Below are 115,343 nucleotides of genomic sequence, written 5' to 3' on the forward strand. Positions count from 1 at the left end.
TTCTTGAAATACCCGCCGATTATTGAACAGTCGCTAGGTAATTGCGAGACGTTAAATAAGACCAGCAAATTCTCTATTTATCACGCAAAAAATCCTAACACCTGGTGATAATTTAGTTAAAAATGAGCCTATGTCCACGCTTTAAGTGGGACTTACTTGTCAAAGAAAAAAAACTTGTTAACTTCTGCGTAACCCGTTTTTACTCAATCACACAACTTGCAGGTTTTCCTGCAAGTTTCATTGAAAGAATTCTCTTTGATATGTTCAGGTTTTATCGCAGGCAAAAGTTTAAACGCTTACAAAACACCTTGATGCTGGCCTTTCTGGTTCTCAGCATTACTCCTCTGACTGTCACAGCTATTTTCTTCTTGAAGTCTCATATTGACGATCTTCAAGAACAAAGTACCTCCCACCTGCTGTCAGTTCGGGACACCAAACAACAACAAGTTATCGATTACCTCAACGCCAAAGAGTCTGAGGTGATGGGCTTTGTCCGCTCAGAGCTCGCCTATGCCAGTGGTGGACGATTTTATGGCCTAGTCAATGCTTTTACACGTTTGGGCGAAAACATAGAACAAGCCAGAGAGAACGCTCAACAGCGCTATATCTTAGGTTCCGGAGATCAGGTTAAAACGTCTGTGTTACCGCAATCCAGTAGCTATGTCGGCAGTGAGCGTTACCGCCTTTTGCATAAACGTTATCACTGGGCATACATGGAACTGCTCAAACGCTCTGATTTTGATGATATTTTATTGGTCGATTTACAAGGTAATGTCACTTACTCAATCAATAAAAACGAAGAGTACGGTACCAACCTGTTTAGCGGAAAATTCAAAGACGCGAACTTAGGTCAGACCTTTCAGCGCTTAGAAAAAACTGTTTCCGAGCAGAGAAAAAACAACGAAGATTTTACCCCTGTCATTCTTTCCGATTTTGTTGAGGAAAACGGACAACAATACGCCTGGTTTGGTGCACCGATCATTCAACAAGGTTATCTGCACAGCTATGCGATGTTCCGCCTGCCAAACAAGGGAATCACCAAACTCATCGCTGACAGCAACAACTCACCAATGCAGACGCTTCTTGTCGGGCCAGATCACCGCTCCCGAACGCTTTCTTACCTACAAGACGATATAGATAAAAGTCGTGAAGTCATAAATTTAGCTTTATCTGGCAAGAAAGAAGTAGGTACCTACACTGACGCCGTTGGTGAAAAAAATATCGCAGCTTATGCTCCGATCAACCTAAACAGCACACATTGGGCTATTGTCGTAGAACTGCCCGAAAAAGAGGCTTTTGCGCGAGTAAACCAGTTAGAAAAACTGTTCATTTTTGCCATGCTGACCGCCATCGTGCTAGTGGTTATCGCGTCACACATGCTTTCAAACTTCATTACTTCACCACTGTTAAGACTAACGTGGGCAGCTGAACGAGCATCCGCTGGAGATCTCGATGAAAGTATGATTAATACCGATCGTAAAGATGAGATTGGTCGTCTTGCGGTGAGCTTTGAACGTATGCAGCGTTCTATCCGTGAAAAAATCCAACTCATCAAATCGCAAAACAGTGAATTGGAAAAAAACATCCAAATCATTCGAAAACAAAACGATGAACTGCAACTTGCGAACAAGCTGAAAGATGAATTTCTGGCCACAACCTCTCACGAGCTGAGAACCCCTCTGCACGGCATGATTGGTATTGCAGAAGCCTTAATATCCGGAGCTAACGGTCCTATTACTTCTGATCACAAATATCAGTTGGATATCATTGCCACCAGTGGACAACGCCTTGCTCGACTGGTCGATAACTTACTCGACTACCATAAGATGCGTTATGGCGACTTGGATATTCAGTGTGATGCGGTTGATCTGTCCAGCTCAACGCGTTTGGTGTTAGAACTCTCTAACCACTTGTTGGGTAAGAAGCCTATAAGAATCATCAATCAAATTTCAGACAATCAGTTCTGGGTTTTTGCCGATCCGCAGCGTTTAGAGCAAGTGCTGTATAACCTGATTGGTAACGCGATCAAGTATACGTCGGAAGGCAAGATTGTTATCTCTGCTTCTCAAATTGATGATCAGGTTCGTGTCCAGGTTGTCGATACCGGTCAAGGCATTCCCGCCGAACAGTTGGAACATATTTTTGAACCGCTCATCCAAGGAACCGTCGAGACTAACCGTTATCGTCAAGGTTCTGGATTAGGTCTATCAATTAGCCGACAACTGATTGAACTGATGAACGGCACTCTTTATGTCAGCAGCCAGCCGTTGGTTGGTACAACATTCAGCTTCACGCTGCCTATTGCTTCAGCAGAAGATATTGAGCGCGCGAGACTGACTGAACAGCCTCACTACCAAGTACTTGAAGTTGGAGAGGTTGAGCTGCCCGATACCAGCAATTTGCCGGAGAATAGTGACGGACCTTTACTGCTGGTTGCCGATGACGAACCTGTAAACCTTCGAATTTTGGACAGCTTCTTACGCTTAGAAGGCTACCGCGTACGCACCGTTGCTGATGGTAACGAAGTGCTAAGAGCCGTTGAGAACGAAAAGCCAGAGCTACTGCTGCTCGATATTATGATGCCGGGCATGAGTGGTTACCAAGTGTGTGAAAAGCTAAGAGAAAAATACAGCCTCACCGATTTACCTATCATCATGCTTACTGCGCTGAATCAAACAGAAGATCGCTTGAGAGGCTTTGCCGCTGGCGCGAATGACTATCTGTCAAAACCGTTCAATAAAAAAGAGTTAGCAGCTAGGATTCATGCTCATATGGCTGCAAGTCAGGCAGAACAACGGCGATTGGAAAATCTTGAGTTGCAAAATGAACTCAAGCAGAGAAATGTCGTCGAGGCCGATTTACTCGAAACACAAGAACGATTGCTGGAACAGTTAGAATCCGCACCTGAAGCCATTGTGTGCCTCAAAGAAAACAACAAAGTTCTATTCGCTAACCAAGCGGCATCCAGACTGTTTAAGCGCACACAAGAGCAACTGAAACGCTCTAGTGCTGAAGAGCTGTTTTCCCATAAACATCTCAATATTACTCAAGAACACTATTGTGGCGAAGTCGATATTTTTGTTGGTGATTCACGCCTTCATTTACCAGCGGATATTCTAAAGCTCCCTAAAGGCTCTGGTATGCAGGCGATTTATATTTTAAATATTGGCGGTGCTCAGAGCGCACAAAGAATACATAACCTAGAAACAGCGGTTGATGCCCTATCGAGTTATGCGTTTAGTGGCGATAAAGAAAGACTGCAGCAACTTAAAGAGTTAGGCGGAGAGTTCACCAGAATTGCAGATAAAGCAGAAGGCGACAATCAATCCAAGCAAGAGCTTATGCGTGCAGTGCTTGTTGATGCGATGACAAGCGCACTCAACTACTGGGAGAAAGCTCCCGGCCAAACCAAGTTCACTTTTGCAGAACAAAGCGGACTGTGGCGTGTTTACTTGGACAGAAGTACATTGCAAACACGTACACTCGACAAGTATCTGCGTATCGAAACGCTGCCGAAAACCCCACGCTGGCGTACCGTACTAAACTCGCTCGATTACATCCTTGAGCATCACAATGAGCCGGGGTCAGAGCGCACTCACCTTGAAGCCTTGCGTAACAAGTTGCAGAAACTTATCGCTGCTATGTAACACCATTAGCAGCGATAAACATCAACTCTAATAGCCCACTGACGTGGGCTTTTTTATGCGTGTTAGTTAAATCACTTCCCACCCAGTCTCACCCTCTTCGGTAAGGCTTTTTAGCTACGAGGAGGATTATCGATAAAAGCAGCCATCAGCGTTCTTTAGAGGCACTCCTGACTTCATATCAGTAACCGAGAGTTCAAACTTAACCAAGTTCTAAACACGTTTCACTTAAGTTAATTTACGAAGAAAATTAATATCTTTATTTTTAGTTATTGTCGTTAGAATTAATCCACTTTCAGCCCCAGAAAGCCCCTATCATTAGCTAAAAAAGAAGAAATTGTTTGGCTGTGGGATTTGAATCACAACAATTCGCCAGAATTAATTTACGCAGACAAATTAACGGAGGAAAGCGGTAGTGATAATAATCTCACTTTATTGAAAACAGAATCCAAACCAATAAAAACAAGACACAAAAAGTAAGCAACCACTAACCATTGAGCAAAAAACACACACTAAAGATGTTTTTACCACTTATATTAAACGGTTAAAACATCATCAACCATAACAAATTTTGACGTTAATGACGGAGAATGGATGAGTTTTGACGTTTTTAACGAGAAATGGAATTGCTAAATGTTCGTACAAAGTGTTTTCTTACCTCAGCCAACGGTTTACAGGCCACTCATATTCCTCCTGCTCCTCCGCTGGTGGAACTCAATATGAGGTAAACCTTTGGAAATTGTTCATCCCATGATGACATTCATATCCATTCGTGAAATGAAGCAAACAGTAAGGAACAGCTATGCTTGCCAATATTAAAAAGACAGCACTCGCAACAGCCGTTATCGCTGGAGCAATTAGCGTCTCAGCTCCTGCCCTAGCACGCAGTGAGCTAACCATAGTACCTGATTTCTACCCAACTATGGTTCGTAACTTCAACCCGTACTTAGCAACAAACCTACGTACAACCACAGATTTCATCTATGAGCCATTAGTGGTTTTCAACGAGATGAAAGGCAACACTCCGGTAATGCGTCTTGCAGAAAGCTACAAAATGGCTGACGACCTAATGAGCGTGACATTTAACGTTCGTAAAGGCGTGAAATGGTCTGATGGCCAAGCGTTTACTGCAGATGACATCCTATTTTCTTACCAATTACTGAAGAATAAACCTGAGCTTGACCAACGCGGTATCAACAAATGGGTTAAGAGTGTAGAGAGAGTAAATGAATACACCGTACGCTTCGAACTGACTGAAGCGAACTCAAACGTACCATACGAAATTTCGCTTGTTCCGATCGTAGCTGAGCACATCTGGAAAGATGTCAAAGAACCTACCACTTTCACCAATGAAAACCCTGTTGGTACTGGTCCGTTTACTGAAATCGACACCTTCACTCCGCAACTTTACATTCAGTGCCGTAACCCTAACTACTGGGATGCAGCAAACCTAGAAGTTGACTGTTTACGCGTTCCACAAATCGCAAACAACGATCAGCTATTAGGTAAAGTCGTGAACTCTGAGCTGGATTGGACTTCATCATTCATTCCTGACATTGATCGCACTTACGCAGCAGCAAGTCCTAACCACCACTACTGGTACCCAGCATCTGGTACTCAAGCGTTTGTGGTTAACTTCAAAAACCCAGATCCAGCAAAACAAGAAGCTCTGAACAATGTAGATTTCCGTCGCGCATTCTCCATGGCGATTGACCGTCAAACCATTATCGACATCGCATTCTACGGTGGCGGTACAGTGAACGACTTCGCGTCAGGTTTAGGTTATGCATTTGAAGCTTGGTCAGATGAAGAAGTACACAGCAAGTACAAAGGCTTTAACACTTACAATGCTGAAGGTGCAAAAGCACTTCTAGCTAAAGCAGGCTTTAAAGATGTGAACGGTGACGGCTTCGTCGACACGCCTTCAGGTAAATCTTTTGAGTTACTGATTCAATCTCCAAACGGTTGGACTGACTTCAACAACACAGTTCAACTTGCAGTAGAACAGCTTAATGAAGTGGGTATCCAAGCGAAAGCTCGTACTCCTGAGTTTGCTGTTTACAACGAAGCAATGCTGAAAGGTACTTACGACGTAGCATACACAAACTACTTCCACGGTGCTGACCCTTACCTATACTGGAACAGTGCATATCACTCAGCACTTCAAGGTGGTGAAGGTATGCCTCGCTTCGCAATGCACTTCTACAAAAACGACAAGCTAGACGGTCTACTAGATAGCTTCTACAAAACAGCAGATAAGAACGAGCAGGTACAAATTGCTCACGGTATTCAGAAAATCATCGCTGAAAACCAAGTTACTATCCCTGTATTGTCAGGCGCTTGGATGTACCAGTACAACACCACTCGATTCACTGGTTGGTGGAGCGAAGACAACCCGAAAGGTCGTCCAAGCGTATGGGCTGGTATCCCAGAACGTCTACTTCACGTACTGGACCTAAAACCAGTTAAGTAAACGTTAGTTCTTTGCGGCGTACTTCGTGCGCCGCCTATTTAAATCCCCACTATTTGAAAAACAGATGGCGCCATGCGTCAGGGGATTTCTCGCTCTAAATTTCGCTAGCACGTAAACAAATATCGGGTGAGTAAGGTGTAAGTTATGGGTTATTTTTTAAGACGTTTGTCATTTTATTTTGCCGCGCTGCTCGTTGCAGCCACCATCAATTTCATTATTCCACGAGCAATGCCTGGTGACCCAGTTACCATGATGTTTGCTAACGCAACAACACAGGTAACACCTGAGCGTATCGCCGCAATGAAGGAGCTACTAGGCTTCGTCGGCGGACCTTGGTACGTGGAATATGCCGTATACATGAAAAGTATCTTTAGCTGGGAGCTGGGTACTTCAATTAAGTTCTACCCTTTGAGCGTTAATGATCTTTTAAGTGGTGCATTTGGCTGGTCACTTTTCCTTGCCGGTACTGCCGTCATTATCTCTTTCTCAATCGGCTCAATTCTCGGCATCTTTGCTGCGTGGAAACGCGGTAGCCGTTACGACACCTTCATCACTCCGGGTATGCTGGTTATTCAAGCGGTTCCTCAAGTGGTTATCGCCATGCTTGCCATGTTCATTTTTGCTATCGGCTTGAAATGGTTCCCAACGGGTTACGCATACACAGCCGGCACCATGCCTGACTGGACAAGCTGGACATTTATTAAAGATGTCGGTTACCACGCAGTACTGCCACTTATCTGTGCCTCTATCGTTCAAATCGGCGGTTTCTTGGTCAACATGCGTAACAACATGATTAACTTGCTTGCTGAAGACTACATCACGATGGCGAAAGGCAAAGGCTTGAGTGAAAACCGCGTTGTATTCAACTACGCAGCTCGTAACGCATTACTGCCAAGTGTCACTGCGCTTTCAATGTCACTAGGTATGGCTATCGGTGGTCAGCTCATTATCGAAATCATTTTCAACTACCCAGGTCTTGGTACGGTTCTGTTTAACGCTATTACATCTCGTGACTACCAAGTTCTACAAGGCCAACTTCTTATCATGACTCTGTTTATGCTGTTCTTTAACCTGCTCGCAGACATGCTGTATGTCGTACTCGACCCTCGTCTACGTAAGGGAGGTAAATAATCATGAAAGCACTTTGGAAACTGTTATCAGGCAACCGAGTCGCCATGATAGGTGTCGCTATTCTCTCTGTATTCTTGTTCATCGCGCTTGCTGCACCGCTGATTACGAAACACGCACCAGATAAACGAACTGGCAACCCACATGAATACCCATCGTTTGTTGTGAAAGCCGCCAAAAGTGACCCGAATGGCTGGGTTGCTGAGAATCTGGCGACAGACAGAAGAACTCTGACTATGTCAAAAAAAGCGGATCACACACTAGGTACAACACGCATGGGACGCGATGTTTGGTCACAAGTTGCTTACGGCGCACGCGTATCTCTAGCAGTAGGTTTCGGTGCAGGTATCACCGTTTGTTTCCTGGCAACCATCATTGGTGTTTCAGCGGGCTACTTCGGTGGCAAGGTGGATGACTTCTTAACCGCAGCAATGAATATCATGTTGGTTATCCCTCAGTACCCACTGTTGTTCGTGGTTGCTGCTTTCATTGGTGAAGCTGGCCCACTGACCATCTCCCTCATTATCGGGTGTACTTCCTGGGCATGGGGTGCCCGTGTTGTTCGAGCTCAGACACTTGCACTGCGTGAGAAAGAGTTTGTAAAAGCGGCTGAAGTATTAGGTGAGAGTTCATGGCGCATCATCTTCGTTGAAATCCTACCAAACCTTATCTCAATTGTCGGCGCAAGCTTTATCGGCTCAGTAATGTACGCCGTGATGATGGAAGCCACTATCTCCTTCCTCGGTCTGGGAGATCCAAACACCATCAGTTGGGGCATCATGCTTTACAACGTGCAAACCTCTTCATCTATGTTGGTTGGCGCTTGGTGGGAACTGTTAGCTCCATGTTTATCACTGACGTTACTCGTCACTGGTCTGGCACTGCTTAACTTCGCGGTAGACGAAATCGCTAACCCACAATTGCGTTCTCATAAAGGGATGAAGCGTTGGAAGAAACTCGCGCAGCAAGACAAATCGCAGCGTGAGCCTAACCTACCACCTCAAAATGCACTATGGAGCGGAGACAAATAACATGACAGCACCACTTATCTCAATCCGCAACTTATGCGTGGACTATATTACTGATGCAGGCGATGTTCGCGCCTGTAACAACGTCAGCTTTGATATCGCACCGGGCGAAGTGTTTGGCTTAGCGGGTGAATCTGGTTGTGGTAAATCAACCGTCGCCTTCTCGTTGATGCGCCTACATAAGCCGCCTGCGTTTATTACTGGTGGCGAAGTGATCTTCAATGGCGAAGACATTCTTCAATACAGCGACGAAAAAATGCAGTCATTTCGCTGGAGCCAAATGTCGATGGTCTTCCAAAGTGCGATGAATGCTCTCAACCCTGTACTCACCATGGAAGAGCAGTTCTGCGATGTGATTATGCGCCATACCAATTTGACCAGAGAGCAGGCTAAACGCCGCGCTGAAGGCTTGTTGGAAATTGTGGATATTCACCCGAGTCGTTTGAATGACTACCCACACCAATTTTCAGGTGGTATGCGTCAGCGTTTGGTGATTGCGATTGCGTTAGCGCTTAATCCAAAAATGATCATCATGGATGAGCCAACCACGGCACTTGATGTGGTGGTTCAGCGTGAAATTCTGCAAAAAATCTACGCACTAAAAGAAGAGTTCGGCTTCTCTATTTTGTTTATCACTCATGACTTGTCACTGATGGTCGAGTTCTCAGACCGCATTGGCATCATGTATTCCGGTGAACTGATTGAAGTTGCGCCTTCAAAAGAGATTCTACAAAGCCCATTCCACCCTTACACCAAAGGTCTGGGAAGCTCATTTCCACCACTAACGGGGCCAAAAACCAAACTTACGGGAATTCCTGGTAACCCTCTGAACTTACTTGAAATTCCGCAAGGTTGTCGTTTTCAGGCACGTTGTGACCGTGTCCATGAAACCTGTACCAAAGTTCCGACTCAGCTACGTCAAATAGAGCTGGGACGCTTTTCCAATTGCCACCTCTATGGTGAGCCGATTGCTCAGGTAAAGCTATAGCTTGAGACGTGTACAGCAACGCTATTCGCAAAGTTAGGGGTGGAAAGAAATATGAATATTCAAAACGAAAATCTATTAATTGAAGGGAAGAATCTGGTTAAAGACTTCCCGATCAACAGCAACACATTGAAGCAGCCAATGATGCGTGCAATCAATGACGTGTCATTCAAGATGTACAAAAGCCGTGGACTTTCCGTGGTTGGTGAATCCGGTTCTGGTAAATCCACTACCGCTAAAATGATCGCCAAAATGTACGCTCCGACTTCAGGCAACATTGAGTACAAAGGTCGTGACATTCAAGAGATCAAATCTCGTTCTGATCTGATGCATTACCGCGAAGGCATACAAATGGTTTGGCAAGATCCGTTTGGCTCGCTAAACCCGACTCATACCATTTTCCACCATATTGCCCGCCCACTTTTGATTCATAAGAAAGTGAAATCAGGCAATAAGAAAGAGCTTCAGGAACGTGTGTATGACCTGTTGGAACAGGTGGGATTAATTCCACCAAAAGAGACGGCAGCGAAATACCCGCACCAGCTTTCAGGCGGTCAGCGTCAGCGTGTCAACTTAGCTCGTAACATTGCTGTAGGTGCTGAAGTTGTGCTGGCTGACGAACCGACTTCAATGCTTGACGTATCAATCCGTGCTGGTGTTTTGAACTTGATGGAAGAGATGAAGTTTGAGAAGAAAATGTCACTTCTTTACATCACTCACGACATCGCCACCGCTCGTTACATCGCAGAAGATCTGGCCGTGATGTATGTCGGTCACATGGTGGAATGGGGAGATACCGAGCAGATCATTCACGATCCGCAGCACCCTTACACCCAGTTACTGGTTTCAGCGGTTCCGGATCCCAAAAAATCGATCCACGAAAAACTGAAAGGCAACAAAGGTGAGATCCCGTTGTGGACACCTGCTTCAGTTGGCTGCCCGTTTGCTGGACGCTGTACTCATGCCACCAGCAAGTGCCGCGAGCAATTACCAGCAATAACCCAACTGGCGGATAACCACTTTGTCCGTTGCTATTTATACGAAAACTAAGCGTTTAATAACAATTAATAGGCTCGCCTTCGTCTTGGGCGGACCTGATGTATTAAGAAGGCTCAGCGCTGCTAAGCAGTGCTGGTCAAAAGGCAACTGGAGACCTAAATGCAGTTACTGATCAACCACATTGGCTATGAAACATTGGGACCAAAGCAGGCAGTGCTTTTGAGTAGAACCTCAGAGCTACACGCTACTTTTGCTCAACTTGTTTGCAGTTATAGCCATAAGACTGTCGCTCAACTCACCATTGAGCGACACGGTAAAGTGGCGAATTGGCATCACGGATATTTTCACCGTATCGACTTCTCTCAGTTTACTGGAGAAGGCAGCTTTTACTTACGTGTTGAAAACTCTCAATCTGAAAGTACGCAATCTGAAGTTTTTTCTATTGCTCAGGGTCTACTGATGCAGCGCACTTTTTCAGACGTGCTGCATTATTTCAAGTCACAACGCTGTGGCGGAATTTTTGACAAGCAAGATAAGTCGGTACCTCTGTTAGGCACATCATCCACTGCCGATGTGCATGGTGGCTGGTACGACGCTTCAGGTGACGTTAGCAAATATTTAAGTCACCTTTCTTACGCTAACTATTTGAATCCACAACAAACCCCCATTGTGGTATGGAACCTATTCAAAGGGTTAGCGATTTTAGACCATCGCTCGGAGTTTGCTGCATTTTCTCGCACTCGCCTTAAGGAAGAGGCGTTGTTTGGTGCTGATTTCTTAGTTCGTATGCAGCACTCCGAGGGATTTTTTTATATGACGATTTTCGACCAGTGGAGTAAGGACATTAAGCGCAGAGAAATCTGTGCTTATGAAACTCAGCAGGGTCACAAATCCAACGATTATCAAGCCGGTTTTCGTCAAGGTGGCGGAGTGGCAATAGCCGCGCTTGCGGCCGCTGCAAGATGCGATATTGATGGCGAATTCAGCCGTGAACAATATCTCGCTGCCGCAGAGAAAGGTTATTGGCATTTAAAAAAGTGCAATACCCGCTATCTCAATGACGGTGAAGAGAACATCATTGATGAATACTGCGCCCTACTCGCAGCATGCGAGTTGTATCGCTCAAGCAGTTCAAAACAAGAGTATTTACAAGAAGCTCAAGCATGGGCTGAACGCTTGTGTGCAAGACAACACAACGATGAAAATCATCTAGGTTTCTGGTCTGCCAACAGCGATGGCAGCCGTCCCTACTATCACGCATCGGAAGCAGGGCTTCCTGTCATTGCTTTGTGCGAGTATCTGGATATTGAAACGAACAAAGAGCGTTTGGAAAAAGTTCGCACTGTCGTGGCTCAAGCATGTCAGTTTGAACTCACGATTACTCAGTCCGTTTGCAACCCGTTTGGCTACCCACGTCAATACGTTAAAGACGTCGATGGAGAAAAGCGCAGCGCATTCTTTATTTCACAAAACAACGAATCAGGCTATTGGTGGCAGGGCGAAAATGCCCGTCTGGCTTCGCTGGCAGCAATGGCTTATCAAGTACAACCGTACTTACAAGACCAACAACTAAAAAACCAGTTGCTCAGCTTTGCACAAAATTCGCTTAACTGGGTTACAGGCTTAAACCCATACGACATGTGCATGCTCGACGGGCATGGACGCAACAATCCTGACTATTTACCACACCTAGGCTTTTTCAATGCCAAGGGCGGTGTCTGCAATGGCATCACCGCAGGTTTTGATGATCCGCAGGACATTGCGTTCAATCCTGAAAAACAGAAAGACGACATGATGCAAAACTGGCGCTGGGGAGAACAATGGATCCCACATGGTGCTTGGTACTTAATGGCAATTATGAGCCAATTAGTGCACTTCAAAACAGCCTGCTCTGCTCAGCTAGAGGATCAATGTCATGAGTAATTATTTCGTTGGCATTGATGGTGGCGGTACCTCTTGTCGAGCACGCATTCGTGACATCGACGGTAACCTTATCGGTGAAGGCAAATGCGGCAGCGCAAACATCCTGCTAGGTGTAGATATAGCGTTGCGTTCAATCACTGAAGCCATCCGCATTGCCACAAAACAAGGTGGCTTGGATGAAACCTATCTACACAGAATGCATGTCGGCCTTGCTTTAGCGGGAGCGGAACAAAAGTCCGCATGGTTTGCTTTTATGCAGCAGCCTCACCCGTTCGCTTCTGTCACCTTGAACACTGATGCCTACGGGGCGTGTCTCGGTGCTCATAACGGCGATGATGGTGCGATTATGATTGCCGGTACTGGCTCTTGTGGAATATTACTCAAAGACGGCCAACAACATGTGGTTGGAGGCAGAGAATTTCCAATTTCAGACCAAGGCAGCGGTGCAATGATGGGGCTGAGCCTGATTCAAAAGGTCATTCTGACCCAAGATGGCATTCGTCCTCATACCCCTCTAAGTCAGCATGTAATGGAGCATTTTGATAACGATGTAGACCAGATTGTCGAATGGTCTAAATCGGCTTTACCTCGTGATTACGGACAGTTTTCTCCAGCCATTTTTTCTCATGCTCAACAACATGATCCTCTGGCGATTGAGCTTCTTAAACAAACCGCTGCAGATATCGAAATGTTTCTTAATGCTTTACACCACAAGGGTGCAGAGAAAATTTGTCTGATGGGCAGTATTGCAGAACGCATTTTGGATTGGCTATCTCCGCCCGTTCAACAATGGATTGTTACACCTCAGTTCGACGCTATTGAGGGCGCACTGATGTTTGCTGGCAAACCAGCACACAATTTGTATTAAGAGAATTTGTATTAAGGGTTAATGATGAACTATCGAATTGACTTTGCTGTACTTTCTGAGCAGAAAAATGATTGCCGATTTGGCCTGACACTACACAACTTAAGTGAGCAAGATCTAAGTGATTGGTCATTGCATTTCATCATGGATCGCTTTATCCAGCCTGACAGTGTCTCCAACGGCGAACTCCATCAGGTAGGTAGCTTCTGCAGCCTATTACCGCATCAAGCGGTATTGCCAGCTAATGGTCACTATTACTGCGAATTTCGCATAAAAACAGCACCGTTCCGCTTTTACAGTGACGGAATTAAAGAGGCGTTTGTACAGCTCAATCATACTGAAGCAACTGTTCGTTATGATGTCGCTGTAACCCCTATTGTTCTGGCTTCTCCATATCAAGAACGTAGTGAAATCCCAGCGACAGAAGCCGCAGAGTTATGTTTGATTCCTAAACCGAACAAGGTTGAAAAGCTGGGCGGACATTATGTTTTAGCCTCCACCAGCCAGATTACACTGCACTCTGCTAATGCGGAACAAGCTGCCTCTTGGCTGCAACAAGAACTCAAACATCTTTATGAGTTTGAACCTCAACCAATTGGCAATGCGGATATTGTCTATCAGAGCAACCCAATTTTGGATGAAGAACACTATCACCTGACCGTTAACGCCAAAGGCATACTCTTAGAAGCCAGCGGTCACGTGGGTTTTGTGCACGCTTCGGCGACACTGTTGCAACTCATTAAACGCACACAAGACGGCTTGGTTGTTCCGTGCGTCAAAATCAGCGATGCACCACGATTCAAATATCGCGGCATGATGCTCGACTGCGCTCGTCATTTTCATCCGGTTGAACGCGTAAAGCGTCTGATCAATCAGTTGGCTCACTACAAGTTCAGCACTTTTCACTGGCATCTCACCGATGATGAAGGCTGGCGCATTGAGATCAAATCACTGCCTCAACTGACTAATATCGGCGCTTGGCGTGGTGTAGACAAAGTGATTGGTCCTCAGTTCAGTACTGTCACCGATCAGCACGGTGGCTATTACACCCAAGAAGAGATCAAGCAAGTGATCGCTTATGCCGGAGATCGAGGAATCACAGTTATTCCAGAGATCGATATTCCGGGTCACTGTCGCGCTGCGATCCGTTCGCTGTCTGAATGGCTGTTAGATACTGAAGATCGCTCTGAATATCGCAGTATCCAAAACTATAGCGACAACGTTTTATCACCAGCCCTTCCTGAAACGTATCGCTTTTTGGATCTGGTTTTGGAAGAAATCGCCGCTCTGTTCCCAAGTCACTTTTTCCATATCGGTGCTGATGAAGTCCCTGATGGCGTATGGATTAACAGCCCTAAATGTCAGGCGTTGATGGCAGAACATGGCTATGAGGATGCCAAAGAGCTGCAAGGTCACTTACTGCGCTACGTTGAGAAAAAATTACGCTCTTTAGGCAAACGTATGGTGGGCTGGGAAGAGGCTCAACATGGCAACAAAGTCAGTAAAGACACGGTTATCTATTCTTGGCTTTCGGAGCAAGCGGCACTGGACTGCGCCAAGCAAGGTTTTGATGTCATCTTGCAACCGGGTCAGTACACCTATCTCGATATTGTTCAGGACTATGCACCAGAAGAACCCGGTGTTGCCTGGGCTGGCGTCACACCATTGGAACGCGCATACAGCTACGAACCTTTGGCAGAAGTTCCCGCCGACCACCCTATTCGCAAACGCATCTTAGGCATGCAAAGCGCACTGTGGTGCGAAATTATCAATGACCAATCTCGTATGGACTACATGCTCTACCCTCGCCTCACCGCATTAGCGGAAGCAGGATGGACACAGAATTCATTACGTGACTGGCCTGATTATCTGGCTCGCCTCAAAGGGCACTTACCATTGCTGGATAAACAGGAGATCCACTATCGATCTCCTTGGAAATAACGTTATTCATTTTTGCCATTCCCATGCCAAAGCATGAGATGGAAGTAAGTACATATTCAAGTTCGCTAGCATCGACATTGACTGCGTTATTCGCAGTTTTAGAAAAAGGAAATCACCATGAAATACGGCTATTTCGATAACGATAATCGTGAATACGTCATCACACGTCCAGACGTACCTGCGCCATGGACCAACTATTTGGGAACGGAGAAATTCTGCAGCGTTATCTCTCACAACGCAGGTGGCTACTCGTTTTATCACTCACCTGAGTACAACCGAGTCACCAAATTCCGTCCTAACTTTACCCAAGATCGTCCGGGTCACTATGTTTATCTGCGTGACGACGAAACAGGTGATTTCTGGTCTGTTTCTTGGCAGCCAGTAGCAAAAAGTTTAGAGCAAGCCAACTACGAAGTTCGCCACGGCTTGTCATACTCAAAATTTAAATGTGACTACAACGGTATTGTCGCAAGCAAAACGCTGTTTGTACCTAAAGGTGAAGATGCGGAAGTTTGGGATGTTGTGATTGAAAACACTTCTGATCGTCCTCGTACCATCAGTGCATTTAACTATGTAGAGTTCTCTTTCAGTCATATTGCTTCGGACAATCAGAACCATCAGATGTCCCTTTACTCTGCTGGTACAGACTACAAAGATGGCGTCATTGAGTACGATCTTTACTACAACACTGACGATTTCCTTGGTTACTACTACCTAACTGCAACGTTCGATGCTGACAGCTATGACGGTCAACGAGATACCTTCTTAGGTATGTACCGTGACGAAGCTAACCCAATCGCTGTTGAAAAGGGACAGTGTTCTAACCGTACTCAAACCTGTTACAACCACTGTGGTGCTTTGCATAAGCAATTCACACTACAACCGGGCGAGAAAGTACGTTTTGCGGTCATACTTGGTGTTGGTAAAGGCAATGGCGAGAAACTTAGAGCTAAATACCAAGACCTGAACGAAGTGGATAAAGCCTTTGCAGGTATCAAACAACACTGGGATGAACGTTGCAGTAAGTTCCAAGTGAAGTCTCCGAATGCAGGCTTGGATACTATGCTGAACGCTTGGACGCTCTATCAAGCAGAAACCTGTGTGGTTTGGTCACGCTTCGCCTCTTTCATTGAAGTGGGTGGGCGTACTGGTCTTGGCTATCGTGATACTGCGCAAGATGCGATTTCGGTACCGCATACGAACCCAGCGATGACGCGTAAACGTTTAGTGGATCTTCTGCGTGGGCAAGTGAAAGCGGGCTACGGTTTACACCTGTTCGATCCAGACTGGTTTGATCCAGAAAAAGCCGATGTAAAACCTTCAAAATCACCGACTGTCGTTCCAACACCTTCTGACGAAGATAAGATCCACGGCATTAAAGATACCTGCTCTGACGATCATCTTTGGATAGTGCCAACCATTCTTAACTACGTAAAAGAGACGGGCGATTTCGGCTTTATTGATGAAGTGATCCCTTATGCTGATGGTGGTAACGCAACAATTTACCAACACATGATGGCAGCTCTGGATTTCTCAGCCGAATACGTCGGACAAACGGGTATTTGTAAAGGCCTGCGCGCTGACTGGAACGACTGTCTGAACTTAGGCGGCGGTGAATCCGCAATGGTTTCTTTCCTTCATTTCTGGGCTTTGGAAGCATTCCTTGAATTAGCTAACTACCGCAACGATAGTGAGGCGTTAAGCAAATACCAAGCAATGGCTGACGGTGTACGCGATGCTTGTGAAACCCACTTATGGGATGGACAAGGCGAGTGGTATATCCGTGGTCTCACCAAAGATGGCGACAAGATCGGCACCTTTGAACAGGTGGAAGGCAAAGTGCATCTTGAGTCCAACTCTCTGGCCGTTTTATCAGGCGCGGTTTCTCAAGAACGCGGTGAAAAAGCCATGGATGCGGTTTACAAATACCTGTTCTCGCCATACGGCTTACACCTCAATGCGCCATCATTCGCTACTCCGAATGATGATATCGGTTTTGTGACTCGTGTTTATCAGGGCGTAAAAGAAAACGGCGCAATTTTCTCTCATCCAAACCCTTGGGCTTGGGTAGCAGAGGCGAAATTAGGCCGTGGCGACAGAGCGATGGAATTCTATGACGCTCTTAACCCATATAACCAGAACGATATGATTGAGACTCGCGTTGCAGAACCTTACTCCTATGTACAGTTCATCATGGGACGCGATCATCAGGATCATGGTCGAGCAAACCACCCATGGTTAACCGGAACATCAGGCTGGGCTTACTATGCAGCGACTAACTACATCCTAGGTGTGCGTACTGGCTTTGATACCTTAATAGTTGACCCTTGTATTCCAACCTCATGGCCGGAATTTGAAGTGACTCGTCAATGGCGCGGCGCAACTTACCAGATCAAAGTGCTAAACCCAAATGGTGTAAGCAAAGGCGTTAAGTCAATAACGGTGAATGGTGAGCAGGTTGATGCAATCAAGGCTCAGCCACAAGGCAGCGTTAACCAAATCACTGTGGTAATGGGTTAATAAAAGTTAACGACGGAGAATCAGCGAACCAACATTGAACACAAACACGCCCTTCCTATCCATGGAGCTCCAACCGTGCCATCCATGGCACGTAGGGTTTGTTTATCAATGCTGGTTCACTGCCTTTTCTCTAAGGCGTTGCTTAGAGCGTCGATTAAAGGAGAACAGAACATGATTCAATTTGGTACTGGTGGCTGGCGCGCATTTATTGGTGAAGAGTTCACCAAAGACAACGTGCGTTTAGTCGCCCAGGCGTTAGCCAATATCATCAATAGTGAAAATGTGGCCAATGAAGGCTTTGTGATTGGCTATGACCGCCGTTTTCTTTCCGACAAAGCCGCAAAATGGTTTGCAGAAGTGTTGGCTGGAAACGGAATTACCGTCAGCTTTATCGACAAATTCGTGCCGACACCGGTAGTGATGTATAAGGCAAAGCAGCTCGACTGTGCTTACTCTGCATGTATTACCGCCTCTCACAACCCTGCTGATTACAATGGCGTAAAAGTATTTATCCGTGGCGGCCGCGATGCCGATGAAATTATCACCAAGAAGATCGAACAGCAGATCGCAACACTGATGTTAAGTGACGTAACATCCATTGAATTTGATCAAGCGATTCAGGATAAACAGATTATTGCGATCAACCCAATGAATGAGTTTGTCGATTCGATCATCGACTTTATCGACATTGAAGCGATCAAAAAAGCCAACTTGCGCGTATTGATCGATCCTATGTTTGGCGTGGCGAAAAATGCGCTGCAAACAGTATTGATCAATGGCCGTTGTGATGTGGATGTGATTAACGATGGTAAAAACCCCGACTTCGGTGGCTTGATGCCATCACCAAACGCAACGACCTTGTATCGCTTGCAGCATCTGGTTAAAGACGAAGGCTACGATATTGGTATTGGTACCGATGGTGATGCTGACCGCCTTGGCATTATTGATGAGAAAGGTAATTTCATTCACCCTAATGAAGTATTGATGCTGCTATATTACTACCTGCTTGAATACAAGGGCTGGAAAGGCTCAGTGGTACGTAACATCGCCACCACTCATCTGCTCGATAAAATCGCCGCAGATCACAACGAAAAGTGCTTTGAGGTTCCCGTAGGCTTTAAGCATATTAGCTCGCAAATGGAAGCTGATGATTCACTGTTAGGCGGTGAAAGCTCTGGCGGCTTAACCATTCGCGGCCATATCAAAGGCAAAGATGGCGTGTTTGCTTCCAGCCTGCTTGTCGAAATGATCAGCGTAACAGGCAAGAAACTGTCTGAAATGCTGGACGAAATCTACGCTCGTTATGGCTACGCCTATACCGCTGAAGGTGACTGCAAATTTAAAGCTTCAGAGAAGCAAGCACTGTACAACAAAATCTATGTTGAGAAACAATTGCCAGACTTTGAGTTTGAAATTGAAAAAGTCAGCTACGAAGACGGCGCGAAGGTTTACTTCAAAAATGGAGGTTGGGTAATTGCCCGCTTCTCAGGTACTGAACCTTTGTTGCGTATTTTCGCAGAGATGGAAGACAAACCTACCGCTGAGCGTGTTCTGCTACAAATGAAGACGTTTTTGTCTTTGTAAGGCGTTTACTACTCCCCCTCGTCTGAGGGGGAGTACACTAAATCAAAATGCCAAAATCCCCTGCTCATCAATCTCCACTACCACCTTCTGCCCTACCGAAATAGCCTGAGCTGACGTCGCCAGAAGTTTAGTACCGTGCACATCAATCACGTAACGACAGTGGTCGCCCATAAATTGCTGCTCTAGAACGGTGACTTCACCTTTATCTGAAGACTGAATCAATACTTGTTGAGGACGTAGCAATAATTCACAGCAGCCGCCAACCGCAATTTCAGTCTGTACTTGCGCTTCCAAGGTTCCAAGAGGCGTGTCAAACAGACCTTGTGTATTACGAGTCGCTGGCAGATAGCTACCACCACCAAGAAAATCCGCAACAAACTTGCTTGAGGGCTGATAGTAGAGCTCTGAGGCGGTACCGAACTGTTCAATAACACCGTGATTCATCACGGCCATTTTATCGGCAAAGGCAAAAGCTTCTTCTCTAGAGTGAGTGACGAAAATCGCTGTCACGCCCTGCTTTTTGAATATTTTACGAATCTCTGCGATCAAATCGTGTCGAACTTGAGTATCGATATTGGAAAACGGTTCATCAAGTAAAAGAAGATCCGGTTTGTAAGCCAACGAACGAGCAATGGCAACGCGTTGCTGTTGTCCACCAGAAAGCTGATGAGGGTAACGATCACCAAATGAGCTAAGATGAACTAGTTCCAACATCTCTTGAACTTTGCTGTTACGTTCAACCGCCGATAAGGTTCGCAACCCAAAGCCAACATTCTCTTCAACGGTTAGATGTGGAAATAGTGCGTAATCTTGGAAAATCATACCGATATTGCGTTTTTCCGGCGCAAGCCAGTTGGCTCCATCATCGATGGTGACGCAATTTAGGCTCATATGTCCTGAAGTTAAAGGCAGTAGTCCAGCAATCGCTTTAAGCAGGGTTGTTTTGCCACAACCACTTGCCCCAAGTAAGCAGACAATCTCACCTTTATCAACTTCAAGCGATAGAGACTCCAGTACCGTTTGAGTGTCGTACTGACAAGTGAGGTCTTGAATGGAAAGTGCGCAGCTCATCAGTGATTTTGCTCCAGAGAACGGTTAACAATTACAAGCGGGATTAAACCAACCAGAACCAATAATACGGCTGGCAAAGCGGCAAGTTCTAGATGCTCATCAGAAGCATAGTTATAGACATAGGTAGCCAGCGTTTCAAAGTTGAATGGACGGAGTAACAGAGAAGCATTGAGTTCTTTCATCGACTCAATAAACACCAGCAAACCAGCAATCAGAGCTCCACGACGTACCAGTGGGAAATGCACTCGCCACAACATACTGTTTGACTGGCATCCCATTGTACGGGCGGCCATATCCAGTGATGGGGAGACTTTATTTAGACTGCTTTCTATACTGCCAATCGCAACAGCAGAGAAACGTACCAGCATGGCGAAAATAATCGCAAACATAGTGCCAGAGAATATCAGCCCCGGTCTGCCCCACTGCATCACTTTAGCGATATCGTTGACAGTGTGGTCTAGCGTTAATACCGGAACCATTACGCCGATAGCGAGTACCGTTCCCGGAACCGCATACCCCATAGAAGATAAACGCATCAAAGCAACACTGGTTCGATTCTGTTTTAGGCGGGCATAGAAATTAAGAACCAAAGCAACGCTAACAGCAACAATCGCCGCTGTTAGCGACACTTTCAAACTGTTAAGCGCATATTGACGAAATTCTTCTGTCCAACTTTGTTCAAAGTAGGTGTAAGCATAACTGATCAGCTGCATCAGAGGAAAAATGAAAGCCGTTGCGACTAATCCCCAGCACCAGAACAGGGCAAGCCATTTTTTCCATCCGCTCAAATCGTAACGGAAATCTTCATGGCTATTAAACTGAGTCTGGTAAAGCTTCTGCTTGCGTCGGCTATAACGTTCAGCACTAAGCAATAGCAGCACTATTACCAACATAATGGCTGAAATTTTAGCGGCGGCATTAAGGTTGGAATAGTTTAACCAAGTGTCATATACCGCAGTGGTCAATGTGCTGATAGCAAAGTAATTAACCGTACCGAAATCACCGATAGTCTCCATTGCCACCAGAGATAACGCGACCGCAATAGAGGGACGAGCCAAAGGTAGAGAGATGCGTCTAAAGCTTTCCCATGGCGTGCATTTGAGTAGTCGCGCTGACTGTAGCAGAGAAACGTTTTGCTCCATAAACGTTGCTCGGCACAATAAATAAACGTAAGGGTAAAGCACTAAAGCCAGCACAAGGCTGGCTCCGGTTAAACTGCGGATATCAGGAAACCAATACTCTCCGGCTTGCCAACCGGTTAACTCTCTTAACCACACTTGTACTGGGCCGGCATAGTCAAACCAGCCAGTAAAAATATAGCCAACAATATAGCCGGGAATCGCTAAAGGGAGCACCAAAGCCCATTGAAGAATTTTTTCTCCGGGAAGCTTACACATCGCCATAATCCATGCACTTGGTATCCCAAATAACAGAGATAAAGCCATCACGCTGACGACAAGAACAATGGTATTTTGAGCATAGGTGGGCATCACTGTTGCCATAAGATGAGCGAAGACGTCATCCGTGTGGCCAACAGCGGTAAAAAATATGGCTAAGATCGGCAAAACCAGTAGTGCTGCCAAAACAACACTACTGGTTTTCCATACAAGATGTTTTTCTTTCATTGCCTATTACAACAAGACAATTTGAGATGCATAAACAGGTGCAAAGACATCTCATATCGCTTTTAAAAGAAGGGGGAAATACTCCCCCTAAAAAACTAAAGATCGAATTTTACTTCATCCAGCAGCTTGATGGCTACCGTATGGTTGTCAGCAATTTCTTCTAAAGGTAGTGAGTCAGACTTAAAGTCGCCCCAAGATGCGACAAGTTCAGAACGCTCTACGCCTGGTTTCACTGGGTATTCGAAGTTCACTTCTGCATACATATGCTGAGCGGTTTCACCCGTCAGGAATTCCATCAATTTCACAGCATTGTCACGGTTTGGAGCGTATTTAGCCATAGCCATACCGCTCACATTTACGTGTGTACCTTGCGCATTTTGACCTGGGAAGTTGATGTACACAGACTCAGCCCAAGTTTTTTGCTCTTTATCTTGAAGCATTTTACCCAAGTAGTAGCTATTACCTAAAGAAAGATCACATAGTCCTTCTTTAATTGCACGCACTTGATCACGGTCGTTACCTTGAGGTTTACGAGCAAGGTTCGCTTTCAAACCTTCTAACCAAGTTTTGGTGTCTGCTTCACCGTAGTTAGCAACCATAGATGCAACTAAAGCGATGTTGTATGGGTGCTTACCGCTACGAGTACAAATTTTACCTTTATACTCAGGCTTTGCTAAATCAAGATAGTTAAAGTCGTCGCCCAATTTACCAACGCGATCACGTGAAGAGTACACACTACGAGTACGAATGGTGAGTGCAAACCACTCATCGTTGCTATCACGGTATTGAGCAGGAATGTTTTCATCAATGACAGAGCTGTTCACTGGCTGAGTTAATTTCTTATCAGACAGTTCAAACAGACGGCTAAACTCAGAAGTCAATACGATATCAGCAGGGCTGTATTCACCTTCTTGCGCCAACTTCTCTGCAATACCTTCTTTTGCAAACTTCACGTTTACCTTAATACCAGTTTCTTTGGTGAACTCATTAAACATTGGTTCAATAAGGAAAGGTTGGCGGTAAGAGTAAACATTCACTTCTTCAGCAGCCATTACAGAAGGGGCTAAAGTGCTTAATGCAAGTGCAGAAAGGGTAAGCATCTTTTTCATCAATTAAACCTAATATGTAGTGATAATGATAACGTTTTTTATTTACATAAATTATATTGAGCATTTTTCCGGAACACAATCGTAAATAATAAAAAAAACCTGCTACATGAGCAGGTTTTTTAGACGAAGTTCTAATTATTGATTATTTAATTACTGAGAACTCTGGATAGGCTTCAACACCACAGTCATGCATGTCCATGCCTTCTAACTCTTCTTCTTCAGATACTCGGATACCCATTGTCGCCTTCAGGATAGCCCAAACCACTAGGCTTGCTGCGAATACCCAACCGAAGATAACCACTGCTCCTAGAAGCTGAGAACCAAATGATGCACCTGAGTTGCTTAGTGGAACAACCATTAGGCCGAAGAAACCACACACACCGTGTACAGAGATAGCACCCACTGGATCATCGATTTTTAGTTTATCTAGAGCAATAATGCTGAACACTACGATTGCGCCCGCAACCACACCGATAGCCACAGAGTAAAGTGGTGATGGTGATAGTGGGTCTGCAGTGATAGCAACTAGACCAGCTAACGCACCGTTTAGAACCATTGTTAGGTCAGCTTTGCCCCAAGTTGTTTTACACACAAGTAGTGCTGCAATCGCACCTGCAGCTGCTGCTGCGTTAGTGTTTAGGAAGATTTGACCTACTGCAGTTGCGTTCTCGAAATCAGAAACCATCAACTGTGAACCGCCGTTAAAACCGAACCAACCGAACCATAGGATAAATGTACCTAAAGTAGCGAGTGGCATGTTTGAACCTGGAATTGGGTAAACCTCACCATTCTTACCGTATTTACCTTTACGAGCACCGAGTAGGATAACACCAGCCAAAGCTGCTGCTGCACCAGCCATGTGTACAATACCAGAACCTGCGAAGTCACTGAAACCAGCTTCAGATAGGAAACCGCCGCCCCAAGTCCAGTAACCTTCCATTGGGTAGATAAATGCTGTTAGAACAACAGAGAAGATTAGGAATGCCCATAACTTCATACGTTCAGCAACGGCACCTGATACTACAGACATTGAAGTTGCAACGAATACTACTTGGAAGAAGAAATCTGACTCTAGAGAGTGGTCAGCGCCTTCAGCTTGAGAGCCGATTAGTGTACCGAATGAAGGTAACCAACCCGCTTCTGCGTTATCTACGTACATGATGTTGTAACCAACGATTAAGTACATAGTGCACGCGATAGCGTAAAGCACAAAGTTTTTGGTCAGAATTTCTGTGGTGTTTTTTGAACGAACCAGACCTGCTTCCAGCATTGCAAAACCTGCTGCCATCCACATTACTAATGCGCCTGAAATTAAGAAGAAGAAAGTATCCAGTGCGTAGCGTAACTCCGCTACAGTTACTGACAGTTCCATAATAGTTGTCTCCAATCCCTGATTCTTAAAGTGCTTCTACGTCCATTTCGCCAGTGCGAATACGAACAGCTTGACTTAAGTCATAAACAAATATTTTACCGTCACCAATTTTGCCTGTATGAGCAGCTTTGATGATTGCTTCAACAACACGGTCTACGTTGTCTGCCTGTGTAGCGATTTCGATTTTTACTTTAGGTAGGAAATCCACTTGGTATTCCGCACCACGGTAAAGCTCTGTGTGACCTTTCTGACGACCGAAGCCTTTTACTTCTGATACTGTCATCCCTTCGATGCCAACATCAGCTAGCGCTTCGCGTACATCGTCAAGTTTGAATGGTTTGATGATTGCGTTTATGAGTTTCATCGCGTCCTCTCTGAAGCTGTAGTCCATTAACTCTAATCCCATTCTAGTAATCCAAGGTACGTGCCAACTTTTCAAACCATTGATATATATAGATTTAGAGTGATATCGACCCAAAAAAAAGAAAGGGTTGCACAAATATTGTGCAACCCTTTCCCAATAACAATGCGTTAAAGCCATTCTTCACCACTTAAGTGCACATTGTAAAAGTCAGTCAACTAATAGTTTTGGATGAACTCACTCCACTGTCTCATCATTGATTCAAAATCTTCCAAACCACATTCTGCGGTGCTTTCACTATCGTAAAGTTCAAATTCGCTTTCAAACTCAATGTCATGACTGTAACCAAGCGCGTTTTCCTGCACGGTCACTTCACTACCTAACACCGAAAGAGAGATCTCTTTTCCTGCCAGTTTCCACTCTTTTGCTGGACTTTGGTGCACTTGGTCGAGTAACGAAAATATTTGCTCAATCTTTGTGCGATCTTTACCTATCTCTTCCTGCAACCAACGAGCCACTATCTGGTGCTCCATATTGCAGCTAACGTAATACTCACCCATTAAGGTGTTTTTCGTAAATTCAAATTCCATGGGTTTCTCTATTGATAACGAGATCAGGTACTATTATCGGCAAATTCGTATTCTAACGCCATTCTCAGCATGAAACTAAACGAAACTATCGCTCGCCAAATCGTTGAACGCACCATGAAAATCATCCCTTATTCCGTCAATGTTATGGATGAACAAGGAAGAATCATTGGTTCAGGAGACCCGTCTCGCCTGCAACAAAAACACGAAGGAGCGGTATTAGCCAGTACTGAGCGCCGCGTGGTTGAAATCGATCAAGCCACCTCTGCCCGCCTTAAAGGCGTCAAGCCGGGGATCAATTTACCAATCGTGCACCACGAACAAGTATTGGGTGTTGTGGGGATTTCTGGCGAGCCTTCGCAAGTCCATCATTATGGTGAGCTAGTGAAGATGACAGCTGAGTTAATCGTCGAGCAAGCTGAACTGATGGAACAAGTGCAGTGGGATAAGCGTCATAGAGAAGAGTTGGTGATGCAACTGATATCTGCAGAAGAGAGCGATGAGCAAAAACTCGCCACCATTGCACAACGTCTTGATATCGACATCAATGAGCCCAGAATCGCAACCATCATCAAGCTGATAGCACTGGACGATAACACGCTAACGCTAGAACATATGCAGCATCTTGTTCATCTGCTTGAATACCCTGAGCGTAATAATCTCGTCGGTATTTTATCGGTTTCAGAACATGAGGTGGTGGTACTCAAACCTGCATCGGTAATCGGTGATGAGTGGAATCCAGATAAAGAACGTCAACGTGTAAAATCATTGCTTAAACGTATCAATAAAGAAGCAGGATTTCGTGTGCGCGTAGCGGTGGGAGATTACTTCCCTGGTATCAATGGGCTCACCCGTTCATACCAAAGCGCGAAAACTACGTTACAAGTAACACGCAAACTAAAAGGTACGATTTTCTTTTTCCACGATCATCAGTTACCTGTTTTACTCAGTGCGATGCAATATCAAAACTGGCAGAGAGAAAAACTGCTCACTCCATTATTGGAATTGCAAAAACATGACCGCCAGGGGCTATTGCAAAAGACCATCGAAGCATATTTGTTATTAAATTGTGATCCAGCTAAAACCTGCCAAGAGCTACATATTCACCGAAATACTCTGCGTTATAGACTCGATAAGATCAATGAGCTTATATCACTAGATATCAATAAGTTAGAGGACAAAATACACTTATATTTGGCATTAAAATTGTACTAAATAAACGCAAGAAAATGTTCACTTGCACAATTTTAACCCAATTTTAAAACTCAATCCTGTGCATTTGCACAATTCAATTCATCTCAAAACCACGATAATGCCCCTAGCTAGTGAGAAACATACAAATAAACATCATCTCTCGTTAGCTAATTACTCGTCGAACCTGAAAGATCGACCAACAAACTTACCGTCCTTAACCCTACTCGGAGTTTTCACATGGAGCTGATACTCATATTGTTGGCGGTGATTGGCTTTATCGTCATCGCTACTACAAAGTTCAAGTTACACCCATTCTTAGCATTAATCAGTGCGGCTTTTATCGCTGCATTTGCTTACGGCTTACCCGCTGATAGCATCGCTAAAACCATCACCAGTGGTTTTGGTGGAATACTAGGCTACATTGGTTTGGTAATCGTCTTAGGTACCATCATTGGTGTTATCTTGGAAAAAAGTGGCGCAGCTATCACTATGGCAGATAGCGTCATTCGTATACTGGGTGACAGATTCCCTACCCTAACAATGACAATCATCGGCTACATCGTTTCCATTCCTGTGTTTTGCGATTCAGGCTTTGTCATTTTGAACTCACTTAAAGAGTCACTCGCTAAACGTCTGCGCACGTCGAGTGTTGCAATGAGTGTGGCGCTAGCAACAGGCTTATACGCAACCCACACCTTCGTGCCACCAACACCAGGTCCTATTGCCGCTGCAGGTAACTTAGGTCTTGAATCGAATCTGGGATTAGTTATTGGTGTCGGTATCTTTGTTGCTGCAGTGGCAGCTCTCGCAGGTATGCTTTGGGCGAATCGCTTCAAAGACGTTGCCCCAGATAATATCGGCGAAGCACATCAAGAGCTAAACCAAGATTGGAAAGCACTGAAAGAGTCTTACGGTAAGCTACCTACGGCAGGTCAGGCTTTCTCTCCGATCTTTGTGCCAATTCTGTTTATCTGTTTAGGCTCTATTGCAAAGTTCCCATCTTACCCGTTAGGTCAGGGAATGGTTTTTGATGTTTTGGCGTTCTTAGGCCAGCCTCTGGTTGCACTGTTTATCGGTTTGCTACTTTCTATCCGTCTGCTTAAATCAGATGACAAGGCAGAAGAGTTCGGTCAAAGAATCAGCCAAGGCATTACATCTGCTGCACCTATTTTGCTAATTACAGGCGCTGGTGGTGCATTTGGTGCAGTACTGAAAGCAACAGAGCTAGGCAGTTACTTAGGTGAGACCTTATCAAGCTATGGTGTGGGTATCTTTATGCCATTTATCGTTGCAGCCGCACTGAAAACCGCACAAGGCTCTTCAACAGTTGCACTGGTTACAACCTCAGCTCTTGTCGCTCCGATGTTAACTCAACTAGGCTTAGATACTGAAATGGGCCGAGTACTGACGGTTATGGCTATTGGTGCTGGTGCAATGACAGTGTCTCATGCCAACGACAGTTTCTTCTGGGTTGTTTCTCAGTTCAGCCGCATGAGTGTGGGTTTGGCATACCGCGCACAGACCACAGCAACATTGATTCAAGGCGTGACGGCCATGGCGCTGGTTTACCTATTAAGCCTGATTTTACTGTAAGAGAGAGTTCATGAAGATAGTTATTGCACCTGATTCTTTTAAAGAAAGTCTGTCCGCAATGGAAGTGGCGACTGTTATTGAACAAGGATTTAAACAAGTCTTTCCTCACGCAGACTACGTCAAAGTACCGATGGCAGACGGTGGCGAAGGCACGGTGCAATCCTTGGTGGATGCAACGGGTGGCCGCATTATCGCTTGCCAAGTAACCGATCCACTGGGGCAACCTGTTGAAGGTTTTTATGGACTATTAGGTGACGGTGATACCGCCGTCATCGAAATGGCTGCGGCATCCGGTCTACATTTGGTTCCTCAAGCAAGCCGAAATCCACTGTACACAACCTCGTACGGTACAGGTGAATTGATTCTGGCTGCTTTGAATCACAACGTAAAACGCATCATTGTTGGGCTCGGTGGCAGCGCCACTAACGATGCTGGTCTAGGCATGTTACAAGCTTTAGGAGTTCAGTGTTTGGATGCGCAAGGTTTAGCTTTGCCAGCTGGAGGATCTTCGCTCAATAAGCTTGCTACCATTGATCTTTCAACCTTGGATACTCGTCTTCAAAAAGTGGAATTACAGGTTGCTTGCGATGTGGATAATCCACTATGTGGTCCTCATGGTGCTTCTGCTGTATTCGGCCCGCAAAAAGGAGCTACGCCAGAGATGGTGGAAACTCTTGATATGGCTTTGAAGCACTTTGCTGACGTGGTAAAAAAAGATCTTAATAAAGATATTTTGCCTCTGTCTGGTGGCGGTGCTGCTGGTGGAATGGGTGCCACTTTAGTCGGAGTGTTGAACGCGGAGCTACAACCGGGCGTTGATATCGTTATTGAAGCAATAAAGCTCGATAGCTTGGTACAAGATGCCGATCTAGTGATCACAGGGGAAGGGCGCATAGATAGTCAGACCATACATGGGAAAACTCCTATCGGTGTCGCACGCACAGCCAAACGTTATGGTAGAAAAGTGATCGCGATTGCTGGATGTTTTACACCTGACTATGGTGTGGTTCATGAGCATGGTTTAGATGCAGTCTTCGCGATTGTTAACCGCTCCGTTGATCTTGATACTGCATTAGAGGAAGCTGAACTTAACCTGCTGCAAACATCAAGCAACATAGCTAGGTTGCTCAAACTCGCTTAACAATAGCAAGCTTTCTCCCATACCTAAAAAGCCACTTATCCAAGTGGCTTTTTTATTTTTCATCAACAAGTGCCCATCTTTATCACTGCCATCCGCTTTGAATTGATAATAAAAAACCGCCGATTTTCATCAGCGGTTTTAATCATTATAGTTTCACCAAGGTTACTTATGCTGGCTCTTGGAAAATTACCGTGTCAGCTTTCTTGGTGTAATCCGCCATGCGGTGGAAGTTTAGGTAACGGTATGTATCCGCAGCAGTTGCGTTAATTTGATCTGCGTATTGTAGGTACTCTTCTTTAGTCGGGATACGACCTAGAATTGCACCAACAGCCGCAAGTTCTGCTGAAGATAGATACACGTTTGCACCAGTACCGAGACGGTTCGGGAAGTTACGTGTTGACGTAGACATTACCGTTGATTTGTCCGCTACGCGAGCTTGGTTACCCATACATAGTGAACATCCCGGAGTTTCAATACGAACCCCAGCACGGCCAAAGATACCGTAGTAACCTTCTTCAGTTAGCTGATCGCGATCCATCTTAGTTGGCGGAGCCACCCATAGACGCGTTTCTAGCTGACCATTGAACTTCTCAAGCAGTTTACCTGCCGCACGGAAGTGACCAATGTTTGTCATACATGAACCAATGAACACTTCATCGATTTGAGTGCCTTGAACGTCAGATAGAAGACGAGCATCATCTGGATCGTTTGGCGCACAAAGAATTGGTTCTTTGATGTCTGCAAGATCGATTTCGATTACGTGAGCGTACTCAGCATCTTTATCTGCACTCATTAGCTCAGGGTTTGCTAACCACTCTTGCATCGCTTTAATACGACGTTCAATCGTACGCACATCACCGTAGCCTTCAGCGATCATCCACTTAAGCATAGTAATGTTAGAGTTTAGGTACTCTTCGATTGATTCTTGAGACAGTTTCACTGTACAACCCGCTGCAGAACGTTCTGCAGAAGCATCTGAAAGTTCGAATGCCTGCTCTACCGTTAGGTGCTCAACGCCTTCAATTTCTAGTACGCGACCAGAGAATTCGTTAATCTTACCTGCTTTCTCTACAGTCAGTAGACCTTGCTTGATGCCGTAGTAAGGGATGGCATGTACTAGGTCACGTAGTGTGATACCCGGCTGCATTTCGCCTTTGAAACGAACCAAGATAGATTCTGGCATATCAAGAGGCATAACGCCTGTTGCTGCTGCAAACGCAACCAGACCAGAACCCGCAGGGAAAGAGATACCCAATGGGAAACGAGTATGTGAGTCACCACCAGTACCAACGGTATCAGGAAGCAACATACGGTTTAGCCATGAGTGGATAACACCATCACCCGGACGTAGTGATACGCCACCACGGTTCATGATGAAATCAGGCAGTGTGTGGTGAGTATTCACGTCAACTGGTTTTGGATACGCTGAAGTATGACAGAATGACTGCATCACTAAGTCAGCAGAGAAACCTAGACACGCAAGGTCTTTCAGCTCGTCACGAGTCATAGGGCCAGTCGTATCTTGAGAACCAACCGTTGTCATTTTCGGTTCACAGTAAGTACCCGGACGAATACCTTCTACGCCACACGCTTTACCTACCATTTTCTGAGCAAGCGTAAAGCCTTTGCCGCTGTCAGCTACTGGTACAGGGCGACGGAAAACGTCAGATGCGCTCAAGCCTAAAGATTGACGAGCTTTATCTGTTAAACCACGACCAACGATCAATGGGATACGACCGCCAGCACGTACTTCATCAATCAGTACGTCAGTTTTTAGTTTGAAGGTAGCCAGTACTTCACCTGTTTCGTGGTTACATACTTTGCCTTCGAATGGATAAACGTCAATTACGTCACCCATGTTCATTTTCGATACGTCAACTTCGATTGGTAGCGCGCCAGCATCTTCCATAGTGTTAAAGAAGATTGGAGCAATCTTACCGCCCAGTACATAACCACCAGCGCGTTTGTTTGGAACAAATGGGATGTCGTCACCCATGAACCAAAGCACAGAGTTAGTCGCTGATTTACGAGATGAACCCGTACCTACAACGTCACCAACGTACACTAGCTGATGGCCTTTCTCTTTAAGCGCTTCGATTTGCTTAATTGGACCAATGCTGCCTGGTTGATCAGGATTAATGCCGTCACGTTCGTTTTTCAGCATTGCTAAAGCGTGTACAGGAATATCAGGACGAGACCATGCATCTGGTGCTGGTGACAAATCATCCGTGTTTGTCTCACCTGTCACTTTAAATACAGTCAGAGTGATTTTTTCTTGTAGCGCAGGTTTAGACAGGAACCATTCTGCATCAGCCCAAGATTGAAGGACTTGTTTCGCGAATTCATTGCCTGCTTTTGCTTTCTCTTCTACATCATAGAAAGCATCAAACATAAGCAGAGTATGAGATAGAGCTTCAGCAGCAATTGATGCAAGCTCCGCATCATCAAGAAGTGAAACCAATGGCTCGATGTTGTAGCCACCTTGCATGGTGCCTAGTAGCTTTGCAGCTTTTGCACGACTGACTAGAGGAGAGGTTACATCCCCTTTCACGATAGCGGTTAGGAAACCCGCTTTTACATAAGCAGCTTCATCAACGCCCGGTGGAATACGGTTTTCAAGCAGATCAAGGATGAATTCTTCTTCACCTTGAGGGGGATTCTTTAACAGTTCAACAAGTCCAGCAACTTGCTCTGCATCTAGGGGTTTAGGTACAACTCCTTCTGCGGCACGCTCTTCGACGTGTTTACGATAGGCTTCAAGCACGACTTTTTCCTCTCATTGCGGTTCACCTAAATAATTATAAAAATGTAAGTGAACATCCTTGGAAACTTGGCTCTCCGTTGCCCTTGTTTTCATTCAAATTTGACTGAGAAACAGCGCCCTAGAGGCCAAACTGTGGGCGACAGAATAGCAAATTTAACGATAAATTAAAATCTCATCATTTTGACCAACATAGCAACTTAAGACTAAAGTTTGACGATTCTCATCATTAAACTTTGCTCTGCATTACTTAAATGTTGTTCCCAGAATCAAATATAAAGAATCAAAATTGCGCTCTGTACGTCCATAACCGAACATAATTGGCCCTATTGGTGAATCAACCCCTGCAAACACAGACGCTGCACCATACAAAGGGGCCGAATGTAGACGTAAATCAGGGTCAGACCAAACGCCTCCGTACTCTATCGACGCCCCAAGATATACCGGTGACGTGAAGAGTCCGAAATCGTTGTCAAACCAGCGATAACGGTAAATCAGGCTAGTATACGCTTTGTTTTGTCCAATCAAACTGTTACGTGGTATGCCGGATAAATTCAAGAATCCACCAATAGTTTTAGGATCAATTGGTGTGGAAGAGTTCTTACTTTTTACAATTCCGTATTCTGCATTTCCGACCAAAGTATGGCGTTTATAGCTCTCTGCGGCGACGAATTTAGACGACATTTCATACACAGTATCTTCGCCATCTTCTTCCAACACAGACGAATTAGAGTAGGAATCATCATGAGAAATGAGAAATTCCAAGTCAAAATAAATACCTTGAGTCGGCAAACTGAAACTGTCTAAGGTGTCGACCCGATAACTAGCAAATAGCCCTTGGCGTTTAAAAGAGACATCACCAACATCAGGTAAATTTGACAATTCCGCACTACCATCTGTGTAACGAATACCGATTTTCGCTTCATTCCACAATGCCGTCTGATACCCGACCGCCGCTTCTGCTACCCACTCCAAATAAGAGACAGGTACATAATTTTTACTCGCTTCTAAATTGGTATCATCAAATCCGCTAACCGGAACATTTCGCTTGTCGTTCGTGTAGCGACCTAACAGAGTAGTAAATGCTTTTTGAGTGGAGAATAAAGGAGAATAAAATTCAGCTTCAAGACGTTTATCCGTACCACCATCCAAATTAATCATCACTCCTGCACCACTAGAGTTCAGATCAGTAAAGTTAGTCGAGATACCAATCGAATATTGGCTGTCAGTGGTAAAGTCGTCTTCTAAGAAAAAGCGGAAATTGGCATAGTTTGGCCCCCACGATTTTTCTCTCACATCGACGACCAGCTCTTCATCACCCTCATTTTCTTGATATTTGTAACTGACCAGTTCAAATCTATCTAATGCATAAAGATTTTCAACGCGCGCTTCAATTTCTTCGGTCGTCAATGCTTTACCTTCTTCAAGATCCAAAAGGTTTTGCAGTAACAAATCGCTGTAATGAGTGTTGTTATGAAGAATGACTTTGTCGACAACAACTTCATCACCATGTTTCAGTTCACGTCTTCTTTCTTCTTTTTCATCAATGTATTTCTGATACTCAGCACTACTCAGTGACAAATGAGATAACGCCTGCTGATTTTCCATGGCTGCCTGATAGCCCTTTTCAAAAGCATCTGGCATACGATCAAATTCAGTGGTCTCCATCTGCCCCACTTGAGGCTTCAGAAAAACATCGTCGTCCGTCAACATATCAGCTTGGTCTTGAGTGCTGCGGCGAACAAGATAGTTTGACAGTTGATCAGCCATGGTTAAGAAGTTGGTAAAGTCTTCCTGAGCTTTGTAGTCGGTACTGATATCTACCGCGATGACAATGTCCGCGCCCATTTCTCTGGCAACATCAACCGGCATATTGTTGGTGACGCCACCGTCCACCAGCAAATGACCATCAACTTCATAAGGAGGTAGTGCGCCGGGAACGGACATACTCGCCATCATGGCGTCAACCAGATAGCCTTTATCGAGCACCACAGGTTGAAGTTCAACAATATCCGTTGCTACCGCGCGATAAGGAATGGCAAGCTGATTGAAAGATTCAAACGGAGATAAGTTCCCAGTGGTCACTCGCAGAATGCGTAACATATTCTGCCCTTGAACCACACCTTTAGGAGCGCGCACTTCCCACCAGTGGATACCCAAATCCGTTGTCAGTTGATAACGGTCTTCGTACTCTTTATCGCGCACAAGACGTTGACTACGACTTACGCGATCGCGATAACCACTGTTCCAGTCAACGCTATAAATCAGGCTTTCTATTTCAGAGGCGCTCATACCCGTGGCATACAAACCACCAACATAAGCCCCCATACTGGTGCCAGTCACAATATCGACAGGAATGTGCATTTCTTCCAGCGCCTTTAGCACACCAATATGTGCCGCGCCTTTAGCGCCACCGCCTGCGAGCACCAACGCAATCTTAGGACGCTTGGTTTGGGGCTGTTCTATTTGAATAGATTCCGTTTGTGGATTTGCGGCGTTAGCGAAAACGCTAAACGTAGCCACCACATTAGCCAAGCAGATAAAACAGAGTAACTTATAAGTCACACTACGCCCTCAATCCCTTAAAATTCAAAATACTATAAACTTCGGTCTCTACCACTGGAAGAGTTTTTTTATCCATTCCACAGGGCGATTTTCACACTGCTTTTTCCAGTCGCCATTAGGATCCCATACCGGAAGTTTAAAGTCGTTGCCACAGTCCAGAGCTAGAGCACCGCTGCTCTTGTTCGAAAAACCCACCGTGGTGACACCATTCGGCCATGGCAGGATCAGTTTCTCTGGAATCCGATACTGCAGATATTGAGCATAAACACGCAGAGCACCACTTGAGCCAGTTAAAGCTGTGGGTTTGTTGTCATCTCGTCCGAGCCAGATTGTCGTTACTTCTCGACCATCAACACCCACGAACCAGCTATCTCGGCTGTCATTACTGGTACCTGTTTTTCCTGCAAGCGCAGCCCAAGCGAACTGGTTTTGCAGGTAACGTCCTGTTCCTTCTAACACCCCACGTTTCATGGCGTATGTGGTGAGCCAAGCCGCTTGTTGATCGACAGCTTGATACACTTTAGGAATCGACTGGTATAGCACATTGCCTTCTAAATCCAATACCGAACGTAGCGCAGACATCGGTGCTCTTTTGCCAGAGTTGGTTAACGTCTGATACATCTGTGCCACCTGATAAGGTGAGAGCGAGAATGAACCAAGTAACATCGATGGCACAGGGCGAATTTCACTTTTATCGACGCCCAGTTGCTGCAAGGTATCTGAAACCTTATCGATACCCAGAGACATCCCCAATTGCACCGTTGGCACGTTCAAAGATTTAGCCAGAGCCATATATAAAGGCACATCACCTCTGTATTGGCGGTCAAAGTTTCTTGGGCTCCAGACGCTGCCTTCACTGCCTTTTAATGAGATTGGTTTATCCACTAAGGTAGTCGCTAAGTTGTATTTTTCAGGTTGAGCCAATGCGGTGAGATAAACCGCTGGTTTCACCAGAGATCCAATCGGTCTTCGCGCATTAAGCGCACGGTTGAACCCTTCATAGCCCGCTCGTTTACCGCCCACCATTGCGCGAATTTCACCACTATGACGGTCAACGGCAATCGCTGCGGCTTCCAAATCTTTGCCTGCCGTTTTTTCTAACTCTGGAACTTTATTCGCGATCGCTTGTTCCAGTTTGGCTTGCGATACAGGGTCAAGAGAAGTGAAAACACGCAATCCTGAATCTGATTTAAAATCACGTCCCAGTTTTTCATTCAGTTCAATAGAAAGCTGCTGGAAATAGGCAGGCTGACGGCTGGCAATGCGCGCCACTTTTTGCACATCTAACGGACGTGTCACCGCTTGCTCGTACTGCTTAGCGGTTAGGATGTCTTGATCCATCATCAGACGCAGAACCAAGTCTCGACGCTCTTTTGCTCTTTCTGGATAACGCATTGGGTTGTAATAGGAAGGACCTTTAACCATACCCACCAGCAGTGCCAGTTGATCAATGCGCAGTTCTTGTAGCGGCTGCCCAAAATAAAGGCGAGACGCCAGACCAAAACCATGCACGCCTTCTTTACCATTCTGACCTAAATACACTTCGTTCAGATACGCTTCCAGAATGCGGTCTTTGCTGTAACGGTAATCAATGATCAGCGCCATGTACGCTTCACGCAGCTTACGCCACAAGGTTCTGTCGCTGGACAAGAAGATATTTTTGGCTAACTGCTGAGTCAGAGTACTGCCACCTTGTACTGTACGACCCGCTTTGAGGTTTACCATCATCGCTCGCGCAATAGCCAATGGAGAGACGCCATCGTGTTGATAGAAGTGTCTATCTTCGGTAATCAACAGTGCATCGATCATCACTTCTGGGAACTGCTCGCGACGTAAAAACAGACGCTGTTCTTGAACATCTTTCTCAAGCATCCCAAGCATCTTTGGTTCTAAGCGCAGATAGCCAAGATCGCCCTTTTGCTCCAATGACTGGATACGCTGTACACCGTTTTCATCGAAATTGATCATAACGTGACGATCTGGCTCTGGTCCGTCAGAGAACTCAAACGGACGACGAATCATTTCAATACGTGTTGAAGACGCGGAATACTCGCCAGCATATCTTGGGTTAGCGACTTTTCTGTAGTTCAGTACATCAAGCTCATTACGAAGCTCTTTAATACTTAAATTGTCTCCGGGTGCAATCTCCAGAATTCTGGCGTAAACAACCGTAGGCAAATCAAATAGCTGCCCTTCAAAGCGGTGCTTAATCACGCTGTCGAGATAAATACCGGCAAAGATCAACAAAGCGATGACGGCAACACCTACTTTCCAGCCAATCCCCCACAACCGCTTTAACCAAGACTTAGGGCGGTTCGGTTTGTTTGACGGAGTGCGAGATCTTGAAGACGGTTTAGCCGACGTTTTTCTTTTACTTTCCGATTTCGGGTTACTGCGTTTATTTGTCATGAATTCAATTGTCGTTTTGTTTTAGTTGTTGCAACGTGATTTGCAGGGTCATCTGGCCAAACATGTTTCGGGTACCGGCCTTTCATCTCTTTTTGCACTTCTTTATATGCACCAGCCCAAAAGCCAGCGAGATCGCGCGTCACCTGTAATGGTCTTTGCGCTGGTGACAGAAGTTCCATCACGATCGCTTGACGCCCTTTGGCAATAACGGGTGACGTTTTTTCGCCAAATACTTCCTGCATTCGAACCGATAACACCGGCTCTTTACCACATTGATAACGTATTCTCTTATGTGTTCCGGTTGGCAATACATGGTCAACCGGCAACCATTCATCTATCTGCTGATTGAGCGGCCACCCCAGCCGAGCATTAAGTGCTTCAATAAGCGGTACTTTCTGCAAAGCTTTCACTGAGGTAATGCCAATCAAGTAAGGCTCTAACCACTCTCTTAGATCGCTTAATAAGCTTGCGTCATCCATTGCTGGCCACTCTTCATCATCTAGCCATTCAATGCCACAGCGCACTCGTTCCAACCACTGTACGGTTTGTTCGCTCCAGTTTAAAACCGAAAGACCTTTACGCTCGACATAATTAAGCAAGGCTTGCGTCATTTTTTGTTTATCAGGTTCAGGTAAGGCCCGACGTCGAATAACGACGTCACCCAAACAGCAACGCTCTTCGGCGACAAGTCTCCCGGCTTTTTCATCCCAATCCACATTTTCACTGGTGGCAAATAAAAAGCCAAACTGAGATTCCAAAGCATCGATATCCAGATCCAGTGCGCAAAAGATCCGGCTGGACTGGCTTATTTGGTTTGAAGAACCCAGCGAACGCATAAGATCAAGGGCGACCACATAATCACATCCCGCCAAAGGTTGTGACTCATCGATAAAAGCACCATGTCCGTTTGCCAGCAAAAACTGACCATATCCCTGACCTCGCTTCTGAGCAATACGGTCTGGAAAAGCTAAACAAGCGACCAGAGGCAACAATGAACTCTTTACCTGACTAAGAGAAAAAACGGCATCCAGCTTATTGGCTAAGGTGTTCGCTCTTTGCGCCATTTGTTTAGATTTAGGATGACTTCCCAGTTGCCAGCGATGCAAACTGTGTTGCAAATCGAGTATCTGTCTTTCAGGCTCTTCAAGCAGCGCGGCTAATGCTACTGCGCTATTGAAAAGTGCGGGATTCTCGTTTTCCACTTTTAGCAACATGGCTGCAATTCGGGGTTCAACACCCAAGCGATGCGCCTCTTTACCCATTGCTGTTAACTGATTTTGCTTATCCATCAGCCCTAAAGATTGCAACAGTGATGAAGCCTGATTCATCGCCGAAGCCGGCGGTAAATCTAACCATTGCAGCTCATTGGCGTTTTTAACACCCCATTGAGCCAGTTCCAGCATCAGCGGTGCTAGGTCACTTTGCAGAATTTCCGGCGCTGAAACTTTCGGCTGCTGATTAAACTGGGCTTCACTATATAAACGGACGCAAATACCCGCCTCTAGTCGACCTGCACGACCAGCGCGCTGCTCAGCGGACGATTGGGCAATCCTAACCTGTTCTAAGCGGGTAATTCCGGTTTTCAAATCAAAACGTGCCACGCGTTCCAAACCAGAATCCACCACTATGCGGATACCTTCAATGGTCAGTGATGTCTCAGCAATGTTGGTAGCCAGAACCACTTTACGCTTTCCTTGCGGTGCAGCTGAGATCGCCTTTTGCTGTTCAGCAAAACTCATCTGTCCGTAAATCGGGCAAACATCAACATCACTTGGAAGATCACTGAGTTGATCAGCTAACGCGGTGATGCTGGCAGCACCCGGCAAAAAAGCGAGCAGAGAACCTTGTTCGTTAGACATTAAGGTTCTGATTTGTTTTGCCATTGCAGGAACCAAAGGCTCGTTAACGCCGATGGGTTGATAACGAACATCGATGGGATAACCGCGACCTTGTGACTCAACATATTCCGCTAAAGGTAATAACTGTTGCAGAGCCGCTTGATCTAACGTCGCGGACATCACGATGATTTTAAGATCGTCGCGAAGCACGGATTGCACTTCTAAACTCAGCGCCAAAGCCGTATCAGCGTGAATGCTCCGCTCGTGGAATTCATCAAAGATCAATGCGCCGATGCCATCCAACTCTGGATCGTTTTGAATCATGCGCGTCATTATGCCTTCAGTCACCACTTCCAAGCGGGTATCACTGCTGACCTTTGTTTCTCCTCTCACCCGATAACCGACAGTTTTCCCGACTGACTCACCCAGTTGTTGAGACAGGTAACGAGCAATATTTCTCGCCGCCAATCGTCTGGGTTCAAGCATGATAATTTTCCCGTCGACTAAACCAGAATTGAGTAACGCGAGTGGAAAATAAGTCGACTTACCCGCACCGGGAGCCGCTTTTAAAATCAGTTGGGGAGAATGCTCAACACCTGCAAGCAAATCAGGTATTACTGCGAGAATCGGCAGCTGTGACAAGAGAATGTCCTTATGTTTAAATATCCCAGATTAACAACCAAAGCATTGTACATAAAAACAGTACAGGGATCTCGATGCAATTTACACCAGCGCTTGAACGCGCCACATTAATTAAACGCTACAAACGATTTCTGGCGGATGTTGAGTTAAAAGATGGAAAGCAAATCACTATTCATTGTGCCAATACCGGTGCGATGACGGGGTGTGCTGAACCCGGAAACCAAGTTTGGTATTCAACCTCCGATAATCTTAAGCGCAAGTATCCTAATAGTTGGGAACTGACAGAAACAGCACAAGGCCATCGAATTTGCATCAACACCGCGCGAGCAAACCAACTTGCGGTCGAAGCAATCCAAAACGGAACAATTAAAGAACTGCAAGGTTATGAGCAATTACGCACAGAAGTTAAATATGGTGCTGAAAATAGTCGCATTGATATCTTGCTCTGTAGCGAATCTAAACCAAACTGTTATGTAGAAGTGAAAAGCGTGACTCTTTTGGATGAGCGCAATATCGAGACAGGGGAAGAGAATCAAAGGGTTGGACAAGGCTATTTCCCCGATGCCGTTACCACTCGTGGGCAAAAACATTTACGAGAGTTGTCGGAAATGGCACAAAATGGGAGCAGAGCCATACTTTTGTTCACTGTTTTACATTCGGGGATTGAAAAAGTCTCACCAGCTCGCCATATAGACGCGAACTATTCACAATTGTTAACAATGGCACAAGAAGCGGGCGTGGAAGTTCTGTGCTACAAAGCAGAACTTTCAGACAATGAAATACAACTTGTATCGGCAGTCGAATTTTCCCATCAATCGTCAAAAAATTGATGAAACCTCCACATTGACGATAACTTTGTAAAACAGTGTTTGCCTCAGTAACTTCTTTTTGCTATAGATACCCGCCTTAAATTGACTGCGATAGCAGTTGACTAGGTGTTAGTAGGAGATGCTGTATGCCAGAATCCAAAAAGAAAACGCTAGGCATCCTAGCCATTGCAGGTGTTGAGCCATACCAAGAAAAAGCCGGTGAAGAGTACATGTCACCAGAGCAAGTGGCTCATTTTACGAAAATTTTACAAGCTTGGCGCAACCAGCTCAGGGAAGAAGTTGATCGCACTGTTCACCATATGCAGGACGAAGCGGCAAACTTTCCAGACCCTGTTGACCGTGCTTCTCAAGAAGAAGAGTTTAGCCTAGAACTTCGCAATCGTGACCGTGAACGTCGTTTGATTAAGAAGATTGAAAAGACACTCGACAAACTAAAAGAAGATGACTTCGGCTTCTGTGAGTCTTGTGGTGTTGAAATCGGCATTCGTCGCTTGGAAGCTCGTCCTACTGCTGATCTTTGTATCGACTGTAAAACGCTTGCAGAAATCAAAGAAAAACAGATGATGGGTTAACCCCAACAGATGTCACGAAGGGAGCAATTGCTCCCTTTTTGTTTTGCTATTTTTTCACAAATGTCACTAAAGATAGCCAATAACAGCATAAAGTTTGATACTTACACTTCTTCTATCCATTTTGTTAAGCAAATATAGGCATTATGAGTTACGTTGGTCGTTTCGCCCCTTCTCCTTCTGGGCCATTACACTTTGGTTCATTAGTCGCCGCTTTAGGCAGTTACTTCCAAGCCAAATCGAAACTTGGCCAGTGGTTAGTAAGAATTGAAGACCTCGATCCGCCAAGAGAAATGCCCGGCGCCGCCAGCCTTATATTAAAAGCAATAGAGGCGTATGGATTAGAGTGGGATGGAGAGGTTGTTTATCAGAGTCAGCGCCACCATTTATATCAACAGCAAATCGAGCAATGGCTCGCATCTGGCCAAGCTTACTTTTGCCAATGCACGCGTAAACAAATTAAAGCAGCGGGTGACTTCTATCTTGGAACATGCCGAGGTAAAGGGTTAACAAACCGCTCTGAATGCTCAGTGCGACTACGCATGGATCATCCGGTTGCGTCATTCATCGACCTGAAACACGGTGAGATGACAATACCAGAAGCACTAAGCAGAGAAGATTTCATTATTAAGCGTCGAGATGGTTTGTACGCTTATAACTTAGCAGTAGTGATTGATGACATTGACCAAGGCGTCACAGAGGTTGTACGAGGCGCAGATCTGATTGAGCCAACAGGCCGTCAAATCAGCTTGTATAAAACGCTCAACCAAGCACCGGTAAGCTATCTGCATTTGCCGCTTGCAATGGACATCAACGGCAATAAGTTATCCAAACAAAACCATGCAACAGCGATCGATCCTAACACCCCTAAACCAACGCTAATAAAAGCGATGCAGTTTTTAGGGTTTAAACTCCCCAAGGAAATCGCTGATGGTCGAATTGATGAGATCATCCATTGGGGAACAAAGAATTGGCATATTGAGCAGCTTCCACAGCAGATCGAGATCACACCAAGATTCTCAAATGACGCCTTGTAAGCTATTATTAGCCGCAAATCCAGCCAGTTTGGGTTGTAATCTAAAAGATGAACAACACAAAAGGCAACACCAATCATTGTAAAAAATACATGAATAACAACGACTTAAAAGAAAGCGAACATCACATATATCCAAGCTTAGCTTTGAATATCGTCACGCGCCAAGAACACAACATTTCGCGTAAGCAGATTAGCGATAACGCGTTAAAGGTGTTGTATCGTCTTCAGGGTGCGGGTTTTGACGCCTACCTAGTCGGTGGTGGTGTTCGAGATTTATTACTCGAAGAAGTACCAAAAGATTTCGATATCGCTACCAATGCAACGCCAGAAGAAATTCGTCAGTTGTTCCGCAACTGTCGTTTGATTGGTCGCCGTTTCCGACTTGCACATATCATGTTTGGACGTGACATCATTGAAGTTGCCACTTTCCGTGGTCATCATCAGGAGACAAACAAACAGCTGGCTGTGCAGTCAGAAGCTGGTATGCTGCTGCGTGATAACGTCTACGGCACCATTGATGAAGATGCAGAACGCCGTGACTTCACTATCAACGCTATGTATTACAACATCGCTGACTACTCTATCCATGACTACGCTGGTGGCATGGAAGATCTTGAAGATAGGCTAGTTCGTCTTATCGGTGATCCGGAAACTCGTTACCGCGAAGATCCTGTGCGTATGCTTCGCGCGGTTCGTTTTGCTGTAAAACTGGATTTCGATATTGAAGAAGATACCGCAGCGCCAATTGAAGATTTGGCGCCGCTATTGCGTGACGTTCCTGCCGCTCGTCTCTATGAAGAGATGCTGAAAATGCTGCAATCAGGACACGGTTTGGAAACGTACCACTTAATGCGTGAGTACAACCTGTTCCAACAAGTGTTCCCGACCATAGCGCGTCATTTCACCGAAGATTATTCATCACAGGCAGAGCACATGCTCGACTTAGTGCTTGATTCGACGGATCTGCGTATTGAAGAAGGCAAACGCATTAACCCTGCCTTTATGTTTGCCGCAATCTTCTGGTATCCGATGGTTAAACTCGCAGAAGAGATGATGGAAAGCCATAACCTCAACTTCTACGATGCGGTAATGGAAGCAAGCAACAAGATTCTTGATGAAGTGGTTAAGTCGATTGCGATTCCTCGCCGTCACACCGCCACTATGCGTGAAATCTGGCAGCTACAGTTACGTCTACCTCGTCGTAACGGTAAACGTGCTTTCCGTTTGATGGAACTGAATAAATTCCGAGCTGGTTTCGATTTCCTAGAAATGCGCGGTGAAGTCGAAGACGGTGAAGTGAAGCAACTGGCAGACTGGTGGCAAACCTTCCAAACTGCGGGTCGTACTATGCGACAAGCAATGGTGGCTGATTTAGACAGCGTTGCTAAACCTTCTGGTACTCGTCGCCGTCGTCCATCGACACGCAAGAAAAAGAGCAAACCAGCATCATGACAGTAGCGTATATCGCAGTAGGCAGTAATCTCAGCGATCCTGTGACTCAAGCCAACAATGCTATTGAAGCACTAACCAAGTTACCGAAGTCGCGTTTTATCGCGGCTTCATCACTGTACAGCAGCACACCTATGGGTCCGCAAAATCAACCCGATTACATCAACGCTGTTGTGGCAGTTGAGACAGAATTAACACCTCTTGAGCTGCTTGATTGCACTCAGGCGATTGAACAGGAACAAGGACGAGTCCGTAAAGATGAGCGTTGGGGGCCAAGAACTCTCGACCTCGACATCGTGCTTTATGGCAATGAGACCATCAATTCTGAGCGATTAACCGTACCTCACTATGGTATGCGTGTCAGAGAATTTGTCCTTTATCCACTTGCAGAAATCACACCTGAGCTGCAACTTCCTGATGGCACTTCGCTGCAAGAGTTAATTAAATCTGTTCCGCTCAATGGGCTGAGCATTTGGCGATAGCCAAGCTCTGACCAATTGACTTAGTAAGGACATACAATGAAAAAAATAACGATCAACGACCTAATGAAGTGGAAAAAAGAAGGTCGTAAATTTGCTACTTCTACTGCCTATGACGCGAGCTTCGCGCAACTATTTGAAAGCCAAGAGATGCCTGTTCTTTTAGTGGGCGATTCACTGGGTATGGTTCTGCAAGGTGAGACTGACACTCTACCCGTCAGCGTTGACGATATCGCTTACCACACGCGTTGTGTACGTAAAGGTAGCCCTAACTGCTTGCTGATGGCGGATATGCCGTTCATGAGCTACGCAACCCCTGAACAAGCATGTGAAAATGCAGCAAAAATCATGCGCGCTGGCGCGAACATGGTCAAAATCGAAGGCGGTGACTGGTTAGTCGATACCGTTAAAATGCTTACTGAACGTGCTGTACCGGTTTGTGCACACCTAGGTTTGACGCCTCAATCAGTGAACATCTTTGGTGGTTACAAAGTTCAAGGCCGTGACCAAGAACAAGCAGACCGTATGGTGAAAGACGCTATTGCACTGCAAGAAGCTGGCGCACAAATCGTTCTTCTTGAATGCGTACCTGCTGGATTGGCAGAGCGCATTACTCAAATTTTGGATGTACCAGTTATCGGTATTGGTGCGGGTAACAGCACTGATGGCCAAATACTTGTGATGCACGATATGTTCGGAATTTCAGCCAATTACATGCCAAAATTCTCAAAGAATTTCCTTGCTGAAACAGGCGACATGCATAAAGCTGTTGCAGCTTACATTGCTGACGTAGAAGCCGGACGCTTCCCTGATGAAGCACATACTATTGCCTAAGGAGTAGTTCATGCAGACATATGCTGATATCTCAGCTCTTCGCGAGCAGATCCAACAGTATAAGCGTGATGGTCGAAAAGTGGCGTTTGTTCCAACTATGGGTAACTTACACGAAGGTCACCTGACTCTCGTGCGTAAAGCTCGCGAATTAGCCGATGTTGTTATCGTGAGTATCTTTGTTAACCCAATGCAGTTTGAACGCGCGGATGACCTCAATAGTTACCCTCGTACACTGGAAGAAGACTATAACAAACTGACCAGTGAAAACGTGGAAATTGTATTCACACCGACACCTGAAATCATGTACCCATATGGCCTTGATAAGCAGACTTCCGTTGAAGTTCCAGGCTTATCAACCATGCTTGAGGGCGCTTCGCGTCCAGGTCACTTCCGTGGTGTCGCCACTGTGGTAACAAAGCTATTTAACATCGTTAAACCTGATGTAGCCTGCTTTGGCGAAAAAGATTTCCAACAGCTAGCTGTGATTCGCCAAATGGTTGCAGACCTATGCATGGATATCGAGATTGTCGGCGTGCCTACTGTGCGTGAGATGGATGGTCTTGCGATGAGTTCTCGCAACAACTTACTGTCTCTAAACGAGCGTCAACGTGCGCCAGTGCTGGCTCGTACTATGCACTGGATCAGCAGCGCTTTGCGTGGTGGTCGTCGTGATTACGATACTATCGTTGTCGATGCTCAAGACCAGTTGCGTGCGGCAGGACTAGAACCGGATCAAATCTTTATTCGTGACTCCCGCACTTTGCTACCAGTTTCTGAAGAAACCAAGCAAGTCGTGATTCTGATGTCTGCATTCTTGGGTAAAGTCAGACTGATCGACAATAAAGTTGTCGATTTCGTATCAGAACAACAAAGCTAAGCTGATATTTAAATGCCATAATACTTTGGTTTAAAAAGAAAAAGGTCAACTTACGTTGACCTTTTTTATTGAGCTAAAACGAGCATCTAAATAAGTTATTGCGAAGATCAATGATTAACTGCGCAGACCTTTACCTTTAGTGACCAAGTAGTGAGCGACGCAGTAAAGCACGACAACAAACACACTCAGTACACTGAAAGAAGTGACAATACCCACATCTGACACACCCAAGAAGCCATAGCGGAACGCGTTCACCATATAAACAATTGGGTTAACCTTTGACACGCCTTGCCAGAACTCTGGCAACAAGCTGATCGAATAAAATACGCCGCCTAAATAGGTCAACGGAGTAAGAACGAAGGTTGGAACAATTGAAATATCGTCAAACGTTTTGGCAAATACCGCATTGATTAAGCCGCCCAACGCAAAAACGACGGAGGTCATAAATACGGTCAGGAAGATCACCCCCCAGTGTTCCACATTCAGATGCACAAAGAATAAAGAAACAAAGGTTACCAACGTACCGACCAGCAAACCACGAGTTACACCACCCATGACATAACCAGCAATGATGACGTAGTTAGGCACAGGTGCCACAAGCAACTCTTCAATATTCTTCTGCATCTTGGCACTAAAAAATGAAGACGCTACGTTCGAGTAGGAGTTAGTAATCACCGACATCATAATCAAGCCGGGAATGATGTACTCCATATAGCTGAAGCCATTCATCTGACCGATACGAGAACCAATCAAGTTACCAAAAATGATGAAATAGAGGCACATGGTAATGACTGGTGGAACTAGAGTTTGCACCCAAATTCGCGTAAAGCGAGTGACTTCTTTACCTAACAAGCTAACAAAAGCTGTCCAATAAATTTGATACATAGTGGTTCCTTAACTCTGTTCGCGAACAATTCGAACAAATAGCTCTTCTAAACGGTTAGCTTTATTACGCATCGACAACACTCTTACGCCTTGCTCTGTAAGCTGGCTAAAAATGTGGTTTAGCCCTTCAGTTTTTTCGATTTCAATTTCCAGAGAACCGTCTTTCAAGGTTTGTGAAATGACACCATCAAGCTCAGTTAACTGGCTTTCGTTTTCGATATCCAAGACAAAAGTTTCAACATGAAGCTTAGATAACAAACCTTTCATGGTGGTATTTTCGATAACCTCACCACGGTTGATGATACCTATATTACGACACAGCATTTCCGCTTCTTCTAGATAGTGAGTCGTCAGAATAATCGTAATACCCTGCGCATTAATCTTCTTCAAAAACTCCCACATAGAGCGACGTAATTCGATATCAACCCCTGCAGTAGGTTCATCAAGGATCAGCAGTTGTGGCTCATGCATTAATGCGCGAGCGATCATCAGACGGCGCTTCATACCACCAGACAGGTTACGAGCACGCTCTTTGCGCTTCTCCCACAAATCCAGTTGGGTGAGATACTTCTCTGCTCTCTCTTTGGCTACCGCTTTGGAGACACCATAAAAACCCGCTTGCTGAATGACAATCTGCTCTACGGTTTCAAACTGGTTAAAGTTAAATTCCTGAGGAACTAGACCCAGTTGTTGTTTCGCTTGTTCAAGATGTGTATCGATGTCATAACCAAACACCTTCACCTTGCCTGACGTCTTGTTAACCAGTGAAGAAATGATACCGATAGTCGTCGATTTACCTGCACCGTTAGGCCCTAGTAAGGCGTAGAAGTCGCCCTTTTTGACAGACACACTGATTCCTTTCAGCGCTTCAAAACCACCAGCGTAGGTTTTACGCAGCTGATCTATTTCTAATGCGTACATAATGGAGCTCTTTTTTTGGAGATACCGTATATGTGCCGATTTTAACGGCTGTTTTCAACCCCAAGCATTAAATAGTTTTCATAAACCTTCACAACAGTACATTTAAATATCCTTGCTAACTGAATGTTGTTAATTGATAGCAATCATGGATAATTTTCAACACTGCTCAGATGAGTAATCTCAAGGCGAAATAGTCAGAGATAGAAGGAATGACATTGTGTATAGTTGGAACAGCAATTTAAAGGAAGTAACATGCCAGAGATTAAACAACTATTCGAAAACAACTCAAAGTGGTCAGAGTCGATTAAAGCTGATCGCCCAGAGTACTTTACAAAGCTCGCTGAAGGACAGAATCCTGATTTCCTTTGGATTGGTTGTTCAGACAGCCGTGTACCAGCAGAACGTTTAACTGGTCTATACTCAGGCGAATTGTTCGTTCATCGTAATGTTGCCAACCAAGTCATTCACACCGACTTAAACTGCCTCTCTGTTGTTCAGTATGCAGTTGATGTGCTTAAAGTGAAACACATTATTGTTTGTGGACACTATGGATGTGGTGGTGTGACAGCCTCAATCGACAACCCGCAACTGGGCTTGATCAACAACTGGCTACTGCACATTCGTGATTTGTACTTTAAGCACCGCAAATACATTGAACAGATGCCGGAAACGGATCGTTCTGATAAATTGGCGGAAATCAACGTAGCAGAGCAAGTTCATAATCTTGCAAACTCGACCATACTGCAAAATGCATGGGAGCGAGGCCAAGAAGTTGAACTCCATGGTGTGGTTTATGGTATCGAAGACGGCAAGTTAGAGTACTTGGGTGTACGCTGCAACTCTCGCAAAACCATTAATAACAGCTACAACAAAGCCATGGAAAAGATCCTTAATCCAGAACACCAACTGCTTTGTCGCTAATTGCTTACTAAAAGCTAAGAACACAAAAAGCCCACTGATGTGGGCTTTTTCATTTTTAACAACAAAGGCGATTATTCTTGAGGAACAACTTTACCGATATAAGGCAAGTGACGGTATTTTTGAGCATAATCGATGCCCACACCGACGACGAATTCATCAGGAATTTCAAAACCTACCCAAGAAACTTCTACGTTCACTTCGCGACGAGAAGGCTTATCAAGCAGAGTACAAATATGAATTGATTTAGGCTCACGTAAAGATAGGATTTCTTTCACTTTATTTAGAGTGTTGCCGGTATCAATGATGTCTTCAACAAGCAGAACATCTTTACCTTTGATGTCATCATCTAAATCTTTCAGGATGCGAACATCGCGAGAACTCGTCATTGAGTTGCCGTAGCTAGATGCTGTCATAAAGTCTACTTGGTGAATCAGCTCAATTGAGCGAGCCAAGTCAGCCATGAAAACAAAAGAACCACGCAACAAACCAACCAGCACCAAATCTTCGCTGCCTTGGTAGTGTTGAGAGATTTGCTTACCTAGTTCACGGATACGTTCCTGAACGTCTTGCTCAGAAATCATTACTTCAACTGTATGCTTCATACCATTCTCGTTTGCTTGGGGCACATTTCAATAATAGACGCGCCGCAGAATTTATTCGGCGCGTATAGTAACACTGCCGGAGGACAGAGTTAACCTTTTCTCCCCCTAGATGATGAGCCTATATCTATATAATTTGAACTTGTTGATAAAGCTCATTTTTAATAATGGGAGCGAATACCTAGTTCAAACATTGACCTTCAATATATGCACCAGTACACTCATAGAGCTTTAAGCAACTAACAAAATAATCATTAGAGTGGAAAACACTCAACTAACAACGTAACAACGAAAAATGGCAGGACTTACAACTATGGACGCATCTATTGAGAAACGCCCGAGAACACGGCTATCTCCCCAGAAACGTAAACTTCAACTAATGGAAATCGCGCTAGAGGTTTTCGCCAGACGCGGCATTGGCCGTGGCGGACATGCTGATATCGCTGAAATCGCTCAAGTCTCAGTAGCTACGGTATTCAACTACTTCCCTACTCGTGAAGACTTGGTGGATGAAGTTCTTACTCACGTGGTTCGTCAATTCTCTAACTTCTTAACCGATAATATTGATTTAGACTTACCAGCCAAAGAAAACCTAAGCAACATCACCAAAGAGCTAGTGGAAATCAGCTATCAGGATTGCTACTGGCTAAAAGTATGGTTTGAATGGAGTGCTTCAACTCGTGATGAAGTATGGCCACTCTTTATGTCGACCAACCGAACCAATCAAATGCTGGTGAAGAACATCTTCAGCAAAGCGATTGAACGTGGTGAAGTGTGCGATAAGCATGATCCAGAAGAGCTGACTATGCTGTTCCACGGTCTTTGCTACTCATTGTTTGTTCAGGCAAACCGAGTGGAAGACAAAGAGAGCATCAACCAGTTAGCGAACACCTACATGGATATGCTGTGTATCTATAAATAGCTAGCCGTTGATAGCAAACTTAACGTTTAGATATAAAAAAACCGCTGAATATTCAGCGGTTTTTTGTCTCTCAAGAAGAATTATTTCTTCTTAGCTTTTGCGTTTGGTAGGTCAGTAATTGTACCTTCAAACACTTCAGCCGCTAGACCAACAGACTCGTGTAGAGTTGGGTGAGCGTGGATAGTTAGAGCGATATCTTCAGCATCACAACCCATCTCGATAGCAAGACCGATTTCGCCTAGTAGTTCGCCACCGTTAGTACCAACGATAGCACCACCAATAACGCGGTGAGTCTCTTTATCAAAGATTAGCTTAGTCATACCATCTGAACAGTCAGACGCAATTGCACGGCCTGATGCTGCCCAAGGGAATGTTGCAACTTCGTAGTTGATGCCTTCAGCTTTCGCTTCTTTCTCTGTCTTACCAACCCAGGCAACTTCTGGCTCAGTGTACGCAATTGAAGGAATAACTTTAGGATCGAAGTAGTGTTTCTTACCAGAGATAACTTCTGCAGCAACGTGACCTTCATGAACACCTTTGTGAGCAAGCATTGGTTGGCCAACGATGTCACCGATAGCGAAGATGTGAGGTACGTTAGTACGCATTTGCTTGTCTACATTGATGAAGCCACGCTCATCAACTTCAAGACCTGCTTTCTCTGCATCAAGAAGTTTACCGTTTGGTACACGACCGATAGCAACAAGAACAGCATCGTAACGCTCAGCTTCCGCTGGTGCTTTTTTGCCTTCCATTGAAACGTAGATACCGTCTTCTTTCGCTTCAACCGCTGTTACTTTGGTTTCTAGCATCAGGTTGAACTTGTCTTTGATGCGCTTGGTGTAAACCTTAACGATGTCTTTATCCGCAGCAGGGATCACTTGGTCGAACATTTCAACTACGTCGATTTGTGAACCTAGCGCGTGGTATACCGTACCCATTTCTAGGCCGATAATACCGCCACCCATGATCAACAGTTTTCCAGGTACTTCTTTCAGCTCAAGAGCATCAGTCGAGTCCCAAATACGTGGATCTTCATGTGGAATAAATGGAAGTTTGATTGGGCGAGAACCTGCAGCAACAATAGCGTTGTCGAAGTTTACTGTTGTTTTACCGTCTTCACCTTCCACTTCGATAGTGTTAGGGCCAGTAAACTTACCAAAACCGTTAACAACCGTTACTTTACGCATCTTAGCCATTCCGCCAAGACCGCCAGTTAACTGGTTAATTACTTTTTCTTTCCATAGACGGATTTTATCGATATCCGTTTGAGGTTCGCCAAATACGATACCGTGTTCTGCAAGTGCTTTTGCTTCTTCGATAACTTTCGCTACGTGTAGCAGTGCTTTTGATGGGATACAACCCACGTTCAAACATACACCGCCAAGAGTGCTGTAGCGTTCAACAAGTACAGTTTCCAGACCTAAGTCTGCACAACGGAATGCAGCGGAGTAACCAGCAGGACCTGCACCAAGTACAACAACTTGGGCTTTAATTTCTTTGCTCATTTCGACCTCTTGTAGTCAATATCCCTAACAGGCTGAGTGGGTATGATATCTTTTTGTATAATACGTTTATTTTTCAGACCGCAACAGTTTACAGAGATGTTAATGGTGTGAAAAGTAAATCCATTTAGCCTGTGAGCTAGCCAACAATTCAAATGCAGGAAAATTTTCCATTTTCAAGAAAACTGCCTTTTTTCAAATCGGTTGGATAAATACTGAATCAAGGCGGCTATTGCCGCCTTGTCTCTTTTTGATTACAGCACTAGACGACGAATGTCGCTTAGGCAGTTGTTCAAGTAAGTGATGAAGCGTGCACCTTCAGCACCATCGATCACACGGTGGTCGTATGATAGAGATAGTGGAAGTTGTAGGCGAGCTTCGAACTCTTTACCGTTCCAAACAGGCTTCATTTCAGACTTAGATACACCAAGGATACCTACTTCTGGCGCATTCACGATTGGCGTGAATGCAGTACCACCAATGCCACCTAGGCTAGAGATAGTGAAACAGCCGCCTTGCATGTCTGCTGCAGTCAGCTTACCTGCACGAGCTTTCTTAGACACTACTGCTAGTTCTTCAGACAACTCGTAAATGCCTTTCTTGTTCACGTCTTTGAATACTGGAACAACTAGACCGTTTGGCGTATCAACCGCGATACCTACGTTCACGTATTTCTTCAGAATCAAGCTTTCGCCATCTTCAGAAAGAGAAGAGTTAAATGCAGGGAACGCTTCAAGCGCTTTAGCAACAGCTTTCATGATGAACACAAGTGGAGTGATCTTCATGCCAGTGTCTTTCTTCGCTTCAATCGCATTTTGCTCTTTACGGAAGTTTTCTAGCTCAGTGATGTCTGCGTTATCCCACTGTGTAACGTGAGGGATCATTACCCAGTTACGGTGTAGGTTCGCACCAGAAATCTTCTTAATACGAGATAGAGGTTGAACTTCAGTTTCACCAAACTTGCTGAAATCAACTTTCGGCCAAGGAAGTAGACCAAGAGCTGCACCGTCACCTTTACCAGAAGCTGCAGCACCAGATTCAAGACGCTTGAGCGCTTCTTTCACGTAGTTCTGTACGTCTTCTTTCAGGATACGGCTCTTACGGCCTGAACCTTTCACTTTCGCTAGGTTTACACCGAATTCGCGCGCTAGGCGGCGAACAACAGGTGAAGCGTGAGCGTAGTCGTTGTTCTCTTCAAACTCAGTTGCTGCCGGAGCTGCTGCTGGTTTTGCTGCTTCAGCTTTAGGAGCTGGAGCTGCCGCAGGAGCCGCTGCTTGAGCTGGTGCTGCTGGCGCAGGAGCTGCACCGGCTACTTCGAACACCATGATCAATGAGCCAGTTGATACTTTATCGCCAGCTGCAACTTTGATTTCTTTAACCGTACCAGCAAATGGAGCAGGTACTTCCATAGAAGCTTTGTCGCCTTCTACAGTAATCAGAGATTGCTCTTCAGTTACTGTATCGCCAACCGCTACCATGATTTCAGTGACTTCAACTTCATCGCCGCCGATATCTGGAACGTTAACTTCTTTAACGCCAGATGCTGCTGGTGCCGCTGCCGGAGCTGCCGCTGCAACTGGTGCAGGAGTTGCTGCGCCTGAACCTGCAACTTCGAAGATCATCACTAGTGAGCCAGTTGATACTTTATCGCCAGCTGCAACTTTGATTTCTTTTAGAGTACCAGCGAATGGTGCAGGTACTTCCATTGAAGCTTTGTCACCTTCTACTGTCAGTAGAGATTGCTCTTCAGCGATTGAATCGCCAACAGCAACTAGGATTTCAGTAACTTCAACTTCGTCGCCACCGATATCCGGAACACAAACTTCTTTCAGTTCACTTGCTGCCGCAGCTGCAGGTGCAGCTACTGGAGCCGCTTCTGCCGCTGGAGCAGGCGCAGCTGCGCCCGCTTCTTCGAAGATCATGATCAGTGAACCAGTTGTTACTTTATCGCCAGCAACAACTTTGATTTCTTTTACGATACCCGCTTGAGAAGCAGGTACTTCCATAGAAGCTTTGTCGCCTTCTACCGTAATAAGAGATTGTTCTTCTTCAACCTTGTCGCCAACGCTTACAAGAATCTCAGTAACTTCAACCTCATCCGCACCGATATCAGGTACATTAATTTCGATTGCCATTATTCTTTCCTACCTTCAATTAAGCGTATAGCGGGTTTGTTTTTTCAGTGTCGATGTCGAATTTCTTGATTGCTTCAACAACCACAGATTTCTCAACATCACCACGTTTCGCTAGTTCGCTTAGAGCTGCAACCACAACGTAACCTGCGTTCACTTCGAAGTGACGACGTAGGTTCTCACGGCTGTCAGAACGACCAAAGCCATCAGTACCCAGTACTTTGTATGATTCAGCTGGGATAAACGCACGTACTTGCTCAGCATAGTTCTTCATGTAGTCAGTCGCAGCGATTGCAGGCTCAGTACCCATTACCGTTTGGATGTAAGGTACTTGTGCTTCCGCTTCTGGGTGAAGCATGTTGTAACGCTCTACCGCTTGACCATCACGAGTCACTTCGTTGAAAGACGTTACAGAGTAAACGTCAGAAGCAATACCGTAGTCATCACTTAGGATTTGAGCCGCTTTACGTACTTCGTTCATGATAGTACCAGAGCTCATCAGCTGAACTTTCGCCTTGTTACCAGCGTAAGTTTCTAGCTTGTAGATACCTTTACGGATGCCTTCTTCAGCGCCTTCTGGCATTGCTGGCATTGCGTAGTTTTCGTTCATCAGAGTTAGGTAGTAGAACACGTTCTCTTGCTCACCATACATACGACGGATACCGTCTTGCATGATTACCGCAACTTCGTATGCGAATGTTGGGTCGTAAGAGATACAGTTCGGTACAGTACCAGCCATGATGTGTGAGTGACCGTCTTCGTGTTGTAGACCTTCACCGTTTAGAGTTGTACGACCAGCGGTTGCACCTAGTAGGAAACCACGAGCTTGTTGGTCACCTGCCATCCATGCCATGTCACCAACACGTTGGAAACCGAACATAGAGTAATAGATGTAGAACGGGATCATTGGTAGATCGTTAGTGCTATATGAAGTTGCAGCTGCAACCCATGAAGACATAGCACCTAGCTCGTTGATACCTTCTTGTAGTACCTGACCAGACGTTGCTTCTTTGTAGTAAGAAACGATGTCGCGGTCTTGTGGTGTGTAGTTCTGGCCGTGCGGGTTGTAGATACCGATTTGACGGAACAGACCTTCCATACCAAATGTACGAGCTTCGTCAGCAATGATAGGAACGATGTTTTGACCAATGTTCTTATCTTTAAGCAGTACGTTTAGAGTACGTACAAACGCCATTGTTGTAGAGATATCACGCTTCTGTTCTTCTAGTAGCGGCTGGAACTCTTCAACAGGTGGAATAACTAGCTCTTGAGTGAAGTTAGGCAGACGCTTAGGCGTGTAACCTTTCAGAGCTTTACGACGAGCGTGTAAGTATTCGTATTCTTTCGAACCTTCTTCCAGAGTTAGGTATGGAAGTTCTTTCACTGCTTCGTCAGTTAGGATGTCTTGAAGACCTAGACGATCACGTAGGTGTAGAACGTGAGTCATATCCATCTTCTTAACTTGGTGCGCGATGTTCTTACCTTCTGCCGCTTCACCCATGCCGTAACCTTTAACTGTTTTCGCTAGGATTACAGTTGGACGACCTTTAGTGTCTTGTGCATTTTTAAATGCTGCGTACAGTTTAGAAGACTCGTGACCACCACGCTTAAGTGCGAAGATTTCGTCGTCAGTCATGTCTGCAACTAGAGCTGCAGTTTCTGGGTACTTACCAAAGAAGTGCTCACGTACGTACGCGCCATCTTTAGATTTGAATGTTTGGTAGTCACCATCGATAGTTTCGTTCATTAGTTGAAGAAGCTTACCGCTAGTGTCTTTTGCTAGTAGAGAATCCCAGTTGTTACCCCAGATAACTTTCACTACGTTCCAACCAGCACCTTTGAACAGACCTTCAAGTTCTTGAATGATCTTACCGTTACCCATAACAGGGCCGTCTAGACGCTGTAGGTTACAGTTGATTAGGAAACATAGGTTGTCTAGTTTTTCACGAGCAGCGAAAGAGATAGCACCGCGTGATTCTGGCTCATCCATCTCACCGTCACCTAGGAACGCGTATACACGTTGCTCAGAAGTGTCTTTTAGGCCACGACCGTCTAGGTATTTAAGGAAACGAGCTTGGTAGATTGCAGAGATTGGACCAAGACCCATAGAAACCGTTGGGAATTGCCAGAACTCAGGCATCAATTTAGGGTGTGGGTATGAAGGAATACCTTTACCGTCTACTTCTTGACGGAAGTTGTCTAGTTGCTCAGCAGTTAGACGACCTTCAACGAATGCACGTGCGTAGATCCCTGGAGAAATGTGGCCTTGGTAGTAAACCAAGTCGCCGCCATCTTTCTCGTTCGCAGCACGGAAGAAATGGTTGAAACAGGTTTCGTAGAATGCAGCCGAAGATTGGAAAGACGCCATGTGGCCGCCTAGCTCTAAATCTTTCTTAGATGCACGTAGAACGATCATGATTGCGTTCCAACGGATGATAGAGCGAATACGACGCTCTAGCGTTGTGTCACCCGGATATGCTGGCTCTTGTGCTGCTGGGATCGTGTTGATGTAATTTGTTGTAACGCCAGTAGGCATATCAACACCATCTAAACGAGCTTTCTCTAGCACTTCTTCAAGAATGAACTGCGCGCGCTCTACACCTTCTTCACGAACAACTGACTCAAGGGCAGCTAACCACTCCTGAGTTTCCAGTGCGTCTACGTCATGCTTCATGTCGGACATGGCGATCTATCCTTCTATTGGTTGGATTCTATTTATAATCGCAATAAACCGCTTACTGCGGCTCATTACCCTGTTGGATACGACGTAAAGAACGCTCACGACGAGACTGTTCTCGGGTCAGTTCCAACAATGTTTCTTCAATATAAGCTAAATGAGAATGTGACATCTCGCGCGCCATATCAGGCTCACCAGAAACAATCGCATCCACGATGTTAGCTCGGTGCTTGTTTACTTTCTCAACCGCTTCTGGGCGGTGACGGAGTAATTTAAAATTCTGTAAAATGTTTTGCTCAAGCAAAGGCGCAAGACTACGAACGATATGCAGAATGACCACATTGTGAGTCGCTTCGGTAATGGCAATCAAAAACTCCATTACGGTTGAAGCTTCTGCTTCAAAATCGTGTTTCTCTTGCGCTTCGCTAATTTTCAATACGCTTGATTGAATACGAGCAAAATCTTCTGCTGTACCACGTAAAGCCGCAAAATAGGCAGAAATACCTTCTAATGCATGTCGCGCTTCAAGTAAGTCCAGCTGAGTTTCTGAATGATTTGACAATAAATTTAGCAGAGGATCAGAGAAACTTTTCCAAATATGCTCACTGACGAACGTACCACCGCCTTGGCGACGGGTAAGTAGACGTTTAGCTTCTAAGCGTTGAATAGCTTCACGAACCGATGGACGAGAGACTTCAAACTGTTTAGCTAACTCGCGTTCTGGTGGCAGTTGCTGTCCCGGGGACAGAGTTCCTTCAATAATCAGTCGTTCCAACTCTTGTTCAATAACATCAGAGAGTTTCGGCTGACGAATCCTTTGATAAGCCATAATTTATTATTCTTCTACTCTTTATGCCTTGCTGGCAATTGGTAATACCAATTTCAAATTGACGAAGAAATTAACATATCCAACGTGTTAGTGTCCAGCCAATTATTGACCTAAATCATAAAACAGGACCTATACAAACAGCTTGTTAACAATAATAAACCACTTTTGACATATTATTGGTAAGACCAATTACAAAACAGATACAGAACTTAAGTTATGAGTAAGAAGTGTTACCAATTCATTGCATGAATGGAGCAACAAGGTTTTTAAGATTGGAATCACAAATAATTACCGAACAACAGCCTGTGAATAAGAGAGGTGTCACAAATACTTGATGAATTGAAAGCGGCTCTGGATCAAGCCGCTAAAAAGAGAAGTTATTGAAATGTTAAGTTTATTTTGCTTCTAAATGATCAATCATTAATTGTAAAGACTGATTTCCGCGGAACTCGTTGATGTCCAATTTGTAGGCTAATCGTACCGTTTTGACGGAAGCATCTGGCCAACGTCGCAAGTCAATATTAAAGGCTATTCCATCAATCATGATGTTGGTTGGATGACCTTTGTGTAACGGTTCAAGCATCAACTTGAGATGCTTCTCTCCCACCAACTTCTGGTGCAATACTTTAAATTCACCATCAAAGATCGGTTCTGGAAAAGCTTGCCCCCATGGACCACCAGCACGCAGCGTTTCTGCGGTGTGCATAGCGAACTCTTCGGGCTTGAGTTCACCATCCGTCAGAATCACGCCTTTCAGCATCGCATCATCAAGCTCTTGGCGAACCACTTCATCGAACAACTTACAAAAGCGCTCGAAGTCTTTTTCAGCGATCGTCAAGCCTGCTGCCATCGCATGTCCACCAAACTTTTTGATGACTCCCGGATTCTGAGTATCAATTTTGTCCAACGCATCACGCATATGCAACCCAGCAACAGAGCGGCAAGAACCTTTAATCAGACCATCTCCACCATCAGCAAAAGCAATCACAGGACGGTGATATTGCTCTTTGATGCGCGAAGCCAGAATGCCGATAACGCCTTGGTGCCAGTCTCTTTGGAACAGCACTAAGCCATACGGCAGTTCACTGTCTTTACCAAACTCCAGACGCTCACAAAAAGCCATCGCTTCTTGCTTCATCCCCTCTTCGATATCTTTACGAGTCTGGTTTAAACCATCCAGTTCGCTTGCCATTCTGCGCGCAGCATGGATGTTGTTACACAGCAGAAGCTCAACCCCAAAGGACATATCATCCAAACGGCCAGCAGCATTAATACGTGGACCAAGCGCAAAACCAAAGTCTGATGCCACCAGCTTGCTCGCATCACGCTTAGCAACTTCAATCAGCGCCTGAATACCAGGTCTTGCCAAGCCAGCGCGAATTCTCTGTAAACCTTGGTGCACCAGAATGCGGTTGTTTTCATCGAGTGCGACTACGTCAGCAACTGTGCCTAAAGCGACTAAATCAATCAGTTCCATCAATTTAGGCTCTTGCATACCTTGTTCGGTAAAGTAGCCGACTTTGCGCATGTGAACACATAAAGCCATCATCAGGTAGAAAGCAACGCCCACACCCGCCAATGCTTTTGAAGGAAAAGCACATTGCTGAAGGTTTGGGTTCACCATCGCATCCACTTCTGGCAGCTCATTTCCCGGCAAGTGGTGGTCGGTTACCAGTACCTGCAAACCTTTTTGCTTGGCATAACGGACGCCTTCGATGGAAGAAACACCGTTGTCGACAGTCATGATCATCTCAGCACCGAGGCTGATCGCCTGATCAACCACTTCAGGGCTTAATCCGTATCCATCTTCAAAACGGTTCGGAACCAAATAATCCACATTGCGGCTACCAAGCATACGCAAAGCCAGTACCGAAAGTGCAGAACTGGTCGCGCCATCGGCATCAAAATCACCAACAATGATGATGCGCGTTTGCTCTTTAATTGCTTGATATAAAAGTTCAACCGCCTGCTCGATACCGTGCAGCTTTCGGTATGAATGCAATGCCTTAGCGGCTTTATTCAGTTGTTCTAAATCAGTAACGCCACGGTTTAAATAAACACGTTTTAAGATGGGCGGAATAGAATCAGGAAGAAGAGATAAATCAGGTTCTGGTCTGCGTTGAATTTCGATCATGGCTGGATTTCTGTCATACATGCGCAGGCTTGAGTCACCTCAAGCCTGTATCCTCAGTAATTATTGCTGTTGTAGGCGTTGTTCAAGTTGTGATGGAGGCAAGTAACCACCCACCATATCACCCGAAGGTAAGAATATGGCTGGTGTACCGCTAATACCTAACTGACGGCCAAGCTGATAATGGTCAGTGATCGTTTGTTTACATTGAGCGAGATTTTTACCTTGCGCGACTTCGGCGGGCTCACGGGTCACTTTAGCATTGTGCATCGCTGATGCAGGGTCTGCTGCACACCAAATTTTCGCCATATTGTCAGCGACTTGTCCACTTGGTCCCTGACGAGGGAAAGCCAGATAACGAACGGTAATACCGCGCTTGTTGTATTCCTTCATCTCTTGATGCAGACGTACACAGTAACCACAGGTGATATCAGTAAACACAGTCACAGCGTATTTTTCATTATCCGCTTTGTACTCGATCATGCTGTCTCTGAACTGAGCAATTTTTTCAGCATTGATTGGCGCTTGGCGCTTTGCCATCACATCAACATAAGAGCCGTCTTCACTCAGCTCATAAAGTGTACCGGCAATCAGGTATTTGGCGTCAGGAGACGCAAATAACACACCGCCTTCGGTATTGACTTCAACCAAGCCATCAATAGAGGAAGGCACAACATCAATCACAGGCATTCCCAGTTTTTCAAATTTGCTGATGAAAGCTTCTTTATCAATATCAGTCGCCGCAGAAGAGCCTGCTGAAAAACCGGCTAAAGCGAATAATGGTAAGAGAGATAAAGTCAGTCGGCGTAATACGCTCATTAAAATCACCTTTAAGCCCTTGGATGGTGCTCACTATGTATTTGTTTAAGTCGCTCAGTTGCAACATGAGTATAAATTTGGGTTGTCGATAAGTCACTATGCCCCAAAAGCATCTGTACCACACGTAAATCCGCGCCGTGATTTAACAAATGAGTCGCAAAAGCATGACGCAAAACGTGCGGTGAAAGCTTCTCAACATCAATGCCAGCAATCACCGCATAATGTTTGATTCGGTGCCAGAACGTTTGTCTGGTCATCTGCTGCGATCGTTTACTCGGGAAAACTACATCCGAAGTTTGCTGACCTAATAATTCAGACCGCCCTTGATGGAAAAAAGTTTCAATCCACTCAATCGCGTTTTCTCCCATTGGAACCAAACGCTCTTTTCCGCCTTTACCGATTACACGCACAACCCCTTGGCGCAGGCTGATATTTTCTGTGGTCAGAGATACCAGTTCTGTTACACGCAGCCCTGTCGCATAAAGCAGCTCCAGCATAGCTTTGTCTCGAAGTTCAACGGGGTCATTCAGATCTTGGGCATTGAGCAGCGCTTCGACTTGCTCTTCAGTCAAATCTTTCGGCAAGCGTTTAGGCAGTTTCGGACTGACCATCAAAGCCGTTGGATCATCGCTGCGGATTTTTTCACGATGCAGATATTGAAAAAGACGGCGTATTGCAGAGAGCATTCGCGCACGCGAGGTCTGCTTGTAGTCTTGGTCAATTAACCATGTTTGATACTCTTGCAGACCCGATAAACTGATGTAGTTCAGACGGTAGTTATTCTTATTCATCCAGCCTAAAAGCTTTGTTAAATCATTACGGTATGAAACTACCGTATTTTCTGACAAGCCTCTTTCCAGCCAAAGAGTATCTAAGAACTGATCCATGATTCCTTGGTCAGGCAAAAATAATTCCGACACGTGTTCCTCTTTTTCTTATCATTATGCGAGATATCGACAATATGCCAAATAGCCACTAAGGCTACGAGATATCGCATGGATATACCATAAAAATCGGGCATGCTCAGGATATTCGCTGCACTCTCGGTCATTTTATGTTTAGAATCTACCATCCCAGAGAAAGAAAGAACTAAATAACGTATGAAGATTGGTCTATTTTACGGCTCAACGACCTGCTATACCGAAATGGCCGCCGAAAAAATGCGCGCGATTATCGGGGATGATCTGCTCGACATTCACAATGTAAAAGAAACACCACTCAGCTTAATGAGTGACTATGATCTGCTAATATTAGGCATCTCGACGTGGGACTTTGGAGAGATCCAAGAGGACTGGAACGAAATATGGGATCAAATAGATGGCGTACCGCTAAACGGCAAGTCCGTCGCATTGTTCGGCTTAGGCGATCAAGAAGGTTATGGCGAATGGTATCTGGATGCGATGGGACTGCTGCACGACGAGATCAAGAAGACGGGAGCTAACATCATCGGTTACTGGCCTGTTAAAGGCTATACCTTTGAAGCATCAAAGGCACTAACTGAAGATAGGACTCAGTTTGTTGGCTTAGCGTTGGATGAAGACTCTCAATACGAGCTCAGCGATGAACGCATTGCCACTTGGATTGAACAAGTTCTGACAGAGTACCAAGAGTCTCTTTAAAATCACTCTAGTAAAGCGCGGTACTTTATCCAATCAAAGACCAAACCTGGGTCTGTTTTACGCATCGGGGCAATGTATTGATGCCCCGTTATTCTTGGTACCGTGATTTGCGGATACGCAACCATCAGCGCTTGGCTGAGCTTAGCTAGTGCCTGATATTGCTCCTCGGTATAAGCGACATAATCTGTACCTTCCAGCTCAATACCTATCGAATAATCATTACAACGCTCTCTGCCCGCAAAAGAAGACTGTCCTGCATGCCAGGCTCTAGCGGTAAATGGAACAAACTGCACCACTTCACCATCTCTTCGAATCAAGCAATGCGCAGACACCCCCATTTTATGGATCACTTTGAAAAATGGATGCTCATCCGGATTTAGTTTTCCGGTAAAAAACTGCTCAATATGATCACTGCCAAACTGGCCCGGTGGCAGGCTAATGTTATGCACCACCAGCAATGAGATATCGTTAACGTCGCTTCTCTCATCAAAATACGGTGACGGCACTTTGCGCGCAGTGTGATACCAACCTTGGTTATCAATCATAAAGAGACCTTTATTTATTCATTCAGAGCTTTTGATTTTAACTGTCTAACGATGAAATGCGAGATTAAGGGCTGAATTTAAATCTTACTCAGCGTATTATGCCTGCCTCTGTTAATCCGGACTAAGATTTGCGATGAAAAATACTCACAATAGCCAAGAGCGCCTCGATTACCTAAAACAACAACTACCATTGGAAATTGCTCGCACCGTTGAAGCGACCCTAAAGGAAGATTTAGGTGGAACTCTCGACCCTGCGGCTGATCTGACAGCAAATCTTATCCCTGCGGATGTGCAAGGCACTGCCACCATTATCACGCGCGAACACGGTGTGTTCTGCGGTAAAGCTTGGGCGGATGAAGTCTTCAAACAACTGGGTGGTGAAGTCAAAATCGACTGGCACGTGGAAGATGGCGACAAAGTCGAGCCAAACCAAACACTGTGTACGCTTTCTGGCCCTGCGCGAATCCTACTCACAGGCGAGCGTAACGCAATGAACTTTATTCAGACACTTTCAGGTTGTGCAACGACAACCGCTGAATATGCGAAAGCGTTAGAAGGTACAAACTGCCGTTTACTGGATACGCGCAAAACCATTCCGGGTTTACGTAGTGCTCTGAAATACGCTGTTGCTTGTGGCGGCGGCTATAACCATCGTATCGGTGTGTTTGATGCTTACCTAATTAAAGAGAACCACATCATCGCCAATGGTGGTATTACTCAAACGATTAAAACAGCGAAAGAACTTAATCCGGGTAAACCTGTTGAAGTTGAAACAGAGAGCCTAGAAGAACTGCGTGAAGCGATTGAAGCTGGCGCTGATATCATCATGCTCGACAACTTCACTATGAATATGATGCGTGAAGCGGTTGCGATTAATGCAGGCCGTGCAGCATTAGAAAATTCAGGCAACGTTACTCTAGAAACACTGCGCGAATACGCGGAAACAGGTGTTGATTACATTTCTGTGGGTGCGTTAACTAAGCACGTGAGAGCCATGGATCTCTCTATGCGTTTCAAATAAGCGCGGTGAATAAGCATCAGCAGATTTGAGCCCAAATTTGTTTCAATTTTAAGACCCGCTTCGGCGGGTTTTTCGTTCCTTCTTGATACTCCATTCCAAACGAATGCGAAGCTGGTCGAAAGCTTTTGTTGAGGAGATGAAAGTCGTTCAATAAATAAATCTCATCACTCGCGCAACTGAACTGCTGTCGTTCTAAATATCAAACTAAGCACATAACCTCTTGCTCCGAATAGCCAAAACAAACGGAGAGAGGCAATGAAAACAAATCAGCTTAAAAAACAGAAAGGTTTTACCTTAATTGAATTGATGATTGTGGTTGCAATCATCGGCGTACTTTCTGCAATTGCAGTTCCAGCCTATAAGGATTACGTAAAGAAATCTGAAGGGGCAACGGCACTGGCAACAATGAAGTCTCTAATCACTTCAGCAGAGCTTTGGTATCAGGAAAAAGGCTCGTTTAAAAAAGATAGCGAGACAGAAATTTTAAAGAATCTTGGGGTTAAATCTGATACGAGCCCTTTAGGTAAAATTGAAGTTGAAGCGGACAACAAGCTTACATTCACCTTCAAAGAAGGTTCCGCTGTACCTAAAGACACAAAAATCACCTATACACGAGAAGCTGAGGCTGGTTGGAAGTGTGCGGTAAGTGATGAAGTGATAAAAACGACAAGTTGTCCTAAGGCAGGTAATGCTAATCAAGCAAGTAATGCTCAGTAAACCATAGCCTATGATAACCAACCTTATCGCACTTTTGCGCCAAGCGGAGCTATTGAGCTTGGCGCATGAGCACAGCGTGGTGAATCATATTGAAGCTTCTGGCGCTAGTGTGCCGGAAGCTTTGATCCAACTTGGAATAATAGAATCTTCCGATCTCGCGAACCATTTAAGTCAGCAGCTACGCATGCCCGTGACGGATCTTAGTGGGTTTGATTATGCTGATGTCTGCCAGCAACTTGGATTACGAGAACTGATCACTCGCTTTAATGCTCTTCCTATTCAAAACCAAAATAACCAACTGCTTCTGGCGGTGTCAGACCCCACACACCCGAGTGTAGAAGATGAGTTTCGCTTCACAACTGGCTTAAACGTTGAACTGGCACTCGCCGATCATAAATCATTGCAAGCCGCCATTCGTCGCCTATATGGCAAAACAATCAACGACGAAGCTAAGCAGAACAAAGAGATCAGCCAAGATGAACTGGCAAGCTTAGTTCAACTTTCTGATGATGAGCTGCAATCGATTGAGGATCTCAGTAAAGACGAATCACCGGTAAGCCGATTTATCAACCAAGTGTTGCTTGATGCTGTGCGCAAAGGGGCTTCCGATATTCACTTTGAACCCTATGAAGATGTATATCGTATTCGCCTGCGTTGTGACGGTATTTTAGTCGAAACTCACCGCCCTGCGAGCCATCTCAGTCGGCGGCTTGCTGCGCGTATTAAAATACTTTCTAAACTCGATATTGCTGAACGCCGACTTCCACAGGACGGACGAATTAAACTTCGCTTAAATCGCGATACTGCGATTGATATGCGAGTTTCATCGCTGCCAACTTTATGGGGAGAAAAGATTGTATTACGTCTGCTTGATAGCAGCGCAGCCAATCTCAACATCGACAAACTCGGTTATGACGAAGTGCAAAAACAGCACTATTTAGATGCCCTTAAAAAGCCGCAAGGCATGATCTTGATGACAGGTCCAACAGGAAGCGGCAAAACTGTTTCTCTTTATACAGGACTACGCATACTCAATACCTCTGAAATTAATATCTCCACCGCGGAAGATCCGGTGGAAATCAACCTCTCGGGCATTAATCAGGTACAGGTACAACCTAAGATAGGTTTTGGCTTCTCTGATGCGCTACGTTCATTTCTGCGTCAAGACCCTGACGTGGTGATGGTGGGTGAAATTCGAGACCTCGAAACTGCGGAAATAGCGGTGAAAGCGGCTCAAACAGGACACTTGGTGTTATCAACACTCCATACCAACTCTGCCGCCGAAACCGTCATACGTTTAGCCAATATGGGTGTTGAACCCTTCAACCTCGCATCGTCTCTGAGTTTAATCATCGCCCAACGTCTGGCTCGCCGTTTATGCAGCCACTGCAAAATAGCCACTTTGCCATCTGTCACCTTGCAAGCTCAGTTTAACTTGGCTGCAGATGAAACTATTTACCAAGCCAACCACTTAGGCTGTACCGAATGCACCGGAGGATATTCTGGACGTGTCGGAATCTACGAAGTGATGGCTTTCAATGACGCTCTTGCTGAAGCCGTCATGAATAAGGCAAGTGTGGCGCAAATCGAAACCATCGCTAAGGCCAATGGCATGAGCACTTTGCTGGATTCAGGCGTACAAAAATTAAAGCAAGGTGTCACCAGTTTTGCCGAGTTACAACGTGTTTTGTATTTCTAATCATTAGTGAGTATTTATATGAAAAAGAACTCTAGCCCTCAACTCAGTAGCTTTCGTTGGAGTGGAATAAACAGCACAGGTAAAAAAGTGTCTGGTCAGCTTCTGGCGCTGACGGAAAGCGAGGTTCGAGACAAACTAAGTGAACAGAGCATTAAGGTCAAAAAGCTCAAGAAAGGCAGTGCCCCTCTTTTTACGCGTCTGTTTCACCGAGTTAAGGGAAATGACATCACCATACTCACTCGCCAACTTTCTACCATGCTGACGACGGGTGTTCCTATTGTTCAAGCACTGAAACTGGTTGGTGACAATCACCGTAAACCAGAAATGAAATCGATTCTGACTCAGATATCCAAAGGAGTTGAAGCCGGTACTCCCATTTCAAAAGCAATGCGTAACACCAGCAGCCACTTTGATTCCTTGTATGTTGACTTAATTCAGACGGGTGAACAATCCGGAAACCTAGCTGAAGTTTTTGAACGTTTAGCCACATACCGCGAAAAAAGCGAAGAGCTGAGGGCAAAAGTCATCAAAGCATTGATTTACCCAGCAATGGTTGTGCTTGTTGCCCTAAGTGTCTCGTACTTGATGTTAACCATGGTGATACCGGAATTTGAAGCCATGTTCAGTGGCTTTGGCGCAGAACTTCCTTGGTTTACGCAGCAGGTTTTAAAACTTTCGCACGGTGTTCAGGCTTATAGTTTGGTTGCTCTTGTTGTTACTATTGCGTCTGTTGTCGCCTTTCGTGCTGCAAGGAAAAAATCCTCACTGTTTCGCCTGAAAACTAGTCGCCTAGGATTAAAATGCCCGGTTATTGGCAGCGTGTTAGCCAAAGCCGCTATCGCCAAATTCAGTCGCACACTGGCAACCAGTTTCAGCGCGGGTATTCCGATCCTCTCCAGTTTAAAAACCACTGCTAAAACCGCTGGGAATGTCCACTTTGAATACGCCATAGATGAAGTTCATCGTGATACCGCGTCGGGTATGCCTATGTATATCGCGATGCGAAATACGGAAGCTTTTCCTGAGATGGTATTACAAATGGTAATGATCGGAGAAGAGTCAGGAAAACTCGACGACATGCTGAATAAAATTGCTTCGATCTACGAGTTTGAGGTGGATAATACCGTCGATAATCTGGGGAAAATCCTCGAACCTTTAATTATTGTGTTTCTTGGCGTGGTTGTCGGCGGGTTAGTAGTGGCAATGTACTTGCCAATCTTTAACTTAATGAGTGTGTTAGGGTAATATAACCATCACTAACGCATTCAACCGCTTAGTTTTTTAATCAATATCCTCCCTTTTACTGCGGCAAATGAGCGAACAAATGGAAATTTTTGAATACTATCCTTGGCTTTTCGTAGCATCTGCCTGTGTACTTGGTTTAATTATCGGCAGCTTTCTTAATGTGGTGATTTATCGGCTACCGAAAATGATGGAGCGAGAATGGCGTCAGGAATGTGCGGAATATTTTCCAGAATCCAACATTCAACCGCCAGAAGGCAAGCTGACCCTTAGCACACCACGCTCAACTTGCCCGAGTTGCCAAACACCACTGCGCATTATTGATAACGTACCCGTGATTAGCTGGCTGCTATTACGTGGTAAATGTGCCCATTGTCAGGCTCCCATCAGTGCACGTTACCCGTTGATTGAGCTCCTTACAGCAGCGATGAGCTTTCTTGTCGCACAACATTTTGGCTTTAGTTACTTCACTATTGCCTTGTTGTTTTTCAGCTATGTCCTTATCGCAGCAACTTTTATCGATTTAGACACCATGCTGCTACCGGATCAGTTGACACTGCCTTTACTTTGGGCTGGATTATCACTGTCATTATTGGGTGTCAGTCCTGTTACGCTTCAAGACGCGATGATAGGCGCTATCGCAGGTTACTTAGCTTTATGGTCAGTGTATTGGCTATTTAAACTTGCTACTGGCAAAGAAGGTATGGGATACGGTGATTTCAAGCTACTTGCAGCGCTCGGAGCATGGCTGGGATGGCAACAGCTACCTTTGATTATTCTGCTTTCATCTCTTGTGGGCTTGGTATTCGGTATTATTCAATTGCGATTAAAGAAGCAAGGTATCGATAAAGCCTTCCCTTTTGGACCTTATATTGCCATTGCTGGATGGATAGCTCTGCTGTGGGGACACGAAATCATTGATAGCTACTACTCTTACTTATTGGGGTACTAAACGATGGCATTAGTGATTGGCTTAACCGGAGGCATCGCAAGTGGAAAGACCACTGTCGCCAATATGTTTCACGACCAGTTTGGTATTGAAATCGTTGACGCAGACGTGATTGCTCGACGAGTGGTAGAAAAAGGCAGTATCGGCCTCAACGCCATCCATCAGCATTTTGGCGATGAGGTCTTAACGGTTGAAGGAGAACTCAACCGTGCCGAACTTCGAAAACGGATATTTGCCAATGAAGATGAAAAAACATGGGTTAATCAGTTGCTTCACCCAATGATTCGTCAACAAATGGAGCAAGATCTGCAACGAGTCACATCGCCTTATGCGTTATTGGTCGTTCCGTTACTTACGGAAAACAATCTACAGCATATGGCTGATAGAGTTTTAGTTGTGGATGTCGATGAAGAAACCCAAATTGAAAGGACAATGAGTCGAGACAAGGTGCCGATGGAACAAGCAAAATCGATCTTAGCTGCACAAGCCAGTCGAGAACAACGTTTAGCCATTGCCGACGATGTGATTAAAAATGACGCGAAAAACCAGAAACTTTTGCCTCAAATCACAGAATTACACAAAAAGTACCTAGCCATCAGCCGTAAAAATCTGTGAGAATAAGCCGAAAGGACGCAAGGCAAATCTGATGACGACACACAAGTTTGAACACCCTCTGAATGAAAAAACACGTATTTACTTACGAGTTGAAGCTTTGCTGCACCAGATGGAAAAAGCATCAGCCTTTGCTGACAGTATTCAGCACCAGTTATTTTTCCGTTCTCTATTCGATCTACTCGAAATTTTTGAGCAGATACAACTTAAGAGTGAACTGGCGAAAGATATCGAAAAACAGCGCCTCACTTATCGCAGTTGGTTAAACGTTGACGGTGTAGACCAAGAAATGCTTTCAACACTGCTTGCTGAAGTGGATGAAGTGCATCGCAACCTAATGAGCGCTGATCGTTTTGGTCAGTCACTCAAAGAAGATCGTTTCTTATCTGCCATCCGACAGCGTTTCAACCTACCCGGCGGTTCATGCTGTTTTGATCTTCCTGCTTTGCATTACTGGCTTCACCTATCACCAGAGAAAAAGTCTCAAGACGCCAACAAATGGATGAGTACCTTAAAACCATTGTTAGATGCGTTAACTCTTTGGCTCAAACTGACTCGTGAAACAGGTAGCTTTAAACCTCGTGTCGCTCAATCTGGATTTTTCCAAAGCGACGCAGAAGACGCCAATATTTTACGTCTATCCATTCCGCTCGAATATGGTGTGTACCCAATGATCTCTGGGCATAAAAATCGTTTCGCGATTAAATTTATCGACTTTAAAACTGGGCAAGCCAGCTCTGAAGAGATACCCTTTGACCTTGCTGTGTGCTGCTGATTAAACGTTTCTTAGCAGCTAAACCATCATTAATAGGAAATATAGATGTCGTCCCCAAAGCCTACTGTGGTGAAATGTCCCCAATGCAAGCAAGAAGTTGTATGGAATGAGCAAAGTCCTTATCGCCCTTTTTGTAGTAAAAAATGCCAAATGATTGATTTTGGTGAATGGGCTGATGAAGAAAAAGCCATTGCTGGTGCGCCAGATATGTCTGACTCTGACGGATGGACAGAAGACTACAACTCTTAATCCGATATTGAATTTGAACCACAAAAAAGCCCCGAATCTTCGGGGCTTTTTTACTTATACTCGTCAACGTTAGCGTTACTCTTCGGACTCTGAGCTCGCTTCTATATTTGAAGTATCAATCTCGATCTCTGTTACGCGCTGCAAACCTCTTGGCAGAAGTCCACCACGACGGCCACGTTCACCTCGGAAGTTATCTAAATCACTCGGTTTGAGACCAAGCTTACGCTTACCAGCATACAGAGTAACTGAAGCACCACTTGGTAACGCAATCAGATGTGACACAACTTCATCACGAGATTTTGCTTTTGCAGCCGGAATATTGATGATCTTATTACCTTTACCTTTGCCTAACTGTGGCAAATCTTTAATTGGGAACAACAGCATTCGTCCCAAGTTGGTAATGGTTAGGATCTCATCAGTTTCAAGGTTGCTGACCGCTTGAGGTTCCATAATCTCTGCGTTTTCAGGTAAGTTCACCAGAGCTTTACCACTGCGGTTTTTCGAAAGCAGATCGGTGCCCTTACAGACGAAACCATAACCGGCATCAGAGCCAACCAGCCATAGCTGATCTTCTTCACCCATAATAACCTGACGGATCGTCGTTCCTTCAGCAACGTTCAATCGTCCTGTAATCGGTTCACCCTGACCACGAGCTGAAGGTAAGGTATGTGACTCGAGCGAGTAGCTACGGCCATCACTACCAAAGAACACAGCTTGCTGGTTACTCTTACCACTTGCTTGAGCTAAATAAGCATCGCCTGATTTGTAGCTTAAGCTGGTGCCATCAACGTCATGACCTTTCGCATGACGAATCCAACCTTTTTCTGACAAAACTACAGTGATCAGTTCACTAGGCATCAAATCACGTTCAGTCAGCGCTTTCGCTTCTTCACGCTCTACTAATGGTGAGCGGCGATCATCACCGTATTTCTCAGCATCCGCTTTGATCTCTTTTTTCAGCAATGTATTCAGACGGCGTTCAGAGCCTAGAAGATCTTCCAGTTTTTTACGCTCTTTCTCTAACTCGTCTTGCTCACCGCGAATCTTCATCTCTTCCAGTTTCGCTAAGTTACGAAGTCTGGTGTCTAAAATCGCATCGGCTTGAATGTCAGTGATACCAAAGCGAGCCATCAATACTGCTTTCGGATCGTCTTCAGTACGGATAATTTCGATCACTTCATCAAGGTTAAGGTATGCGACCAACAAACCTTCCAAGATGTGTAAACGAGCCATGACTTTATCAAGACGGAATTGAAGACGACGTCGAACGCTAGTGCGACGGAATTCGATCCATTCATTAAGAATGTTAACTAGACCTTTAACCTGAGGACGGTTATCTAAACCAATCATATTCAGGTTTACACGGAAGCTTTTCTCTAAATCAGTAGAAGCGAACAGATGACTCATCAGCAAATCGCAATCGACACGATTTGAACGCGGAACGATAACGATTCGAGTCGGGTTTTCGTGATCCGATTCATCTCGTAGATCGTCAACCATAGGCAGTTTCTTCGCACGCATCTGGTTGGCAATTTGCTCCAGAAGTTTTGCACCTGAAACCTGATGTGGCAGAGCCGAAATAACGATGTCAGAACCTTCTTTGTGCCAAATGGCACGCGCTTTAATACTACCGCGACCAGTGCGATAGATTTTTTCCAACTCAGCTTGAGGAGAAATAATTTCCGCTTCGGTTGGATAATCCGGCCCTTTCACAAACTGCATCACATCTGACAGTTCCGATTTCGGGTTATCAATCAGATGAATAGTTGCTTCTGCAATTTCGCGCACGTTGTGTGGCGGAATATCAGTCGCCATACCAACGGCAATACCAGTAACACCGTTTAGCAGAATATGTGGTAGACGCGCGGGCAACATTTGTGGCTCTTTCATCGTGCCATCAAAGTTTGGTTGCCAATCCACGTTACCTTGGCCAAGTTCGCCTAATAGAACTTCAGCAAATTTAGATAGCTTTGCTTCTGTATAACGCATTGCCGCGAAAGATTTCGGATCATCCGGCGCACCCCAGTTACCTTGACCGTCCACCAGAGGGTAGCGGTAAGAGAAAGGCTGAGCCATCAATACCATTGCTTCGTAACATGCAGAGTCACCGTGCGGATGGTATTTACCCAACACGTCACCAACGGTACGTGCTGATTTTTTATATTTTGCCGCAGCCGAAAGCCCCAGCTCCGACATTGCATAAATAATGCGTCGTTGAACCGGCTTTAAACCATCACCAATGTATGGCAAGGCACGGTCCATGATTACGTACATCGAGTAGTTCAGGTAAGCATCTTCCGTAAACTTGCGCATCGGAAGTTGTTCAACACCCTCGAAGTTAATTTCAGTACTCATTCATTACACCTCAGCCAAATCGCCATTGCTTTGTAGCCAAGTACGACGGTCATCCGCACGTTTCTTGCCTAAAAGCATGTCCAACATCTCATCCGTTGCCGTTTCATCATCAATCGTGAGCTGTACTAAACGACGAGTGTTTGGATCCATGGTCGTTTCACGCAATTGAAGTGGGTTCATCTCACCCAAACCTTTGAATCGCTGAACGTTAATTTTGGCTTTTTTCTGGCTTAGTCTTTCCAAAATGCCATCTTTCTCTGCGTCATCTAACGCATAGAACACTTCTTTACCACAGTCAATTCGGTAAAGAGGAGGCATAGCAACATAGATATGACCCGCTTTGGTCAGTGCTTGGAAATGCTTGGTAAACAGAGCACAAAGCAGCGTTGCGATATGAAGACCATCCGAGTCCGCATCGGCAAGAATACAGATCTTGCCGTAACGCAATCCACTTAAGTCATCACTATCTGGGTCAATACCCAAAGCAACTGAAATATCGTGAACTTCTTGAGACGCTAGCACCTGATCAGCAGACACTTCCCAAGTATTAAGAATTTTACCGCGTAGCGGCATAACCGCTTGGAATTCGCGATCGCGAGCTTGCTTCGCACTACCACCCGCAGAATCCCCTTCGACGAAGAAGATTTCAGTACGGCTAAGGTCTTGCACTGAACAGTCGGTGAGTTTGCCCGGTAGAGCCGGGCCAGAAGCCACTTTCTTACGGACCACTTTCTTACTTGCACGCATACGGCTGTGAGCATTAGCAATACACACTTCTGCTAGCTGTTCTGCTAGTTGCGGTTTTTCATTCAGCCACAGACTAAACGAGTCTTTCACCACACCAGAAACAAATGCGGCCGTTTGACGAGAAGAGAGACGCTCTTTGGTTTGTCCTGCAAATTGCGGATCCTGCATTTTCACCGAAAGAACATACGCACAACGGTCAAATACGTCTTCACCCGTTAGCTTAACGCCACGTGGCAGCAAATTACGGAATTCACAGAACTCACGCATTGCTTCGAGTAAGCCCTGACGCAAACCATTAACGTGAGTACCACCTTGTGCGGTCGGAATTAAGTTAACGTAACTCTCTGTGATTAACTCACCACCTTCAGGCAGCCAAATAAGCGCCCAAGTTGCCGCTTCAGTTTCAGCCTTAAATTCTCCAGTGAATGGTTCTTCAGGTAGAACAATCGAATCTTTAACACCTTCGACTAAATAGTCCTTTAAGCCATCTTCATACAGCCAGCGGTACTCTTTATCGTTTACTTTATCGCTAAAAGTGATTTCTAAACCCGGACACAATACCGCTTTGGCACGCAAGTTATTAACTAAGCGTGACACCGAAAAGTTCGCGTAATCGAAATAAGAACTTTCAGGCCAGAAGTGAACGCTAGTACCACGATTGCGACGACCACAGGTTCCAGTCACAGTAAGATCGGAAACTTTGTTGCCGTGTTCGAAAGCAATTTCGTAAATTTGACCATCGCGACGTACAGCAACTTCAACGCGTTTTGAAAGTGCGTTTACTACTGAAATACCGACACCGTGAAGGCCACCGGAGAATTGATAGTTTTTGTTCGAAAACTTACCGCCAGCATGAAGCTTACAGAAGATAAGCTCGACACCAGAAATTTTTTCTTCTGGGTGAATATCTACAGGCATGCCTCGACCATCATCAATCACTTCTAATGATTGATCGGCGTGAAGGATTACCTGAACCTTTGTGGCATGTCCGGCCAACGCTTCATCGACACTGTTGTCGATAACTTCTTGCCCAAGGTGGTTCGGGCGCGTTGTATCCGTGTACATCCCAGGCCTGCGACGCACTGGTTCTAAGCCATTAAGGACTTCAATGGCTCCAGCATTATATTGTTCAGTCATAATATGTAATGCTTTTATCGATAAATAACGGAGGGTCTGTTGACTAAAAATATTCGAAACTTCAATAGACCCTAGAAACTTTACATCTCGTTTATTAACGCTTTATTTTTATAACAATACGCTAAGAATTAACGTGTTTTTTAACACCTAAACGAGAAAAGTCTAAGAGGAACATAGTCTGGAAGAGAACGACTGATGTCAAGAGACATCAGTCAGTGGCAAGCAAAATTATGACTCTAACCTCAATGAAAAGGCTATAAGTCTAAGAATTTGATGATTTGGGCTGGATAACGTTCAAAATCAATAAAACTGTGGTCGCCACCTGTTTCCACCGTCTGTTTTGAATCTGCATACTTTTCCACAGCTTGACGATAATCGAGCACTTCATCTTCCATTTGCTGCAGTAGCCAAAAATCTTGAGGTGAATGTAATTCTGGAATATCCAACTCTATGAGTTCTTGAATGTGGGACTCATCTAAAATGTAACGCTCTTGGGTGTACGGATTCTCTTGTTCACCAAGAAACGATGCTAAAAGCTCAAAAGGTTTCACAGCTGGATTGACTAACACTGCACGAAAGCCAAATTTTGCGTTTAACCAAGTGGAAAAGTAGCCACCTAATGAACTTCCTACCAAGCCAATTTGATAATCATCTTTATACTGATTTACAACATCCAAAAGATGATGCGCTGCCTGAGCAGGAAAGCTCGGCAATTTGGGAACAACCACTTTGATGTCAGGACGATGATTCTTGCAGTACTCACTCATGACCTGCGCCTTATGCGACAGAGGTGAACTGTTAAAACCATGAATATAAAGAAGTAAAGATGGACGCTTTGACATATTAGTAACCGCTCGCATCAAAATCAGGCTGAAACACACCATTTGCTAAGCGTTTTACTGCTGACTTCACTGTGCCATCGGAACATAACTCCAGTTCACGCCAACCTGGTGAGGTTTTATCTAACGCAAAATCATTCGAGTTAGGTTTGAACTGGATACAGGTCGAAGGTGTCGCCATGACTCTCACGCCCATATGTTCTTTGTCCATATTCTGGTGTACATGACCACATAAAACCGCTTTCACATTGGAATGACGTTGTACAACTTCCCAAAATGATTCACAGTCTTTCAATGTATGTTGGTCAAGCCAAGCACTGCCTACCAGTAATGGATGATGATGCAAAAGCACTAAGGTGTATCTATCAGGATACTGAGTCAATTTATCATCCAACAGAGCCAACTGGTGATCGCTTAAACGGCCGTGAGGGACACCAACAACTTGCGAGTCTAGCAATATCATTTGCCAGTGCTCACCAAGCAGCACATGCTCCTCGGTGCGAATCTGAGTAGATGGTAACACTGCGCCCATGTTCGGTTTGTAGTCATGATTTCCAGGCAACCAAAAACAGTCTTTCTCCAGCATTTGAATACTATCTGAAAAACGTTGATATGATTCAGCACTATGATCTTGCGAAATATCGCCCGTTGCGAGAACGGCGTCATACTGAACTTGCTGAGAACAAATCTCTTTCACCACGGCGCGAAAGCTGTCTGCGGTATTTACGCTAAGTAAACAGCCATCGTCGGGCGCGAATAAGTGAGTATCCGTTATCTGTACAAGCTTTATGCTATCTGGATTGTCTATACTGGGCGACACGTTCAAACTCGATAAACCTAACTATTGTGGATGACTAAAATTAATCGGCTGACGGCTAATACCATGCTTCAAACAGAAGGTAAGCCAATCACCTAAAAAGCGATTAATTTGTGCCTTTTCGTCTTTTTGTACCATTTTCTCATTCGGATAATCATGGCGAGCTTTTATCCTGCTGAGATGATCGCTGGTGTGCACTTCTGCTACACGAGCATCGTGGTACAGCCTGACAGACATGGTTGGCAATGGAAACACTGAAATATCATCACTTTGACAAATCTCCACCAAAGTTGTGTACTTTGTGACTTCTAGCACTTGAAGTTGGTAAGTCATCTGAGCAGCTTGGTAGCAACGTAAATCATCGACACTTGGCTGCGTTGGCAACAAAGCGTTTAACTTGGCGTAGTTTGTTTCATAAACTCGCATTAATTCTTTTAGATCTACGTGATATGGTTTTTTCACCATTACTTCAGCCATTGAGTTCTCAAATTCTCGTAATTCAGTTCCAACCATTGTAGTGCAATGATCGATGCTCCATTTTCAATGACGCCGTCTTTTACCAACTGGTAAGCCTGCTCACGGCTCATTACATGCACTTTAATATCCTCTCCTTCATAGTCTAAACCATGAATACCTTTCGCTTGAGAGGAGTCAACTTCTCCAACGTAAACGTCTAATTTTTCAGAACATCCGCCAGCAGAAGGATAATATGAAGTCACCGATTCAATTCGGCCGATGTCTACACCCGCCTCTTCTACCGCTTCCCTTCGTACCACTTCAACAGCGCTTTCATCACGGTCGATGATGCCAGCCACAATTTCCAGTTGCCAAGGTCGTTGTTGTTCAAGAGTTCCAACTCGAATCTGTTCAATGATAACGACTTGATCTCGAACTGCATCATAAGGCAATAAGGCTGCCGCATGCCCACGTTCGAAAAGTTCACGCTCAATAGGTTCACTCCATCCGCCTTGAAATAGCTTATGTTTGAAGCGATATTTCACCATTCGGAAAAAACCTTGAAACAGTGTCTCTTTTGAGACGATTTCAATGTCTTGTGACGAAAACTGACCTAATGGTTTATCGGTTTGTGACATTCGAGAGCTCCCGACATGAATAAAGGACGGTTAAACGACGTAGTTTACTCGTGGTAACAGGTGACTTCCAAGGACATTGCTCAACTTTTTATACAAAATTTATATATATTTTTAAGTAAAGAAAAATATATATTGCACACCTGGATAGTTAAGTGTAAAAAAGTGCAAAGTTTCGAGTAAATTACGACCAAAATGGGGTAAACTCTTGAAACGCCCACCCTAACTTCATAATAGGCAGGAATAGGACCAATGAAAAAACTGCTTCCAGTATTTATTAGCGTAGCTCTTGGCAGCTTCAGTGCTGCAGTATCGGCTGACGATCTTGCTCAAATTTACGATCAAGCAAAAGAAAATGACCCTCAATTACTGAGCGCAGCGGCACAACGTGACGCAGCATTTGAAGCAGTAACTTCAAGTCGTAGTAGCTTACTACCACAGATCAACCTAACGGCTGGTTACAACGTTAACAACAGTGATGAACAAGCTCGCGATAGTGAACTGCTATCAGCAGGAATTTCCTTTTCTCAAGAACTTTACAATCGTTCAAGCTGGGTTTCATTAGATACTGCAGAGAAACAAGCTCGCCAAGCAGATGCACAATACGCGGTTGTTCAACAGTCATTAATCCTGCGTGTCGCTCAGGCTTATTTCTCAGTGCTCAGTGCTCAAGATAACCTAGAGTTTGTCCGCGCAGAAAAAGCAGCGGTTGGTCGCCAGTTAGAACAAACTAAGCAACGCTTTGAAGTAGGTCTTTCAGCAATTACTGACGTACATGATGCTCAAGCACAATACGACAGCGTTTTGGCAGATGAAGTGTTAGCTGAAAATACTCTGGTTAACAGCTATGAGTCACTGCGTGAAATCACTGGTCAAGATCACAAAGATCTAAGCATTCTCGATACTAATCGTTTCTCTGCTAGCCCGTCAGCAACTTCAATGGATGCACTGGTTGAAGAAGCTCAACAAAAGAACTTGTCTCTTTTGTCATCTCGCATTGCGCAAGATGTAGCGAAAGACAACATCTCTTTAGCGAGTTCAGGCCACCTACCATCGTTAACACTGGATGGTGGATACAGCTATGGTAAGCAAATGGATAGCAGCGCGAGTGCTTATAGTTTTGACGGTCACGACTACAACGATTTAAACATCGGCGTGAACTTATCTGTGCCTCTATACACAGGTGGTAACGTGACTTCGCAAACCAAACAAGCAGAATTTTCGTACGTTGCTGCAAGCCAAGATTTAGAAGCGTCTTACCGCAGTGTGATTAAAGCTGTTCGTGCAAACAACAACAACATCAACGCTTCAATCGGTGCGTTGCGTGCTTACGAACAGTCGGTAATTTCAGCTAAATCAGCGCTAGAAGCAACTGAAGCTGGTTTTGATGTTGGTACTCGTACAATCGTAGACGTACTTGATTCAACTCGTAGCCTGTACAACGCGAACAAAAACCTATCATCAGCTCGTTACAACTACATTCTTAGTGTGTTGCAACTTCGCCAAGCTGTAGGTTCTCTGTCTGAACAAGACATCCTTGATATCAACAGCGGCCTAAAAGCAGCGAAATCAGCAAAGACTAAATCTTAAGATTGGTTTTTAAGGACATAAAAAAACGCCAGCATGCTGGCGTTTTTTCTTTCTCGGCATATCTAAAAATGCAACAAAGGCTAATTAACCTCTGCCACCTTTAATCGCTTCGATAATTTCTGTTGTTGAACAACCATCTTCAAAGTTCAGTACTTTAACCTGACCACCAGCCGCGATCACTTCTTTACCACCAGCAATATCTTCTGGTTTGTAGTCGCCACCTTTTACTAATAAATCCGGCAACACTTCAGCAATCAAACGTTGTGGCGTGTCTTCACTAAACGGTACAACCCAATCCACAGCGCCTAGCGCTGCCAATACTGCCATACGGCGATCGGTCGGGTTCACTGGACGACCAGGTCCTTTCAAACGTTTTACAGATTCATCCGTATTGACGGCAACAATCAGGCGATCGCCTAGCTCACCAGCATGATTCAGATAAGAAACATGGCCTGCATGAAGAATATCGAAACAACCATTGGTCATTACAACTTTCTCACCACGAGCTTGCGCTTTGCGAACGGCTTCGATCAGAGCCTGTTCACCAATCACACCGTAGTCAGTATCTTTGCTGCCGTGAACAGCTTCAGCCAATTCAATCGTCGATACTGTCGAAGTACCGAGTTTACCGACTACCACGCCTGCGGCTGCATTTGCCAACGCACACGCTTCATCTAGAGGTTTACCAGCCGCAACCGAAGAAGCTAATACTGAAATAACAGTATCGCCCGCACCCGTTACGTCATACACTTCTTTAGCTTGAGTTGGTAAATGGAAAGGTTCCATACCACGACGCAGTAGTGTCATGCCATGCTCACTGCGAGTCACCAGCAGAGCATCAAGATCGAACTCTTCAATCAAGCCTAAACCTTTTTCGACTAAGTCTTGATCAGACTTCACTTTGCCCACTACGTGTTCAAACTCAGAAAGGTTTGGAGTTAATAACGTTGCACCACGGTAACGTTCAAAGTCTGCGCCTTTAGGATCAATAAACACTGGTACATTCGCTGATCGTGCTTTTTGAATAAACTGCTGTACATGTTCAAGAGCGCCTTTTGCGTAATCCGATAAGATCACCGCCTGCACATTTGGCAGCGCTGATTCCATACGCGATAGGATCAATTCAGGATCGGTATTCTCAAACTTATCCTCAAAATCTAAACGGATAAGTTGCTGACCACGGCTCAGTACGCGCAGTTTTGTAATCGTTGGATAGTCTGGCAAAGCAACAAAATCACATGTCACTTTCAGTGAAGTTAACTTCTCACTCAACACCTGAGCTGGCTCATCAATCCCTGTTAAACCAACGAGATGCGCATGACCACCTAATGAAGCGATGTTCATTGCTACGTTAGCAGCACCGCCCGGACGCTCTTCGTTTTTCTCTACTTTTACTACCGGCACTGGGGCTTCTGGCGAAATGCGGCCAGTAGGGCCATGCCAGTATCTATCAAGCATGACATCGCCAATAATTAATACCCCTGCATCACTGTAGTCAGGTAGGATTGGTTTCATTATGGATCTCCAATAACTGTTTCTGGGCGAAGTTTATCACAGCCCTATGAGCGGCTAAAGTTATCTAATATCAGAACTCTGTTATTAACCTAGCCACTGATTCCAAACATGTTTTACAATTTCACGCTCGTGGACAAATTTGCTTTCATCCACATCCGCGTCTTGATTCACTAAATTGCGGTGATGGATTTGATCTCGCATCGCCGTATAAGCATGAGTTAATGCCATCGCTTGTTCTTCATCCAGCACCCCCTGAATCAACAATGACTCAAAGATACGCACGTTATCAGACCATCGGGTCAACTTAGGCTGTTGATGGCTAAAACGTAAGACCAAGTACTGAGCCAAAAATTCAATATCCGTAATACCGCCTTCATCTTGTTTTATCATGAAACGGCCGGGCTTTTTGCCGCCGAGGTGATCGCGCATTTTTATACGCATATCAACAACTTCCTGCTTGAGTTTTGCTTCTTCTCTCGGCATAGACAAAATGTCATGGCGAATCTTGTCAAAGGCTTGCAGCAAAGGAGCATCACCATAAATCATGCGAGCTCTGACTAACGCCTGATGTTCCCAAGTCCACGCATCATTGCGCTGGTACTCTTCAAAAGCTTCTGTTGGACTGACAAGCAACCCAGAAGCGCCAGACGGTCTTAAACGTGTGTCGACCTCATATAGTATTCCAGAAGCGGTCCGCACAGAGAATATATGAACGATACGTTGAGCTAAACGCAGATAAAACTGACGACCATCTATCTCTTTAACACCATCAGTGTAGGCACTAACTGGACAGTCGTGCATAAAAACAATATCGAGATCAGAGTTATAGCCAAGTTCCCAACCACCAACTTTGCCATAACCAATCACGCCAAACCCTTTCCCTTCACGATCTTTTAAATGGGTCGGCTCACCGTATTTCGCAGTTACCTGCAACCAAGCTTGATTGACCACAGCGTCAACAATCGCTTCAGCAAGATAAGTTAAGTGGTCACTCACTTTCATCACAGGCAAAACATCTGCGATATCAGCGGCAGCAATCTTCAAAATACATATTTGCTTAAACTGACGCAGCGCTTCCATCTGCTGTTCCATATCATCTTCTGGAATACGTGCGAGAAAATCTCTCAGCTCGGTTTTGTAACTTTCCAAAGGAATCGGATTATAGAGATGCTGTGGATCAATCAACTCATCAAGAAGAATCGGGTAACGAGCCAGTTGTTCAGAGATCATCGAACTCGCGGTACACAGACGCACCAACTGCACCAATGCCGCTGGATGCTCATCGAGCAGTTCCAGATAAGTAGTACGAGTAGCAATGCTGTGCAGCAAAGACAATACTCTTGATAAGCCAAACTTTGCCTCAGGGTGATTGAAAATCGCTTGATACACCTTTGGCATCAAACGGTTAAGCACCTCTCTTCCGCGAGGACCTATGGTACGTTTCGCTAAGTCCTCTTTGAAGCAGATGATGGTACCAACGATTTCGGCTCCATCTTGCATAGCGAGTTCATTCTCAACAATGCTTTCTATTAACTCGCGGTTATGGCTCATGTCCCACAATTCGTGGAAGTGAGCGGCAAGCGTATTTTCGTCTTGCTCGTCCTCTTCACCAATCAGAGCAGCAAACACCGCATGCACATTCGCCATCTGATGTTTTACTTGAGCGTCGAGTTGCTCCCAAGATTCAAAACCCATAGCAAAAGCCAGTCTCAACTGATCATCCGCTTTGTCAGGCAAGGTTTGAGTTTGTTTATCTGCTAAAGCTTGAAGAAGATTTTCAAGACGACGCAAGAAGTAATACGCTTCCCTTAGTTGCTCTACATCTTTTTTCTCTAGCAGTTGTAGTTCATTAATAGCTTCCAGAGTTTCAAGCAATCCGCGATGACGTAAGCTTGGCTCACGTCCACCCCGAATCAGTTGAAATACTTGGGCAATAAATTCAATTTCTCGAATGCCACCAGCTCCCAACTTAATGTTGTTACTGAGCCCTCTACGACGGACTTCGCTGCTGATCATCGACTTCATTCGACGCAGTGATTGAATCGCGCTGAAATCAATGTAGCGACGAAAGACAAACGGACGCAGCATTTGGCGCAGCTCTTGATACTGAGAATACATCTCGCGCCCCATAACGCGCGCTTTGACCATTGCGTAACGTTCCCAGTCTCTGCCCTGCTCCTGATAGTAATCTTCAAGTGCTGCGTAACTCATCACCAACGGGCCACTTTCACCAAAAGGACGTAATCTCATATCCACCCGATAACAGAAACCATCGAAGGTCTGTTGATCGAGCATTTTAATGATCCGTTGACCTAGGCGAGTGAAAAACTGAGCATTAGCAATACTTCGACGCTGCCCCTGCGTCTCTCCATTCTCTGGATAGGTGAAAATCAAATCGATGTCGGAAGAGAAATTCAGCTCACCACCACCGAGTTTGCCCATACCCATGATCAACATCGGCTGAGCCTCACCTTGAGCGTTACATGGCGTACCCCACTCTTGGCAACAGGCTTTGTATTGCCATTGGTAAGTTTCGAATATCAGAGCTTCCGCCAATTGCGATAAATGCTCTAGGCTCTCATTCAATGTCCAGGTACTTAAAAAATCACGCCAGGCGATATAAACCATCTCTTGATTGCGGAACTGACGCAAAATGCGTAAACCACTTGTTTCATCTTCACAGGCGGAAAGCTGCTCAAAAAGATGCTCTCGATACGATTCACAACGCGAGTTTTCGCTGAGTATCTCAGGCAGAGCACGACACAAAGCGTCGTCACGCATCAGCGTTTCATGGACAAACTTGCTCAACCCGATAACGGTTTTTAGCTGAGTTTGTAGATCGCTATTCCATTGAGCAATCACTGGCTGCTGTTCTAGCAAGTGGCTGAACTGTTGACTCGCATAATCTTCAAGAAGAGATGGCAATGGCATGATATGTCCTTGTTGATGCTGGTAGCCCGAAGAAAGATGATGTAACTATACCCAAACTCATTGAAGGGTATATCAAAATTAGTGTAATAAAAAACGCCCACAATCGAATTGTGGGCGTTTATGCATGACTTATTGATGCTAGAAGGAATTAAACTTTAAATTCAGTGATTTTGCTGTCTAATACTTGTGCATTTGCCTGCATCACTTCCGAGGTTTCAAGTAGCTCAGTCACAACGGTAACCGATGCTTCAACCAGCTCTCTCACGTTAGTTAAGTTTTGGTCCATCTCTTCTGCAACACTGCTTTGTTGGCCCGCAGCCGTAGCAATTTGGAAGTTCATATCGTTAATTTGCTGAACTTGAGCCACGATACCGTCAAGCTCGGTTCCCGCATTAGTCACCAGCTCAACGCCTTCAGCAACCTCAACAACACTCTTTTCCATCAACTCTACCGCTGAATTCGCACTGCTTTGCAGTTGTGAAATCATGTCTTGAATTTCTACCGTTGCCGTTTGAGTACGCTGGGCTAGATTGCGAACTTCATCAGCAACGACAGCGAAACCACGTCCAGCTTCACCAGCACGAGCCGCTTCAATCGCCGCGTTAAGTGCCAATAGGTTTGTTTGTTCAGAGATGCTTTGGATAGTACCAACAACACTGCTGATTGACTCAACACGCTCTTCAACTTGATTTACAGCCTGAGCAGATTTAGAGATATCTTTAGATAGCTCACTCATTTTACCTACAGTGCTTTTCACAAATCGTTGGCCAGTCTGAGCTTGTTTAGAGGCGTCTTCAGTTAACGAAGAAGCACTTTGCGCATGTCCTGCCACGGTTTGCACCGTTGAAGACATTTCACTCATAGCTGTCGCTAGCTGGTCGATTTCATTGAACTCTTCTTGGGCTGACTCTTTGGTTTCAGACATGCTCAATGTCATGATTTCCGTCATAGCCGTAAGTTCTTGTGAAGCATCGACCTGAGCAAGAATCAATTCTTTTAGTTGAAGACGTGTCTTTTCCAGTTCTTTAGCCAACTCACCATATTCATCTTTACAATCCATCTCGATAGCCGCAGATAAGTCACGACGCGCCATCTGTTTGATTGAGTCGCTAAGATAATGTGTTTGACGCAGCATGATACGTGCTGCAAAAAGAAGCAATACGACAAATACAGATATCATCAAACCGGTTTGCCAAACCACTTGCACAATGTAGTCGTCATAATGTTTCTGTGCGACTTCTACATTTTGGGTTGCCGCCAAAAGAGCATTATAAAAGGTGTGAGCATCCCAAAGCTGCTTACCGATGATCAGAAAAGTACTGAACACCATCAGCATTACCATCTTAGGAACAAGGCGAACATTCGTTATTACTCGTTCCCATGGCTTAAATGCCATTGTTGTCATTGTCATGCCTCCACAATGTCTTATATATTGAAAATCACTTATTAATCACTAATACAGTGAAAAAATCTTCACGCACTTTGAATTATTTCGAGCCTCGTATGAAAAAAGATAGTATCAAAGATGAAACGAAACCTATGGGATTGTTATCACTCATTTTGTCTTTCTTAGCTCTATTTGTGATCTCAGGCTTACTATTTTTTCCAATAGAGCCAGAAATGCGCCATTTGTTTATCGGCCTAGACTTTCTTATATGTAGTATTTTCATCCTACAACTTAGCGTAGATTTGATCCGTTCGACAGATCGGGTGCAATTTATGAAACGACACTGGATCGATTTTCTTGCCAGTATTCCTATGATCGAGCCTCTGCGTTACGCGCGCATCTTTCACATTCTAAGAATCATTTTAGTTGTTCGTTCAGGAAGGGCGATCGCCAAACAGCTACTTTCGAACCGCAGAGAAACCACTATAGCGTCCATATTATTGCTGTTAGTTTTGATGATAACGCTGGGTTCAAGCTTTATGCTCTTTTTCGAAACCAAAGATCCACATGCGAATATTCAATCCGGTGGTGATGCTTTGTGGTGGGCATTAGTGACCATTTCAACCGTAGGTTATGGTGACCATTATCCAGTCACTACGGCAGGACGTTTGATCGCGACAGCAATGATTCTGTGCGGCGTGGGGATCTTCGGTATGATTTCAGGTTTGATCACGTCACTGCTTACCTCTCCTGATAAAAAACAGCTCTTAAATGCGCAGAGAGAACAGCAGATGCTGCATCAGATAGTTGTGCAGCAAAATGAAATTTTGCGCCGGATTGGAGAGCTGGAAAACAAACCAGATAATCCGCCACAAAGTAAACCAACGAAATAGAAAACAAAAAGGGATACTCACAAGTATCCCTGATTTCAAAACTCAGTGTCTTAGCTAGTCACGCCAGTAAGGATGAGCTTCTACGCCTATAATTCGAGTCTGCTCCATGGCATGTAAAATCGAATTCTCTTGGCGAATCAACCAACGTTGTAGCTGCTCTTTTTCCTCACCTTCGAGCTTCTCAACAAACGGTTCTAACGTTCTTAAGGTTAACAAATCGTCGATACCGTGTAGCAAATCCGCCCAAGGCATGCGGAAAGAATTACGTTCTTCAGCATCGTACAAACTTGCGAAACCAATTCCGGTATAAAGATTTCGCATCAAACGATACTGTTGATCAATATACTCTTGGCTACTCAAATGATGCTCTGGCGGGAACGACTCGATCAGTTCAGCCCAAGTACGGTCCAACTGCTTGGCAGAGAATCGAAGGATGTTGGTCGCCATTTTTTCACGCGCTTTTTCATCGAGAAACGGCTGCCATCCGCGAGTCAGAATCCAGCGGCTCAAATCAAGCAACAAACCGGTATAACGAGCAGAGTTGAGCAAACGTAGGTTTTCTTCCCGTTGAGGTAAGTTATCTTGCTGCTCTTTCAGTTCAGCAATTAAAAACTTACGAGCATCCAGTTTGCGCAGCGCATAACCTTTGTCTTCAAGAAGATCATCGAGATAGTCATAAGACTTTAACCAGCTCAGTTCTTCTTCCAACCACTTCAGTTCCTGACGCAAAATCGCACTTGCTCGACGAGGAACGACGCCGCCGTAGATGCTTAGAATCTGGCGAATAAATCGAATACTGTTGCTGATTTCATGCAATGCAGGGATGGAATCACGCTCTGTATAGATTTGCTCATGGTAATGCCAATGAGACAGCGCGTGTTCCAGCGAATTAATCAAACAATACTCAACCGTGTCTTGACTGCTGGTGTTCACTAAACTTAGTGGTTTAACTTCATCACCTTGATAATCGGCAGCCAGACGATAACCTCTTGCGGCTTTACTCAGGTTGCCTAGACGCATACCACCGTTATCGCAGAACTGGCGAGCCAAGGTAAACAACGCATCGGTTTGCCCAGACTTGAGTTCTAACTCCACTTCGCAAATTGGATACTCTTTGTCACCCGCGACCACTAAACCTTGGTCAAACGCGACTTCAACCTGACTACCGTCCTGCATGCCGATTAACCATTGTTCACGAGTAAAATTAGTAGAGAAGAGCGCGCTAAGCTCAGATTGCAGAACGTCAACCTCTTTACCTTGAGGCCAAATATCAGCAGGGTGAAGCGATAGTTCAGGTTCGTTGCTCTGATGTTCAGCATTGAATTCCGGTCTTTGATGTAAGCCAGCAACGACGCGTCCTGCGGTCTTGACTGTTTGGACATACACATCATCGAAACGTCGGATTCTTAACCCAATATCGTGTTGACGTAACCAGTTATCAGGAGTATCAAAATACGTATTACCTAACTCTCGACAACTGTGCTGAAGTACTTTTGTATCAGAAATCTTTTGACGTAAAATCTCTGAAAACTCTGGTGACACAAAAAACTTCAGTTCTATCTCGGTTTCCATATTTAACCCTTTCAAAGCAGATACCGAAAGGATATTGCCTAAAACGCGGCTGAGCAAGAGTGAAATATAGAGCGTTTGATGATCTAAAACAGTTTTCATGACACTGTTAATGGGTTAACATGCGCGCCTTTATAGCCATCGCTCAACATTTAGCCATACAATGGTGTATGTTTTTTTAAGGTTATAGTTATTAGGTTGAATGACCATGCCAGTAAATACAATTATGGGGTTATTTGCAAAGTCCCCTATAAAGCCTTTGCAACGACACGTAGTGTGTGTGAATGAATGCTGTTCTTATCTAGTGCCTTTCTTTGAAGTTTGTGCGACTGGAGACTGGGAAAAAGCATCTGAGATCCGCGCACAGATTTCTCATTTAGAGAAAGAAGCTGACGTGTTAAAGCGCGAAATTCGCCTTAAACTTCCTCGTGGTTTGTTTATGCCTGTAGACCGTACAGACATGCTCGAACTTCTTACTCAGCAAGATAAACTTGCGAACCTAGCAAAAGACATTTCTGGTCGTGTTGTTGGTCGTGAGCTTATTATTCCTGAACCTCTTCAAGCTGACTTTATTATCTATGTGAAACGTTGCTTAGATGCAGCGGATCAAGCACAGAAAGTTATCAACGAGCTAGACGAATTGTTAGAGACTGGTTTCAAAGGCCGTGAAGTAACACTCGTTGCTGAAATGATTAATCAATTGGATGAAATCGAAGACGATACTGACACCATTCAGATACGTCTACGTCAAAAGCTGAGAACCCTAGAATCTTCGCTTAATCCGATTGACGTAATGTTCTTATACAAGATTTTTGAATGGGTTGGCGGTATCGCTGATCAGGCGCAGCGCGTTGGTGCACGTCTAGAAGTGATGCTTTCTCGCTCATAAATTTAAAGTTAACCAAATAACTAAGAGCTATTTTATACAACTGAAGTAAGCGTTAAGTTTTTATCGCCAACGGTGTAAATTCGTGCCTAAAAACACGAAAAAATAGTTCCGCTTGTTATAAACAACTAGGTATAAAGATGGATATCATTGCTAACTACGGCACTGTCCTGATTATTGTTGCTGCCATTTTTGGTTTCTTAATGGCTATCGGTATTGGTGCAAACGACGTTGCGAACGCAATGGGAACATCAGTTGGTTCTAAAGCTCTAACCGTTAAACAAGCGATTCTTATCGCGATGGTGTTCGAATTTGCAGGTGCTTACTTAGCCGGTGGTGAAGTAACTGACACAATCCGCAAAGGCGTGATTGATACATCACTATTTGCTAGCCATCCTGACGTTCTTATTTACGGCATGATGTCAGCTCTGTTAGCTGCGGGCACTTGGTTGCTGCTTGCTTCTTATATGGGCTGGCCAGTATCAACCACTCACTCAATCATCGGTGCAATCATCGGTTTCGCGTGTGTATCTTTCGGTACAGAAGCGGTGGACTGGGGATCAGTGAAAGGTATTGTTGGTAGCTGGATTGTTACCCCTCTAATTTCCGGTATCTTTGCATATTTCATATTCATCAGTGCACAACGACTGATTTTCGATACAGAAAAGCCGCTTCTCAATGCTAAGCGCTTTGTTCCTGTGTACATGTTCATCACAACGATGGTAATTGCACTTGTAACGATCAAAAAAGGTCTTAAACACGTTGGTTTACACCTTTCAAGCACAGAAGCTTGGCTATGGTCTGCTGGCGTATCAGCGGTAGTGATGGTTGGTGGCTACCTGTACATTCAGAAGAAATTTGCAAACCGCGAAGACGACCACAGTTTTTCTGGCGTAGAGAGTATCTTCAGCGTCTTGATGGTAATCACAGCTTGTGCAATGGCATTTGCTCACGGTTCAAACGACGTTGCGAACGCGATCGGCCCACTGTCTGCGGTTGTTTCTACTATTGAGCACATGGGTGAAGTAGCAGCGAAAAGCACTATCGCTTGGTGGATTCTGCCTCTAGGTGGTTTCGGTATTGTTGTTGGCCTTGCTACTATGGGTCACAAAGTAATGGCAACCGTTGGTACAGGTATTACAGAACTAACACCTAGCCGTGGTTTCGCAGCTCAGCTTGCAACAGCGTCTACAGTAGTATTAGCGTCTGGTACTGGTCTGCCGATTTCAACGACTCAGACACTTGTTGGTGCGGTTCTGGGTGTAGGTTTTGCGCGCGGTATCGCAGCACTTAACCTAGGTGTTGTACGTAACATCGTAGCTTCTTGGATTGTAACGCTGCCAGCTGGTGCTTTATTGGCTGTTGTGTTCTTCTACGCTATTCAAGGCGTTTTCGCTTAATTTATTAAGTCAGCGCTTTGTTAAGGTGATGTCATTATTGACTCAAACGCACATAAAGGGAGGCTTTGCCTCCCTTCTTTGTTGCACGCGAATAAGAAACTTTTTACTATTTGCCACATGAGTGTAAAGCTACATTTTATAACTAAGGGATTTACCGTGAAAAAACTTATCTGCATGGTGTTATTTTCCATGTTAGCAAGCCCAGCGTTTGCACAAGACCGTTACATCGCCGATAAGCTGTTTACTTATATGCATTCTGGTCCAAGCAACCAATATCGTATTATCGGCAGCATTGACGCAGGTGAGAAAGTTCAGCTAGTTTCAACCAATAAAGAATCCGACTATAGCGAAGTTGTAGACTCTCGCGGTAGAAGGGGTTGGGTGGAGAGCCGTTTTGTGACTCGCGATATCAGTATGGCAGTGCGTTTACCACAACTTGAAAAAGAGTTGGCTCAGGTAAAATCACAACTAGCGAATGCACGCCAAAGTGCAGATTCTGAAAAAGCTGGTTTGGTTGAATCTTTGGATGTTCGCAACCAACAAATTGCACAATTGGAACAAAACTACGGTGAAATCAGCAAGCAGCTAACAGCGTCTCAAACTGAGATTCGTGAATTACGTGCAAAACTGGATACACAGAAAGAAGACTTACTACTGAAATACTTCACTTATGGTGGTGGTGTTGCAGGTATCGGTTTACTGCTGGGTCTCATTCTTCCGCACATTATTCCACGACGTAAGCGCAACCCTGCAGGTTGGGCATAAACGCTCTCAAATTGAAAAAGGTCACTCGCTAGTGACCTTTTTTGTTTACGCTGACCAGTGCTGACTGAGAGGCAGTAAAACCTATCCTTGCCAGTGGTAGAGCGCAGGAATTTCTATCAACTGTTGCTCGAACTGCACCAGTGTTGTTTGAGGGTTAATTTCTACCAACATCACACCATCTGACAACATATCCCCTTCGTGATATTCCACACCATTCATTTTTATCCAGCGTTTACTTTCAGAGCTAGCATAAACGTGGGTCTGAAAATCCATCGCGGGTAATTGACCTGAGTACTTATCAGCATTTTGCACCAAGGATATCGCTCTTGAGTGACTGCTTTTTGAAGCTGTGCCACTGCTTTTTATTGCAGACTCTACCCTCATCGCAAGCGCAGGAGATAAGCCACTCAGATCCAGTTGTTCGAGATTTAACGGGGCATTCTCTTTCTGCACTGAAGTTGAGGACGCTGATGTTTGATCGGCTGTCGTTTCATTGGTTTGCTTAATATCGAATGATGGAGCGTCTTCCGTTTCAGCTAAAACCTGTTCAGTTTGAGCAGGAATGAGATAGGTACTTTTTAACTCTGTAAACTCAGGATAAGGCAGAAACTCTACAGGTGCTGGAATTTGTTCCACTAACGCAGGCTGGTTCATTACTTGCCTGATATTCTGTTGCTGAAGTTGATAACTTTGATAGCTCAGCAGCGATACAGTTACTGCACTCGGCACAATCAGCAATAAGCTGTGATACCAACGGAAAAGCTGGGGCTTCTCGGCTGAGATAGTCGCAGAGCTATACCCATGAGTCATACTATTAGACTGGTAACCTTGGTGTGACGATTTCAACGCATTCATTACTTGCGACATTATGCACCTCCTACCAAGTGTAACGAACCGAGTTTAGGAGCGTCCAGTTTAGGTGCATCTTGCTGAGTAAGCAGTTCTAGACGACGCAGAGTTTGCTCCCCCGCGATGCCATCCACATACATATTCTGCCAACGCTGGAATAAGGAAACCTTACGCTTTACTTCGTCATCAAACACTTGTGTTTCCCGTCCCGGCTCGCCCAGAATTTGCGATAACTTGCGGTCAAGAAGAGCTATTTCCTGCCCTTTCATTCCGCTCTTTAAGGTTTGTTTAAAACTGGCTTGCCAAGTTAGATGAAACTCACCATTCCACAACGGCGATATCCACTGCTTATCAATACGTATATGCTCGTCATTCACTAGAAATTCTAGCTCATCTCCATTTAAGCGATACAACACTGCGTAACTCGGCTTGTTATCAACCTCAAGCGTTAGCACCACCGGCATATTGAGCTGAGAGAGTGTCTGCCAATCACCTTGACTTGGCATGCATTGCAAGAGCGATGAAGTATCGGACTGACAAAAAGTATCTGTTACCGATGCCTGATACCCCCAAACCGCATAAAGAGTACGCAGCGCACTGCTTAGGTCCTCAGCTTGAATGAGAACCTCTTCTACTTGTTTTGGGAATACCGTTTCTTGCAGCGCTGGTTTTGCTTCTGGCAGAGGCCAATGATGAGCCACCTGCTCATTGATGAGAGGTGAAAGCCAATACGCACTTGCGGCAGCTAAAGAAAGGCCGATTAAACTGCACGTCACAGCAACGAAAGGAAAACGCGGAGAAGAAGGTTTTGCATCCGAGCGCTGGTAGACCGTTGATTGAAAGCTCATCACTTGCTGGCAAGCCCATTTTACTCGCTCTAAACCGAGTTCTTTTTCACCAGCCTTGAATGCACCTTTCAAGCTGTTGTCACAGACTAAATTAATCAGCCGCGGAATTCCGTGGGTTTCACGAGCAATCCACTTGGCGCATTTGTTAGAGAACAAATTCCCATCGCCACCCGCTTGCTGCAGGCGAAAACGTATGTAATGAGCCGTTTCGACTTCATCGAGAGGTAGCAGATGATATCGACCAGTAATTCGCTGTGCTAGTTGGCGAAGCTGAGGCAATTGAAGTTTCTGTTGCAGTTCAGGCTGACCTATGAGTAACACCTTCAACAGCTTTCGACTGTCTGTTTCTAGATTGGTCAGCAGTCTTAGTTGTTCTAACACATCAGGTGCAAGGTGCTGTGCTTCATCGATAATCAGCAGGACCTGAATACCGTCGGCGTGCTTTTCCAAAAGAAATTGGTTAAGAGCCTGACTGAGTTTTTTGAGCGTCGCTTTTTTCCCGTAACTAACGGAAAATTCATCACAAATGGCTTCCAGTAGCTCTTGCTCTGAAAAGGTTGGATTAAGAATAAATCCAGCTTGAGTATTGGCAGGCAAATTATCCAGAATCGCTTTCGCTACGGTCGTTTTCCCCGTACCAACCTCGCCAGTCAACATGGCAAAACCACCACCGTCACCCAATCCTTCTTGCAGATGGGAAATAGCCTCTTGGTGACGTTGACTTAAATACAAATAGCGAGAATTCGGCACAATTGAGAAAGGTAACTCAGCTAAACCGAAAAATTGTTGATACATACCCCTGCCTCTATCAAAGTGATTAAGCGCAAAGTATCATTGCCACTGATGATTATCCAATGACATTAATGATTTTTGAGGCGGTTTAGTGCAAGTTTACCTAGTTGGCGGCGCCGTTCGCGACAAACTACTCGACATTCCGGTTTACGATAAGGACTGGGTTGTGGTGGGAAGTAGTCCTGATGAAATGTTAAGCCAAGGCTTTACCGCCGTTGGCAAAGACTTTCCTGTCTTCTTGCACCCTAAAACCAAGCAAGAATACGCGCTTGCCCGTACCGAGCGAAAATCAGGTGCAGGTTACACTGGCTTCGAATGTCACTTTGCACCCGATGTTACGTTGGAAGAAGATCTGATCAGGCGCGATCTCACGATTAATGCGATGGCACAAGCCGAAGATGGCACACTTATCGATCCTTATGGCGGTCAGCGTGATCTTAATGATCGCATTCTACGCCATGTATCAGACGCCTTTATTGAAGATCCGCTGCGTGTTCTACGCTTAGCCCGCTTCGCAGCAAAACTTTCTCATCTTGGCTTTAGGGTTGCAGAAGAAACCATGGCTCTTATGGCTCAAATCGCGAGTAGTGGCGAGCTTGAGCATTTAACCGCAGAACGTGTATGGCAAGAGTGGCATAAGTCCCTCTCGACTAAGAATCCTGAAGTATTTCTGTCTGTACTGAGAGATTGCGGTGCGTTGAAGGTGGTACTTCCTGAACTCGATCGTCTGTTTGGTGTTCCTCAACCGGAAAAGTGGCATCCAGAAATTGATACAGGTATTCATACACTTATGGTGGCGAAACAAGCGGCTCAGCTCTCTTCGTCTCTGACAGTGCGATTTGCCGCGCAAGTGCATGATTTAGGGAAAGGTGTAACACCTGAGTCTGAATGGCCAAGCCATAAAATGCATTGCCATACAGGCATTAAAATCATCAAGAAACTGTGCGAACGAGTACGTGTGCCGAATGAATTTAAAGAACTGGCGCTATTGGTTTGTGAGCAGCACTCAAACGTCCACAGAGCGGCAGAACTGAAAGCCAGTACCAAACTCAAAATTCTCAATAAACTCGACGTATGGCGAAAGCCAGAGCGTTTAGAAGAAGTGTTACTTTGTTGTCAGGCAGACCATTCAGGTCGTTTAGGTTGTGAAGAGAATCCTTACCCTCAAAAAGCAATATTTGACGCTGCCTATCAAGCCGCACTCAGTATCGATGTGAAGGATATTATTGCCGATGGCTTTCAGGGCAAAGCGATTCGTGATGAATTAGAGAAAAGACGGATTGAGGCGATTTCGTTACTTTCTAAATAGTCGAAACAGGGAATGAGTATCCCTAATCTTATTTACCAAAAGAAGTTAATTTTCAAGACAGGTTTGATGGAACAAATTTACAAGGGCATGGATGCCCTTGTCTAAGCGCACAGGGAAGTCTTGAGCGCTTTGTGGAATCAATCCTGTTTTGAATGTCACCTTACTTTTCTTTACGCAAAAAAAATACCTCGCCTAAGCGAGGTATTTATAAAGAACTATAAAGCTAAGCTAGTAATTAAGCTTGGCCTTTAACTTATTTAGGACCGCTTCTTGTAAAAAGAAAGGGGAGCACGACCAGCTAGTGCTTCTTCGATACGGATAAGTTGGTTGCTTTCTTTTAGGTATAGCAGCAACACGGTCAGAACGGCTCATCGCTCTTAATCACCCGTATTAAAACAAAAACCCCCGCCGAAGCGAGGGTTTCAAAGTTTATATAACCAATATTAACTCAACTAAGAATTAAGCTTGGCCTTTAACTTCTTTAAGACCGTTGAAAGGAGCACGACCAGCTAGTGCTTCTTCGATACGGATAAGTTGGTTGTACTTAGCAACACGGTCAGAACGGCTCATAGAACCAGTTTTGATTTGACCTGCAGCTGTACCTACCGCTAGGTCAGCGATAGTTGCATCTTCAGTTTCGCCAGAACGGTGAGAGATTACTGCAGTGTAACCTGCATCTTTAGCCATCTTGATTGCAGCTAGAGTCTCAGTTAGAGAACCGATTTGGTTGAACTTGATAAGGATAGAGTTAGCAATGCCTTTCTCGATACCTTGAGCAAGAATCTTAGTGTTAGTTACGAATAGATCGTCACCAACAAGTTGGATCTTGTCGCCTAGAAGTTGAGTTTGGTGTGCGAAACCATCCCAATCAGACTCGTCTAGACCATCTTCGATAGAAACGATAGGGAATTTCTCAACTAGACCAGCTAGGTAGTGGTTGAACTCTTCAGAAGAGAAAGTTTTACCTTCGCCTTTCATGTTGTAGATGCCAGCGTCTTTGTCGTAGAACTCAGATGCTGCACAGTCCATAGCTAGAGTGATGTCTTTACCTAGAACGTAACCAGCAGCAGCAACTGCTTCTGCGATAACTTCTAGCGCTTCAGCGTTAGATTTTAGGTTAGGAGCGAAACCACCTTCGTCACCAACTGCAGTGTTGTAACCTTTAGACTTAAGAACTTTAGCTAGGTTGTGGAATACTTCCGCACCCATACGTACAGCTTCTTTAAGAGTTGCAGCACCAACTGGTTGAATCATGAATTCTTGGATATCAACGTTGTTATCTGCGTGCTCACCACCGTTGATGATGTTCATCATTGGTAGAGGCATAGAGAATTGACCTGCAGTGCCGTTTAGCTCAGCGATGTGCTCGTATAGAGGCATGCCTTTAGCTGCTGCTGCTGCTTTAGCGTTTGCTAGAGATACAGCTAGGATTGCGTTAGCACCGAAGTTAGATTTGTTTTCAGTACCATCTAGGTCGATCATGATTTGGTCAATAGCAGCTTGGTCTTTAGCATCTTTACCAACTAGAGCGTCAGCGATAGGACCATTTACAGCAGCGATTGCTTTAAGAACACCTTTACCTAGGAAACGTGATTTGTCGCCATCGCGTAGCTCAAGAGCTTCACGAGAACCAGTAGATGCGCCAGATGGAGCTGCCGCCATACCAACGAAACCGCCTTCTAGGTGTACTTCAGCTTCTACAGTTGGGTTACCACGTGAGTCGATGATTTCACGACCTAGAACTTTAACGATCTTAGACATTAATGTTTCCTCTCGTTGAATTTAAATGTCAAAACTATAAAGGACAGCTGCACAACTTAAAGCAACTGTCCGTATCCTTGTTACTTCTCAGATTCACCGCGTTGGAACTCACCCGCTGCTTTCACGAAACCAGCAAATAATGGGTGACCATCACGAGGGGTTGATGTGAATTCTGGGTGGAACTGCGCTGCTACAAACCATGGGTGAGCAGGGTTCTCAATCACTTCAACCAATTTCTTGTCAGCAGATAAGCCTGATACTTTTAGGCCAGCTTTTTCAATCTGCGGACGAAGATTGTTGTTTACTTCATAACGGTGACGGTGACGTTCATGGATCGTCGCGCTACCGTATAGTTGGTAAGCTTTAGTACCTTTTTCTAGGTGGCATAACTGAGAACCTAGGCGCATTGTGCCGCCAAGATCAGAAGTCTCAGTACGCTCTTCAACGTTACCTTCACTATCTACCCATTCAGTAATCAAACCTACCACAGGGTACTTAGTGTTTTTGTTAAATTCTGTTGAATGTGCACCTTCCATACCAGCAACGTTACGAGCGAACTCAATAAGCGCTACTTGCATACCTAGACAGATACCTAGGTAAGGAACCTTGTTTTCACGTGCGTATTGAGCAGCCATAATCTTGCCTTCAATACCACGGTCACCAAAGCCACCCGGAACCAAGATTGCATCAAGACCATGCAGAACTTCGAAACCACGAGTTTCTACGTCTTGAGAATCTACATATTTAATCGTTACATTCAAACGATTTTTTAGGCCAGCATGTTTCAGTGCTTCGTTTACCGATTTGTAAGCGTCTGGTAGTTCAATGTACTTACCAACCATACCAATGGTGACTTCACCCGTTGGATTCGCTTCTTCGTAAATAACTTGTTCCCATTCTGACAGATCAGCTTCAGGAGCATTGATACCGAAACGAGCACAAACTAAATCATCCAAGCCTTGAGATTTAACCAATTGAGGGATCTTGTAGATAGAATCTACGTCCTTCATTGAAATTACTGCTTTCTCAGAAACGTTACAGAAAAGTGCAATCTTCTTACGCTCGTTTGCTGGGATCATACGGTCGCTACGACATACTAGGATGTCTGGCTGAATACCGATAGATAGCAGTTCTTTTACAGAGTGTTGAGTTGGCTTAGTTTTCACTTCACCTGCCGCAGCAAGGTAAGGTACTAGAGTCAAATGCATGAACATTGCGTGTTCACGACCTACTTCGATTGCCAACTGACGAATCGCTTCCATGAATGGTAGAGATTCGATATCACCAACTGTGCCACCAACCTCAACGATAGCCACATCGTGACCTTCGGAGCCCGCGATTACACGGTCTTTGATAGCGTTAGTGATGTGCGGGATAACCTGAATGGTTGCACCTAGGTAATCGCCACGACGCTCTTTACGTAAAACGTCAGCATAAACACGACCAGCAGTAAAGTTATTGCGCTTGGTCATCTTAGTACGAATAAAGCGTTCATAGTGACCAAGGTCAAGGTCTGTTTCAGCGCCATCTTCCGTGACAAACACTTCACCGTGTTGAGTAGGGCTCATTGTGCCTGGATCAACGTTGATGTAAGGGTCAAGCTTCATCATAGTCACTTTAAGACCACGAGCTTCTAAAATAGCCGCAAGCGATGCTGCTGCAATACCTTTACCTAGTGAGGATACAACCCCGCCAGTAACAAAAATATAATTTGTCGTCATGTTTAACCTGAAATTGGTTGAATGAGGGAAATGGATTTCTTCTGGACGGGACGAAACTATACCAGAACCCAATTACCGCCACAACGTGAAATCTATCACACTCAGTTTTTAATTTTTTGCTTCAAATCAAATAGCCTTATCGCAGAATGCAAACAAAGTAATTTAATTGGGTTAATTTTGTCTCAAAAGGCCGTATTCAGAACGTCATTCAAGACCTTTCTCCCGTCTTTTTACTCGCTCCCACATGCCATCTAACTCTTGCAATGAAAAGTCCGTCAAAGTTTTATCCTGCTCTCTTACTTGAGCCTCAACACCTTGAAAACGCTTTACAAATTTACGATTCGCCTTAGTTAGAGCCACCTCTGGATCTTTCTTGAGGTGACGGACTAAATTCACCGTGGCAAACAGCAGATCACCCAGCTCCTCTTCGACTCTTTGCTCATCAACATCAATATTGATGGCTTCAGCAACCACTTCTTCAATTTCTTCATGCACTTTTTCCACAACAGGGCCTAAAGTCTCCCAGTCGAATCCGTATTTTGCGCATTTTTTTTGAATCTTATTCGCTCGCGATAACGCTGGTAGCGATTGTGGTATAGAGTCTAGAATACTTTGCTCGCTTTTGCCTACTTGGGCTTTTTCGAGGGATTTTTCCTTTTCCCAATTGGCATTCAGTTCTGCTTCATCAGCAAATTTTGCATCTGAAAAAACATGAGGATGACGGCGAGTCAGCTTTTCATTCACCGTCTCCACTACATCGCGAAAATCGAATAGCCCTTGTTCCTGAGCCATCTGACTGTAGAAAATCACCTGAAACAGTAAGTCACCCAGCTCTTCTTTTAAATTGGGCCAATCTTGATTGTGAATGGCATCTACCACTTCATAGGTTTCTTCAATGGTATATGGAACAACGCTTTCAAAGGTCTGCTTCTTATCCCAAAGACACCCTGTTTCCGGGTCACGCAATTTCGCCATAATGTCGACTAACTGCTCGATTGGATGACTCATATCTGTTTCCTTATAAATAAATATCCACCAGAAAAACCAGTGGTTTAGAGATAGAAAAGAAAAAGGTAAGTGGCGAACCACTTACCTTTCATTTCAATCTGTTATTTAGAGCTAGCCAAGGCGTTTGACGAGCATAACGTCTTTCACTTGTTCTAGTCGCTTAGACACACGAGCCAAAATTTCGATGTTGTTAACCTCTAGCTCGAAATCCATGATCACGATTTGACGTTTGTAGTCACTACGGCTCTTCATGGTAAGTACTTTCACCTTCTCGTTTGCCAGCAGACTAGTAATATCTTTTAGCAAGCCCACGCGCTCCATCGCTTCCACTCGTAAGGTCAGGATGTAAGAACCCATAAATCCAGCCCCCCAAACGGTATCAATAATACGTTCTGGTGCGTGGTGACTCAGTTCTTCCAACTGCTCACAGTCGCTTCTGTGTACCGAAATGCCCCGACCTTGAGTGATATAACCTTTGATTTCATCACCCGGAATCGGCTGACAACAACGCGCTAGATGGGTCATCAGGTTATCGACGCCTTCAACCACGACGGCATCTTTTTGCGGACGATGAAGAGTTGCGGATTTCGACTCATCTCCCTTGAGCTTCTCAAGTACCAGTTTGTCTTCTTCTTCCGCCGTCGGCTTATTCACTAGCGCATTGATGTGGTTAACGATCTGGTTAATACGTAAATCGCCACTACCAACACCGACATAAAGTTCGTCAGCACTGTTAACGTTAAAACGTTTCAGAGCATATTGCTCCGCATCTTTGAGCGTCGCACCGATTTTAGCTAACTCTGTTTCTAGAATTTCGCGTCCAGCTTCAAGGTTTTTCTCACGGCTCTGTTTACGGAACCAAGCATTGATCTTCGCACGAGCACGGCCAGAATGAACAAAGCCCGTTGCAGGGTTTAGCCAGTCACGTGACGGGTTAGGTTCTTTCGCTGTGATAATTTCGACTTGGTCACCCATTTGAAGTTTGTGGGTGAATGGCACAATACGCCCACCTACTTTGGCACCGATACAACGATGTCCCACTTCAGAGTGAATGTGGTATGCGAAATCCAGTGGCGTTGCTCCCATTGGCAGGTCGACAACATCCCCACGCGGTGTAAAGGCGTAAACGCGGTCGTCAAATACTTGGCTGCGAAGTTCATCCAACATCTCGCCGGAGTCAGACATCTCTTCTTGCCAATCAATCAGTTTACGCAGCCAAGTAATTTTCTCGTCGTAACCACTGCGACCACTGCTAGCACCTTCTTTATATTTCCAGTGCGCAGCAACTCCTAGTTCAGATTCTTCATGCATTTGCTTAGTTCGGATCTGAATCTCAATGGTTTTGCCTTCAGGGCCAAGAATCACCGTATGAATCGACTGATAACCGTTCGGTTTCGGGTTCGCTACATAATCATCGAACTCACTCGGCAAATGCTTAAACTGGGTATGAACCACACCAAGTGCGGCATAACAGTCTTGCAGCTTATCCGCGATGATACGCACGGCGCGCACATCAAACAGTTCATCAAATGCCAGATTCTTCTTCTGCATTTTGCGCCAGATACTGTAAATGTGCTTCGGACGCCCACTCACTTCAGCATTGATGTTCGATGCTTTCATTTCCGCGCTCAAGTTATCAACGAAGTCACGGATGTATTGTTCACGAACAATACGACGCTCAGACAGCTGTTTCGCGATCTGTTTATAAGTATCTGGTTGTTGGTAGCGGAATGCGTAGTCTTCGATTTCCCACTTAAGCTGACCTATACCTAAACGGTTCGCCAATGGTGCATAGATGTTGGCACACTCTTTTGCCGCTGAACGACGAACCTCATCCGGTTGATCTTTCACTTCACGAAGGTTACAGATTCGCTCTGCAAGCTTGATGACCACGCAACGGAAGTCATCCACCATTGCCAGCAGCATGCGACGTACGTTATCGACTTGTGCTGACGCTTCACTGCCTTGCATGGTGATATTGAGTTGACCAATCGCTGCCATCTCTTCGACGCCAGCAATTAATTTAATGATCTCTTTACCGTAATGTTCTTCAACTTCTTCGCGATCCACTAAGCCACTGGTCGCAATTGGGAACAGCAACGCCGCCACCAGCGTTGGACGATCCATCGATAAAGTGATCAAAATTTCGATCATTTCGCGACCACGCCATAACAATAGCGGGCCTTTAGCGTTACCCACCAAGAAATGCTCACATTGGTGATATACCTCTGTAAGTTTTGCCGCTGTTTTTGGGTCTTGCCGTAAACTAGAAATCCACTTTTCTAGCTCAAACTGTTCGTCTGGGTTTAAGTGTGCGCTACGTACCGCGACCATCTTTTTATCCTAATTCTTATAATTTGCGAGCTATTCTACTCTGGTTAGACAACAGAAGTCCGTTACCTAACCAAGTTTTACACTTTTGCTTTTTTACTTTTTACTGTTTACAAATAGCTATATTTTTACAAATAGAGCCATTGATTCTAAATGGCTGGTATGTGGGAACATATCCAACATACTGAGTTTTTTCAGCTGATATCCCTGCTCAAATAAGCTTTGGCTATCACGAGCAAGCGTAGCAGGATTACACGAAACATACACAACTCGCTCAGCACCTAAACTGGCAAGTTGGTCAACAATACCTACCGCGCCTGCACGAGCCGGATCAAGCAGAACCTTATTAAACTGCTGCTGTGCCCAAATTTCCCCTGCGAACTCTTGTTCAAGATTTGCCTGATAAAATTCAACATTCGTAATCTTGTTGTGCAGAGCATTGCTTTTCGCAATCTCTACCATTTCATCCACACCTTCAATTCCGACAACTTTATCGGCTAACTTTGCTAACGGCAGGCTGAAGTTACCTAAACCGCAGAACAAATCTAACACACGATCGTCTTTTTGAACGTCCAACCACTCAAGCGCCTGTTCAACCATTTCTTGGTTAACCTGCTGGTTTACCTGAATAAAGTTGCTTGGCAAAAACGGTATAGTGACGCCCACTTCTTGATAGTAAGCCTGTTCACCCAGCACTTTATCCAGTTGATTAGCATTCGGCATAACATAAAGGGTTAACTGATGCTGCTGCGCGAATTCTTTTAGCGCAGAAAGGTCTTTATCCGCTAAAGGTGATAAATGACGCAGCACCAATACCGACGTATTGTCGCCTTTCACCAGTTCAACGTGACCAAGCTGGTCAGGCTTTTTAAAGACACTGAGCAGAGATTTCAGTTCCGGTAACAACGCATTTAAGCTGGGTTCTAGCACAGCACAATCCGTCACGGTGACAATCTCTTTACTCTGCTTACGGCGAAAACCGAACTGAAGTTGCTGGCTTTTCTTATCCCACATCATGCTGATACGAGCACGGCGGCGATAACCTTTATCGACACCAGAAACCGGAGCCGAAAGCGCAAGTTCTTGTCCTGCGAATTTAGTCATCAACTGACTCAGGGTTTGCTGCTTATGTTCAATCTGAGCGTCACGCGACAGATGCTGCAAATCACAACCACCGCACTGAGCATAATGAGGACAGAAAGGTACAGTGCGCTGCTGGCTTGGCTTAAGCACTTTAATCAGCTTTGCGCGTGCAAACTTACTTTTACTTTCCGTCAGCTGAATTAGCACTTCTTCATCCGCTAATGCGCCATCGATAAAGACGGGTTTCTTATCCAGATAGGCAATACCTGCGCCTAAATGATCGAGTTTCTGAACGCTCACTGCTTGATGTTTTGTCTCTAAAGCGCTGCGCTTTTTCGGTTGGAAGAAACGTGCCATGTTCTGTGCCTAATGTATTAGTTTTTGCCCCAGCGTCACTATTCTGCTTGGGGAGCATTGTCGAAGCTAAGGTTCTTGAATTAAGCTAACCATAATTTGAGTAGTTGGCTAGCTGCAAAGTTGGCTATTTTCCCATATCCACACCATGATGTTTAGACAATAATGACCAGATACGGCTTACGCGCACGTGTAATTACACTCACTTTGGCTCCAACCTTGATTATCGGGCTACTTTTGAGTGCGTTATTCTCATTCAACCGATATCACGATTTAGAGACACAAGTGCTCAACTCGGGTGCAAGTATTATCGAACCACTGGCAATTGCCAGTGAAGAATCGTTAAAAAACCAAAGCCGTGAATCGGTAAGACGCATCATCAGCTACGCACATCGTAAAAATTCGACCATAGTGCGCAGTATTGCGGTATTTGATGCCAACCACGAACTCTTCGTAACATCGAACTTCCATCCGAACTTCGAATCTTTGATGTATCCGAAAGATAAACCGATTCCGGTACTGAGCAGTTCTCAGCTCGATGAAAATACACTCATTCTGCGCACCCCAATTCTTGCAGAAACTCTGTTCAGTGACAGCGCGGCAAAAACATCGTCTGCTCCGGTTTTAGGCTATATCGCTATTGAGCTCGACCTATCTTCACTGCGTTTACAGCAGTATCAGGAAATTTTCTCGGCCTGTTTGGTATTGATTCTTGGTCTGGTGTTGTCTGGCGTGTTTGCATTCCGCTTGATGCACGATGTTACCCGCCCAATTATTCATATGAAGAACGTGGTTGACCGCATCCGTCGCGGACATTTGGATGTGCGAATTGAAGGTCGCATGCACGGCGAGTTAGATGACCTCAAAAAAGGTATCAACGCCATGGCTGTGTCTTTATCTGAATACCATGTGGAGATGCAGCACAGTATCGACCAAGCAACCTCTGACTTACGTGAAACTCTGGAACAGCTTGAGATTCAAAACGTTGAATTAGACATTGCGAAAAAACGCGCGCAAGAAGCCGCACGCGTGAAGTCTGAATTCCTAGCCAACATGTCACACGAGCTGCGTACCCCACTGAATGGTGTGATTGGCTTTACACGTCAGATGTTGAAAACTCAGCTAACCAACAGCCAAGCGGATTATCTGCAAACCATCGAGAAATCAGCCAATAACCTGCTGACCATCATCAACGATATTCTCGACTTCTCGAAACTGGAAGCAGGCAAACTGGCACTGGAAAATATCCCATTTGAGTTCCAAGACTCGCTGGAAGAAGTGGTCAACTTGCAGGCGGCGAGTGCACATGAGAAAGGGCTGGAAATCACGCTTAAAGTGGATCCGAAAATTCCAGCAGGCTTGGTGGGCGATCCACTGCGTATTCAGCAAGTACTCACTAACTTGGTTGGTAACTCCATCAAGTTCACCGAACGTGGCAACATTGATATTAGTGTTGAATTGCGTTCTCAGCGCGATGATTTCGTTGAGCTGCAATTCATGGTTCGTGATACCGGTATTGGTATTTCAGAGCGTCAACAAGCTCAGCTTTTCCAAGCTTTCAGTCAAGCCGATGCCAGTATTTCTCGTCGTTATGGTGGTACGGGGCTAGGTCTGGTTATTACCCAAAAACTGGTAAGCCAGATGGGCGGTGAAATCAGTTTAACCAGCCGTCTTCACCAAGGCTCTACCTTCTGGTTTAACTTACGTCTGATGACCACAGATTTACCGATGCACGACTGGCTTGATCCACAAGCTCTGCGCAATAAACAAATACTGCTTGTTGAACCTAACATGCAAGCGGCTTCTATTGTTCAGCACACCTTAGTTCAAGCTGGATTAAATGTGGTTTATCGTTCAGCGATTCCAACCGAATCTGAACAGTACGACTATGTTTTGCTCAACCTTGCGCCAAGTAAGGAAACGGATCAATCACTGGTTGAGCAATGGGTGGAGAAAGCGTTGTCTATCGCGGCAAACGTGGTTGTTGGCACGCCGAGTACCGAATTGGCACTGGCGGATCTGTTAATGCAGAAATATCCAGTGCAATGTATTACCAAGCCACTGTCTCGTAAGAAACTGCTTCAGACACTGATCGCCAATCAGCCAACGCGAACTGAAAAAACTGTTGAACTCATTCCTCATATTGAAAAATTGCCACTCACAGTTATGGCCGTTGACGATAACCCCGCCAACCTAAAACTGATCACTGCACTGCTGCAAGAACGTGTGGAAACGGTGGTCTCATGCAATAGTGGCGAAGATGCGATTGAACGGGCAAAAGAGTGCCACTTCGACATCATCCTGATGGATATTCAGATGCCGAAGATGGATGGTGTCACTGCTTGCCACGAAATTAAGAAACTTAAGCTCAACACCAATACACCGATTATAGCGGTGACTGCACATGCGATGGTTGGAGAGCGTGAAAGATTACTGAAAGCCGGTATGGATGATTACCTCACTAAACCGATTGAAGAGCATATCTTGCAGCAAGTGTTACTGCACTGGAGTCCGAAACCAGAAACGAATGAAACCATCACGCTAGAACCTCAAGAACCGATTGAACTGGATGAGATTCAAGTTGAAAAACCAGCACCAGTCAATGCGACGGTTGCGATCGACTGGTCGCTAGCATTAAGGCAGGCGGCAAACAAGGAAGATCTGGCTAAAGACATGCTCAAGATGTTGCTCGCTTCTTTCAAAGAGATCAATCAAGTGATTGAGATAGCTCTCAACGATGATGAATACCCTGCCACAGATTTACTGCATCATATTCATAAGCTCCACGGCAGTTGCTCATACAGTGGCGTTCCTCGCCTGAAAAAAGTATGTGAGACCTTAGAGCACACCCTGCGTTCAGGAGCTCGCGTGCAAGATGTTGAGCCAGAACTGTTTGAACTTCAGGATGAAATGGAAAAAGTGGTAGCAAGCGCTGACCCATATTTGGTTTAAGAGATATCACTTAGTTATCTTGTAGCCAAGAACTCGCGCATAGAAAAAGAGGTGCTTTAAGCACCTCTTTTTATTGAATCTGAAAACTCTTATACGGATTAAGATTCGAGAATCACCGTCGCTACTGCGTAATGACGTTCATCTGAAATAGTAAGGTGTACAGAACGCACCGAAGAGGCTTGAGCAATTTGTTGTGCTTTTCCCGATAAGGTAAGAACTGGCTTACCATTCTCATCATTGCTGATTTCAAAATCCTGAAAACTCACACCATGAGCGATACCTGTTCCTAAAGCTTTTGAAGCCGCTTCCTTAGCCGCAAAACGCTTAGCCAAATAACGCCCTTTCTGCTTTAGGTGAGTAAACACGTCCAGCTCACTCTCAGTCAGAATTCGCTGCGCAAACGCATCACCACTGCGGTTGAGCGCTTTTTCTATGCGCTCAATCTCCGCGATGTCTGTTCCTAATCCAACAATCATAGAAATTAGCGACGCGCGTCCAGCATGATGGCTTTCATGTCTGCAACCGCTTTTGGTAAGCCATCAAACAATGCACGACCAATGATTGCGTGACCGATGTTCAACTCATAAATTTCTGGAATTTCAGCAATGGCTGCAACGTTGTGGTAAGTCAGACCATGACCTGCGTTGACTGTGATGCCTTGATCAGAAGCGTAGCTTGCTGCCGCTGCAATCTTCTTCAGCTCGTCTTGTTGATCCGCTTCGTTTTTTGCATCAGCGTAATGACCAGTGTGAAGCTCGATAAACGGTGCACCACATTTCTTCGCTGCATCGATCTGTTCACGGTCAGCATCAATAAACAGAGACACTTTGATGCCTGCTTCTGTCAATTTTTGCGTTGCCGCTTTTACTTTCTCAAACTGACCAATCACGTCCAAGCCACCTTCAGTGGTTAGCTCTTCACGTTTTTCAGGAACAAGACAAACAAACTCAGGCGCTGTTTCTAAAGCAATTTCAACCATCTCATCTGTTACCGCCATTTCCAGATTCATGCGAGTCTGGATGGTTTCTTTCAGAATACGCACATCGCGATCTTTGATATGACGACGGTCTTCGCGAAGGTGAATCGTAATACCGTCAGCACCCGCACGCTCAGCAATTTCCGCTGCATGAACTGGATCTGGGTATTGAGTACCACGTGCATTACGCACTGTCGCGATATGGTCAATATTAACGCCTAAATAAATTGAGCTCATTTTCCTACACTCCGTGCTCAAGAGAGAGTCCCTCTTGAATTTAATTTTAGGGGAGTTGCTTGTCTAAACAACTCTCTGCTTTTTAATGGTTTGCCGCCAAGATACGGCTTTAAAGCGATACGTGTAAAGCGTTTTGCCGCCTGAAGTTGCTCTTTCGTGCTAAAGCGCCGCTCACTGATCGCGATTAATTCGTTACCGAGAAATGTTAGATTATCGCGCCTCACCGATGCAATAAACCCTTTCTGCTCTCGATATCGATAAGTCATATTGGGGTCAACCGGTTCTCCGGTTCCCGCACAATGCATAAAATCAACGCCGTAGCCCATGGCTGACAGCAAAGCCAGCTCAAAACGGCGCAATGCTGGCTCAGGGTTATCACTCTGCGCGAGTTCGGTCAGCGCGGTAAGATAGTCATGGAATAATCCGGGAGAAGGAACTTCAGGCATCAAGACTCGGCCAATAAGTTCATTCACGTACATGGCTGAATACAAACATATACCAGTTAAAGGTAATCCAAGGCTGATGGCTTCTGCCTGACGTAAGGTTTTCATTGAGCCATTACCCGACCACTTTAATAGTAGTGGCGTGAATGCCTGCAATGCGCCTTTGGTTGTAGATCGCTTACTTCTCGCCCCTTTTGCCATAATGCTTAAACGGCCATATTCTTCGCTGAATACGTCCAAAATTAAGCTCGTCTCGCTGTATGGGCGGCGGTGTAATACAAAGCAGCGCTGTAAACCGTCAGACATAGTGTGGAAATCCGTAAGCGGAAATATATACCAAGGGGGAAATAGTAAACTGGCCCCAATACATGGAGCCAGATTACAGGATTATAGGTCGTCGATATAGCCTAATGAACGAAGAGCTCGTTCATCATCAGCCCAACCTGATTTCACTTTGACCCAAGTTTCTAGGTAAACTTTGCGGCCAAACAGTTCTTCCATGTCCAAACGAGCTTCACGACCAATGGTTTTGATCTTTTCGCCGTTCTTACCAATCACCATTTTCTTCTGACCAATACGTTCAACCAGAATCAAAGCGTTAATATGGAAACCATCGGTATCAGGGTTGTAGTCAAAACGTTCGATTTCAACCGTTACCGAATAAGGCAGTTCCTCACCAGTAAAACGCATCAACTTTTCACGGATGATTTCCGAAGCCATAAAGCGTTGCGAACGGTCTGTCACATACTCTTCAGGGAAATGGTGAACCGCTTTCGGTAAATGATCACGTACGTGCTTACGCAGTACATCAACGTTTTTACCTAGTTTCGCAGAAATTGGCACCACATCAACAAAGTTCATTCGCTCAGACATTGCCTGCATGTGCAGCATCACTTCGTTGCGATCTTTCACGTTGTCGACTTTGTTTACACAAAGAATCACAGGGAAATTCGCTTTTTGAAGCTTCGTCAGAACCATTTCATCGTCTTCAGTCCAATGCGTACCGTCAACGAGGAACAGAACTAGGTTAACATCACTCAGAGAGCTGTTCGCCGCACGGTTCATCAAACGGTTGATCGCACGCTTCTCTTCAATATGTAACCCCGGTGTATCAACATAAATTGCCTGATAATCACCTTCTGTGTCGACACCCATAATACGGTGACGAGTGGTTTGCGGCTTACGTGAAGTAATCGAAATCTTCTGACCGAGGATATTGTTCAGTAACGTAGATTTACCCACATTCGGGCGACCTACGATCGCAACAAAACCACAGTGCTGGTTTTCTGGTATTGACGCTTCAACTTTGGCGTCGTCACCTTCTGATGCAAAGAATGCATCAATATCAAATTCTTTATCAGCCATTGCTTAATTGCTCTAGTGCAGTCTCAGCAGCCGCTTGTTCTGCCTTGCGGCGGCTGGTACCTTTACCAATCACAGGCATTCCAATACCTGCTACATCACACGATACAGTGAATTCCTGATTGTGTGCTTCACCTTTAATATTAGTCACTGTGTAAACAGGTAGAGGCTTTCTTCTGCCTTGCAAAAATTCTTGCAGGCGAGTTTTGGGATCTTTCTGTGACACACCAGGCTTGATCGCGTCAAGGCGAGTTTGATACCAGCTTAAAATAATGCCGCGAACCGCTTCAGTACCACTATCTAAATAAATAGCACCTATAATGGCTTCCACTGCATCAGCTAGGATCGAATCACGGCGGAAACCACCGCTTTTCAACTCGCCTGGACCTAATTTTAAGTAATCTCCTAGCTCGAATTCACGACCTAGTTCAGCCAGTGTGTGACCACGAACTAACGTAGCACGCATACGACTCATATCGCCCTCGTTGATCTTAGGGAAGCGATGATACAAGTCGTCAGCAATGACAAAACTTAAAATTGAATCGCCCAGAAATTCAAGACGTTCATTGTGTTTACCATTGGCACTGCGGTGAGTCAGTGCCAAATCAAGAAGCTCAGGATCTTTAAACTGATACGTGAGCTTTTTTTCTAATCTACTTACTGGAGAAGTCATACTCTCTCGATGTGTTGCGGGGCTGAAAAATCAGCCCTAGTTAATGCCACCGATGCGGCTTAAGCGCACACCAGTTGGAATCCAAGCAGGAATTACACTATTAGAATCTCGGTCAAACTCAAAGCTCACCCAGATAGCAACAGCTTTACCCACTAAGTTGGCTTCTGGAACAAAGCCCCAAAAACGGCTGTCAGCACTGTTGTCACGGTTATCACCCATCACAAAATAGTGCCCTTGTGGAACAACCCATTCATTCACACCACTACGTGGCGCATAACTACGTACATCATCAATACGTAGAGGGTTGATCAAAATATTGTGCTTTACTTCGCCTAGCTGTTCATCAAGTTGCATCATTGGAATGTTGTTCTGAGTGAACTCACTTTCCTGCACGTTTGATAGCTTAATAGGTTTACAAGTTGCTTCACCAGCACTTTGAACACAGATCTGTTTATCACGGCTATAACGCACAATATCACCCGGCATACCAACCACACGCTTAATATAGTCAATGCTTGGGTTTTGCGGGAACTTGAACACCACAATGTCGCCGCGCTCAGGCTTGCCTGTTTCCACTAACTGTGTGCGCCACACTGGATCTTTCAAACCGTACGCGTATTTTTCAACAAGAATGAAATCGCCTACCAACAGCGTTGGCATCATAGAGCCTGATGGAATTTGGAACGGTTCAAATACAAACGAACGCAGAACTAACACAAATGCGATCACTGGGAAAATTGAAACGGAATTCTCAATCCACCAAGGCTGTGGTGCGACTTTGGTCGTCAAACTGGTATCAATACTGTCGGGTTCGGCTTTTAACTGACGTGCCACGTTTTCATGGCGCTTCTTCGCCCAAACCCATTTTTCCAGCGCCCACACAATTCCGGTAACCAAGGTTACAAGAACTAAGATGAGTGAGAATGTATTAGCCATTGACTTCCCTTATCTAAAAAATACGAAAGTGAAAGAGCCGAGACTCTTTCACTTGCGAGTTTACATGTAACAAATCGGCAGATAAGACAAAACGATTAGTCTTTACCTACGTGAAGAATTGCAAGGAACGCCTCTTGTGGAAGCTCAACGTTACCGATTTGCTTCATACGTTTCTTACCTTCTTTCTGTTTCTTCAATAGTTTCTTCTTACGACTCACGTCACCGCCGTAACATTTAGCGATTACGTTCTTACGTAGCTGTTTCACTGTTGAGCGCGCGATGATGTGGTTACCGATAGCAGCCTGAATCGCAATATCAAACATTTGGCGAGGAATGAATTCTTTCATTTTCTCAACTAGCTGACGGCCACGAGTCTGAGCGTTGTCATGGTGAGTAATGATGGCCAATGCATCCACTTTGTCACCATTCAATAGTACGTCTACACGAACCATCTTCGACGCTTCGAAACGTTGGAAACCGTAATCCAGTGACGCATAACCACGAGACGTTGATTTCAAGCGGTCAAAGAAGTCCAGTACCACTTCTGCCATTGGAATATCGTAAGTCAGTGCCACTTGGTTACCGTGGTAAACCATGTCCACCTGCATACCGCGTTTTTCGATACATAAGGTAATAACGTTACCTAGGTATTCCGACGGTACTAAGATATTACAACGCGCGATTGGTTCACGAATCTCTTCGATGTCGTTGATCGCCGGTAGCTTCGCTGGGCTATCAACATACATGACTTGTTTGTTGGTCATTTCCACTTCATACACTACCGTCGGTGCGGTGGTGATCAAGTCGAGATCATATTCGCGCTCTAGACGCTCTTGAATGATCTCCATATGTAGCATACCTAAGAAGCCACAACGGAAGCCAAAACCCAGTGCTGCTGATGTTTCTGGCTCATAGAACAGAGACGCATCGTTCAGGCTAAGTTTACCTAGCGCATCACGGAAATTTTCATAGTCATCTGATGATACAGGGAACAGACCCGCATAAACCTGAGGCTTCACTTTCTTAAAGCCTGGTAGCGGTTTTTCACTGCCGTTTTTAGCCCAAGTCAGCGTATCACCAACAGGCGCACCTAGGATGTCTTTAATGCCACAAACAACCCAACCCACTTCGCCAGTGTTTAATTCGGTCGTATCAATCTGCTTAGGTGTAAAAATACCTAAACGGTCAATGTTCCAAACCTGACCAGTACTCATGACTTTGATCTTTTCGTTCTTCTTCAAACTGCCGTGTTTGATACGTACTAGGGAAACAACACCTAAGTAGTTATCAAACCATGAGTCAATAATCAGAGCCTGCAGTGGCGCATCTGGATCACCGACTGGCGCTGGAATTTTTGCAACGATTTCTTCAAGAACAAGGTCAACACCAAGACCAGTTTTCGCTGAACAGCGTACCGCTTCGATTGCATCGATACCGACAATATCTTCAATTTCTTCGGCTACACGTTCAGGCTCTGCTGCTGGTAGGTCAATCTTGTTTAAGATTGGCACTACTTCCAGATCCATTTCGATAGCCGTATAACAGTTAGCTAGGGTTTGTGCTTCTACGCCCTGGCCTGCATCAACAACAAGTAATGCACCTTCACACGCGGCTAGAGAGCGAGATACTTCGTAGGAGAAGTCAACGTGTCCAGGTGTGTCGATGAAGTTAAGTTGGTATGTTTCGCCATCATTTGCTTTGTAATCGAGCGTCACACTCTGTGCTTTGATGGTGATACCACGCTCACGTTCTAGATCCATAGAATCAAGAACTTGTTCTGCCATTTCACGATCACTTAATCCACCACATACTTGGATTAAACGGTCAGATAAAGTCGATTTACCATGGTCAATGTGGGCGATAATCGAAAAGTTACGAATGTGCTTCATAGGTTTGGGATGACTAAACTCTTTGCAAATTAGGACATATGAAAGGCGATTTGAAGTGCCCTTTCATTCAAGTTGGGCGATTCTACCCAATTTCCTTTGGGATCGCATCATAATTTAGGCAATTGGCTCTCCAAGCACTCTTAGCAGAACAACTTCTTGCTCTGTACGCTTTTCCAGCGAGCCAGACCAAGTTTTAGCAAGGCGTATACCTAAACCGATAAAGACAAGTGAAGTTAAAATGATGATCCCTTCTCCCATACCGAGCATGGGGGCAAGCCAGCTGTCAGCAAGCCAAGCTCCAAGGATCATCATTAAAAGAGGGACTAAATAAACCAACGCAGCGGACTGCAACAGGCTTTTTTCTGGAAAACCAATTTCAACCACCTGACCTTGAGATACGCTCTTATCCGTATCTAAATGCCAGCGTAATGACTTACCACCAATTGCTTTAGACACAATGCCTGTACCACAGCTTTTCGCCGATGAGCAGCTGCTGCAACTGGTTTTCTGTTCGCAACTTAGCTCAACATGAAAACCTTGTTCTTTTGTTTGTACAGCCATCACTGTGGCAAGTGCTGTCATCATTGTGGTGTAGCCTTGGTATTATCAAATACAACCGATTGAGCAATACGTTTAGCCGTCTCTGGTGGAATATCACCCACAACAGAAACCTCACGATCACCCTTAATAAACGTTTGTAAAGTACGACGCCCCTGCCTTACCAACTGTCCTTGCAGTGAGTGTTCATCACTAGAAGAAACATAGACAGAGAAACTGAATAAACCGTCTGAGAACATCTGATTCTCGACCACTCTTTCAGTATTGATCATTCGGTAGCGATTGAGATTGACAGATTTGAAGCCATCCGGCTTCCACCCTACCGACCAGAATGTCTCGTTTACCTTACTTTTAGGTAAGGATAGCACTTCAGGCAGTTGAACATTATCAAAACCTGCCATCAACTCTGCCAGTTTGTCACTGACTGAGTAAGAGATCGATCGATATTGCTCTAATACTTCACCGTAACGATCAACAAGATCAGCCCGCAACGGCAGGTGTGTTTTCTCGTCCACCCAAAGCATGTAGGAATATCTTAAACCGTCTTTAGGAACAATGCGCACCACTTGGCAAGGGGTTCCCGCTTCACGCGCTCGTCCCATTTTAACGAAGTCGTAAAACTGGCTAAGCTCAGTAACATTGCTATTGAGCATTGGTATGGTTGGAGCAACCATGTTGCCAGATTCGATAGTGAAAGGTTCTACTCCAGGTTCAATGTAGCTCACTTCATTATCACGCTGAAAAACTTCACGCATAGGGCCGCTCAAATAAACAAGATGAGCGTATTCCTTCTGCTCGTGTCGAGCATGACGATACAGCAAAGGTTCAATACTGTTTTTCTTAATCAGGATATAAGACAGTTCATAATTGAGATGTTGACTGGCCTCGTTCATTTGATGCAATAAAGCCTCTGCAGATTCGTCCTCTGCAAAGGCTGAAGTAGAGCTCAAACTGAACAGCGCCAACACACTGATCAGAAATTTTTTCATTCAGTTACCGGTTCGATTGAGTCTTGGTGTTGTCCCAAGCCCTCACTGTTTAATCTCAGTTGCAGTTCATAATCCTGAAGCATAGCGTTAACACGACGACGCTGCTCCTGAGCATTTGATTCTATACTTGGTCTTACTGACTCACGAGTCAGACTCACAGGTTCTACACTGCCAGATAAAGGAACTGTTTGCAGTACGGGAAAAGGTTGATCCGCAGCTGAAGAACCACTTGCACCATATTGTTGAACACCGATGATAGCAATCAAAGACACACAAGCAGCAACCGCCACCTGACCAAACGGCGATAACCATTTTGGTAGTTGTCGGCGCGCTTTATGCGGTGCAGGTTGTTCCTCTGACACTCGCATACTATCTAAATCGGTAACATTGGTATTGTATGGGGTATGAGCTGGTTCATTTTCCAACGCTAATGCCACACTTTCAGCGATATTCCATTCAGGTCTTTCGGGTGCATCGCCACGCATTACATCACCAATCAAGTGGTAATTCTTCCACGTTTCGATACTTTCACGATCGTTGGCTAATTCTTGAATTAGCAACTTGTCGACCATCTCTCCATCCATGAGAGCTGAAAGTTGTTGTTTGTCCGCCATTATTTTCACCATTATTTTCCAATTACTGGGGTCTTACTGGTTCCAACGCTACAAAAGAGATTTGATTCTCTTTTCTACCGCCTCACGAGCACGGAATATACGAGAACGTACCGTACCAACAGGGCAATCCATAATTTCAGCAATGTCTTCATAACTTAAGCCTTCCAGCTCTCGTAAAGTCATTGCTGTTTTTAAATCCTCAGGCAACGCGTCTATCGCACTAAACACTGCCTTCTTCAGTTCTTTCGACAGCGTAATGTTCTCAGGGTTCGATATTTCTTTTAACGCATTGTTTGTTTCGTAAAATTCAGCTTCTTCAGCATCAACATCGGTGGCTGGAGGCCTACGCCCTTGGGCTACGATGTGATTTTTCGCGGTATTGACAGCAATACGATATAGCCAAGTGTAGAACGCACTTTCACCTCTAAAGGTTGGTATAGCGCGATAAGCCTTAATAAAAGCCTCTTGTGCTACATCAGCAACATCTCCTGAATTGCTCACGTACCTAGAAATAAGATTGCAGACTTTATTTTGATATTTCAAAACTAAAAGATTAAATGCTTGCTTATCTCCATTCTGAACTCGCTCAATCAATACTTGATCGGTTAGCTGCTCGTTCATTCGAGCGGTTACTCCTATTGTTATCTCCCTTACCTTCTCAGATATGGGCTTTAATTATCCAGAATGTAGTATTGACACCACTGTTTACATGAGCACTATTGTGACTCAGTAAAAAAGATAAAGTTCAATTATGTGTTAATTTAATTGCCAAACATAATGCACAATGTGATGTAATCGAGGTTTGTAACCCCGAAACGATTTTGCGGATACAAATCTATAAAAACAATAGCTTTTAAAAACTATTATTTTTTAAACACATTATAAATGCGGGACTCACGTAGCTCGGTTTCCTAATTGCTTGATTCATCTTATAGTTTAGTCATTGGTATGACGCTCTTTTTCAATCAGGCTCATCAAATCAGCAAGTGAAAAATTTCAATATAGAGTAGGACGATTCTACTATAGTTCGGGAATTTAAAAGTTTTATGAACGAAAACCGAGAGCATCAATGTGATGTATTAGTGATAGGGAGCGGTGCAGCTGGCTTGTCGTTAGCTTTGCGTATCGCAAAACATTGCAAAGTCATCGTACTGAGTAAAGGACCTCGTAGTGAAGGTGCAACTTTCTACGCTCAAGGTGGCATAGCCGCTGTATTTGATGAATCTGACAGTATTGATTCTCATGTTCAGGATACGCTCATCGCTGGCGATGGTATCTGTGAGGAAAAGACCGTTCGCTTTATCGCTGAACATGCAAAAGAGTGTGTGCAGTGGCTGATCGACGGTGGTGTACCATTCGATAAAGAAGAAGACAGTGATGACGACGATGACAACCCTCGTTATCACTTAACCCGTGAAGGCGGCCATAGCCACCGTCGAATCCTTCATGCTGCTGATGCAACCGGTATGGCAATGCAAACTTCATTGCAGGACAATGCACACCAACATCCAAACATCTCTATTTTTGAACGCTACAACGCGTTAGATCTGATTACCGAAGACAAAGTCGGTGGCGATAAAAATAAAGTCATTGGTGCGTATGTTTGGAACCGTAATGAAGAACACGTTGAAAGCATTCGTGCAAAATACGTGGTTCTTGCAACTGGTGGTTCTTCGAAAGTTTATCAATATACCTCAAATCCTGATGTTTCTTCCGGTGATGGTGTTGCTATCGCTTGGCGTGCAGGCTGCCGCGTGGCGAACTTGGAATTTAACCAGTTCCACCCAACCTGTTTGTACCACCCTGAGGCTCGCAACTTTCTGTTAACGGAAGCACTTCGTGGCGAAGGAGCTTACCTGCGTCGTCCAGATGGTTCTCGTTTTATGCTTGATTTTGATGAGCGTGCAGAGCTGGCACCACGTGATGTGGTGGCTCGAGCTATCGACTTTGAAATGAAACGCCTAGGTGCAGACTGTATGTATCTCGACATCAGCCATAAGCCTTCGGATTTTATTGAAAAACACTTCCCGACTATTTATCGCCGTCTGATGGATTTGGGTATTGATATCACCAAAGAGCCAATTCCAATTGTCCCGGCTGCGCACTACACCTGTGGTGGTGTCATGGTAAACCAACAAGGTCAAACTGACCTCAAACACCTCTATGCAATTGGTGAAGTTAGCTATACCGGTCTGCATGGTGCAAACCGCATGGCTTCAAACTCACTGTTGGAATGTGTGGTTTATGCTTGGTCTGCGGCGAAAGATATTGTTAAAAACATTAAGAATATCGACATGCCACCATCGGTTCCTGTTTGGGATGAGAGCCAAGTAACCAGCTCTGACGAGGAAGTTGTGATCCAGCATAACTGGCACGAACTGCGTCTGTTTATGTGGGATTACATGGGTATTGTGCGCACAGATAAACGTTTAGAGCGAGCACTACGCCGCATCCAGTTGCTACAACAAGAAACGCAGGAATACTACAGCAACTTCCGAGTTTCCAACAACTTGCTTGAACTGCGTAACCTATTGCAGG

The 115,343-nt window shown here is 45.0% G+C and carries 90 protein-coding genes (2 of these 90 running past the window's edge); 41 read left to right on the forward strand and 49 right to left on the reverse strand.

All coding sequences use genetic code 11. The features are described from left to right. The 12 genes from rsmC to L3V23_RS13165 all read left to right on the forward strand — a co-directional run. Nucleotides 1–108 carry the 3' portion of a 16S rRNA (guanine(1207)-N(2))-methyltransferase RsmC gene (rsmC, locus tag L3V23_RS13110; RefSeq protein WP_102966220.1) on the forward strand. Its footprint begins 927 nt before the window's first position, so the window shows 108 of its 1,035 coding nt (coding positions 928–1,035); its start codon lies beyond the left edge, outside the window; it ends in the stop codon at nucleotides 106–108. A gap of 152 nt (nucleotides 109–260) precedes the next feature. Next, complete coding sequence (locus tag L3V23_RS13115; protein ID WP_102966267.1) at nucleotides 261–3,647, forward strand: response regulator; 3,387 nt, start codon at nucleotides 261–263, stop codon at nucleotides 3,645–3,647. A gap of 799 nt (nucleotides 3,648–4,446) precedes the next feature. Continuing rightward, nucleotides 4,447–6,117, forward strand: a complete 1,671-nt coding sequence (locus tag L3V23_RS13120; protein ID WP_042484441.1) for an ABC transporter substrate-binding protein — start codon at nucleotides 4,447–4,449, stop codon at nucleotides 6,115–6,117. Nucleotides 6,118–6,261: 144 nt separating this feature from the next. Next, nucleotides 6,262–7,248, forward strand: coding sequence for an ABC transporter permease (locus tag L3V23_RS13125; RefSeq protein WP_042484444.1), 987 nt, complete (start codon nucleotides 6,262–6,264; stop codon nucleotides 7,246–7,248). Nucleotides 7,249–7,250: 2 nt separating this feature from the next. Beyond that, complete coding sequence (locus L3V23_RS13130) at nucleotides 7,251–8,276, forward strand: ABC transporter permease (protein ID WP_102966219.1); 1,026 nt, start codon at nucleotides 7,251–7,253, stop codon at nucleotides 8,274–8,276. Between the two features lies 1 nt (nucleotide 8,277). Then, on the forward strand, nucleotides 8,278–9,261 hold the full coding sequence (locus L3V23_RS13135; protein WP_042484450.1) for an ABC transporter ATP-binding protein: 984 nt from the start codon (nucleotides 8,278–8,280) through the stop codon (nucleotides 9,259–9,261). Between the two features lie 51 nt (nucleotides 9,262–9,312). Beyond that, entirely contained in the window at nucleotides 9,313–10,308 is a 996-nt protein-coding gene (locus L3V23_RS13140; RefSeq protein ID WP_042484453.1) for an ABC transporter ATP-binding protein, read from the forward strand. A 108-nt stretch (nucleotides 10,309–10,416) separates the two neighbouring features. Then, complete coding sequence (locus L3V23_RS13145; protein WP_102966218.1) at nucleotides 10,417–12,180, forward strand: glycoside hydrolase family 9 protein; 1,764 nt, start codon at nucleotides 10,417–10,419, stop codon at nucleotides 12,178–12,180. Beyond that, complete coding sequence (locus L3V23_RS13150; protein ID WP_102966217.1) at nucleotides 12,173–13,048, forward strand: N-acetylglucosamine kinase; 876 nt, start codon at nucleotides 12,173–12,175, stop codon at nucleotides 13,046–13,048. Before L3V23_RS13145 ends, L3V23_RS13150 begins: the two co-directional genes overlap by 8 nt. Nucleotides 13,049–13,072: 24 nt before the next feature. Further along, the gene (locus tag L3V23_RS13155; RefSeq protein WP_102966216.1) at nucleotides 13,073–14,986 is read left to right on the forward strand and encodes a family 20 glycosylhydrolase; all 1,914 of its coding nucleotides are present in this window, start codon (nucleotides 13,073–13,075) and stop codon (nucleotides 14,984–14,986) included. A gap of 117 nt (nucleotides 14,987–15,103) precedes the next feature. Continuing rightward, entirely contained in the window at nucleotides 15,104–17,506 is a 2,403-nt protein-coding gene (locus tag L3V23_RS13160; RefSeq protein ID WP_237292416.1) for an amylo-alpha-1,6-glucosidase, read from the forward strand. Between the two features lie 171 nt (nucleotides 17,507–17,677). Beyond that, the gene (locus L3V23_RS13165) at nucleotides 17,678–19,090 is read left to right on the forward strand and encodes a phosphoglucomutase/phosphomannomutase family protein (protein WP_102966214.1); all 1,413 of its coding nucleotides are present in this window, start codon (nucleotides 17,678–17,680) and stop codon (nucleotides 19,088–19,090) included. A gap of 42 nt (nucleotides 19,091–19,132) precedes the next feature. Here L3V23_RS13165 and L3V23_RS13170 read toward each other — a convergent pair whose 3' ends face one another. From L3V23_RS13170 to L3V23_RS13195, 6 genes are all read right to left on the reverse strand, one after another. Then, entirely contained in the window at nucleotides 19,133–20,161 is a 1,029-nt protein-coding gene (locus L3V23_RS13170; RefSeq protein WP_102966213.1) for an ABC transporter ATP-binding protein, read from the reverse strand. Beyond that, nucleotides 20,161–21,786 (reverse strand): iron ABC transporter permease, encoded by a 1,626-nt coding sequence (locus L3V23_RS13175; RefSeq protein WP_102966212.1) that lies wholly within the window; start codon nucleotides 21,784–21,786, stop codon nucleotides 20,161–20,163. Before L3V23_RS13175 ends, L3V23_RS13170 begins: the two co-directional genes overlap by 1 nt. A 95-nt stretch (nucleotides 21,787–21,881) precedes the next feature. Further along, nucleotides 21,882–22,895, reverse strand: a complete 1,014-nt coding sequence (locus L3V23_RS13180; protein ID WP_102954106.1) for a Fe(3+) ABC transporter substrate-binding protein — start codon at nucleotides 22,893–22,895, stop codon at nucleotides 21,882–21,884. Between the two features lie 142 nt (nucleotides 22,896–23,037). After that, nucleotides 23,038–24,267: an ammonium transporter gene (locus L3V23_RS13185; RefSeq protein WP_042484470.1), complete on the reverse strand. Its 1,230-nt coding sequence runs from the start codon at nucleotides 24,265–24,267 to the stop codon at nucleotides 23,038–23,040. Nucleotides 24,268–24,292: 25 nt separating this feature from the next. Beyond that, a complete protein-coding gene (locus L3V23_RS13190) occupies nucleotides 24,293–24,631 on the reverse strand; it encodes a P-II family nitrogen regulator (protein WP_102954171.1) in 339 nt (112 codons plus the stop codon). Nucleotides 24,632–24,846: 215 nt separating this feature from the next. Further along, nucleotides 24,847–25,218, reverse strand: coding sequence for a YacL family protein (locus L3V23_RS13195; protein ID WP_102966211.1), 372 nt, complete (start codon nucleotides 25,216–25,218; stop codon nucleotides 24,847–24,849). Nucleotides 25,219–25,287: 69 nt separating this feature from the next. Here L3V23_RS13195 and L3V23_RS13200 point away from each other — a divergent pair, with 69 nt between their 5' ends. The 3 genes from L3V23_RS13200 (at nucleotide 25,288) to L3V23_RS13210 (ending at nucleotide 29,143) form a co-directional block, all read left to right on the forward strand. After that, a complete protein-coding gene (locus tag L3V23_RS13200) occupies nucleotides 25,288–26,430 on the forward strand; it encodes a sugar diacid recognition domain-containing protein (protein WP_102940993.1) in 1,143 nt (380 codons plus the stop codon). A 216-nt stretch (nucleotides 26,431–26,646) separates the two neighbouring features. Then, nucleotides 26,647–28,002, forward strand: a complete 1,356-nt coding sequence (locus L3V23_RS13205) for a GntP family permease (RefSeq protein WP_102966210.1) — start codon at nucleotides 26,647–26,649, stop codon at nucleotides 28,000–28,002. 10 nt (nucleotides 28,003–28,012) lie between these two features. Further along, nucleotides 28,013–29,143 (forward strand): glycerate kinase, encoded by a 1,131-nt coding sequence (locus L3V23_RS13210; RefSeq protein ID WP_102963224.1) that lies wholly within the window; start codon nucleotides 28,013–28,015, stop codon nucleotides 29,141–29,143. 166 nt (nucleotides 29,144–29,309) lie between these two features. On the opposite strand, the gene acnB is transcribed toward L3V23_RS13210, so the two are convergent. The 4 genes from acnB to hrpB all read right to left on the reverse strand — a co-directional run bounded on the left by acnB (nucleotide 29,310) and on the right by hrpB (nucleotide 39,358). Continuing rightward, nucleotides 29,310–31,907: a bifunctional aconitate hydratase 2/2-methylisocitrate dehydratase gene (gene acnB, locus L3V23_RS13215; protein WP_102954102.1), complete on the reverse strand. Its 2,598-nt coding sequence runs from the start codon at nucleotides 31,905–31,907 to the stop codon at nucleotides 29,310–29,312. Nucleotides 31,908–32,150: 243 nt separating this feature from the next. Then, on the reverse strand, nucleotides 32,151–34,376 hold the full coding sequence (locus L3V23_RS13220) for a patatin-like phospholipase family protein (protein ID WP_237292418.1): 2,226 nt from the start codon (nucleotides 34,374–34,376) through the stop codon (nucleotides 32,151–32,153). A 141-nt stretch (nucleotides 34,377–34,517) separates the two neighbouring features. Further along, nucleotides 34,518–36,878 (reverse strand): penicillin-binding protein 1B, encoded by a 2,361-nt coding sequence (gene mrcB / locus L3V23_RS13225; protein ID WP_102966208.1) that lies wholly within the window; start codon nucleotides 36,876–36,878, stop codon nucleotides 34,518–34,520. Next, nucleotides 36,875–39,358 carry an ATP-dependent helicase HrpB gene (gene hrpB / locus L3V23_RS13230; RefSeq protein WP_102966207.1) on the reverse strand — a complete coding sequence of 828 codons (2,484 nt, stop codon included), beginning with the start codon at nucleotides 39,356–39,358 and terminating at the stop codon, nucleotides 36,875–36,877. Before hrpB ends, mrcB begins: the two co-directional genes overlap by 4 nt. A gap of 74 nt (nucleotides 39,359–39,432) precedes the next feature. Between hrpB and sfsA the strand changes: the two genes are divergently transcribed. The 7 genes from sfsA to panC all read left to right on the forward strand — a co-directional run bounded on the left by sfsA (nucleotide 39,433) and on the right by panC (nucleotide 45,432). Beyond that, on the forward strand, nucleotides 39,433–40,188 hold the full coding sequence (sfsA, locus tag L3V23_RS13235) for a DNA/RNA nuclease SfsA (RefSeq protein ID WP_042484484.1): 756 nt from the start codon (nucleotides 39,433–39,435) through the stop codon (nucleotides 40,186–40,188). 125 nt (nucleotides 40,189–40,313) lie between these two features. Further along, the gene (gene dksA, locus L3V23_RS13240) at nucleotides 40,314–40,760 is read left to right on the forward strand and encodes an RNA polymerase-binding protein DksA (RefSeq protein WP_042484487.1); all 447 of its coding nucleotides are present in this window, start codon (nucleotides 40,314–40,316) and stop codon (nucleotides 40,758–40,760) included. A gap of 143 nt (nucleotides 40,761–40,903) precedes the next feature. Continuing rightward, nucleotides 40,904–41,794, forward strand: a complete 891-nt coding sequence (gluQRS, locus tag L3V23_RS13245; RefSeq protein ID WP_102966206.1) for a tRNA glutamyl-Q(34) synthetase GluQRS — start codon at nucleotides 40,904–40,906, stop codon at nucleotides 41,792–41,794. A gap of 89 nt (nucleotides 41,795–41,883) precedes the next feature. Then, nucleotides 41,884–43,245, forward strand: a complete 1,362-nt coding sequence (gene pcnB / locus L3V23_RS13250) for a polynucleotide adenylyltransferase PcnB (protein ID WP_102966205.1) — start codon at nucleotides 41,884–41,886, stop codon at nucleotides 43,243–43,245. Further along, the gene (folK, locus tag L3V23_RS13255) at nucleotides 43,242–43,724 is read left to right on the forward strand and encodes a 2-amino-4-hydroxy-6-hydroxymethyldihydropteridine diphosphokinase (RefSeq protein WP_102966204.1); all 483 of its coding nucleotides are present in this window, start codon (nucleotides 43,242–43,244) and stop codon (nucleotides 43,722–43,724) included. Before pcnB ends, folK begins: the two co-directional genes overlap by 4 nt. Nucleotides 43,725–43,760: 36 nt before the next feature. Continuing rightward, the gene (gene panB / locus L3V23_RS13260) at nucleotides 43,761–44,555 is read left to right on the forward strand and encodes a 3-methyl-2-oxobutanoate hydroxymethyltransferase (RefSeq protein ID WP_042484499.1); all 795 of its coding nucleotides are present in this window, start codon (nucleotides 43,761–43,763) and stop codon (nucleotides 44,553–44,555) included. Between the two features lie 10 nt (nucleotides 44,556–44,565). Next, a complete protein-coding gene (panC, locus tag L3V23_RS13265; protein WP_102966203.1) occupies nucleotides 44,566–45,432 on the forward strand; it encodes a pantoate--beta-alanine ligase in 867 nt (288 codons plus the stop codon). Nucleotides 45,433–45,546: 114 nt separating this feature from the next. On the opposite strand, the gene L3V23_RS13270 is transcribed toward panC, so the two are convergent. Further along, nucleotides 45,547–46,317 carry an ABC transporter permease gene (locus L3V23_RS13270; RefSeq protein ID WP_102966202.1) on the reverse strand — a complete coding sequence of 257 codons (771 nt, stop codon included), beginning with the start codon at nucleotides 46,315–46,317 and terminating at the stop codon, nucleotides 45,547–45,549. 9 nt (nucleotides 46,318–46,326) lie between these two features. Then, on the reverse strand, nucleotides 46,327–47,238 hold the full coding sequence (locus L3V23_RS13275; RefSeq protein WP_042484507.1) for an ABC transporter ATP-binding protein: 912 nt from the start codon (nucleotides 47,236–47,238) through the stop codon (nucleotides 46,327–46,329). Nucleotides 47,239–47,490: 252 nt separating this feature from the next. On the opposite strand from L3V23_RS13275, the gene can reads away from it, so the two are divergent. Continuing rightward, a complete protein-coding gene (gene can / locus L3V23_RS13280; protein ID WP_102954094.1) occupies nucleotides 47,491–48,159 on the forward strand; it encodes a carbonate dehydratase in 669 nt (222 codons plus the stop codon). Nucleotides 48,160–48,230: 71 nt separating this feature from the next. Here the strand turns inward: can and hpt are convergent, their stop codons facing one another. Beyond that, nucleotides 48,231–48,761: a hypoxanthine phosphoribosyltransferase gene (hpt, locus tag L3V23_RS13285; protein ID WP_042484511.1), complete on the reverse strand. Its 531-nt coding sequence runs from the start codon at nucleotides 48,759–48,761 to the stop codon at nucleotides 48,231–48,233. Between the two features lie 310 nt (nucleotides 48,762–49,071). On the opposite strand from hpt, the gene L3V23_RS13290 reads away from it, so the two are divergent. After that, on the forward strand, nucleotides 49,072–49,680 hold the full coding sequence (locus L3V23_RS13290) for a LuxR/HapR/OpaR family quorum-sensing transcriptional regulator (RefSeq protein WP_102954093.1): 609 nt from the start codon (nucleotides 49,072–49,074) through the stop codon (nucleotides 49,678–49,680). An 80-nt stretch (nucleotides 49,681–49,760) separates the two neighbouring features. Here the strand turns inward: L3V23_RS13290 and lpdA are convergent, their stop codons facing one another. From lpdA to xerD, 7 genes are all read right to left on the reverse strand, one after another. Further along, nucleotides 49,761–51,185 (reverse strand): dihydrolipoyl dehydrogenase, encoded by a 1,425-nt coding sequence (lpdA, locus tag L3V23_RS13295; protein ID WP_042484515.1) that lies wholly within the window; start codon nucleotides 51,183–51,185, stop codon nucleotides 49,761–49,763. A gap of 251 nt (nucleotides 51,186–51,436) precedes the next feature. After that, entirely contained in the window at nucleotides 51,437–53,317 is a 1,881-nt protein-coding gene (aceF, locus tag L3V23_RS13300) for a pyruvate dehydrogenase complex dihydrolipoyllysine-residue acetyltransferase (RefSeq protein WP_102966201.1), read from the reverse strand. Nucleotides 53,318–53,336: 19 nt separating this feature from the next. Continuing rightward, entirely contained in the window at nucleotides 53,337–55,997 is a 2,661-nt protein-coding gene (gene aceE, locus L3V23_RS13305; RefSeq protein ID WP_042484519.1) for a pyruvate dehydrogenase (acetyl-transferring), homodimeric type, read from the reverse strand. A 52-nt stretch (nucleotides 55,998–56,049) separates the two neighbouring features. Beyond that, the gene (pdhR, locus tag L3V23_RS13310; protein ID WP_042484520.1) at nucleotides 56,050–56,820 is read right to left on the reverse strand and encodes a pyruvate dehydrogenase complex transcriptional repressor PdhR; all 771 of its coding nucleotides are present in this window, start codon (nucleotides 56,818–56,820) and stop codon (nucleotides 56,050–56,052) included. Nucleotides 56,821–57,214: 394 nt separating this feature from the next. Beyond that, nucleotides 57,215–58,954, reverse strand: a complete 1,740-nt coding sequence (gene recJ, locus L3V23_RS13315; RefSeq protein ID WP_237292419.1) for a single-stranded-DNA-specific exonuclease RecJ — start codon at nucleotides 58,952–58,954, stop codon at nucleotides 57,215–57,217. 60 nt (nucleotides 58,955–59,014) lie between these two features. Then, entirely contained in the window at nucleotides 59,015–59,770 is a 756-nt protein-coding gene (gene dsbC, locus L3V23_RS13320) for a bifunctional protein-disulfide isomerase/oxidoreductase DsbC (RefSeq protein ID WP_102954091.1), read from the reverse strand. 11 nt (nucleotides 59,771–59,781) lie between these two features. Further along, nucleotides 59,782–60,690 carry a site-specific tyrosine recombinase XerD gene (xerD, locus tag L3V23_RS13325; protein WP_102966199.1) on the reverse strand — a complete coding sequence of 303 codons (909 nt, stop codon included), beginning with the start codon at nucleotides 60,688–60,690 and terminating at the stop codon, nucleotides 59,782–59,784. A 180-nt stretch (nucleotides 60,691–60,870) separates the two neighbouring features. On the opposite strand from xerD, the gene fldB reads away from it, so the two are divergent. Beyond that, nucleotides 60,871–61,389 (forward strand): flavodoxin FldB, encoded by a 519-nt coding sequence (gene fldB, locus L3V23_RS13330; protein ID WP_102966198.1) that lies wholly within the window; start codon nucleotides 60,871–60,873, stop codon nucleotides 61,387–61,389. Nucleotides 61,390–61,391: 2 nt separating this feature from the next. On the opposite strand, the gene ampD is transcribed toward fldB, so the two are convergent. Beyond that, nucleotides 61,392–61,934 (reverse strand): 1,6-anhydro-N-acetylmuramyl-L-alanine amidase AmpD, encoded by a 543-nt coding sequence (ampD, locus tag L3V23_RS13335; RefSeq protein WP_102954090.1) that lies wholly within the window; start codon nucleotides 61,932–61,934, stop codon nucleotides 61,392–61,394. A 133-nt stretch (nucleotides 61,935–62,067) separates the two neighbouring features. Between ampD and nadC the strand changes: the two genes are divergently transcribed. The 8 genes from nadC to yacG all read left to right on the forward strand — a co-directional run bounded on the left by nadC (nucleotide 62,068) and on the right by yacG (nucleotide 69,198). Next, nucleotides 62,068–62,955, forward strand: a complete 888-nt coding sequence (gene nadC, locus L3V23_RS13340; protein WP_102966197.1) for a carboxylating nicotinate-nucleotide diphosphorylase — start codon at nucleotides 62,068–62,070, stop codon at nucleotides 62,953–62,955. A gap of 255 nt (nucleotides 62,956–63,210) precedes the next feature. Next, nucleotides 63,211–63,672: a prepilin-type N-terminal cleavage/methylation domain-containing protein gene (locus L3V23_RS13345; RefSeq protein ID WP_042484533.1), complete on the forward strand. Its 462-nt coding sequence runs from the start codon at nucleotides 63,211–63,213 to the stop codon at nucleotides 63,670–63,672. Nucleotides 63,673–63,682: 10 nt separating this feature from the next. Then, nucleotides 63,683–65,371 (forward strand): type IV-A pilus assembly ATPase PilB, encoded by a 1,689-nt coding sequence (gene pilB, locus L3V23_RS13350; RefSeq protein ID WP_102966196.1) that lies wholly within the window; start codon nucleotides 63,683–63,685, stop codon nucleotides 65,369–65,371. 18 nt (nucleotides 65,372–65,389) lie between these two features. Beyond that, entirely contained in the window at nucleotides 65,390–66,616 is a 1,227-nt protein-coding gene (locus L3V23_RS13355; protein ID WP_102966195.1) for a type II secretion system F family protein, read from the forward strand. 79 nt (nucleotides 66,617–66,695) lie between these two features. Further along, a complete protein-coding gene (locus L3V23_RS13360) occupies nucleotides 66,696–67,565 on the forward strand; it encodes an A24 family peptidase (RefSeq protein WP_102966194.1) in 870 nt (289 codons plus the stop codon). Between the two features lie 3 nt (nucleotides 67,566–67,568). Next, the gene (gene coaE, locus L3V23_RS13365) at nucleotides 67,569–68,177 is read left to right on the forward strand and encodes a dephospho-CoA kinase (RefSeq protein WP_102954085.1); all 609 of its coding nucleotides are present in this window, start codon (nucleotides 67,569–67,571) and stop codon (nucleotides 68,175–68,177) included. Nucleotides 68,178–68,208: 31 nt separating this feature from the next. Next, nucleotides 68,209–68,949: a cell division protein ZapD gene (gene zapD, locus L3V23_RS13370; protein ID WP_042484545.1), complete on the forward strand. Its 741-nt coding sequence runs from the start codon at nucleotides 68,209–68,211 to the stop codon at nucleotides 68,947–68,949. A 45-nt stretch (nucleotides 68,950–68,994) separates the two neighbouring features. Next, the gene (yacG, locus tag L3V23_RS13375) at nucleotides 68,995–69,198 is read left to right on the forward strand and encodes a DNA gyrase inhibitor YacG (RefSeq protein WP_042484546.1); all 204 of its coding nucleotides are present in this window, start codon (nucleotides 68,995–68,997) and stop codon (nucleotides 69,196–69,198) included. A gap of 75 nt (nucleotides 69,199–69,273) precedes the next feature. On the opposite strand, the gene parC is transcribed toward yacG, so the two are convergent. The 6 genes from parC to nudF form a co-directional block, all read right to left on the reverse strand. Then, the gene (parC, locus tag L3V23_RS13380; RefSeq protein ID WP_102963202.1) at nucleotides 69,274–71,553 is read right to left on the reverse strand and encodes a DNA topoisomerase IV subunit A; all 2,280 of its coding nucleotides are present in this window, start codon (nucleotides 71,551–71,553) and stop codon (nucleotides 69,274–69,276) included. 3 nt (nucleotides 71,554–71,556) lie between these two features. Next, complete coding sequence (parE, locus tag L3V23_RS13385; protein WP_042484551.1) at nucleotides 71,557–73,437, reverse strand: DNA topoisomerase IV subunit B; 1,881 nt, start codon at nucleotides 73,435–73,437, stop codon at nucleotides 71,557–71,559. Between the two features lie 254 nt (nucleotides 73,438–73,691). After that, the gene (gene yqiA, locus L3V23_RS13390) at nucleotides 73,692–74,279 is read right to left on the reverse strand and encodes an esterase YqiA (protein WP_102966193.1); all 588 of its coding nucleotides are present in this window, start codon (nucleotides 74,277–74,279) and stop codon (nucleotides 73,692–73,694) included. A 1-nt stretch (nucleotide 74,280) separates the two neighbouring features. Continuing rightward, complete coding sequence (cpdA, locus tag L3V23_RS13395; protein WP_102966192.1) at nucleotides 74,281–75,102, reverse strand: 3',5'-cyclic-AMP phosphodiesterase; 822 nt, start codon at nucleotides 75,100–75,102, stop codon at nucleotides 74,281–74,283. Nucleotides 75,103–75,117: 15 nt separating this feature from the next. After that, nucleotides 75,118–75,570 carry a DUF1249 family protein gene (locus L3V23_RS13400; RefSeq protein WP_102966191.1) on the reverse strand — a complete coding sequence of 151 codons (453 nt, stop codon included), beginning with the start codon at nucleotides 75,568–75,570 and terminating at the stop codon, nucleotides 75,118–75,120. Further along, entirely contained in the window at nucleotides 75,558–76,187 is a 630-nt protein-coding gene (nudF, locus tag L3V23_RS13405; protein WP_042484561.1) for an ADP-ribose diphosphatase, read from the reverse strand. Before nudF ends, L3V23_RS13400 begins: the two co-directional genes overlap by 13 nt. A 249-nt stretch (nucleotides 76,188–76,436) precedes the next feature. On the opposite strand from nudF, the gene tolC reads away from it, so the two are divergent. After that, nucleotides 76,437–77,774, forward strand: coding sequence for an outer membrane channel protein TolC (gene tolC, locus L3V23_RS13410; RefSeq protein WP_102966190.1), 1,338 nt, complete (start codon nucleotides 76,437–76,439; stop codon nucleotides 77,772–77,774). 84 nt (nucleotides 77,775–77,858) lie between these two features. Here the strand turns inward: tolC and hldE are convergent, their stop codons facing one another. The 3 genes from hldE to L3V23_RS13425 form a co-directional block, all read right to left on the reverse strand. Then, nucleotides 77,859–79,289: a bifunctional D-glycero-beta-D-manno-heptose-7-phosphate kinase/D-glycero-beta-D-manno-heptose 1-phosphate adenylyltransferase HldE gene (hldE, locus tag L3V23_RS13415; protein ID WP_042484567.1), complete on the reverse strand. Its 1,431-nt coding sequence runs from the start codon at nucleotides 79,287–79,289 to the stop codon at nucleotides 77,859–77,861. Between the two features lie 84 nt (nucleotides 79,290–79,373). Beyond that, on the reverse strand, nucleotides 79,374–82,220 hold the full coding sequence (gene glnE / locus L3V23_RS13420; protein ID WP_102966189.1) for a bifunctional [glutamate--ammonia ligase]-adenylyl-L-tyrosine phosphorylase/[glutamate--ammonia-ligase] adenylyltransferase: 2,847 nt from the start codon (nucleotides 82,218–82,220) through the stop codon (nucleotides 79,374–79,376). 148 nt (nucleotides 82,221–82,368) lie between these two features. Beyond that, on the reverse strand, nucleotides 82,369–83,625 hold the full coding sequence (locus tag L3V23_RS13425; protein WP_102966188.1) for a methyl-accepting chemotaxis protein: 1,257 nt from the start codon (nucleotides 83,623–83,625) through the stop codon (nucleotides 82,369–82,371). A gap of 98 nt (nucleotides 83,626–83,723) precedes the next feature. On the opposite strand from L3V23_RS13425, the gene L3V23_RS13430 reads away from it, so the two are divergent. Further along, nucleotides 83,724–84,500 carry a potassium channel family protein gene (locus L3V23_RS13430; protein WP_102954077.1) on the forward strand — a complete coding sequence of 259 codons (777 nt, stop codon included), beginning with the start codon at nucleotides 83,724–83,726 and terminating at the stop codon, nucleotides 84,498–84,500. A 54-nt stretch (nucleotides 84,501–84,554) separates the two neighbouring features. On the opposite strand, the gene L3V23_RS13435 is transcribed toward L3V23_RS13430, so the two are convergent. Next, a complete protein-coding gene (locus L3V23_RS13435) occupies nucleotides 84,555–86,072 on the reverse strand; it encodes an inorganic triphosphatase (protein WP_102966265.1) in 1,518 nt (505 codons plus the stop codon). A 205-nt stretch (nucleotides 86,073–86,277) separates the two neighbouring features. Here L3V23_RS13435 and L3V23_RS13440 point away from each other — a divergent pair, with 205 nt between their 5' ends. The 3 genes from L3V23_RS13440 to L3V23_RS13450 all read left to right on the forward strand — a co-directional run bounded on the left by L3V23_RS13440 (nucleotide 86,278) and on the right by L3V23_RS13450 (nucleotide 89,120). Then, on the forward strand, nucleotides 86,278–86,958 hold the full coding sequence (locus L3V23_RS13440) for a TIGR00153 family protein (RefSeq protein ID WP_042484580.1): 681 nt from the start codon (nucleotides 86,278–86,280) through the stop codon (nucleotides 86,956–86,958). A 137-nt stretch (nucleotides 86,959–87,095) separates the two neighbouring features. Next, the gene (locus tag L3V23_RS13445) at nucleotides 87,096–88,355 is read left to right on the forward strand and encodes an inorganic phosphate transporter (RefSeq protein ID WP_042484583.1); all 1,260 of its coding nucleotides are present in this window, start codon (nucleotides 87,096–87,098) and stop codon (nucleotides 88,353–88,355) included. A gap of 156 nt (nucleotides 88,356–88,511) precedes the next feature. Continuing rightward, complete coding sequence (locus tag L3V23_RS13450) at nucleotides 88,512–89,120, forward strand: TIGR04211 family SH3 domain-containing protein (RefSeq protein ID WP_042484586.1); 609 nt, start codon at nucleotides 88,512–88,514, stop codon at nucleotides 89,118–89,120. A gap of 81 nt (nucleotides 89,121–89,201) precedes the next feature. Here the strand turns inward: L3V23_RS13450 and L3V23_RS13455 are convergent, their stop codons facing one another. Next, nucleotides 89,202–89,987, reverse strand: coding sequence for a general secretion pathway protein GspB (locus L3V23_RS13455; RefSeq protein WP_102966187.1), 786 nt, complete (start codon nucleotides 89,985–89,987; stop codon nucleotides 89,202–89,204). Beyond that, nucleotides 89,987–91,612 (reverse strand): ExeA family protein, encoded by a 1,626-nt coding sequence (locus L3V23_RS13460; RefSeq protein WP_102966186.1) that lies wholly within the window; start codon nucleotides 91,610–91,612, stop codon nucleotides 89,987–89,989. The genes L3V23_RS13455 and L3V23_RS13460 overlap by 1 nt, the downstream gene beginning before the upstream one ends. Nucleotides 91,613–91,700: 88 nt before the next feature. Between L3V23_RS13460 and L3V23_RS13465 the strand changes: the two genes are divergently transcribed. Next, nucleotides 91,701–92,918, forward strand: coding sequence for a multifunctional CCA addition/repair protein (locus L3V23_RS13465; protein WP_102966185.1), 1,218 nt, complete (start codon nucleotides 91,701–91,703; stop codon nucleotides 92,916–92,918). Between the two features lie 459 nt (nucleotides 92,919–93,377). Here the strand turns inward: L3V23_RS13465 and eno are convergent, their stop codons facing one another. The 5 genes from eno to rlmD form a co-directional block, all read right to left on the reverse strand. Continuing rightward, a complete protein-coding gene (gene eno / locus L3V23_RS13470) occupies nucleotides 93,378–94,679 on the reverse strand; it encodes a phosphopyruvate hydratase (RefSeq protein ID WP_042484599.1) in 1,302 nt (433 codons plus the stop codon). A gap of 80 nt (nucleotides 94,680–94,759) precedes the next feature. Then, complete coding sequence (locus L3V23_RS13475) at nucleotides 94,760–96,400, reverse strand: CTP synthase (RefSeq protein WP_042484602.1); 1,641 nt, start codon at nucleotides 96,398–96,400, stop codon at nucleotides 94,760–94,762. Nucleotides 96,401–96,604: 204 nt separating this feature from the next. After that, nucleotides 96,605–97,408 carry a nucleoside triphosphate pyrophosphohydrolase gene (mazG, locus tag L3V23_RS13480; protein WP_102966184.1) on the reverse strand — a complete coding sequence of 268 codons (804 nt, stop codon included), beginning with the start codon at nucleotides 97,406–97,408 and terminating at the stop codon, nucleotides 96,605–96,607. A 111-nt stretch (nucleotides 97,409–97,519) separates the two neighbouring features. Beyond that, nucleotides 97,520–99,742: a GTP diphosphokinase gene (relA, locus tag L3V23_RS13485; protein WP_102954070.1), complete on the reverse strand. Its 2,223-nt coding sequence runs from the start codon at nucleotides 99,740–99,742 to the stop codon at nucleotides 97,520–97,522. Between the two features lie 117 nt (nucleotides 99,743–99,859). After that, the gene (gene rlmD, locus L3V23_RS13490; protein ID WP_102966183.1) at nucleotides 99,860–101,179 is read right to left on the reverse strand and encodes a 23S rRNA (uracil(1939)-C(5))-methyltransferase RlmD; all 1,320 of its coding nucleotides are present in this window, start codon (nucleotides 101,177–101,179) and stop codon (nucleotides 99,860–99,862) included. 162 nt (nucleotides 101,180–101,341) lie between these two features. On the opposite strand from rlmD, the gene barA reads away from it, so the two are divergent. After that, nucleotides 101,342–104,128: a two-component sensor histidine kinase BarA gene (gene barA, locus L3V23_RS13495; protein WP_180980311.1), complete on the forward strand. Its 2,787-nt coding sequence runs from the start codon at nucleotides 101,342–101,344 to the stop codon at nucleotides 104,126–104,128. Between the two features lie 98 nt (nucleotides 104,129–104,226). On the opposite strand, the gene acpS is transcribed toward barA, so the two are convergent. The 11 genes from acpS to rpoE all read right to left on the reverse strand — a co-directional run bounded on the left by acpS (nucleotide 104,227) and on the right by rpoE (nucleotide 113,426). Continuing rightward, nucleotides 104,227–104,604: a holo-ACP synthase gene (acpS, locus tag L3V23_RS13500; protein ID WP_102940939.1), complete on the reverse strand. Its 378-nt coding sequence runs from the start codon at nucleotides 104,602–104,604 to the stop codon at nucleotides 104,227–104,229. A gap of 5 nt (nucleotides 104,605–104,609) precedes the next feature. Continuing rightward, nucleotides 104,610–105,341 (reverse strand): pyridoxine 5'-phosphate synthase, encoded by a 732-nt coding sequence (gene pdxJ / locus L3V23_RS13505; protein ID WP_102966181.1) that lies wholly within the window; start codon nucleotides 105,339–105,341, stop codon nucleotides 104,610–104,612. Between the two features lie 17 nt (nucleotides 105,342–105,358). Further along, complete coding sequence (gene recO / locus L3V23_RS13510; protein ID WP_042484621.1) at nucleotides 105,359–106,090, reverse strand: DNA repair protein RecO; 732 nt, start codon at nucleotides 106,088–106,090, stop codon at nucleotides 105,359–105,361. Between the two features lie 81 nt (nucleotides 106,091–106,171). After that, complete coding sequence (gene era, locus L3V23_RS13515; protein ID WP_102954065.1) at nucleotides 106,172–107,149, reverse strand: GTPase Era; 978 nt, start codon at nucleotides 107,147–107,149, stop codon at nucleotides 106,172–106,174. After that, complete coding sequence (gene rnc / locus L3V23_RS13520) at nucleotides 107,142–107,819, reverse strand: ribonuclease III (RefSeq protein ID WP_042484626.1); 678 nt, start codon at nucleotides 107,817–107,819, stop codon at nucleotides 107,142–107,144. The genes era and rnc overlap by 8 nt, the downstream gene beginning before the upstream one ends. A gap of 36 nt (nucleotides 107,820–107,855) precedes the next feature. Then, a complete protein-coding gene (gene lepB / locus L3V23_RS13525) occupies nucleotides 107,856–108,755 on the reverse strand; it encodes a signal peptidase I (protein ID WP_102966180.1) in 900 nt (299 codons plus the stop codon). 95 nt (nucleotides 108,756–108,850) lie between these two features. Beyond that, nucleotides 108,851–110,644, reverse strand: coding sequence for a translation elongation factor 4 (gene lepA / locus L3V23_RS13530; protein ID WP_102954064.1), 1,794 nt, complete (start codon nucleotides 110,642–110,644; stop codon nucleotides 108,851–108,853). A 114-nt stretch (nucleotides 110,645–110,758) separates the two neighbouring features. Continuing rightward, nucleotides 110,759–111,229: a SoxR reducing system RseC family protein gene (locus L3V23_RS13535; protein ID WP_042484635.1), complete on the reverse strand. Its 471-nt coding sequence runs from the start codon at nucleotides 111,227–111,229 to the stop codon at nucleotides 110,759–110,761. After that, nucleotides 111,226–112,191 (reverse strand): sigma-E factor regulatory protein RseB, encoded by a 966-nt coding sequence (gene rseB, locus L3V23_RS13540; RefSeq protein ID WP_102966179.1) that lies wholly within the window; start codon nucleotides 112,189–112,191, stop codon nucleotides 111,226–111,228. The genes L3V23_RS13535 and rseB overlap by 4 nt, the downstream gene beginning before the upstream one ends. Continuing rightward, nucleotides 112,188–112,805, reverse strand: coding sequence for an RseA family anti-sigma factor (locus L3V23_RS13545; protein WP_042484641.1), 618 nt, complete (start codon nucleotides 112,803–112,805; stop codon nucleotides 112,188–112,190). The genes rseB and L3V23_RS13545 overlap by 4 nt, the downstream gene beginning before the upstream one ends. 48 nt (nucleotides 112,806–112,853) lie before the next feature. Beyond that, nucleotides 112,854–113,426, reverse strand: coding sequence for an RNA polymerase sigma factor RpoE (rpoE, locus tag L3V23_RS13550; RefSeq protein ID WP_042484645.1), 573 nt, complete (start codon nucleotides 113,424–113,426; stop codon nucleotides 112,854–112,856). 425 nt (nucleotides 113,427–113,851) lie between these two features. Here rpoE and nadB point away from each other — a divergent pair, with 425 nt between their 5' ends. Continuing rightward, nucleotides 113,852–115,343, forward strand: the 5' portion of a protein-coding gene (gene nadB, locus L3V23_RS13555; protein ID WP_102954061.1) for an L-aspartate oxidase. Its footprint extends 122 nt past the window's final position; the window shows 1,492 of its 1,614 coding nt (coding positions 1–1,492); the start codon lies at nucleotides 113,852–113,854; its stop codon lies off the right edge, out of view.

The organism is Vibrio sp. A1-b2 (assembly GCF_021726015.1).
Classification (GTDB): Bacteria; Pseudomonadota; Gammaproteobacteria; order Enterobacterales; family Vibrionaceae; genus Vibrio; species Vibrio diazotrophicus.

What these genes read in the sequence shown, in the direction of transcription:
- L3V23_RS13115 (WP_102966267.1), top strand. Translation starts at nt 261, where the DNA reads ATGTTCAGGTTTTATCGCAGGCAAAAGTTTAAACGCTTACAAAACACC.
- L3V23_RS13120 (WP_042484441.1), top strand. Translation starts at nt 4,447, where the DNA reads ATGCTTGCCAATATTAAAAAGACAGCACTCGCAACAGCCGTTATCGCT.
- L3V23_RS13125 (WP_042484444.1), top strand. Translation starts at nt 6,262, where the DNA reads ATGGGTTATTTTTTAAGACGTTTGTCATTTTATTTTGCCGCGCTGCTC.
- L3V23_RS13130 (WP_102966219.1), top strand. Translation starts at nt 7,251, where the DNA reads ATGAAAGCACTTTGGAAACTGTTATCAGGCAACCGAGTCGCCATGATA.
- L3V23_RS13135 (WP_042484450.1), top strand. Translation starts at nt 8,278, where the DNA reads ATGACAGCACCACTTATCTCAATCCGCAACTTATGCGTGGACTATATT.
- L3V23_RS13140 (WP_042484453.1), top strand. Translation starts at nt 9,313, where the DNA reads ATGAATATTCAAAACGAAAATCTATTAATTGAAGGGAAGAATCTGGTT.
- L3V23_RS13145 (WP_102966218.1), top strand. Translation starts at nt 10,417, where the DNA reads ATGCAGTTACTGATCAACCACATTGGCTATGAAACATTGGGACCAAAG.
- L3V23_RS13150 (WP_102966217.1), top strand. Translation starts at nt 12,173, where the DNA reads ATGAGTAATTATTTCGTTGGCATTGATGGTGGCGGTACCTCTTGTCGA.
- L3V23_RS13155 (WP_102966216.1), top strand. Translation starts at nt 13,073, where the DNA reads ATGAACTATCGAATTGACTTTGCTGTACTTTCTGAGCAGAAAAATGAT.
- L3V23_RS13160 (WP_237292416.1), top strand. Translation starts at nt 15,104, where the DNA reads ATGAAATACGGCTATTTCGATAACGATAATCGTGAATACGTCATCACA.
- L3V23_RS13165 (WP_102966214.1), top strand. Translation starts at nt 17,678, where the DNA reads ATGATTCAATTTGGTACTGGTGGCTGGCGCGCATTTATTGGTGAAGAG.
- L3V23_RS13170 (WP_102966213.1), bottom strand. Translation starts at nt 20,161, where the DNA reads ATGAGCTGCGCACTTTCCATTCAAGACCTCACTTGTCAGTACGACACT.
- L3V23_RS13175 (WP_102966212.1), bottom strand. Translation starts at nt 21,786, where the DNA reads ATGAAAGAAAAACATCTTGTATGGAAAACCAGTAGTGTTGTTTTGGCA.
- L3V23_RS13180 (WP_102954106.1), bottom strand. Translation starts at nt 22,895, where the DNA reads ATGAAAAAGATGCTTACCCTTTCTGCACTTGCATTAAGCACTTTAGCC.
- L3V23_RS13185 (WP_042484470.1), bottom strand. Translation starts at nt 24,267, where the DNA reads ATGGAACTGTCAGTAACTGTAGCGGAGTTACGCTACGCACTGGATACT.
- L3V23_RS13190 (WP_102954171.1), bottom strand. Translation starts at nt 24,631, where the DNA reads ATGAAACTCATAAACGCAATCATCAAACCATTCAAACTTGACGATGTA.
- L3V23_RS13195 (WP_102966211.1), bottom strand. Translation starts at nt 25,218, where the DNA reads ATGGAATTTGAATTTACGAAAAACACCTTAATGGGTGAGTATTACGTT.
- L3V23_RS13200 (WP_102940993.1), top strand. Translation starts at nt 25,288, where the DNA reads ATGAAACTAAACGAAACTATCGCTCGCCAAATCGTTGAACGCACCATG.
- L3V23_RS13205 (WP_102966210.1), top strand. Translation starts at nt 26,647, where the DNA reads ATGGAGCTGATACTCATATTGTTGGCGGTGATTGGCTTTATCGTCATC.
- L3V23_RS13210 (WP_102963224.1), top strand. Translation starts at nt 28,013, where the DNA reads ATGAAGATAGTTATTGCACCTGATTCTTTTAAAGAAAGTCTGTCCGCA.
- mrcB (WP_102966208.1), bottom strand. Translation starts at nt 36,878, where the DNA reads ATGACAAATAAACGCAGTAACCCGAAATCGGAAAGTAAAAGAAAAACG.
- sfsA (WP_042484484.1), top strand. Translation starts at nt 39,433, where the DNA reads ATGCAATTTACACCAGCGCTTGAACGCGCCACATTAATTAAACGCTAC.
- dksA (WP_042484487.1), top strand. Translation starts at nt 40,314, where the DNA reads ATGCCAGAATCCAAAAAGAAAACGCTAGGCATCCTAGCCATTGCAGGT.
- gluQRS (WP_102966206.1), top strand. Translation starts at nt 40,904, where the DNA reads ATGAGTTACGTTGGTCGTTTCGCCCCTTCTCCTTCTGGGCCATTACAC.
- pcnB (WP_102966205.1), top strand. Translation starts at nt 41,884, where the DNA reads ATGAATAACAACGACTTAAAAGAAAGCGAACATCACATATATCCAAGC.
- folK (WP_102966204.1), top strand. Translation starts at nt 43,242, where the DNA reads ATGACAGTAGCGTATATCGCAGTAGGCAGTAATCTCAGCGATCCTGTG.
- panB (WP_042484499.1), top strand. Translation starts at nt 43,761, where the DNA reads ATGAAAAAAATAACGATCAACGACCTAATGAAGTGGAAAAAAGAAGGT.
- panC (WP_102966203.1), top strand. Translation starts at nt 44,566, where the DNA reads ATGCAGACATATGCTGATATCTCAGCTCTTCGCGAGCAGATCCAACAG.
- L3V23_RS13270 (WP_102966202.1), bottom strand. Translation starts at nt 46,317, where the DNA reads ATGTATCAAATTTATTGGACAGCTTTTGTTAGCTTGTTAGGTAAAGAA.
- L3V23_RS13275 (WP_042484507.1), bottom strand. Translation starts at nt 47,238, where the DNA reads ATGTACGCATTAGAAATAGATCAGCTGCGTAAAACCTACGCTGGTGGT.
- can (WP_102954094.1), top strand. Translation starts at nt 47,491, where the DNA reads ATGCCAGAGATTAAACAACTATTCGAAAACAACTCAAAGTGGTCAGAG.
- hpt (WP_042484511.1), bottom strand. Translation starts at nt 48,761, where the DNA reads ATGAAGCATACAGTTGAAGTAATGATTTCTGAGCAAGACGTTCAGGAA.
- L3V23_RS13290 (WP_102954093.1), top strand. Translation starts at nt 49,072, where the DNA reads ATGGACGCATCTATTGAGAAACGCCCGAGAACACGGCTATCTCCCCAG.
- lpdA (WP_042484515.1), bottom strand. Translation starts at nt 51,185, where the DNA reads ATGAGCAAAGAAATTAAAGCCCAAGTTGTTGTACTTGGTGCAGGTCCT.
- aceF (WP_102966201.1), bottom strand. Translation starts at nt 53,317, where the DNA reads ATGGCAATCGAAATTAATGTACCTGATATCGGTGCGGATGAGGTTGAA.
- aceE (WP_042484519.1), bottom strand. Translation starts at nt 55,997, where the DNA reads ATGTCCGACATGAAGCATGACGTAGACGCACTGGAAACTCAGGAGTGG.
- pdhR (WP_042484520.1), bottom strand. Translation starts at nt 56,820, where the DNA reads ATGGCTTATCAAAGGATTCGTCAGCCGAAACTCTCTGATGTTATTGAA.
- recJ (WP_237292419.1), bottom strand. Translation starts at nt 58,954, where the DNA reads ATGATCGAAATTCAACGCAGACCAGAACCTGATTTATCTCTTCTTCCT.
- dsbC (WP_102954091.1), bottom strand. Translation starts at nt 59,770, where the DNA reads ATGAGCGTATTACGCCGACTGACTTTATCTCTCTTACCATTATTCGCT.
- fldB (WP_102966198.1), top strand. Translation starts at nt 60,871, where the DNA reads ATGAAGATTGGTCTATTTTACGGCTCAACGACCTGCTATACCGAAATG.
- ampD (WP_102954090.1), bottom strand. Translation starts at nt 61,934, where the DNA reads ATGATTGATAACCAAGGTTGGTATCACACTGCGCGCAAAGTGCCGTCA.
- nadC (WP_102966197.1), top strand. Translation starts at nt 62,068, where the DNA reads ATGAAAAATACTCACAATAGCCAAGAGCGCCTCGATTACCTAAAACAA.
- L3V23_RS13345 (WP_042484533.1), top strand. Translation starts at nt 63,211, where the DNA reads ATGAAAACAAATCAGCTTAAAAAACAGAAAGGTTTTACCTTAATTGAA.
- pilB (WP_102966196.1), top strand. Translation starts at nt 63,683, where the DNA reads ATGATAACCAACCTTATCGCACTTTTGCGCCAAGCGGAGCTATTGAGC.
- L3V23_RS13355 (WP_102966195.1), top strand. Translation starts at nt 65,390, where the DNA reads ATGAAAAAGAACTCTAGCCCTCAACTCAGTAGCTTTCGTTGGAGTGGA.
- L3V23_RS13360 (WP_102966194.1), top strand. Translation starts at nt 66,696, where the DNA reads ATGGAAATTTTTGAATACTATCCTTGGCTTTTCGTAGCATCTGCCTGT.
- coaE (WP_102954085.1), top strand. Translation starts at nt 67,569, where the DNA reads ATGGCATTAGTGATTGGCTTAACCGGAGGCATCGCAAGTGGAAAGACC.
- zapD (WP_042484545.1), top strand. Translation starts at nt 68,209, where the DNA reads ATGACGACACACAAGTTTGAACACCCTCTGAATGAAAAAACACGTATT.
- yacG (WP_042484546.1), top strand. Translation starts at nt 68,995, where the DNA reads ATGTCGTCCCCAAAGCCTACTGTGGTGAAATGTCCCCAATGCAAGCAA.
- parC (WP_102963202.1), bottom strand. Translation starts at nt 71,553, where the DNA reads ATGAGTACTGAAATTAACTTCGAGGGTGTTGAACAACTTCCGATGCGC.
- parE (WP_042484551.1), bottom strand. Translation starts at nt 73,437, where the DNA reads ATGACTGAACAATATAATGCTGGAGCCATTGAAGTCCTTAATGGCTTA.
- yqiA (WP_102966193.1), bottom strand. Translation starts at nt 74,279, where the DNA reads ATGTCAAAGCGTCCATCTTTACTTCTTTATATTCATGGTTTTAACAGT.
- L3V23_RS13400 (WP_102966191.1), bottom strand. Translation starts at nt 75,570, where the DNA reads ATGGCTGAAGTAATGGTGAAAAAACCATATCACGTAGATCTAAAAGAA.
- nudF (WP_042484561.1), bottom strand. Translation starts at nt 76,187, where the DNA reads ATGTCACAAACCGATAAACCATTAGGTCAGTTTTCGTCACAAGACATT.
- tolC (WP_102966190.1), top strand. Translation starts at nt 76,437, where the DNA reads ATGAAAAAACTGCTTCCAGTATTTATTAGCGTAGCTCTTGGCAGCTTC.
- hldE (WP_042484567.1), bottom strand. Translation starts at nt 79,289, where the DNA reads ATGAAACCAATCCTACCTGACTACAGTGATGCAGGGGTATTAATTATT.
- glnE (WP_102966189.1), bottom strand. Translation starts at nt 82,220, where the DNA reads ATGCCATTGCCATCTCTTCTTGAAGATTATGCGAGTCAACAGTTCAGC.
- L3V23_RS13425 (WP_102966188.1), bottom strand. Translation starts at nt 83,625, where the DNA reads ATGACAACAATGGCATTTAAGCCATGGGAACGAGTAATAACGAATGTT.
- L3V23_RS13430 (WP_102954077.1), top strand. Translation starts at nt 83,724, where the DNA reads ATGAAAAAAGATAGTATCAAAGATGAAACGAAACCTATGGGATTGTTA.
- L3V23_RS13435 (WP_102966265.1), bottom strand. Translation starts at nt 86,072, where the DNA reads ATGGAAACCGAGATAGAACTGAAGTTTTTTGTGTCACCAGAGTTTTCA.
- L3V23_RS13440 (WP_042484580.1), top strand. Translation starts at nt 86,278, where the DNA reads ATGCCAGTAAATACAATTATGGGGTTATTTGCAAAGTCCCCTATAAAG.
- L3V23_RS13445 (WP_042484583.1), top strand. Translation starts at nt 87,096, where the DNA reads ATGGATATCATTGCTAACTACGGCACTGTCCTGATTATTGTTGCTGCC.
- L3V23_RS13455 (WP_102966187.1), bottom strand. Translation starts at nt 89,987, where the DNA reads ATGTCGCAAGTAATGAATGCGTTGAAATCGTCACACCAAGGTTACCAG.
- L3V23_RS13460 (WP_102966186.1), bottom strand. Translation starts at nt 91,612, where the DNA reads ATGTATCAACAATTTTTCGGTTTAGCTGAGTTACCTTTCTCAATTGTG.
- eno (WP_042484599.1), bottom strand. Translation starts at nt 94,679, where the DNA reads ATGTCTAAGATCGTTAAAGTTCTAGGTCGTGAAATCATCGACTCACGT.
- L3V23_RS13475 (WP_042484602.1), bottom strand. Translation starts at nt 96,400, where the DNA reads ATGACGACAAATTATATTTTTGTTACTGGCGGGGTTGTATCCTCACTA.
- mazG (WP_102966184.1), bottom strand. Translation starts at nt 97,408, where the DNA reads ATGAGTCATCCAATCGAGCAGTTAGTCGACATTATGGCGAAATTGCGT.
- relA (WP_102954070.1), bottom strand. Translation starts at nt 99,742, where the DNA reads ATGGTCGCGGTACGTAGCGCACACTTAAACCCAGACGAACAGTTTGAG.
- rlmD (WP_102966183.1), bottom strand. Translation starts at nt 101,179, where the DNA reads ATGGCACGTTTCTTCCAACCGAAAAAGCGCAGCGCTTTAGAGACAAAA.
- barA (WP_180980311.1), top strand. Translation starts at nt 101,342, where the DNA reads ATGACCAGATACGGCTTACGCGCACGTGTAATTACACTCACTTTGGCT.
- acpS (WP_102940939.1), bottom strand. Translation starts at nt 104,604, where the DNA reads ATGATTGTTGGATTAGGAACAGACATCGCGGAGATTGAGCGCATAGAA.
- pdxJ (WP_102966181.1), bottom strand. Translation starts at nt 105,341, where the DNA reads ATGAGCTCAATTTATTTAGGCGTTAATATTGACCATATCGCGACAGTG.
- recO (WP_042484621.1), bottom strand. Translation starts at nt 106,090, where the DNA reads ATGTCTGACGGTTTACAGCGCTGCTTTGTATTACACCGCCGCCCATAC.
- era (WP_102954065.1), bottom strand. Translation starts at nt 107,149, where the DNA reads ATGGCTGATAAAGAATTTGATATTGATGCATTCTTTGCATCAGAAGGT.
- rnc (WP_042484626.1), bottom strand. Translation starts at nt 107,819, where the DNA reads ATGACTTCTCCAGTAAGTAGATTAGAAAAAAAGCTCACGTATCAGTTT.
- lepB (WP_102966180.1), bottom strand. Translation starts at nt 108,755, where the DNA reads ATGGCTAATACATTCTCACTCATCTTAGTTCTTGTAACCTTGGTTACC.
- lepA (WP_102954064.1), bottom strand. Translation starts at nt 110,644, where the DNA reads ATGAAGCACATTCGTAACTTTTCGATTATCGCCCACATTGACCATGGT.
- L3V23_RS13535 (WP_042484635.1), bottom strand. Translation starts at nt 111,229, where the DNA reads ATGATGACAGCACTTGCCACAGTGATGGCTGTACAAACAAAAGAACAA.
- rseB (WP_102966179.1), bottom strand. Translation starts at nt 112,191, where the DNA reads ATGAAAAAATTTCTGATCAGTGTGTTGGCGCTGTTCAGTTTGAGCTCT.
- L3V23_RS13545 (WP_042484641.1), bottom strand. Translation starts at nt 112,805, where the DNA reads ATGGCGGACAAACAACAACTTTCAGCTCTCATGGATGGAGAGATGGTC.
- rpoE (WP_042484645.1), bottom strand. Translation starts at nt 113,426, where the DNA reads ATGAACGAGCAGCTAACCGATCAAGTATTGATTGAGCGAGTTCAGAAT.